This is a genomic window from Rhodococcus sp. NPDC127593 (assembly GCF_042671975.1).
Classification (GTDB): Bacteria; Actinomycetota; Actinomycetes; order Mycobacteriales; family Mycobacteriaceae; genus Rhodococcus_F.
Genome location: NZ_JBHXWI010000037.1, coordinates 1 through 112,849 on the forward strand (window position 1 = coordinate 1; position 112,849 = coordinate 112,849).

100 protein-coding genes and 5 pseudogenes are annotated in these 112,849 nt (G+C 64.2%); 43 read left to right on the forward strand and 62 right to left on the reverse strand.

What is annotated here, in order from left to right; translation table 11 throughout:
• Position 1: 1 nt before the first annotated feature.
• The 5 genes from ACFVJ3_RS30275 to ACFVJ3_RS30295 form a co-directional block, all read right to left on the reverse strand.
• Entirely contained in the window at positions 2 to 784 is a 783-nt protein-coding gene (locus ACFVJ3_RS30275) for an IS630 family transposase (RefSeq protein ID WP_378455579.1), read from the reverse strand.
• Complete coding sequence (locus ACFVJ3_RS30280) at positions 673 to 1,143, reverse strand: helix-turn-helix domain-containing protein (RefSeq protein ID WP_378455580.1); 471 nt, start codon at positions 1,141 to 1,143, stop codon at positions 673 to 675. The genes ACFVJ3_RS30275 and ACFVJ3_RS30280 overlap by 112 nt, the downstream gene beginning before the upstream one ends.
• A 510-nt stretch (positions 1,144 to 1,653) precedes the next feature.
• Positions 1,654 to 2,871, reverse strand: a complete 1,218-nt coding sequence (locus tag ACFVJ3_RS30285; RefSeq protein WP_378455581.1) for an acetyl-CoA C-acetyltransferase — start codon at positions 2,869 to 2,871, stop codon at positions 1,654 to 1,656.
• Positions 2,872 to 3,691: 820 nt separating this feature from the next.
• Positions 3,692 to 4,042 carry an SRPBCC family protein gene (locus tag ACFVJ3_RS30290; RefSeq protein WP_378455582.1) on the reverse strand — a complete coding sequence of 117 codons (351 nt, stop codon included), beginning with the start codon at positions 4,040 to 4,042 and terminating at the stop codon, positions 3,692 to 3,694.
• Positions 4,043 to 4,091: 49 nt separating this feature from the next.
• Positions 4,092 to 4,694 carry a TetR/AcrR family transcriptional regulator gene (locus tag ACFVJ3_RS30295; protein ID WP_378455583.1) on the reverse strand — a complete coding sequence of 201 codons (603 nt, stop codon included), beginning with the start codon at positions 4,692 to 4,694 and terminating at the stop codon, positions 4,092 to 4,094.
• Positions 4,695 to 4,872: 178 nt separating this feature from the next.
• Here ACFVJ3_RS30295 and ACFVJ3_RS30300 point away from each other — a divergent pair, with 178 nt between their 5' ends.
• Both ACFVJ3_RS30300 and ACFVJ3_RS30305 read left to right on the forward strand, forming a co-directional pair.
• The gene (locus ACFVJ3_RS30300; protein ID WP_378455584.1) at positions 4,873 to 5,949 is read left to right on the forward strand and encodes an alkene reductase; all 1,077 of its coding nucleotides are present in this window, start codon (positions 4,873 to 4,875) and stop codon (positions 5,947 to 5,949) included.
• A gap of 112 nt (positions 5,950 to 6,061) precedes the next feature.
• The gene (locus tag ACFVJ3_RS30305; RefSeq protein WP_378455672.1) at positions 6,062 to 6,775 is read left to right on the forward strand and encodes an SDR family oxidoreductase; all 714 of its coding nucleotides are present in this window, start codon (positions 6,062 to 6,064) and stop codon (positions 6,773 to 6,775) included.
• Positions 6,776 to 8,678: 1,903 nt separating this feature from the next.
• Here ACFVJ3_RS30305 and ACFVJ3_RS30310 read toward each other — a convergent pair.
• The 3 genes from ACFVJ3_RS30310 to ACFVJ3_RS30320 form a co-directional block, all read right to left on the reverse strand.
• Positions 8,679 to 9,545, reverse strand: coding sequence for an alpha/beta fold hydrolase (locus tag ACFVJ3_RS30310; protein ID WP_378455585.1), 867 nt, complete (start codon positions 9,543 to 9,545; stop codon positions 8,679 to 8,681).
• Positions 9,546 to 9,648: 103 nt separating this feature from the next.
• A complete protein-coding gene (locus ACFVJ3_RS30315; protein WP_378455586.1) occupies positions 9,649 to 10,644 on the reverse strand; it encodes an NADP-dependent oxidoreductase in 996 nt (331 codons plus the stop codon).
• The gene (locus ACFVJ3_RS30320; protein ID WP_378455587.1) at positions 10,641 to 11,009 is read right to left on the reverse strand and encodes an alpha/beta fold hydrolase; all 369 of its coding nucleotides are present in this window, start codon (positions 11,007 to 11,009) and stop codon (positions 10,641 to 10,643) included. The genes ACFVJ3_RS30315 and ACFVJ3_RS30320 overlap by 4 nt, the downstream gene beginning before the upstream one ends.
• Before the next feature lie 274 nt (positions 11,010 to 11,283).
• Between ACFVJ3_RS30320 and ACFVJ3_RS30325 the strand changes: the two genes are divergently transcribed.
• Complete coding sequence (locus tag ACFVJ3_RS30325) at positions 11,284 to 11,772, forward strand: winged helix-turn-helix transcriptional regulator (protein WP_378455673.1); 489 nt, start codon at positions 11,284 to 11,286, stop codon at positions 11,770 to 11,772.
• 966 nt (positions 11,773 to 12,738) lie between these two features.
• Here ACFVJ3_RS30325 and ACFVJ3_RS30330 read toward each other — a convergent pair.
• The 5 genes from ACFVJ3_RS30330 to ACFVJ3_RS30350 all read right to left on the reverse strand — a co-directional run bounded on the left by ACFVJ3_RS30330 (position 12,739) and on the right by ACFVJ3_RS30350 (position 18,027).
• Complete coding sequence (locus ACFVJ3_RS30330; protein ID WP_378455588.1) at positions 12,739 to 13,173, reverse strand: WhiB family transcriptional regulator; 435 nt, start codon at positions 13,171 to 13,173, stop codon at positions 12,739 to 12,741.
• Between the two features lie 361 nt (positions 13,174 to 13,534).
• Entirely contained in the window at positions 13,535 to 14,746 is a 1,212-nt protein-coding gene (locus tag ACFVJ3_RS30335) for a saccharopine dehydrogenase NADP-binding domain-containing protein (RefSeq protein WP_378455589.1), read from the reverse strand.
• Complete coding sequence (locus ACFVJ3_RS30340; protein WP_378455674.1) at positions 14,747 to 15,271, reverse strand: helix-turn-helix transcriptional regulator; 525 nt, start codon at positions 15,269 to 15,271, stop codon at positions 14,747 to 14,749.
• A 711-nt stretch (positions 15,272 to 15,982) separates the two neighbouring features.
• The gene (locus ACFVJ3_RS30345; protein WP_378455590.1) at positions 15,983 to 16,891 is read right to left on the reverse strand and encodes an SDR family oxidoreductase; all 909 of its coding nucleotides are present in this window, start codon (positions 16,889 to 16,891) and stop codon (positions 15,983 to 15,985) included.
• 428 nt (positions 16,892 to 17,319) lie between these two features.
• Positions 17,320 to 18,027, reverse strand: a complete 708-nt coding sequence (locus tag ACFVJ3_RS30350) for a TetR/AcrR family transcriptional regulator (protein WP_378455591.1) — start codon at positions 18,025 to 18,027, stop codon at positions 17,320 to 17,322.
• Positions 18,028 to 18,206: 179 nt separating this feature from the next.
• Here ACFVJ3_RS30350 and ACFVJ3_RS30355 point away from each other — a divergent pair, with 179 nt between their 5' ends.
• From ACFVJ3_RS30355 to ACFVJ3_RS30390, 8 genes are all read left to right on the forward strand, one after another.
• Positions 18,207 to 19,172 (forward strand): enoyl-CoA hydratase/isomerase family protein, encoded by a 966-nt coding sequence (locus tag ACFVJ3_RS30355; RefSeq protein ID WP_378455592.1) that lies wholly within the window; start codon positions 18,207 to 18,209, stop codon positions 19,170 to 19,172.
• 8 nt (positions 19,173 to 19,180) lie between these two features.
• Positions 19,181 to 20,125: an alpha/beta hydrolase gene (locus ACFVJ3_RS30360; protein ID WP_378455593.1), complete on the forward strand. Its 945-nt coding sequence runs from the start codon at positions 19,181 to 19,183 to the stop codon at positions 20,123 to 20,125.
• Between the two features lie 8 nt (positions 20,126 to 20,133).
• Positions 20,134 to 21,630: a class I adenylate-forming enzyme family protein gene (locus ACFVJ3_RS30365; protein ID WP_378455594.1), complete on the forward strand. Its 1,497-nt coding sequence runs from the start codon at positions 20,134 to 20,136 to the stop codon at positions 21,628 to 21,630.
• Between the two features lie 28 nt (positions 21,631 to 21,658).
• A complete protein-coding gene (locus ACFVJ3_RS30370; RefSeq protein ID WP_378455675.1) occupies positions 21,659 to 22,228 on the forward strand; it encodes a hypothetical protein in 570 nt (189 codons plus the stop codon).
• Between the two features lie 508 nt (positions 22,229 to 22,736).
• A complete protein-coding gene (locus ACFVJ3_RS30375) occupies positions 22,737 to 23,474 on the forward strand; it encodes a hypothetical protein (RefSeq protein ID WP_378455595.1) in 738 nt (245 codons plus the stop codon).
• 557 nt (positions 23,475 to 24,031) lie between these two features.
• Entirely contained in the window at positions 24,032 to 24,442 is a 411-nt protein-coding gene (locus ACFVJ3_RS30380) for an alcohol dehydrogenase catalytic domain-containing protein (RefSeq protein ID WP_378455596.1), read from the forward strand.
• Positions 24,402 to 25,046 (forward strand): NADP-dependent oxidoreductase, encoded by a 645-nt coding sequence (locus ACFVJ3_RS30385; protein ID WP_378455597.1) that lies wholly within the window; start codon positions 24,402 to 24,404, stop codon positions 25,044 to 25,046. The genes ACFVJ3_RS30380 and ACFVJ3_RS30385 overlap by 41 nt, the downstream gene beginning before the upstream one ends.
• A gap of 233 nt (positions 25,047 to 25,279) precedes the next feature.
• Positions 25,280 to 26,122, forward strand: a complete 843-nt coding sequence (locus ACFVJ3_RS30390; RefSeq protein WP_378455598.1) for an alpha/beta fold hydrolase — start codon at positions 25,280 to 25,282, stop codon at positions 26,120 to 26,122.
• 1,093 nt (positions 26,123 to 27,215) lie between these two features.
• On the opposite strand, the gene ACFVJ3_RS30395 is transcribed toward ACFVJ3_RS30390, so the two are convergent.
• The 3 genes from ACFVJ3_RS30395 to ACFVJ3_RS30405 all read right to left on the reverse strand — a co-directional run bounded on the left by ACFVJ3_RS30395 (position 27,216) and on the right by ACFVJ3_RS30405 (position 29,512).
• The gene (locus tag ACFVJ3_RS30395) at positions 27,216 to 27,905 is read right to left on the reverse strand and encodes an adenylate/guanylate cyclase domain-containing protein (RefSeq protein WP_378455599.1); all 690 of its coding nucleotides are present in this window, start codon (positions 27,903 to 27,905) and stop codon (positions 27,216 to 27,218) included.
• Positions 27,902 to 28,192 carry a hypothetical protein gene (locus ACFVJ3_RS30400; protein ID WP_378455600.1) on the reverse strand — a complete coding sequence of 97 codons (291 nt, stop codon included), beginning with the start codon at positions 28,190 to 28,192 and terminating at the stop codon, positions 27,902 to 27,904. The genes ACFVJ3_RS30395 and ACFVJ3_RS30400 overlap by 4 nt, the downstream gene beginning before the upstream one ends.
• 318 nt (positions 28,193 to 28,510) lie before the next feature.
• Positions 28,511 to 29,512 carry an NADP-dependent oxidoreductase gene (locus ACFVJ3_RS30405; RefSeq protein WP_378455601.1) on the reverse strand — a complete coding sequence of 334 codons (1,002 nt, stop codon included), beginning with the start codon at positions 29,510 to 29,512 and terminating at the stop codon, positions 28,511 to 28,513.
• Between the two features lie 54 nt (positions 29,513 to 29,566).
• Between ACFVJ3_RS30405 and ACFVJ3_RS30410 the strand changes: the two genes are divergently transcribed.
• Positions 29,567 to 29,767, forward strand: a complete 201-nt coding sequence (locus tag ACFVJ3_RS30410; RefSeq protein ID WP_378455602.1) for a hypothetical protein — start codon at positions 29,567 to 29,569, stop codon at positions 29,765 to 29,767.
• Between the two features lie 121 nt (positions 29,768 to 29,888).
• Here ACFVJ3_RS30410 and ACFVJ3_RS30415 read toward each other — a convergent pair whose 3' ends face one another.
• From ACFVJ3_RS30415 to ACFVJ3_RS30455, 9 genes and pseudogenes are all read right to left on the reverse strand, one after another.
• On the reverse strand, positions 29,889 to 30,317 hold the full coding sequence (locus ACFVJ3_RS30415) for a tautomerase family protein (RefSeq protein WP_378455603.1): 429 nt from the start codon (positions 30,315 to 30,317) through the stop codon (positions 29,889 to 29,891).
• Between the two features lie 14 nt (positions 30,318 to 30,331).
• Positions 30,332 to 30,595, reverse strand: a complete 264-nt coding sequence (locus ACFVJ3_RS30420; protein ID WP_378455604.1) for a hypothetical protein — start codon at positions 30,593 to 30,595, stop codon at positions 30,332 to 30,334.
• Between the two features lie 329 nt (positions 30,596 to 30,924).
• On the reverse strand, positions 30,925 to 31,608 hold the full coding sequence (locus ACFVJ3_RS30425; RefSeq protein ID WP_378455605.1) for a DUF169 domain-containing protein: 684 nt from the start codon (positions 31,606 to 31,608) through the stop codon (positions 30,925 to 30,927).
• Positions 31,605 to 33,215: a hypothetical protein gene (locus tag ACFVJ3_RS30430; RefSeq protein ID WP_378455606.1), complete on the reverse strand. Its 1,611-nt coding sequence runs from the start codon at positions 33,213 to 33,215 to the stop codon at positions 31,605 to 31,607. The genes ACFVJ3_RS30425 and ACFVJ3_RS30430 overlap by 4 nt, the downstream gene beginning before the upstream one ends.
• Before the next feature lies 1 nt (position 33,216).
• Positions 33,217 to 33,783 (reverse strand): hypothetical protein, encoded by a 567-nt coding sequence (locus ACFVJ3_RS30435; RefSeq protein WP_378455607.1) that lies wholly within the window; start codon positions 33,781 to 33,783, stop codon positions 33,217 to 33,219.
• A gap of 3 nt (positions 33,784 to 33,786) precedes the next feature.
• Positions 33,787 to 34,725 (reverse strand): alpha/beta hydrolase, encoded by a 939-nt coding sequence (locus ACFVJ3_RS30440; RefSeq protein WP_378455608.1) that lies wholly within the window; start codon positions 34,723 to 34,725, stop codon positions 33,787 to 33,789.
• A 4-nt stretch (positions 34,726 to 34,729) separates the two neighbouring features.
• Positions 34,730 to 35,704, reverse strand: coding sequence for an enoyl-CoA hydratase/isomerase family protein (locus ACFVJ3_RS30445; RefSeq protein WP_378455609.1), 975 nt, complete (start codon positions 35,702 to 35,704; stop codon positions 34,730 to 34,732).
• 162 nt (positions 35,705 to 35,866) lie between these two features.
• On the reverse strand, positions 35,867 to 36,718 hold the full coding sequence (locus ACFVJ3_RS30450; protein ID WP_378455610.1) for an IS5 family transposase: 852 nt from the start codon (positions 36,716 to 36,718) through the stop codon (positions 35,867 to 35,869).
• Positions 36,719 to 37,076: 358 nt separating this feature from the next.
• Positions 37,077 to 38,202 (reverse strand): annotated as a pseudogene (locus ACFVJ3_RS30455) (IS701 family transposase).
• 112 nt (positions 38,203 to 38,314) lie between these two features.
• Between ACFVJ3_RS30455 and ACFVJ3_RS30460 the strand changes: the two are divergent.
• The 8 genes and pseudogenes from ACFVJ3_RS30460 to ACFVJ3_RS30495 all read left to right on the forward strand — a co-directional run bounded on the left by ACFVJ3_RS30460 (position 38,315) and on the right by ACFVJ3_RS30495 (position 47,881).
• Positions 38,315 to 39,191 (forward strand): annotated as a pseudogene (locus ACFVJ3_RS30460) (IS5 family transposase).
• Positions 39,192 to 40,330: 1,139 nt separating this feature from the next.
• Complete coding sequence (locus ACFVJ3_RS30465; RefSeq protein WP_378455611.1) at positions 40,331 to 40,762, forward strand: DUF4345 domain-containing protein; 432 nt, start codon at positions 40,331 to 40,333, stop codon at positions 40,760 to 40,762.
• 385 nt (positions 40,763 to 41,147) lie between these two features.
• Positions 41,148 to 41,882 (forward strand): annotated as a pseudogene (locus ACFVJ3_RS30470) (serine/threonine-protein kinase); the annotation flags it as partial.
• 393 nt (positions 41,883 to 42,275) lie between these two features.
• Complete coding sequence (locus tag ACFVJ3_RS30475) at positions 42,276 to 43,169, forward strand: alpha/beta fold hydrolase (protein WP_378455612.1); 894 nt, start codon at positions 42,276 to 42,278, stop codon at positions 43,167 to 43,169.
• Positions 43,166 to 45,064, forward strand: a complete 1,899-nt coding sequence (locus ACFVJ3_RS30480; RefSeq protein WP_378455613.1) for an AMP-binding protein — start codon at positions 43,166 to 43,168, stop codon at positions 45,062 to 45,064. The genes ACFVJ3_RS30475 and ACFVJ3_RS30480 overlap by 4 nt, the downstream gene beginning before the upstream one ends.
• Positions 45,065 to 45,180: 116 nt before the next feature.
• Positions 45,181 to 45,996 carry a mycofactocin-coupled SDR family oxidoreductase gene (locus ACFVJ3_RS30485; protein ID WP_378455614.1) on the forward strand — a complete coding sequence of 272 codons (816 nt, stop codon included), beginning with the start codon at positions 45,181 to 45,183 and terminating at the stop codon, positions 45,994 to 45,996.
• Between the two features lie 10 nt (positions 45,997 to 46,006).
• Entirely contained in the window at positions 46,007 to 46,840 is an 834-nt protein-coding gene (locus ACFVJ3_RS30490; RefSeq protein ID WP_378455615.1) for a mycofactocin-coupled SDR family oxidoreductase, read from the forward strand.
• A gap of 54 nt (positions 46,841 to 46,894) precedes the next feature.
• Positions 46,895 to 47,881 (forward strand): MDR family oxidoreductase, encoded by a 987-nt coding sequence (locus tag ACFVJ3_RS30495; protein ID WP_378455616.1) that lies wholly within the window; start codon positions 46,895 to 46,897, stop codon positions 47,879 to 47,881.
• Positions 47,882 to 48,114: 233 nt separating this feature from the next.
• Here ACFVJ3_RS30495 and ACFVJ3_RS30500 read toward each other — a convergent pair whose 3' ends face one another.
• On the reverse strand, positions 48,115 to 48,609 hold the full coding sequence (locus ACFVJ3_RS30500; protein WP_378455617.1) for a winged helix-turn-helix transcriptional regulator: 495 nt from the start codon (positions 48,607 to 48,609) through the stop codon (positions 48,115 to 48,117).
• 240 nt (positions 48,610 to 48,849) lie between these two features.
• Here ACFVJ3_RS30500 and ACFVJ3_RS30505 point away from each other — a divergent pair.
• The 3 genes and pseudogenes from ACFVJ3_RS30505 (at position 48,850) to ACFVJ3_RS30515 (ending at position 53,430) form a co-directional block, all read left to right on the forward strand.
• Positions 48,850 to 50,318 (forward strand): annotated as a pseudogene (locus ACFVJ3_RS30505) (amidase).
• 257 nt (positions 50,319 to 50,575) lie between these two features.
• Positions 50,576 to 51,817 (forward strand): NADH:flavin oxidoreductase/NADH oxidase family protein, encoded by a 1,242-nt coding sequence (locus ACFVJ3_RS30510; RefSeq protein ID WP_378455618.1) that lies wholly within the window; start codon positions 50,576 to 50,578, stop codon positions 51,815 to 51,817.
• A gap of 14 nt (positions 51,818 to 51,831) precedes the next feature.
• Positions 51,832 to 53,430: a long-chain fatty acid--CoA ligase gene (locus tag ACFVJ3_RS30515; RefSeq protein WP_378455619.1), complete on the forward strand. Its 1,599-nt coding sequence runs from the start codon at positions 51,832 to 51,834 to the stop codon at positions 53,428 to 53,430.
• Between the two features lie 358 nt (positions 53,431 to 53,788).
• Here ACFVJ3_RS30515 and ACFVJ3_RS30520 read toward each other — a convergent pair whose 3' ends face one another.
• Positions 53,789 to 53,983 carry a hypothetical protein gene (locus tag ACFVJ3_RS30520; RefSeq protein ID WP_378455620.1) on the reverse strand — a complete coding sequence of 65 codons (195 nt, stop codon included), beginning with the start codon at positions 53,981 to 53,983 and terminating at the stop codon, positions 53,789 to 53,791.
• Positions 53,984 to 54,428: 445 nt separating this feature from the next.
• On the opposite strand from ACFVJ3_RS30520, the gene ACFVJ3_RS30525 reads away from it, so the two are divergent.
• Positions 54,429 to 55,103, forward strand: a complete 675-nt coding sequence (locus ACFVJ3_RS30525; RefSeq protein WP_378455621.1) for a TetR/AcrR family transcriptional regulator — start codon at positions 54,429 to 54,431, stop codon at positions 55,101 to 55,103.
• A 423-nt stretch (positions 55,104 to 55,526) separates the two neighbouring features.
• Here the strand turns inward: ACFVJ3_RS30525 and ACFVJ3_RS30530 are convergent, their stop codons facing one another.
• From ACFVJ3_RS30530 to ACFVJ3_RS30545, 4 genes are all read right to left on the reverse strand, one after another.
• Positions 55,527 to 56,198, reverse strand: a complete 672-nt coding sequence (locus ACFVJ3_RS30530; protein ID WP_378455622.1) for a winged helix-turn-helix transcriptional regulator — start codon at positions 56,196 to 56,198, stop codon at positions 55,527 to 55,529.
• A gap of 215 nt (positions 56,199 to 56,413) precedes the next feature.
• Positions 56,414 to 57,265: an alpha/beta fold hydrolase gene (locus tag ACFVJ3_RS30535; RefSeq protein ID WP_378455623.1), complete on the reverse strand. Its 852-nt coding sequence runs from the start codon at positions 57,263 to 57,265 to the stop codon at positions 56,414 to 56,416.
• A 148-nt stretch (positions 57,266 to 57,413) separates the two neighbouring features.
• Positions 57,414 to 58,502, reverse strand: a complete 1,089-nt coding sequence (locus ACFVJ3_RS30540) for an alkene reductase (protein ID WP_378455624.1) — start codon at positions 58,500 to 58,502, stop codon at positions 57,414 to 57,416.
• A 109-nt stretch (positions 58,503 to 58,611) separates the two neighbouring features.
• A complete protein-coding gene (locus ACFVJ3_RS30545) occupies positions 58,612 to 59,475 on the reverse strand; it encodes an SDR family NAD(P)-dependent oxidoreductase (RefSeq protein WP_378455625.1) in 864 nt (287 codons plus the stop codon).
• Between the two features lie 519 nt (positions 59,476 to 59,994).
• Between ACFVJ3_RS30545 and ACFVJ3_RS30550 the strand changes: the two genes are divergently transcribed.
• From ACFVJ3_RS30550 to ACFVJ3_RS30570, 5 genes and pseudogenes are all read left to right on the forward strand, one after another.
• On the forward strand, positions 59,995 to 61,008 hold the full coding sequence (locus tag ACFVJ3_RS30550; protein WP_378455626.1) for an NADP-dependent oxidoreductase: 1,014 nt from the start codon (positions 59,995 to 59,997) through the stop codon (positions 61,006 to 61,008).
• A 210-nt stretch (positions 61,009 to 61,218) separates the two neighbouring features.
• On the forward strand, positions 61,219 to 62,061 hold the full coding sequence (locus tag ACFVJ3_RS30555) for an alpha/beta fold hydrolase (protein ID WP_378455627.1): 843 nt from the start codon (positions 61,219 to 61,221) through the stop codon (positions 62,059 to 62,061).
• Positions 62,062 to 62,387: 326 nt separating this feature from the next.
• Positions 62,388 to 62,819: a DUF4345 domain-containing protein gene (locus ACFVJ3_RS30560; RefSeq protein WP_378455628.1), complete on the forward strand. Its 432-nt coding sequence runs from the start codon at positions 62,388 to 62,390 to the stop codon at positions 62,817 to 62,819.
• A gap of 386 nt (positions 62,820 to 63,205) precedes the next feature.
• Positions 63,206 to 66,497: pseudogene (locus ACFVJ3_RS30565) on the forward strand (protein kinase).
• A complete protein-coding gene (locus tag ACFVJ3_RS30570) occupies positions 66,494 to 67,126 on the forward strand; it encodes an ATP-binding cassette domain-containing protein (protein ID WP_378455629.1) in 633 nt (210 codons plus the stop codon). Before ACFVJ3_RS30565 ends, ACFVJ3_RS30570 begins: the two are co-directional and overlap by 4 nt.
• Before the next feature lie 18 nt (positions 67,127 to 67,144).
• Here ACFVJ3_RS30570 and ACFVJ3_RS30575 read toward each other — a convergent pair whose 3' ends face one another.
• The 16 genes from ACFVJ3_RS30575 to ACFVJ3_RS30650 form a co-directional block, all read right to left on the reverse strand.
• Positions 67,145 to 67,783: an aromatic-ring-hydroxylating dioxygenase subunit beta gene (locus ACFVJ3_RS30575; protein WP_378455630.1), complete on the reverse strand. Its 639-nt coding sequence runs from the start codon at positions 67,781 to 67,783 to the stop codon at positions 67,145 to 67,147.
• Positions 67,780 to 69,009 carry an aromatic ring-hydroxylating dioxygenase subunit alpha gene (locus ACFVJ3_RS30580; RefSeq protein ID WP_378455631.1) on the reverse strand — a complete coding sequence of 410 codons (1,230 nt, stop codon included), beginning with the start codon at positions 69,007 to 69,009 and terminating at the stop codon, positions 67,780 to 67,782. The genes ACFVJ3_RS30575 and ACFVJ3_RS30580 overlap by 4 nt, the downstream gene beginning before the upstream one ends.
• A 733-nt stretch (positions 69,010 to 69,742) precedes the next feature.
• Positions 69,743 to 70,516 (reverse strand): fumarylacetoacetate hydrolase family protein, encoded by a 774-nt coding sequence (locus ACFVJ3_RS30585; protein ID WP_378455632.1) that lies wholly within the window; start codon positions 70,514 to 70,516, stop codon positions 69,743 to 69,745.
• Positions 70,517 to 70,709: 193 nt separating this feature from the next.
• The gene (locus ACFVJ3_RS30590) at positions 70,710 to 71,006 is read right to left on the reverse strand and encodes an antibiotic biosynthesis monooxygenase family protein (RefSeq protein ID WP_378455633.1); all 297 of its coding nucleotides are present in this window, start codon (positions 71,004 to 71,006) and stop codon (positions 70,710 to 70,712) included.
• Between the two features lie 185 nt (positions 71,007 to 71,191).
• On the reverse strand, positions 71,192 to 71,746 hold the full coding sequence (locus ACFVJ3_RS30595) for a YceI family protein (RefSeq protein ID WP_378455634.1): 555 nt from the start codon (positions 71,744 to 71,746) through the stop codon (positions 71,192 to 71,194).
• A gap of 143 nt (positions 71,747 to 71,889) precedes the next feature.
• Positions 71,890 to 72,585, reverse strand: coding sequence for a DsbA family protein (locus tag ACFVJ3_RS30600; protein ID WP_378455635.1), 696 nt, complete (start codon positions 72,583 to 72,585; stop codon positions 71,890 to 71,892).
• A gap of 7 nt (positions 72,586 to 72,592) precedes the next feature.
• Positions 72,593 to 72,853, reverse strand: coding sequence for a MoaD/ThiS family protein (locus ACFVJ3_RS30605; protein ID WP_378455636.1), 261 nt, complete (start codon positions 72,851 to 72,853; stop codon positions 72,593 to 72,595).
• A complete protein-coding gene (gene moaA / locus ACFVJ3_RS30610) occupies positions 72,846 to 73,907 on the reverse strand; it encodes a GTP 3',8-cyclase MoaA (protein ID WP_378455637.1) in 1,062 nt (353 codons plus the stop codon). Before moaA ends, ACFVJ3_RS30605 begins: the two co-directional genes overlap by 8 nt.
• 38 nt (positions 73,908 to 73,945) lie before the next feature.
• Entirely contained in the window at positions 73,946 to 74,377 is a 432-nt protein-coding gene (locus ACFVJ3_RS30615) for a molybdenum cofactor biosynthesis protein MoaE (protein WP_378455638.1), read from the reverse strand.
• 70 nt (positions 74,378 to 74,447) lie between these two features.
• Positions 74,448 to 75,587 carry an XdhC family protein gene (locus tag ACFVJ3_RS30620; RefSeq protein WP_378455639.1) on the reverse strand — a complete coding sequence of 380 codons (1,140 nt, stop codon included), beginning with the start codon at positions 75,585 to 75,587 and terminating at the stop codon, positions 74,448 to 74,450.
• Between the two features lie 95 nt (positions 75,588 to 75,682).
• Positions 75,683 to 76,015 (reverse strand): putative quinol monooxygenase, encoded by a 333-nt coding sequence (locus tag ACFVJ3_RS30625; RefSeq protein ID WP_378455640.1) that lies wholly within the window; start codon positions 76,013 to 76,015, stop codon positions 75,683 to 75,685.
• A gap of 87 nt (positions 76,016 to 76,102) precedes the next feature.
• On the reverse strand, positions 76,103 to 76,969 hold the full coding sequence (locus ACFVJ3_RS30630; protein WP_378455641.1) for a cyclase family protein: 867 nt from the start codon (positions 76,967 to 76,969) through the stop codon (positions 76,103 to 76,105).
• Positions 76,970 to 77,827: 858 nt separating this feature from the next.
• Positions 77,828 to 78,925 carry a CaiB/BaiF CoA transferase family protein gene (locus tag ACFVJ3_RS30635; protein WP_378455642.1) on the reverse strand — a complete coding sequence of 366 codons (1,098 nt, stop codon included), beginning with the start codon at positions 78,923 to 78,925 and terminating at the stop codon, positions 77,828 to 77,830.
• Positions 78,922 to 79,704, reverse strand: a complete 783-nt coding sequence (locus tag ACFVJ3_RS30640; protein WP_378455643.1) for an enoyl-CoA hydratase/isomerase family protein — start codon at positions 79,702 to 79,704, stop codon at positions 78,922 to 78,924. Before ACFVJ3_RS30640 ends, ACFVJ3_RS30635 begins: the two co-directional genes overlap by 4 nt.
• Before the next feature lie 94 nt (positions 79,705 to 79,798).
• Positions 79,799 to 81,046, reverse strand: a complete 1,248-nt coding sequence (locus tag ACFVJ3_RS30645) for a M24 family metallopeptidase (protein WP_378455644.1) — start codon at positions 81,044 to 81,046, stop codon at positions 79,799 to 79,801.
• Between the two features lie 81 nt (positions 81,047 to 81,127).
• Complete coding sequence (locus ACFVJ3_RS30650; RefSeq protein ID WP_378455645.1) at positions 81,128 to 81,577, reverse strand: hypothetical protein; 450 nt, start codon at positions 81,575 to 81,577, stop codon at positions 81,128 to 81,130.
• 215 nt (positions 81,578 to 81,792) lie between these two features.
• Between ACFVJ3_RS30650 and ACFVJ3_RS30655 the strand changes: the two genes are divergently transcribed.
• Complete coding sequence (locus ACFVJ3_RS30655; RefSeq protein ID WP_378455646.1) at positions 81,793 to 82,584, forward strand: IclR family transcriptional regulator; 792 nt, start codon at positions 81,793 to 81,795, stop codon at positions 82,582 to 82,584.
• 186 nt (positions 82,585 to 82,770) lie between these two features.
• Here ACFVJ3_RS30655 and ACFVJ3_RS30660 read toward each other — a convergent pair whose 3' ends face one another.
• The 4 genes from ACFVJ3_RS30660 to ACFVJ3_RS30675 all read right to left on the reverse strand — a co-directional run bounded on the left by ACFVJ3_RS30660 (position 82,771) and on the right by ACFVJ3_RS30675 (position 86,183).
• Positions 82,771 to 83,988: an NAD(P)/FAD-dependent oxidoreductase gene (locus ACFVJ3_RS30660; RefSeq protein WP_378455647.1), complete on the reverse strand. Its 1,218-nt coding sequence runs from the start codon at positions 83,986 to 83,988 to the stop codon at positions 82,771 to 82,773.
• Between the two features lie 3 nt (positions 83,989 to 83,991).
• A complete protein-coding gene (locus tag ACFVJ3_RS30665; protein ID WP_378455648.1) occupies positions 83,992 to 84,336 on the reverse strand; it encodes a Rieske (2Fe-2S) protein in 345 nt (114 codons plus the stop codon).
• Positions 84,337 to 84,402: 66 nt separating this feature from the next.
• A complete protein-coding gene (locus ACFVJ3_RS30670; protein WP_378455649.1) occupies positions 84,403 to 84,918 on the reverse strand; it encodes an aromatic-ring-hydroxylating dioxygenase subunit beta in 516 nt (171 codons plus the stop codon).
• Positions 84,919 to 84,926: 8 nt separating this feature from the next.
• Positions 84,927 to 86,183, reverse strand: coding sequence for an aromatic ring-hydroxylating dioxygenase subunit alpha (locus ACFVJ3_RS30675; RefSeq protein WP_378455650.1), 1,257 nt, complete (start codon positions 86,181 to 86,183; stop codon positions 84,927 to 84,929).
• Positions 86,184 to 86,459: 276 nt separating this feature from the next.
• Between ACFVJ3_RS30675 and ACFVJ3_RS30680 the strand changes: the two genes are divergently transcribed.
• A complete protein-coding gene (locus tag ACFVJ3_RS30680; protein ID WP_378455651.1) occupies positions 86,460 to 87,035 on the forward strand; it encodes a MarR family winged helix-turn-helix transcriptional regulator in 576 nt (191 codons plus the stop codon).
• 701 nt (positions 87,036 to 87,736) lie between these two features.
• Here ACFVJ3_RS30680 and ACFVJ3_RS30685 read toward each other — a convergent pair.
• From ACFVJ3_RS30685 to ACFVJ3_RS30720, 8 genes are all read right to left on the reverse strand, one after another.
• Positions 87,737 to 89,095 carry an MFS transporter gene (locus ACFVJ3_RS30685; protein ID WP_378455652.1) on the reverse strand — a complete coding sequence of 453 codons (1,359 nt, stop codon included), beginning with the start codon at positions 89,093 to 89,095 and terminating at the stop codon, positions 87,737 to 87,739.
• Between the two features lie 35 nt (positions 89,096 to 89,130).
• Positions 89,131 to 89,907, reverse strand: a complete 777-nt coding sequence (locus ACFVJ3_RS30690; protein ID WP_378455653.1) for an alpha/beta fold hydrolase — start codon at positions 89,905 to 89,907, stop codon at positions 89,131 to 89,133.
• The gene (locus tag ACFVJ3_RS30695) at positions 89,907 to 90,371 is read right to left on the reverse strand and encodes a (2Fe-2S)-binding protein (RefSeq protein ID WP_378455654.1); all 465 of its coding nucleotides are present in this window, start codon (positions 90,369 to 90,371) and stop codon (positions 89,907 to 89,909) included. The genes ACFVJ3_RS30690 and ACFVJ3_RS30695 overlap by 1 nt, the downstream gene beginning before the upstream one ends.
• Entirely contained in the window at positions 90,368 to 92,743 is a 2,376-nt protein-coding gene (locus ACFVJ3_RS30700; protein WP_378455655.1) for a xanthine dehydrogenase family protein molybdopterin-binding subunit, read from the reverse strand. Before ACFVJ3_RS30700 ends, ACFVJ3_RS30695 begins: the two co-directional genes overlap by 4 nt.
• On the reverse strand, positions 92,736 to 93,578 hold the full coding sequence (locus tag ACFVJ3_RS30705) for an FAD binding domain-containing protein (protein WP_378455656.1): 843 nt from the start codon (positions 93,576 to 93,578) through the stop codon (positions 92,736 to 92,738). Before ACFVJ3_RS30705 ends, ACFVJ3_RS30700 begins: the two co-directional genes overlap by 8 nt.
• Positions 93,578 to 94,267 carry a CoxG family protein gene (locus ACFVJ3_RS30710; protein WP_378455657.1) on the reverse strand — a complete coding sequence of 230 codons (690 nt, stop codon included), beginning with the start codon at positions 94,265 to 94,267 and terminating at the stop codon, positions 93,578 to 93,580. Before ACFVJ3_RS30710 ends, ACFVJ3_RS30705 begins: the two co-directional genes overlap by 1 nt.
• A gap of 399 nt (positions 94,268 to 94,666) precedes the next feature.
• On the reverse strand, positions 94,667 to 95,176 hold the full coding sequence (locus tag ACFVJ3_RS30715) for a flavin reductase family protein (protein WP_378455658.1): 510 nt from the start codon (positions 95,174 to 95,176) through the stop codon (positions 94,667 to 94,669).
• Positions 95,177 to 95,263: 87 nt separating this feature from the next.
• Positions 95,264 to 96,445, reverse strand: coding sequence for an acyl-CoA dehydrogenase family protein (locus ACFVJ3_RS30720; RefSeq protein WP_378455659.1), 1,182 nt, complete (start codon positions 96,443 to 96,445; stop codon positions 95,264 to 95,266).
• A gap of 521 nt (positions 96,446 to 96,966) precedes the next feature.
• Between ACFVJ3_RS30720 and ACFVJ3_RS30725 the strand changes: the two genes are divergently transcribed.
• The 7 genes from ACFVJ3_RS30725 (at position 96,967) to ACFVJ3_RS30755 (ending at position 105,727) form a co-directional block, all read left to right on the forward strand.
• Positions 96,967 to 98,502, forward strand: a complete 1,536-nt coding sequence (locus ACFVJ3_RS30725) for a hypothetical protein (RefSeq protein WP_378455660.1) — start codon at positions 96,967 to 96,969, stop codon at positions 98,500 to 98,502.
• The gene (locus ACFVJ3_RS30730) at positions 98,499 to 99,035 is read left to right on the forward strand and encodes an SCO family protein (protein ID WP_378455661.1); all 537 of its coding nucleotides are present in this window, start codon (positions 98,499 to 98,501) and stop codon (positions 99,033 to 99,035) included. Before ACFVJ3_RS30725 ends, ACFVJ3_RS30730 begins: the two co-directional genes overlap by 4 nt.
• A gap of 81 nt (positions 99,036 to 99,116) precedes the next feature.
• Positions 99,117 to 99,665, forward strand: a complete 549-nt coding sequence (locus ACFVJ3_RS30735; RefSeq protein WP_378455662.1) for a hypothetical protein — start codon at positions 99,117 to 99,119, stop codon at positions 99,663 to 99,665.
• A 58-nt stretch (positions 99,666 to 99,723) separates the two neighbouring features.
• Positions 99,724 to 101,454, forward strand: coding sequence for a sigma-54-dependent Fis family transcriptional regulator (locus ACFVJ3_RS30740; RefSeq protein ID WP_378455663.1), 1,731 nt, complete (start codon positions 99,724 to 99,726; stop codon positions 101,452 to 101,454).
• Between the two features lie 49 nt (positions 101,455 to 101,503).
• Positions 101,504 to 102,964: an aldehyde dehydrogenase family protein gene (locus tag ACFVJ3_RS30745; protein ID WP_378455664.1), complete on the forward strand. Its 1,461-nt coding sequence runs from the start codon at positions 101,504 to 101,506 to the stop codon at positions 102,962 to 102,964.
• 52 nt (positions 102,965 to 103,016) lie between these two features.
• Positions 103,017 to 104,150: an NAD(P)-dependent alcohol dehydrogenase gene (locus ACFVJ3_RS30750; protein WP_378455665.1), complete on the forward strand. Its 1,134-nt coding sequence runs from the start codon at positions 103,017 to 103,019 to the stop codon at positions 104,148 to 104,150.
• A complete protein-coding gene (locus tag ACFVJ3_RS30755; RefSeq protein ID WP_378455666.1) occupies positions 104,147 to 105,727 on the forward strand; it encodes a class I adenylate-forming enzyme family protein in 1,581 nt (526 codons plus the stop codon). Before ACFVJ3_RS30750 ends, ACFVJ3_RS30755 begins: the two co-directional genes overlap by 4 nt.
• Positions 105,728 to 105,825: 98 nt before the next feature.
• On the opposite strand, the gene ACFVJ3_RS30760 is transcribed toward ACFVJ3_RS30755, so the two are convergent.
• On the reverse strand, positions 105,826 to 106,158 hold the full coding sequence (locus tag ACFVJ3_RS30760) for a hypothetical protein (protein ID WP_378455667.1): 333 nt from the start codon (positions 106,156 to 106,158) through the stop codon (positions 105,826 to 105,828).
• A 110-nt stretch (positions 106,159 to 106,268) separates the two neighbouring features.
• Here ACFVJ3_RS30760 and ACFVJ3_RS30765 point away from each other — a divergent pair, with 110 nt between their 5' ends.
• The gene (locus ACFVJ3_RS30765) at positions 106,269 to 107,402 is read left to right on the forward strand and encodes an IS630 family transposase (protein ID WP_378455676.1); all 1,134 of its coding nucleotides are present in this window, start codon (positions 106,269 to 106,271) and stop codon (positions 107,400 to 107,402) included.
• 437 nt (positions 107,403 to 107,839) lie between these two features.
• The gene (locus ACFVJ3_RS30770; protein ID WP_378455668.1) at positions 107,840 to 107,992 is read left to right on the forward strand and encodes a hypothetical protein; all 153 of its coding nucleotides are present in this window, start codon (positions 107,840 to 107,842) and stop codon (positions 107,990 to 107,992) included.
• Positions 107,993 to 108,106: 114 nt separating this feature from the next.
• On the opposite strand, the gene ACFVJ3_RS30775 is transcribed toward ACFVJ3_RS30770, so the two are convergent.
• Positions 108,107 to 108,400, reverse strand: coding sequence for a hypothetical protein (locus tag ACFVJ3_RS30775; RefSeq protein WP_378455669.1), 294 nt, complete (start codon positions 108,398 to 108,400; stop codon positions 108,107 to 108,109).
• A 136-nt stretch (positions 108,401 to 108,536) separates the two neighbouring features.
• Here ACFVJ3_RS30775 and ACFVJ3_RS30780 point away from each other — a divergent pair, with 136 nt between their 5' ends.
• Positions 108,537 to 108,872: a hypothetical protein gene (locus ACFVJ3_RS30780; protein ID WP_378455678.1), complete on the forward strand. Its 336-nt coding sequence runs from the start codon at positions 108,537 to 108,539 to the stop codon at positions 108,870 to 108,872.
• Between the two features lie 161 nt (positions 108,873 to 109,033).
• Here the strand turns inward: ACFVJ3_RS30780 and ACFVJ3_RS30785 are convergent, their stop codons facing one another.
• Positions 109,034 to 109,864, reverse strand: a complete 831-nt coding sequence (locus ACFVJ3_RS30785; RefSeq protein ID WP_378455670.1) for a LacI family transcriptional regulator — start codon at positions 109,862 to 109,864, stop codon at positions 109,034 to 109,036.
• Between the two features lie 584 nt (positions 109,865 to 110,448).
• Here ACFVJ3_RS30785 and ACFVJ3_RS30790 point away from each other — a divergent pair.
• Together ACFVJ3_RS30790 and ACFVJ3_RS30795 are read left to right on the forward strand one after the other, a co-directional pair.
• Complete coding sequence (locus ACFVJ3_RS30790) at positions 110,449 to 112,137, forward strand: IS1634 family transposase (protein WP_378455671.1); 1,689 nt, start codon at positions 110,449 to 110,451, stop codon at positions 112,135 to 112,137.
• Between the two features lie 107 nt (positions 112,138 to 112,244).
• The coding region (locus ACFVJ3_RS30795) for an ISAzo13 family transposase (protein WP_378455677.1) at positions 112,245 to 112,849 on the forward strand (605 nt) is incomplete at its 3' end.

The window sequence follows — 112,849 nt, forward strand, 5'->3', positions numbered from 1 at the left end:
GCTAAGTATTGGGATATAGATGGCGGAGCTTGATGCGGGCGTCGTCGGTGGTGAAGTGCCACTGGACCTGACGTTGATCGGCGTTGGTCTGTCGCTGCCAGGCAGCGAGTTCGGCGTTGAGGGTGCCGAGGTCCTCGATGCGCCGGTCCAGACACTGGCGGGTCAGCACCGAGAGCTCGATCTCGGCGATGTTGAGCCACGAGCCGTGTTTGGGAGTGTGGTGGATCTCGAGTCGCTGCGCGAGCGCGAACGCCTCGGCCGGCTCGAAGGCCTCGTAGAGCGATCCGATGCCGTGAGTGTTGAGATTGTCCATCACCAGCACCACCGTCTCTGCGTCCGGGTAGTCCACGCACAGTAGCTCTTTGACCTGCCTGGCCCAGTCGACCTTGGTGCGCCGGGGCTGGGCATCGACACGCCGCCATCCGGCCAGGGGCTCGACCCAGCAGAAGATCGAACAGGTCCCGTGCCGCACATACTCGGAGTCTTCCTTCAGATCGCGCCCCGGGCCTGCCGGGATCGGGTCACGCACGTGAGCGAGGAGTTGGTAGGGCTTCTCGTCCATGCACACCACCGGGTGAGAGGGGTCGTGCGGGCGGGCGTAGACCGACAGGACATTTTCCATCCGGGCTGCGAACTCCGCGTTCGCTTTTGGTGGGATGGTCCAGCACTTCTTCAGGTGAGGACGAAGTTTCGTTTTTTTAAAATACGGCCGATGGTCGAGTGGTCCAGGTCGGGGATGTCGTCGACCAGGGCGACGTGCTTCTCCAGCAGTCGCAGCGACCACCGGGCATGTCCCGCCGGGGGCTGTGTGCACGCCAACGCAATCAACCTGGCCTCGATCTCGCCGGTGATCTGCGACGGCACCGGTGGGAGGTCGCGCTGCTTGCGCCCGATCGTGGCTTCCACGTCCTGACCGGTTTCGGCGAACCGCTTGGCCACCAGTCGCACCGTCTCACCCGAGACTCCCAACCGTGCTGCGATCACCTTCTTCTCATCCACCACCCCGACCGAGGTGTCCAGCGCCAGCAACACCCGGGCCCGTCGGATCATCGAGGCCGGATGCACGCCGGTCGTGGTCAACCGTTCCAAGAACTCACGATCAGCCGAGCTCAACGTCACCGGACGCTTCTTCTGCGAAGGCATGGCAACAGTCCTGACCGGCAGAGGGGAAGGGGAAGTCTGCCGCCCCCAACCTAACCGAAACAGGACAGAAGTAAGCAGCGACACGCTACTAGCTTGCCGAACGCCCGCGAACATCGTCGATCGACCGGCGTATACGAGTTCACAGCGCAAAAGCAAACTCGTGCCGATGCCGAGAGCGAGACCTTCGGCCGCGGCGATGATCGGGTGTCGGCAACGACTATGCCGAAGCAATCGAAGCCGTTCCCGCCAGTCCGGACCCGGAGTCGAAGTCCTGCAGATTATTTCCGCTGGGAAAACCCACCCGCGCAGCGCGGATGATGACGCGTACCAGTGCATCTCGGTCCGCACAATAACGGCATCTGCCAATCTCGTGATAGGTCGCCGAAGGCGCTGTGCGGGCCGGCCAATCGTCACTACTCAAACTCCCCGAGCAGGCTCATCCGCCGTACCTCGTAACTGTGATTGAATTCCTCAAAGCTGTACTGAGATATGGACTCCCCCGGCACCCGCCTAGTTCAGGCGCTCGAGGACCATGGCCATGCCCTGCCCGCCGCCGACGCACATGGTCTCGACACCGAACGTCTTGTCCTGCTCGCGCAAGTTGTTAAGCAGGGTGTTGGTGATGCGGGCACCGGTCATGCCGAACGGGTGACCGAGGGCGATGGCGCCGCCGGAGATGTTCAGCTTGTCCTCGTCGATCTTCAGTTCGCGGGCCGATCCGAGAACCTGGACAGCGAACGCCTCGTTGATCTCGAACAGGTCGATGTCGGAGATGGACTTGCCCGCGATCGCAAGCGCCTTCTTGACGGCCTCGATCGGGCCGAGGCCCATGATCTCGGGGGACAGTCCGGACACCCCGGTGGACACGATGCGGGCCAGCGGCGTCAGGCCGAGGGCCTTCGCCTTGGTGTCGGACATGATGACGAGCGCGGCGGCGCCGTCGTTGAGCGGGCACGCGTTGCCGGCGGTGACAGTGCCATCCGGGCGGAACACCGGCTCGAGCTGACTGATGCCCTCGTAGGTGGTGCCGGCGCGCGGGCCGTCGTCGGCGGAGACGACGGTGCCGTCGGGGAGGGTGACCGGGGTGATCTCCCGCTCGAAGAAGCCGTTCTTGATGGCTTCCTCCGCGCGGTTCTGGGAGCGGACGCCCCAGCGGTCCTGGTCCTCACGGGTGATGCCGGTGGCCGAGGCGACGTTCTCGGCGGTCTGACCCATCGCGATGTAGACGTCGGGAATCTGCTCGTCCTCGCGCGGGTCGGTCCAGGCGACGCCGCCCTCGGCGAGCTTCGCGGTACGCGCCTCGGCGTCGGCGAACCTCGGGTTCTTGGTGTTCGGCAGGCCGTCGGCGTTGCCGGTGACGAAGCTGGACACCGACTCGACACCGGCGGAGATGAACACGTCGCCCTCGCCGGCCTTGATCGCGTGCAGTGCCATGCGGGTGGTCTGCAGCGAGGAGGAACAGTAACGGTTGACGGTGACGCCGGGCAGGAAGTCGTAGCCCAGTTCCACCGCGACGACGCGGGCGATGTTGAAACCCGACTGGCCGGCGGGCTGACCGCAGCCGAGGAGCAGGTCGTCGATCTCGGTGGGATCGAGTTCGGGGATCTTCGCCAGAGCCGCGGCCACCATCTGCGTCGTCAGATCATCCGGGCGGATGGTCTTGAGTGAGCCCTTCATGGCTCGGCCGATCGGTGAGCGTACTGCGGAGACGATGACGGCTTCTGGCATTTGGAGTCTTCCCTTTGTTCACAGATGGCTACGGCGGGTCTGTCGATACACACGAATTCGCCAGGCACGGCTGCATAATTCGACCGATGCGGAGATGCGGATAGCACCACTCACCCGCGCTTGCGACCGAAGACGTGCCGTTTCGATCTTAAGCGCGGAGCGCCACGACCCGTCCCCACAGCCTTAGACTAAAGCGTCTAGACTAATCAGTCAACTACAGATATCGTGAGCGCAAGCGGACCGCCAACCAGCACCCGAAGTCGGAGCGGAAGTCCAGAACAACATGGCCCCGTCAGCCGTAGCGTCAGGCGCGTGCCTGCACACGCTTCCGATGAGAAATAGCGGCCAGCCGTGCCATCCTGCCGCGCATTCCTTGAGACCGGGCTGTCGCCGACGTTCGACGAAGCCGGCAACCTCACCGGGGACCAGAGTGGGACGAATCTGAGGTTCTGACGCAGGTTCGTGCGCGTTCTTCGTGTGGCGCACAGCGCCTACAGGCTTCGGCGAATCCAGCTCTGCACGGTGCCAGTCGTACCTACCGTCGGAAGGGTAGCCGCGGAGGTCGAGGGTTGGCCGCACGCAAGACATCGCCAGCGGCGGTGGCCGCTGTCGAGTGCGGCGTACGATCATGCGGCAGGAGGACCTGATTCCGTGACCGCCCTGCACGTTTCGGGGTCACGACCGTCGACCGCAACAGCAGCACAGGATCTGCTGGTCCGCAACTCCACTCCGGATAGGCAGGGGCGGCGTCCTACTGGCTCAGTTCGATTCGATCGATCCCGCTTGCGTCTACCTGAATGCCGATTCAGAGTTGGCGTGATTAACCTATTGCTGCAACTATTTTCTTGGAATGAGTGAGTATTATGTTGGCGGCTCCGTCCGGTTCGAGTACGAATGAGACGCGAACTGCGCTGCCTTTGTCACTGTATTCATTCCAGCTCAAACGCCTTGGCGCATCGACTTCTACGACATGACATGTGACTTCTTGCTTCCCGTTGTCCCGCGTCAGCCGGAAGCGAGCGTCGATCTTCAACGAGTCGACAGAGCTATCGCGTTCAACTACGTCCCATCCTTCATACCATCCGGGTATTTCATCGACCGTGGTCAACAATGTCCACAGCGCTTCGGGTGTCGTCGCGATTGTGATCGATTGGGTCAGAGCATCAGACATCAGAGCCTCCGCGGCGTAGTAGCCGGTGTGTTCGATTCTGTACGTAGTTTCAGTGCCGTAGGAGGACACGAACCTGGTGTTCGATGTCCTGCACTATCTCGTCGACGGTGCTGGCGATGTTGGTCGTGGCCGCCATGCTGAGGAGCATGATCGCGGATACGATGTGCGCCAACGTGGCTGCATCGAGTGCGCTGACACTCTCGTCGCGGTTCAATACGGCAGCGAGTGCTTCCTCGGTCTGCATGGTCAGGGCAAGCGCGTCACGATGATGGGGTTCCTCAGGGTCACCGAACACGATTTCCCGCAAATAGGTTCGCCCATTTTCGATCTGGGTTCGGTTACATTCCACGACCGGACGGACGATCGCGATCACCGCCTCGAGCACGTCGGTCGTGCTCTCCGCGGCCGCCCTACCTCTGGTGAGCGCGTCGGCATAGCTGGAGTTCTGCACGAGCAGAAGAAGCTCACTCTTGGTCTTCGCATAGAGGAACAGCGTCCCGGTACCGATGTCGGCTTTGTCCGCGATCTGCTGAGTGGTGACCTCGTCGACACCGTGCTCGGTGAAGAGATCGCGAGCAGCTGCGGTGATGCGGTCGAGCTTTTGCTGCTTGTTCCGCTCGCGACGACCGGCCGACTGGGGTGTGACTGACATGACGGGGAATCCTTCGGAATAGATTCTGACTACGCTCGGTTCTGAGTATAGTCACCCATGTCCGGAGTTGCATCCACCCTCGCGCATCATTCCTCGCCGCCGTGGATGGCATAGCACTGCTCGACTCCAGTCTGCGGTGACATTCCTTGACCGATCGACATAAAGGATCAATCCTCTCATGACCAGTTCCCCACTCTGGCAGCCGTTCACACTCGGCCGCCTGGAACTTCCACACCGGCTCGCCTTGGCGCCGATGACCCGCAACCGAGCCGAACCCGACGGCACCCCCGGCGCTCTCGCCGCGACCTACTACGGCCAACGCGCATCGCTCGGACTGGTCATCACCGAAGGCACCCAACCCTCCGAGGACGGGCAGGGATACCCGAACACGCCGGGTATCTACACACCGGCACATGTCGCGGGCTGGCGGGGCGTCGCCGACGCGGTCCACGCCGGCGGCGGAGCATTGTTCATCCAGCTGATGCATGTGGGCCGGATGTCGCACCCGGACAACACACCGCACCACCGCCAACCGGTCGCCCCCTCGCCGATCTCCGCCGATCAGGACATGGTCACCGCAACCGGGCCTCAGAAGACGCCGCTGCCGCGTGAGCTGAGCGTGACCGACATTGGCGCCGTAATCGCCGAGTTCCGGCACGCCGCAGCATCCGCGATCGACGCCGGCGCGGACGGCGTGGAGATCCACGGAGCAAATGGGTATCTGCTGCACCAGTTCCTGTCTCCGAACGCCAACCACCGCACCGACCACTATGGCGGGTCAGTGGAGAACCGATCTCGGTTCGTGATCGAGGTCGCGACAGCGCTTGCCGAGGAGATCGGAGCAGACCGAGTCGGCATCCGCCTCTCCCCCGCAATGCCGCTGGGTGGAATCGACGAGGGCGACACCGACAGCGTGCGAGCCCAGTACCGGCACCTGGTCGGTGAGCTCGCCACGCTGAACCTGGCCTACCTACACATCCACCACATCGGCGACGACCAACTGCTCCGCTCGTTCCGCGACGTATGGCCAACCGCGCTGCTCGTAGTCCGATACGGACGCACCCGCGAGCAGATCGCCGACGACATCGACACCGGCCTCGCCGACATCGCACCGCTGGGTCGTTTCGCACTGGCGAATCCCGACATCGTCGAGCGCCTGCGCATCGACGCCCCACTTAACGAGGTGGACCAGACCACCTTGTACGGCGGCGACGCAGCCGGATACACCGACTACCCGGCATTGACCCCGGCCTGACCGTCCCTTTCCGAGCCGCACCTCCCTGACTCAACGAGGACGGGCAGCCCGCACCCCATTCCCGACGCGCACCGACCGGTGCACCACCCTTACATACAGAAAGAACGTGAAGATGCCCTCACTCAACGGATCCGTCGTCCTCGTCACCGGAGCAAACGGCGGCATCGGAACCCACTTCGTCCACGAGGCCCTCGCGCGCGGCGCCAGCAAGGTCTACGCCACCGCCCGCACCCCCCGCCCATGGGCCGACGAACGCATCATCCCCCTGACTCTCGACGTCACCGACCCCACCTCCATCCGGGCTGCAGTCGAGGCCGCCGGGGACGTGACCGTGTTGATCAACAATGCCGGAGCGTCGGTGTCCAGCGCGGGTATCCTCACCCACACGGACGAGGAAATCCGCACCAATGTCGAGACGAACTTCCTCGGCCCTCTGTTCCTAGCCCGCGCGTTCGCGCCAATCCTGTCGGCGAAGAAGGAGTCGGTGATCATCGACATCCACTCCGCACTGAGCTGGTGGGCGGTCGCCGGAATCTACAGCGCCACCAAGGCAGCACTGTGGTCCGCGACCAATTCACTGCGCCTCGAGCTCGCGGCCGACGGCGTACACGTCGTCGGCGTGCATGTCGGCTATGTTGACACCCCCATGGCGGCACACACCACCGACCCCAAGCTTGACCCTGCCGAGCTTGTGCGCACCGTGTTCGATGCCGTCCAGGCCGGCGAGTACGAAGTTCTCGCTGACGAAACTTCTGTACAGCTCAAGGCCGGCCTCAGCGCCCCCATCGATACGCTCTACCCCCAACTCAAGACCGCAGACGCCTGATCAGCAATGCGGAGGCGTCTGGGTCACCACGCACACGGCCACGACGCCTCCGCCCGTGATCGAGGCAACGTCAACAGAAAAGGACGCGGAATGATGCTCACCGGTCTGGCCGAACGCACCCGTTCCGCGATCTGCACCCACCTCACCAACGACGGAGCTCCACCGCGCCTCGACCGCTTGAGAGTTGATCGCCACCCCCTGTCCAACGTGCGGAACTCTCCGCATGCCTTGACCGTGACAAACCAAGGCCACCTACTGGTAATCAGACCGCACGCTTCCTCACCCCCAGTGACCAGATGTGGCCCAACGCCACCCACGCCAGCGAGAACCAACTCACATTGCACCAAGGACTGCGTCGACACCTGGGCGAACCGCCTCCATCAACGTGGCTACGCGCACTGGACGTCGGACGGCTCGACAACTTCATCCGCCGCGGACCAGCGCCCGCAACCGAATATCCCCGCAGCGCCGGCCTTCACGGACCGTTCTCGGGCACTCCCCGCTCACGATGACAAAATGTCCGATAAGCGGGAATCCGAGACAGGTCTTATCTGACGACCACGACCCTGGCGCCAACCTTCCATAGTCTGCGTATCCTTATCCCATGCGCCGGATCGACAATCTTTGCAGGAGTGTGGGATCGGGCTCATGGAGGTTCTACACATTGCGACAAAGCCCGATGGTTCGCGCCCCGGGCTGATCTGGTCCCATGCACTCGACGATGCGACCTGCGAGCAGTCGATCGATCACATCCGTCGGCACTGCACCGGTGCACATGCGACTTGTGGGAGGCGGTCAACGGTCCCGGTGGCCGGGGCTGGGTACTCGATTCCACCGACACCGCCTGCGCAATCATCCTCGACCGCAATCGAATGGAGCTCGCACACCCTCGACGTGATTGCCCTCGATCCCGACAGTCCTGCCGGGCGTGAAGACGCGGGCCTGCGCAGCTGACGCCGGCGAGGCCACCGTCACCGCTTGCCGGTAGACGGTGTTCGCGTCCGTCCAACCGTACGCTCGCGTCCGCCCAGCCGTATAGGGCATCCAGGCAGCAATCTTGAACGAACCTGGCGATGTTCCTGCTACTGCCGGTAGTGCGGACGAATCGCGCCGTCTTTCCCTTAGGCCAGTGCCTCGGATACCTCGTAAGCGTCGATCGCGGAGGAGAATGGTTCCACCGTGCGGGAGAGGTCCACGATCTCACTGGATTCGCAAAGAATACTGCCCGTGCCGACTTGTCCGCGAAGCAGAGGATCAGTCACGCATGGAAGCGCGGGTCGGCGGGGTTGTTGTCCGCGACGTTCGTTGTATCCCAGATACTTCTCATTCCATGGACTGAGGGTTTACGCGCGCAAGCACTCAATACTCCCTAACCCGCGAGAACGAAAACGAATCGTAGGGGAGGAACTTTCGGAAGTCTCCGCCACTGTCCCCTTCGAAGGACGTCAACCTGGTCCCCCGCGGCACCTCGTACCAGCGGGACGAGTTCGGCGGTTCGGCGTAGAGAGAGTACGTCGGGACACGTTCACGTCGTCCTTGTATTCCAGCGAGTCTGCCTGCGACCCAGTAGTGGTGACAGCGCTGACTGGAAAGAGAACTTCGCGACCCCGTCGACCTTGCGTTCGACCGGGATATCAGTCTCGATGCCGCGGGTCGCCGGCCACAGTCCCGGATTGACCTCGGCCAGGTGGATGTTGCTGCTCTTCCAGACCGTTAGTCGCCGAGATGATCGCCGAGTGCGGCCCCTTTCAATATTCCATCCCCCTGTCGCGATGGTGATCAGTACGCACCCACGGGAGGATGGAGGACGCGAGATGCTTCCACGCGCTTGGCTGCGCGTTCGACGGTGACATCGTCAGGCGTTTTCCATTTTGGTGCGCGCGAACAGGATGCACGTGCCCGGTCAGTGGGCGAGGAACTCGAGCACTGCGGGGACGAACTTGTCGTGGTTCTGGAAGATGCCGCCGTGACCCGAGTCGGGGTAGATGATGAGCTCGGAGCTCTTGATTCGGTGGTGGAGGTCGTCGGAGAGTACCGAGGGCACCATTCGGTCGTTATCGCCGTTGGCGATCAGGGTGGGCTGAGTGATTGGGGAGAGATCGACCGGTGTTGCCCGGCCCCACTTCTTGATCGCTTTCAGCTGTGTCTGAAATGCTTTCACTTTGATGGGTGCGTCGCGGTCGGTAGTGCGCTCTTCGAGGCGCTTCACGAACGCTTTCGCGGCGTGTTTGCCGGTGGCGTTGCGGTTGAAGAACAGGAACTCCTTCGGGTCCGACCGAGTCAGGGTCGCCCGCAGCGTGTCGTAATAGGTGGTGCCTGCGACCTTGTCGATGTTCTTCCCGCCGGCAGGGCCGGTGCCGGTGAGAATCAGCTTGCGCACCAGTTCAGGGTGTTTGACGACGAGGTCCTGGGCGATCATGCCGCCGAGGGAGAACGAGAAGATGTCGACCTTGTCGAAGCCGAGGGCGTTGATGAACTTCACGGCATCGTCGGCCATTGCCTCGATGCTGTCGGGAACGGTGCCGGTGGAGGCACCGACGCCGCGGTTGTCGAAAGCGATGACATGGTGATTCTTGGCAATGGGATCGATGATGCGGGGATCCCAGTTGTCCAGGGTCGCGGCGAGGTGGACGAAGAAGACGACGGGGATCCCGCCCTTCGGTCCCAGCTCACGGTACGCGTAGGTGACACCGCCGGCAGTGACGGTGCGTGCCGGAGCGTCTTTGTACGTGGTGGTGATGTTCTCTGGTGTGGGGTTGTTCGTGTTCATGATGTTCCCTTGCGCTGTCGATTGTCGTTCGTGTTGTGAGGTGCTATTCGTGCTCTGAGATTGGTGTAAAGATGGGGATGGTTGTTCCGGTCGGTGCGTGCGGTCAGGTGTTGCTGATCACGGATTTGCCGCGGATGCCGCCTTGCTCGAGTCGCCCAAGAGCCGCGATGGTCTGATCGAATGGGGAGACGCGTCCGACGACTGGACGTAGCGCCCCGGTGTCGACCAGGTTCGCGATGCGGCGTAGCTGATCGCCGTCGGCGCGCATGAAGAGGAACTCGTAGTTCACGCCCAGCTTTCGCGCTTGGCGGCGAATGTGGTTGCTGAGGGCGGTGATCGCCAGGCGCAGTATCGGGTTCAGGCCGGCCTCACGGGCAAAGGCCGGGTCCGGGGGTCCGGCGATTCCGATCGCCGTACCACCCGGCTTCAACACACGCAGCGACTTCTCGAGGTTCTTCCCGCCCAGGCTGTCCAGAACCAGGTCGTAACCACCCAGGACCTGCTCGAAGTCTTCGCTGCGGTAGTCGATGACGGTGTCGGCACCGAGTTCGCGGACAAAGTCGGTGTTGGTGGCGCTGGCCGTGGTCGCGACAATCGCACCCAGGTGCTTGGCGAGCTGGATCGCGATCGTCCCGACTCCGCCTGCACCGGCGTGGATGAGGACCTTCTGCCCGGGCTGTACGTTGCCGCGCTCGACGAGCGCCTGCCACGCGGTCAACGCCACCAACGGAAGCGAACCCGCCTCCTCCATGCTGATCGATGCCGGTTTCAACGCCAGATCGGTCTCGGCGACGGCAATACGTTCGGCGAACGTGCCGATGCGGTCCTTGTCCGGCCGGGCAAATACCTCGTCACCGGGCTTGAATCCCCGTACCCGCGCGCCGACCCGGATGACGGTGCCGGCCACGTCGTTGCCGAGGATCAGCGGCAGCGTGTACGGCAGGATCTGCTTGAATTCGCCCGCCCGGATCTTTTCGTCGAGTTGATTGAGTCCGGCGGCCTGCACTTGGACGAGCACATCATCCTCCCCGACTGCAGGCTCGGGTACGTCCCGCTCCTGCAGTGGACCCTTGTACTTGTCGACGACGAACGCTCTCATAGCGTGATACTCCTTCTTCGGTGATGGGCCAGGGCTGACGCAGGGCACGCTGCTAACGACAATGGAAGTCCCTTGCGGCGGCGGCGAACTCGCGGTGAGTTGAAAGTCGACCCCAAATGACCGGAGTCTGGGTACAACCATTGTGCGCCCGGCAGACGGCGCGCCACCTCGATGGCATTCGCGAACGGCACCATCCGGTCTCGGTCACCGTGAACGATGAGCACTGGCCATGTCCATCTCCTGAGTTTCACTCCGCACCCTAGCCGAGCATACTCAATTATGAGTGTGCTCATAAACGTTGTCAAGGTCTTGCCGCGAAGCCGATCCGCTGCCGGAACGAGCCGACCAGGCTGAAAATCGCGCACACGAGTACTGCGCAGCTCCTACTGCAGCTCCAGTTCTCTCCGAGCCGCACGATCGTCTTCCGTTCTCTCGCCAGCACGGCGCAGCCGCCGACATCCCCGACCGGGAGGGAGGCCCGGCACGCCGTCGAACATGACCACGGCCTACGTGGTTGTCGATCCCGTAGTCGGTCATGGTGAAACCACCCTGTTTCCACGGTAACGAAGTTAGTTTTGATTTCCAACGGACTGGGTTGTGAGTTCCAACCCGCGTAACCTCGTCACCATGACATCGCAGATGCGTGCTTGTTCCACCGCTCGCACGCTGGAGCTTGTAGGCGCGAAATGGACACTGCTTGTCGTGCGTGAGCTGTTGCTCGGCAACCATCGGTTCGACGAGATTGCGCGCTACACCGGCGCCTCACGCGACATTCTCACCACGCGACTACGCCGACTCGAAGCCGAAGGCTTCGTCACCCGCGTTCAGTACGAGAAGCGACCGCCACGTTTCGAGTACCACCTCACGGATCTGGGTCACGCGCTCGGCCCGATCATCACGACGATGAGTGAGTTCGGCGATCGCCATCTGGCAGGTGAATCAGGCGCGGCGACAAGGTTCGAGCACGCCTGCGGCGAGGAATACCACGCGGTCGCGGCGTGCAGGGCGTGCGGCAAGGTCGTACGTCGTGGTGAGGTCACTCGCCTCGACTCCCCTCCGCGACGGGGAGCGATCGCCATCGACGACTCCACGCGTACTTCGGTGCCCACCCCGTACGCTCATCGGTGACGTGACTGCCAAGCTCCCACTCGCCGAAGAGCAGGACTAGCCGAGCAAACCAGCACGCGATGAGGGCGACGACGTGTAGGTGGCGAAGTTCCCCCTTCACCGTCAACGGCAACGCGCAAGGCCTGAGCAAGCCCCTCGGGTTCGTCAAGATTGTTCGCTGATGCCGAGTTCGGACAACTGCTGGCGCAGAAGTGGGGCCTCGGGGCTTCCGAGGTCGCGCGGAATGGCCACACCCCACAACGCTCAGCGAAACGTTGCAAGGAACGGTTTCCACGGACTTCACACCGGCCACATGATCAGCCTCTGAACCCGTTCTCGCGCAGTCGGACTCGTTGCCAGTGTCTGTCCAGCATCGTACGAACAGACAGGCCATATGAGCTCGCCGAGCCGATCCGGGCAGACCTCGGCACCAGGGCAGGATTCGCTGTTTCCCCTATCTCCGGTCGTAGCTATGATGGCTGGCGTCAGCGCCCCTCTCCCTCCTATCCGGAGTGCAAGGACAACTGGACTTCTCGGCGGGCACCGTGACGATCGCATCTGCGATCCACGCGGTGGCCGCGGGTCAGTCTGCTGATCGCCGGATCGCGCGGGCGCAACGTCGTCCTGGTCCTCGCCGCCGGCAATGATGCAGGGCCGCCATGCATCGAGAGCGGCTCTCGCACGGAAGCATCCCCCAGGGGGGCACGTCACCATGTGCAGTTCAATACAGCTTCTCCACGTCGATCGCGGTGGCTGATGGACCTCGAGGGTCACCCGCTCACCGACCGGTTCAGCCCGCACGACATGCGCTGACCCTGCGCAGTCCCACAACTACGTTCGCGACGCGGATCTCGTTGCCCTTTGACAACTTCTTCTTGATCCTTGGACGGTAGGTTCGAAGATGCGCCTTGCGGCCGTCGGTCACATTCATCGAGGATGCCTTTCGGCGTGCGGTCACCCCGATGCTGGCCGAGAGAGAAACACCCTTCAACCCGTACTCGATGCCTTCCTGGCTTCACGTTGAGCTTGGATGGCGGTGATCAGATCGGTGAAGGCCGCATCGACGGAATCCCCGCTAATCCCTGCCGGGCGACCGACCTGGCGTGCCGCGGGGGCCGCATGGGTTCGGTGATCGGTCTTCGATTGGAGCTCACCGTGGATCCGGTGACCGGGCGTCGGGTAAACCTCACCGGCCCAGACTCCGGTTGGATTCGACGCGAGTGCGACCTCGTTTCGGCACGTGTCGATCACTGAGCACATACGACAGAACGTAATCGCCGCGCGGTGGCGGATGGAGCGCTGCGCCGCGGTTTCGACGCTCGTGTTCGCTGCGTCAGCGGTCTCGTCCCACAGTTGCGGATTCCGGCGACACAGTGCCCGGTTCCAGTCCGGTTCGATCACCGAGGCTCCTGTCTGTGTCATCGGGGGGAGGGGCAACAATCAGCTGGGTTGAGGGGGGTGGTGATCGGGTGCTCGACCCAGCCGTGACAAGCGTGAGCTCGTGGCTGACACCGTCGACCGTCGCCCCAGGTCACGAGCATTGGGCATCGATCTCCTCGTCGATTGGTCGGTCGCAACCGATGTCTGTCGGCGGTATCGGTGTTCGAGTATCGCGACCAGGCCTGGTATTCGCATTCGGTGGCCGCCTCGCTAGGTCGCGAGCGTAGGCAGGCCGTTCGGCGCGGATGCCGCGCACGAGTCCCGACCCGCGCTCATGCCCGGAAGTTGGCGTGGGCGCCCGGAGGGTCCGACGGCCATCGGAATGTCCGATTCATACGTCGAGTTATCGGGTCGGCGCCCTCGTGTGGCCCACGCGGGCCGATGGGTCGTCGACGTCGTGGAGTCCGGCTTCGGCGGCCCCGAATCGGAGGGTGTCGAGCCCGAAGGCCGCGATAGGACCGTGCACGCCGGGCGCGAGGACGGAATCCGGTGCTGCCGCGTGGACGGCGCCCCAGGCCAAGAGCGATGCCGTCATCTCATAGGGATCGGGTCCGGTCATGGCTGTCGTGGCCAGTGCCCGACCGGAGTCGTCGCGCGCGACGGCGATCACCAGCGACCGGCCGTCGCTGTTCGGCTCGCGGTGCGATCCGGGGAGCCGCTCGGACAGCCAGGTCAGCGCGGCCCGCGCCGGCGGTGTCCGCAGGAGGGGCGCCTGGAGCGCGGCGACCGCCTGTACCGGACGAGTCCATCTCCCGAACCACCCCATGCACACATCGACGCTCTCCAACTGAGGAAAGACTTCCGGAAGTCCGAGATGCTCCGAGCCTGCGATGGTCATGGCAGCACGGTTCATACCGGCGTAGCGGAAGGTGCGCACACGCTTGCCGACGCGCTCGTCGACCAGGCGGGCGGGAGCCCCGGCGTGCGGGCGACGGTGGGCGAAGGCATCATCGGCCACCGAACTGACCAGGGTCTGCCGCGTGCCTCCTGTGGTCAGGGTGAAGGCGTCACGCAGGGTGCTCCGGTAGCGCAGCTCGTCGCCACGTCCCGAACGGGTGAGGAAGTAGCTGATCTCGATCCGGGTCGCCCGGTCGCCCGCGCGCGTCAACGTGAGCGCGCCGGCGAGGTTGCCCGGCACATAGTCGTAGCCGAATGCGGGCACGATGGTCGCTCCCCGGGCGGTGGCGACGGAGTTCAATTCGAAGACGCGCCGGACGAAGGTTCCCTCTCCGGTGGAGTCGAAGTAGTGCGCCCCCGCCCGCGCCGCCGCCGTCACCGTCGCCGTACCGAGCTGCATGAACGGCCCCACCGTGGAAATCACCACATCGGTGGGTTCCAGGAGCCGTGCGAGCTCGGCCGTCGAGGTGATATCTACCTGTGCCACGGGAATGTTCGCATCGAAGCGGTCGGCCAGGGCCACCATCTTGGTACGGTTTCGGCCGACCAAGGTCGGCGTCTCACCGCGCGCGAGCAGTTCTCGGAGCACTCGTTGCCCGGTATATCCTGTCGCACCGAGCAATACGATTCTTCGTTTTTCCACGGTTTCGCCTTTCATTCACTGCCTGTTGACCGCGGACACCAGTTCTGACTCGTCACCGACAGGTGTCGACGGAACGTCTCTCGTGGCAGGGTTTATCCGTCGGGTGAAAGTGCTGGGGGCCGCTCCGGTCCAACGCTTGAATGCTCGACGGAAGGCCCGGGGGTCGGAGAATCCCAGTTCAAGGGCCAGCACCGTGATCGGTTCACCTCGGTGCAGTGCCTTGACAGCTCGCGCGGCGAGGTGTTCATCGCGCAACTGACGTAGAGAGACTCCGTCCCGACGCAACAACCGCCGCAGGTGCGACTGGCTGACGAACAAAGTTTGGGCGATGTCGGCACCCGAGGCGGTACCAACCTCGTGGGCGTCGAGCACACGAAGTACCCGATCCCGGATCCGCGGGGCCGCACTCGTCGCGGCAGGTACCTTCTCCAACGTGGCGTCCTCCTCACACCTTCTGTGCGGCACCGGCTGCGGCATCAGAAGGTGCTCTATCCGAAGTCCATCAACTCGCGGTGCGGCCGACGAGATGCCGGTGTGCATAGCCAGCCCGAACCAGATAGCCAGTCCGAACCAGGAAGCTGACTCTCCCCAGCTCTCCAGGGAAGCACTATCCAACCTTGATGACGACCTTTACCCTTCCTTGTTAACGTAATACATTGCTACTCTAGTTGATTCAATGGGGCAGACCTGAACGACGGCTGACGTGGGGCGTTGAGATGCTTGCCCAGTTGGATCGCGAACGTGCCGACATCGCCGGGAGCCGAATTTAATCAAACCTTTTGCCCGCTTGCGGGTTCGTCTACTCGATCAGCGCTTGCCAAGCGGTCAAGCCGACCAGCGAGATCGGCGCCGCCTCGTCCAGAGTTCTCATGGCTAACTCGTCAGGTCCGCCTCGTTCGTGGAAATGAATTTCGGGAGCCTGCCGATCCAATTCTGGCGGGGTTGCGCGTAGACCTCGTCGGCGGGGCTAGATTTCGCACTGGCGGTCCGACTCGGTCGATGACACCGGCCAGGTCGTTGTCCAGGACGATCGGCAGACGGTACGGCACAGTAGGTCTTGAGCTCCCTCTCCGATCTTCGGATTCAAGGGATCCACACTCGCGGTACGGTTTTCAACCGGGACGTCATTTCGCAACTTGGGGAGGTATCTCACCTGCCCGCACACCGTCGTTGTTCCCGTACCGATCGACAACGGCAGCCTTGGTCGTTCTTTCCCACCTCTTGCCTTCGCCATGACCACGGTGGCTGTCGCTAGATGTGCACCGGGCTGCTCTGATCGTCTTTTCTGGGGCGCGGCAACTCGGGAACGAGTTGGTCGTTCCTGCCCAAGACCGCAACTTCGGTCTCGAGTGCGGGAACCGTCGCGGCGGAGAACCGCCTGGTCCACGGCCATACGACCGGAGAATTCAGCAGCGCCTTGGCCCAGTTGGCGATGACGACCGCCCGGGGAACGTAGACCCGGCTGCGCCGGTACGCGAGCCCGTCCACGATGGCGGAGGCCGCTCGGTCGACACTGGTCGTGACGTTCCCCGGATACGGCAGACGCTGTCGCATCTTTCGGAACGAGGGAATATCGGCATCTGCGCCTCGTACGAGGTCGGTGTCGATCCAGGACGGATGGACGAGACCGACGGTGATCCCGAGGTGGGCCACTTCCGCGCGATAGGCAAGTGCGAGCGACTCGACCCCAGCCTTACTCGCGCCGTAGGAGGCCAGACCCCCTATCGAGGTGAAGGACAGTGCGGATGCCACGATCAGCACGTGGCCCCGGCTGCGTTGCAGATGCGGTGTCGCATGCTTGAGGGTGCGGAAGACGCCGTTCACGTTGATGTCCACGACTCGCTCGAAGGACGCCTCGTCCGCGTGTCGCACCGTTCCGAAGGCCGCTACTCCCGCGTTGGCGACGACCATGTCGACGCCGTTCATGACATCGGCGCACTCGTCGATCGCGGACCGCAGCGCCGCGCTGTCGCGCACGTCCGCCTCACACCAGTGCGCCGACGGGCCGAGTTCCTCGGAAAGGGCGCGCAGCCTGTCGGGTTCGAGTCCGATCAGGGCGACACGAGCCCCCTGGGCCACGGCACGGCGCGCCACCTGCTCGCCGATGCCGCGCGCCGCTCCGGTGACGATTACTTTGCGGCCGACGAGATCGTGTTTCATGCATTGACTGTAACTTCGTTATAGGTCGATTGCAATGCCTCTTCCGCCAGCAATCTTTACTAGCCTCGGCGGCTCCGACTTCGCCCCCGACGGGTCGGACGGCTGGGTCTGACGCGGCAGCAGCCTCACCCCTCGGCGTCCACGCTGGCAGCGAGACAGATACCCATCTCCCGAATCAACACGGAACGCATATCCATGCACAACCGGCGGAAGCCGCGATGGCCCCGCGGCGCGGACGGCACGCCACCTTCCGCATGGCCGCTCGCGCTACCTGTGCCACCACAGGCTCTGGATCCTCTCGCGGACACATTGCGTCACTGCGATTGCCATCTACGGCTGCGGCAGGACCCGCTCGGCGAGAGCGGACCCCGCGCCGCAACCAAGGCCCCGAGCCCGACCACGTTACCCCGGGGCACCGCCGTCTCAGCTCAGGCGCCCGCAGAGCTGTCCACCGCCGAACGGACCGAGCCGTACAGGCCCATTGCCCGCTCGTGTGAGGCCTGCGCGAGCTCGCGCGTGTCACCGAGACCGACGGCGAAATTCACGCCCATCGGCAGGAGTACCTGCACCGCAGCGTCGTCGAACTCGGCGAAATGCTCGCCCAGCTCGAGGGTGATGTAGCCGTGCACGAAACTCCACAACTGCGCTGAGACAACCTCGGGATCCTGTGGCCCGACCCTGCCGGAACTCACCAGACGAGCGCACGCGTCCGTGACGTGTGCGTGGGCACCCCGGAAGGCCGGCGAATGTCCACTCAGCCGAACGTCCGAGTCCAGCGGTCGGTACGTAGCGCGAGTGGACAATCCGAACATCAGGTCGTACAGGTGGGGGTTCTCGCGCGCCACTTGCCGACACGTCAACGCCAGCGCGAACAGATCCACGACCGGATCTTCCGTTACGGAAACCTGGGAAAAGGCGTTGCCGAGCTCCATGAACCCATGATCGACAACCGCGCGGACGAGCTCGGGGATGCCACCGAAGTGGCTGTAGACCGCCATCGTCGACAACCCCGTGGCGGACGCCACCGTCCGCGCCTTGATCGCGGACGGCCCCTGCTCGGCCAGCAGAGTGACAGTGGCCCGTATAAGCCGTTCCGGCACGCTCCCGGGCGCCGAACCCGCGCCTTTGTCTCCCATATCTCCACCTGACTCCATAGCCGCCGCGAACCGGATGGCTAGCACGTCGGGGTGACGCTTGCCACCCGCATATAACCTAGTTATAGTAACCTAATAACGATGTTACCGGGCTGCTGAGCGCCCCTCATTCCGTCACACCTTCCTCACTTCCACCGAACTCCTCACGGAAGCAGAATCTCATGACACCCGAAGACAAAGGCCACCTCGAGGTCGAGGACCGCGGGGACGTGCTGATCGCGCGGGTCGACGGCGGCCCGCACAGCTTGTTCGGCCTCGACATCGCCAACCAGCTCGAGGAGTTGGTGGACCGCGTCGACCGCGACGCGCACGTCCGTGCGGTCGTGTTCACCGGGACACGCCCCGGCCGGTTCGTCAGCCATGCCGATGTCCGATGGCTGCAGGAAGAGGGTGCAGCGGTCCCGCCGCTGGGCCGTCGCGGTGCCTCCGCGATCTCGCGGGTGGCCAGAGGCGCCGATCGTGCCCGCGCCCTCGACCCCGTGATGCGCAAGACCCCGCTGTGGGGAGCAGTCCAACTCGACCGGCTGCACGCGACGTTTCTGAAGATGAACTCCAGCGGCGTCATTTTCGTTGCCGCCCTGAACGGTTCAGCCCTCGGCCTCGGCGCGGAATTCGCCTGGGCGTGCGACCTGCGGGTCATGGCCGACGGGGACTTCTTCATCGGCCAGCCCGAGGTACTGCTGGGCATCAATCCGGGTGGCGGCGGCACCCAGCGCCTGACCCGACTGATCGGCACCCACCGATCCCTGGTCGCCATCCTCGAAGGCAAGCCGTTCACTCCCGCGCAGGCCCTCGCCAACGGAGCCGTCGACGAGGTCGTCGCTCTCGACGACGTGATCACGCGGGCGACCGAACTCGCCGACTACTTCGGCGCCCGCCCGAGGGAGGCGGTCGCGGCGGTCAAAAGATCGGTGTACTTCGGCGGATCGATGTCGCTGACGGAGGGTTTGCACGTCGAACGCACCGAATTCCTCGGCACCGACCAATCCGAGGACGGTCAACAACTGATGCTCGACTACCTCGCGACCACCGACGCCACCGGTGAGCTGCCCCTCTACGACCCGGACACCTACAAGCAGGCCCTCGCATCCGGGCGCGTGCCCGGCGGCTCGACGAACGGACGATGAGACCAGCCATGGCCACCAAGAAACCTTTCACCCGCCACGACGTCCTCTTCTCCTCCGGCGACAGCTCCTGCGCCGCATGGCTGTATCTGCCCACCGGCGTCACCTCACCGCCCGTCGTCATCCTCGGACACGGCCTCGGCGCCACCCGCGACATGCGCCTGGACGCCTTCGCCGAACGCTTCGCCAGGGCCGGCATCGCCGCCTTCGCGTTCACCTACCGGCACTTCGGTGACAGCGGCGGTAGGCCGCGCCAGCTGCTGTCGATCAGAAAGCAACTCGCCGACTGGGATGCCGCCATCTCCTGGGTGAAGGCTCGTGGCGGTCTCGACAGCACCCGCATCTCCGTCTGGGGCAGCTCCTTCGGCGGTGGCCACGCCATCACCGTCGCCTCACGCCACCCCGAACTGCGGGCGGCGGTCGCCCAGTGCCCGTTCACCGACGGTCTCGCCTCCGCGCTCGCGCTGGGCCCGGCAGCCTCAGTGAAGGCCTCCCCCGTGGTCGCCCGGGATCTGGTGGCCAAAGTTGGTCGGCGCGCGCCGGTCATGATTCCGCTCGCCGGGCCCCCCGGTTCACTGGCCCTGATGAACGCCGCGGACGCGCTGCCCGGCTACGAGGCGATCGTGCCCGCGGGGACGGTGTTTCGGAACGAGGTGGCGGCACGGGTGATTCCCAGTCTGGTCACCTACCGGCCCGGGCGCGCGGCAAAGAACATCGACTTCCCGATCCTGTTCTGCGTCAGCAACACCGACACCGTCACCCCACCCGCCCAGACCCTCCGCTACGCGCGGACCGCACCGCGGGGCGAGATCAAGACCTACGACGCCGGGCACTTCGACTTCTACCTCGGCGAACCCTTCGAGGCCTTGGTCCGCGACCAGATCGACTTCCTCACCCGCCACCTCGCTCCCGCACCCACACCCACTCCCGGCCGAATCGCACCGAACCGAAGGTGAGTACACCCGTGAATTTCGCATCGCTGCCCGACCGCCGCGCCGATCTCGACCCGCACGGGCCGGCGATCTCCGACGCCGCCGGATCGCTCACCAACGCTCAGCTGCTCGACCGGGTCCGCGCGGCCGCCCGCCACCTCCACGACCTCGGAATCGGCACCGGAGACGTCGTGGCCTTGAAGCTGACGAACCGCTCCGAGTTCGTGGTGCTGCTGTTCGCGACCTGGCGACTCGGTGCCACCATCACCCCGATCAACCCGGCCCTGACCGACGTCGAGGTCGTTTGGCAGCTCGCCGACTCCGCCGCCCGCCTGCTCGTCGTCGAGGACGGCACGACCCTAGTGGGTGGCGTCGCCACACTCGCCGTCGCGGATCTGTACGACGCGCCGGTGGCGGGGGATCCCACACCTCACGCGGACTCGTCCGCGCCCGCCCTGCTGATCTACACCAGCGGCACGACCGGGGTGCCGAAGGGCGTGATGCTCGACCACACCAACATCGACGCCATGGCCGAGATGGGGGTGCAGGCGTTGCAGCTGGGGCCGGCCGATCGGTGCCTGCTGATCCTGCCGCTTTTCCATGTCAACGGCATCGTCGTCAGCGTCCTCACCCCGCTGCTCGCCGGCGCGAGCGTCGTCATCGCCGGCCGATTCGATCCCCGCACCTTCTTCGACCTCGTCGAATCCGAGCGTCCGACCTTCTTCAGTGCGGTGCCGACGATCTACAACATCCTCGCGGCGCTCCCGGCCGATGTTCGACCCGACACGTCCTCAGTGCGGTTCGGCATCTGCGGCGCCGCACCCGCCTCAGCGGAGTTGCTGACCCGGTTCGAGGACCGGTACGAGTTTCCCCTGCTCGAGGGTTACGGGCTGTCCGAAGGGACCTGCGCCTCCACCCTCAACCCGGTCACCGGACCCCGGCGCGCCGGAACGGTGGGGATTGCCTTCCCGGGTCAGGAGATCCGCATCGTCGACGCGAACGGCAGCATGATGGGCCCCGGTGTGGACGGCGAGGTCGTCGTGCGCGGCCGCAATGTGATGCGCGGCTACCTCGGCCGTCCGGAGGACACCGCGCGGACCGTCGTCGACGGATGGCTGCACACCGGCGACGTCGGCCACCTCGATGTCGAGGGCTACCTGACACTGGTCGGACGATCGAAAGACATGATCATCCGTGGCGGTGAGAACATCTACCCCAAGGAGATCGAGGACGTCCTCGCCGGCGACCCCTCCGTGCTCGAGGCCGCCGTGATCGGCGTCCCCGACACCATCTGGGGCGAGGTCGTCGTCGCCTATGTCCAACCGACACCGGGGTCGACTGTCGATTCTGCAGCCCTTGAGGCGCTCTGCGCCCGGAAGCTCAGCCGCTACAAGCGCCCCGCCGCGCTCTTCGTTGTGGATACCATCGCCAAGAACGCGGTCGGCAAGATCGACAAGGCCGCATTGCGGGCCGCCCACGCCGCAGACTCTGCAACGTCGGGACCAACGTATTCCACTGAACCCGCGTGAGTAGACACGCGATGACATCGAGAACATCATCGAGCGCTTCGCGACCGCCGCAGCGGCGTGCGAGGCAGCGGGATTCGACGGCGTACAGGTGCAGCACGCGGCTACTTCATCGCACAGTTCCTCTCGCCGCTATCGAGCCAGGCGCGACGACGACTGGGCCAGTCACGCCGAGCGCCGGATGCGCGTCGTCCTCGAGGACGTTCGCGCATTTGCGCCTGAGTGTCGCCTGGCTGGGCGGCAGGCATCGGACCCTCTGGCGGTCACCGACGGCTGCCACGACGATACCCACTGGCCCGGGTGGGTCCGGGCTTTCTGTGGGCCTGCAAGCAGGGATCCGCCGGCGGCGATCTCGCAACAATCGAGTTCACGGCACTTTTGGGCGTGCGACTCGGCGGATGCATCCGCCCTGCGACCGTGGCTCGGCCGGCGGAAGCTCGCCGCGCCGGTGAGGCCCGCGTGCTGGGGAAGGGCTCAGGCCTTCCGAAGTTGTTCGCAGCGTTCGCGGCCACCGCTCGGGAGCTCGAAGGCGGTCACTGAGAGGGTGAGCTTCACATGCTCACCCGACACAACGGTCGCGTGGTCGGGAGCGTCCTCGTAGCGACCGACCGCACCAATCACCACTGACCTACCAGAAGCCGAATCGCGCCGTCAGCTGCATGCCTCCACAACGATGTCGACAGACAGAGAGGTACAACAATGACCGAGTTCCTCCTTTGGTATATCCCGCTGGTCGTCTTCATGCTCTCACCCGCACTGATCCCGATCCTCATCCACACTTGCGGACACCTCTACGACACAATCCGACCACAGGCGCGTCGCTGGGTGATCGTCCGATTGCCGAGATCAGCACAGCGAGAGGCTAAAACATAGATCGCGCCCGCGATCCAACCGGAGAGCAGCTCTGCGAACAAAGCATTTCTTCGACCGCGAACGCCGCACCGGCACTCGAGTTGTCGACATCTGGTCGCGCATCGGACGGACTATGTCGGCGCGCCGTGTTGGTGGCAGCACCAGCGGGCTGACTGATATGCCTCCCCGTGAGGCGACGACATCCTGGCGGCACAGATCAACGCCGAGATCGACGGCAACAAGCTGAGGAGCACACAATGAAGACTGCCGACTTTCTGACGATAGATATATACGAGCGTCCACCACGCGGACGCATACGCTGGAGTCGCGCCGTGAAGGGTGCGCTGAATGGCGGGCTCGAAGGGCTACGCGCGGCAACGGTGAACTACGCAAACAACGCTACTCATTCACTCGTGCCACGAATCTTCCCCGGGGGCGGTGCTCTCGTTGCCGCCTGGGACTCCGCCGAGGCAGCGCATGCAGCCTTCCGTGGACCGCTACGCGTGGCAGCCGAAGGCAATGACCGCTTCAGTCTGGACGGCGAGGTTGTCCGCGTGAAGCTCAACAGCGACAACGACGACTGGCATGGATGGAGGCCAGTGGATGTCGGCACGGAACCGCTCGCAGACGACGAACCGATGGTAGCGATCGTGCACGGTATCGTGCGACCTCGCGAGCTGACGAACTTCATTCACAACAACATGCACGCTGCCAGTCGCGCCGCCCACCACCCCGGCCACCGCGGCAGTGTCGACGTGTCGTCGAAATTGCCGTTCGAACACACGTCGATCAGCCTGTGGAAGACACTCGGACTGGCCCAGGACTACGCCTACTCACCGGGCGGACACGCCAAGGCCCTCAAACATGCCCTCAAGACGAACACGCACAAGGTCGGGTGCTTCCTGCGAGTTCGACCGTTGGCAAGCACCGGAAGCCTGGGGATCGACGCTCCAGCGTTCCCAAATCTGCCGCCGGCCAACCGCGGCGAACTATGAGGGACACCCATCTCGATGCCCAAGGCTCAGAGCACCCGTAGCCGTGGCGAAACAATGACCATGTAGCGCGAGCCTGAGGTCCAAGACCCCCGGGCCGAGAAACACCCCGTCACGCGCACGCTTCCGAAAGTTGATTCCTATGAACGTGATTGCCGTCAATACGAACTGCACCGGGCTCGGAATATCGACTCCATTGCGCCCAGCAACTCGCCCGTCTCCAGTTGGCCGTAAGTGCCCTCGGCCCCGCACAGCGGTTTCCGTTGGGCGATGAGGTTTGAGGCATGCCAGACCAGCAAGCGGGCGACATCGATCTCGGTGGTCGTATCGGCGAGCACGAATGCGGTTTCGGGTCACAGATAGTGGCTCGGCCGAATTGCTTGCGGTCCAGGGCTAGTCGCGCCCGACTCCGATGGCAAAAGGAGCGACGACGGGACGGGTGGATTCGAAGGCAGCCGTGACGGCAGGCACCCGCAAACGGTCGCTACTGCGCGGGTTGCCATCCGCTCATAACTTCGTTATCGTGCGTGTAAAATCCCCCGGCGAGAAGGTTGACTAAAATGAAGGCATTCGTCGTAGAGAAGTACGGCAAGGACGGGCTGCGCGCCGCCGAGGTACCCGAGCCGGCTGTCGGGGACCACGACGTCCTCGTTCGAGTGAGCGCCAGCAGCATCAACCCGCTGGACAAGATGGTCCGCGACGGGGAGTTCAAGCAGCTCCTGAAGTACAAGACCTCGTTCGTTCTCGGCCACGACGTCGCCGGAGTGGTGACGCAGGTCGGCTCCGCCGTACGCGACTTCACGGCCGGCGACGAGGTCTACGCCCGTCCCCGCGACCTGCGCATCGGAAGCTTCGCGGAGTTTCATCGCTATCGACCAGGCCGACATCGCGCCCAAGCCGGCCTCGCTCACCCTCCAGCAGGCAGCCGCGGTGCCGCTGGTCGCGCTTGCCGCCTGGCAGATCCTCGTTGATCGGGCCGGCGTGAAGCCGGGGCACAAGGTGCTCGTCCACGCAGGGGCCGGTGGCCTCGGTTCGACGGTCATCCAGCTGGCCAAGCACCTCGGTGCCACCGTCGCGACGACCACCAACACGCCCACCGCGGACCTGGTCAGAAGGCTCGGCGCCGACATTGTCGTCGACTACACCCAGCAAGACTTCTCAACGATGTTGTCCGGCTACGACTTGGTACTGGACTCTCTGGGCGGGAAGAACCTCGAGAAGTCGTTGACGGTCCTGAAGCCCGGTGGCCTCGCTATCGGTGTTGCGGGCCCACCCGACGGCGGATTCGCCAAGCAACTCGGCGCTCCGAGACTCTTGGGTGTGGCCATGAACGTGCTCAGCCGCAAGATTCGCAAGCAGGCCAAGGCACTAGGCGTGCGCTACGAGTTCTTCTTCATGCAGGCCAACGGATCCCAGCTGCGCGAGCTCGGCGCCCTGTACGACAGCGGGAAGCTCCGCCCGATCATCGACCGAACCTTCCCATTCGACGAAACGCTGGAGGCGATGGCGCACGTCGAACAGGGCCGCACCACGGCCGGCAAGGTCGTCGTCTCAATGATCCCCGACCAAGACTGACACCGTAGCAAAAGGACCGACTGCCCAGGGCCGCAACACGCTACGCCGTAGGTAATCGCCCGGCGACCACTTCACGGCGGCTATCGAACCCTGGTGCCAGGCCGCTGCAGACGAACGGAACTACCTGTGTCATACCGTACTGCACCCAGCCCACGCCCAGCCAGAATTCTCTGGCGCACGTTCATGATCTCAACGTCGGTTTCTTACAAGCCCCTTTCGACCCAGGAGGAACGATGACCCTGAGAGTCAGGAACGCAAACAACGCGCCGACGCTGTACGTCGACATCGATGGAACGCGATTCGCCTATCGAGAGTTCGGGCCGAGCACGGGCGTCCCCTTGGTGTTCCTGCACCACTTCACCGCGGTCCTTGACGACTGGGATCCCCGCGTGATCGACGGCATCGCTTCCGAGCGCCGCGTGATCACCTTCGACAACCGCGGCGTCGGCGGATCCGGGGGACGAACGCCCACAACGGTTGCGGCGATGGCTGACGACGCGATCGCTTTCATTCGAGCACTTGGCCTCGAGCAGGTCGACCTGATGGGATTCTCCCTCGGTGGATTCGTTTCGCAGGCCATCGCGACAAAGGAACCGCAACTTATCCGGAAGCTCGTCCTTGCAGGCACGGGCCCCGCCGGTGGGGCCGGCGTCGGCGCGATCACCCCGAAGCTTCTCGGCGACACCCTGCACGGCCTGCTCACCTTCAAGGACCCGAAGCGCTACCTATTCTTCACCAGGACACCCAACGGCAAGGCAGCCGCGGCGGCGTACATGAACCGGCTCGAGGAGCGCACCGAAGACCGCGTCAGCCGGACGTCGGTGAGGGGGATCGCTGCACAGATCGTTGCGATTCGCCGCTGGGGACGCCAAGACGCTATGGACCTGGCCTCGATCAAGCAACCGGTCCTGGTCGCCAATGGCGAGGACGACCGCATGCTCCCGACACGGAGCTCGTTCGACCTTGCGCACCTACTTCCGAACGCATCTCTCCGGATTTACCCGGACGCTGGCCACGGGGGCGTCTTCCAGTGCCATGAGCTGTTCGTACCACAAGTGCTGGAATTTCTCAGCTGACGGACTAATGCACCTAGTATTTGCATTCCTTGGCGCGATCTTACCAACGCCGTTTGCCCCTCCCCAGGGGCAACTGAAAAGCTCTCCGGTCTGCCGCCTCACCCAACGTCGTTGGGGCAATGTGTTCCAGCGCTGTATGGTTCGGCGCATCAGCGTCGAGTTCGCGTCCACACCGTCACGGATTCGCCTCCGATGGCAGGTCGGCCATTGTAATTCTCGTGCTCCCGATTTCCCTCGCCGCCGGATGTAACCGGTGGTGCCCTCGGTAGCGAGGAATGCCCTTCAGGAAGTTCGACCCGTGCAGCATGGTTCCGCTGCATAGCAACCCTCGTCACACTCGCGCCGCTCCCACTCCCCCACCAGCCAGATATCGCGCAGATTCTGTCTGCTGACTCCAATCCCGGCGTTACATGCTCGCCAAACCTGGTACGGCTCTACCGGCAGCGCGATAGGCCACCAAATACCGGCATATCCGAATCTCCTCGAATTATCTGTGGCCAGAGTAAGTTATCGTCTCGGCGGCCGTCCAGAACGTGCTCGGTCGGCACGCTGTCGCCGCCGACCGCACGACACTGAATTGGTCGCGGAAGCGGCGACGCTGACCCGCCCTCTCCGGATATGAACCCAACTTGCCTGATCTCCACCTGCGTGTATCGGGCCCCACTTCAGTGGAGATTCAATTCGTTGGTTTCGAGCGTAATGTGCTTGTCGGTACGATCGTTCGGGCTCGGCGGGCGGGACCGTGCCGATCTCACCGTGAAGCCGGCGCTGGTTGTACCGGTCGATACCAGTCGATGTACTCGGGCCACGACGACCTCGAGGTCGTCGATGCCACGCCACGGTCCATTGTTGCGCACCAGTTTCGACCTCGAGGCGCGTTCAGGGCAAGTGCGCAGCGCTTCAGGATGCACACCCAACTGGTCGGTGACTCGCTTGATCGCGTACTGACTGGCTTCCGGGCCCTGCCGCGTCTCAATCGCCCTCCACCAGAGTCGGAGCGCAACACTGAGAACTGGCTACCCAACGCTTGAGGACCTCCACCCGACGGCTGCAGCGATCACCTCCTCATCACCTCCGTTCCAGACTCCAGGATTCAAGGTGATCGTAACCACGTACCCGCGACCGGACTCTGTTGCTCTAGCCGGTAGTTGCCGTTGTCGAACAGCGCCTCCGCCATATTGCGGTCGACCAGTACCCCTCCAGGCGGACTGATCGACGTCAACCTGCTCGGGACGTTTGCCGTGGAACCGAACACATCCCCTAGCCAAATGACCACAGGTCCAGCGGCGAGCCCGATTCGCAGCGGCGGCTGAGAATCAGGCCATGCTGCATTCAGGTCGAGCGCAATGTCTGCGGCCCTCGTCGGTCGTTCGGCGGTAAACAACGTCGCGTCGCCGATCATTTTCACAACCCGACCGCCCCTCCCGCCGACCGCGTCGGCAGCCGTGGACTCAAATGCGTCGAGCAACCGCCGTATTTCGTGCTCGGTCGCACCGCTGGTCAGCGTCGTGTATCCCGCGATATCCGCGAAACCGACCGCTGCGCCGGATGTATACGAATCCGGTTCCAACGCGATCGCCAAGCGTCGATCGATATACGCTGCGACCTGCCTGCGCCAGAGGTAGGCGTGGGTTCGCTCCAGCAAGGGTAAGATCTGCTCAGAGAACGTCAGCAAGGCCGAGGCGGAACCGGATTCCGTCATATGATTGAGGGAGTAGTCCACGGCCAATTGACCTTCCCACGTCGCCAATACGGCGAACGACTGAGTAATCGCCCGGGTCATAGCGACGATTGCCTCGTCGTCAGCGCCTGCGACGTCACGCCATTCACCGACCCACGAAGCGCCTCGACGTCGGCATCCGTGAAGGCCGGTACGTCGTCGGGCACAGTAGCAAAGCCCATTGCGCGCCAGAGCTGCTCGGCACGTCCGCGGTCCATTCTCGCAAGGGTCGCGACCTCGTCAGGGGTGTACTTACGTGGACCACCCAGAATCAGTCTCTCGGCAGAATCTGCCATCCGCTGCCATTCGCCGCCGCTACCCCCGTATGGCGGCGAGTCGTTCGTGCTCATGCGGCACCGCACCTTCCGTGGTGGACTCTCCAGTGGTTATCATCGACGATCACCAGGGAAGATGGCGCCGCCGGGCGGCCGAGTCGTCCGCGCTCGGCTGGGACTGTGCGGCACCCGCCCCGAATTGCGCGAGCAGTTGCAGCAGAAACGACCCGCGGAACCTGTGTTCACGATGCTACGGGTTCACGTGCCTCGACAAGCGACTGGAGTTTAGCGCCGACAACGTCGGCCCAGACACTTGTCGGCGCTAGTATCGCCTGACCGAAGTCGGAAATTGATTCGTGGCGCGCAGGCCGATCCGCGACCGTCCTAGTAACCTCAGATCGCCAGCACGAGCTTCCCGGTGTTCGCACCCGTGAACAGCATGTTCAATGTTTCGCCGAACCGCGCGACACCGCCTTCGACTACATGTTCTCGTGACTTGATCGTGCCATCGGTCAACCATTCCGCGATCCTCGCGACGGCCTCGCCATAGCGGTCGGCGTAGTCGAATACGACGAACCCCGACATGGACGCCCGGAAGATCAACAAAGACATGTAGCGCGTGGGGCCGGGTGGCAATTCCGCTGCGTTGTACGACGCAATCGCACCGGAGATGACAACCCTGGCGCCCCGCCGCAAGTTGCCCAGCGCGGCATCCAGGATATCCCCGCCGACATTGTCGAAGTACACATCGATCCCTTTCGGCGCCAGATCGCGAAGCCGTCCCAGCACATCCTCGCCGCGATAGTCGATCGCAGCGTCGAAGCCGAGTTCTTCGGTCAGCATGCGGCATTTCTCCGGACCACCCGCAATTCCGATGACCTCCGCCCCCATGGCTTTTGCGATCTGACCGGCGACGCCGCCGACCGCTCCGGCGGCTGCCGAGATCACCACGGTCTCACCGGCCCGCAGTCTGCCGACGTCGAGCAAACCAAAATACGCTGTCATGCCCGGCATTCCGAGGGCGCCCAGCCACGTCGCGGCCGGTGCTATGCCGACATCGACTTTGTGGACGCCGCTGCCGTCGCTGATCGCGTATTCGGTCACGCCGAACAAACCGCTGACTGTGTCCCCCACCGAGAAACCAGGATGGGTCGAGTCAACGACGGTGGCAATATCCAACGATCGCATGACCTCATCGATACCAACCGGAGGTAGGTATGATCGGACATCATCGAGCCAGCCACGCATCGCCGGGTCTATCGATACGAGGTCGACCTTCACCAGAAACTCGCCGGCCGAGATGGCGGGAAGTTCCTCGGTCGCGACGCGCCAAGTGTCCGCGTCAGGCAGTCCGGACGGCCGCCTCGCGAGCCGAACCTGCTGGGTCTTCGTCATATGCTCTCCTTCGTTAGTCGGACCGCGCCGAGTGCCGGGCGGCGAAAATTCTTTATGGCACGTGCCGCAGCGTTCGCGGCACACATTCCGTTCGAGCCCGGGCCGGCCATGACATTCCGCGACATCGGATGCTTCCTGTCCGCACCTGGATTCGCCGAGTACGTGGCCGACATGCGCTTTCTTCACCTGATCGAAGCGGATGGCAGCCGCGGCCGGCGAGCCGCCTCGGTGCCGGGCTTCTTGGCTGATGGCTAGATGTTCCCGAGGGTCAGTTCGGGCAGGTTATGCGCGTGCGGTCATGCCGACGACGGAACACACTATTGTTACTCACGTTTACTCCTAGTCTTATAACTCGATATCGAAGTTCGTGGGGCAGTTACTTGCTCGACAACAAATCTCCGAGTTCCTGCTTGTGACGCTCGAGCCATTCCGCTTCTTCACCGGGAGGGGGCATGATCAGTCCGGCTTCCATAATGGATGTGGGATCCATCTCGTTGAGTCCGAGCAGCAGACTCCGGGCGTCTTGACCCGTAATCGCGATCCACGAATCGGACAGCCGGGTCAGTAGTTCGGCTCGCGACCGCCGATCTCGGCCGACCCGGATGTTTCCACTGATCACCGACACGGTGTTGGGCCTACCGGCAGTGAAGAACAAGGACGGCTCGTACTCGGTGAACACCACGTTGACGAATCCGCGGGGCGCGCCAGTGACCTCGGTGTGCACGGTTGTGATTGCTTCGGCCAGCCTGGCACGGTGGTCGGTGTCGAGCGATCCAGCTGGGACCAGGCATTGATACAGCGGCATGGATAGCTTCCTTTCTAGGGCGATCTCGTGCTTGAGGATTCTCCCGGTGGGCCCCTTGAGGATTTTCCCGGTGGGACCTTCGACAGTGCGTCGACGATGTGAAATTGCGCGGGTGTGTGTAGCCGGCAAGACGTTCCTTTGACGAAGTCGCGCAATTCTTCAGCGGTGGCCACGGCGCCAGGTTTGAGGGCGACGGCGGCACCGACGTCCTCGCCGAGGTCGGGATGGGCCACACCAACGACCGCCGACTCGGCGAAATCGGAGTGCTCGTAGAGCATCTCTTCGATTTCTCGGGGCTACATGATGTAGCCGCGAATGAACATGTCCTTCCTGGGGTCGACGATGAAGGAGTTGCCGTTCTCGTCTGCCCGGCCGAGATCGCCGTGTGAAACCAGCCGTGGTCCGACCGATCTCCTCGCCAGGGGTGGCGGCCGAACCGCTCGAAGAAGTGACCGATCACGGAACCCGATGACGATAACTCACCGCGACAACGTATTCGGCCAATAGGCCGGCGACTCACGACTGGGGCGCAGGCGAGAAGATCTCGTCAGCGGAATCCACCATCGTCGAACCTTTCGGTATCCGAGACTTACTGACCGGACGGCGATCAGACCGTGCTGAAGTTCTGGGTCATATCCGCCGCCGCGAATTCACTGACGGTGCGATCCGCGGCGGTGGAGACTTCCAGGCGGTCGATGACCGATTCGAGATCACGGGCCGGAATCGCACACGTCAGCTCATCTTGCGGCAGGCTGGTCCGGGTTCGGCTGACCGCGCACCCCGGGCTCACGGCGACCTGCCCGGCGTGGGCGAGGGGGACGATCACACATTGCGGCTTCCGGGCTAGGGTGAGATCGGGGGCCGCGCCGAGCAGAGTCATCAATGCGGTCGGCGAAAGTTTGGCCAGGATCACGTCAGCGTTCTCCGCCCCGGCCAGGGGTTGGTAACTGATCGTGGAGGGCCGGAAGGACAGGGTGGCGGCGGCCATCAGATCGGCCTCTCCGACCCAGCCGCTGCCGACGAGAGCGGCGGTGTCCGCGCCCGCGGCGGCCTGTTCGAGCGGAATCAATCCATGCGTGTAGCTGCCCACGCTGCAGTGTGCGTGATCGGCCGCGACGGTGTCGACCCGTTGCTGCTCCGCCGGTGCCCAGAAACAGCATCCGGCCGGTTGCGCTGGGACCTGCTCGGTGAGGTCCGCAGCTGTGGATTCATCGAAGCTCACCGCGACAGGTGCCTCGGTGAGGCCGAGGAGTTCGGACAGTCGGCGTGCCGATTCGGCGTAGGTGCTCATGGAGTGCCTTTCGTGTCGTCTGTGAGGAACCGGCGTGATGGGTAGGTCAGACGGATTCTGTGGGAATCGATATCGAGGTCTATCGCCACTGCACCGGGTGCTGATCGACACCAGGAGTCCGAGGCCCGGTTGTCGATCTCCAGCAAGATCGTCGCGTCGTGCGGCAAGTTGTCGACCGTCAACGAGGTCGGTGTTCCGCGGCGCGACGGGGTAGCAGCGAACGTGTCGATCTCCAGCACCCTGCTCTTCGTGTCGTTGTGTGTGCGTCGTATACCAATCAGCGGGTAATCGACGTCGCGCACTGTCGGCTCGTCAAATATGGCGGTGTTCGTGGAGTTGAAAACCCGGGACCAGGCGCCGGGTTCTGCGCATTCGATCATCAGCATGGTCGCATTGATCTGGCCGCGCGGCCATTTCCCGCCCTCGCCGAGCCAGAACGCGAAGCGGCTGTCGTCTTCGCCGAAATACCGTGGTTCGAACTGACTCTCGGATACGGCACGGAGACGTTCCCAGGTGGTGGTGTCACCGAGTTCGCGGGCCATCCACAGGGCAATGGACAGCATCTGCGGGTCGTCTGCCAACTGGACGACCGGCACCTTGGGTTTGCTCCAGCCCAGCTGCCCCATCGCGGATTCATACAGGTCGATGCCGAGTTGGGGGTCCTGCGGGTAGATGTAGTGCAGGAGGCAGAGCGCACTGTAGGCGTTCACCGGTCCGGGGAACGTCATTGTCGCGTTCTCGATGGGATCGTAGTAGAACGCGACCCAATCGATGCGGCCTTGCCGGTCACGTCCCATGTAGTGCTTCTTGGCGAACGCGATCCAATCGATGAACGGCTCGTTGAGCGACGTGTGCAGGAGCGAGTCGTAGATCTTGAGACCGAGACCGGCGGCGCTCATGCAGAACGGCCAGATCTTGGTGTTCTCGCAGTGTGCGCCCTGCGGTCGCGCGGTCAGCTGATCGGAGATGAATTGGGCCATCCGCTGATGTGTCCAGGTGAACCGGCGGTTCTGGTATCCGGAAACCTCGAACGGCGTGGTGTGGGTCGGCTGGCCCGACACGTAATGGCGCATGCCCAATAGGAGATTCAGCCACCCCCGGTAGAACAGATTGCCGTCGCAGCCGACCGGGTCCGGCTGCAGACCCCACGGCTCGATACCGTTTCCGGTCCAGCCCGGTAGCGAGTACCGTCCACGAAGGTGCTCGGGGGCAACCATCAGCCATTCGGGGGGATATTTGTCGACGTTCGGGTCGGGACCGATCAGGGTGTTCCAGTCGATGCCGCCCCAGAATGTGACATAGCGCCGGGCCAGCTCGTCGAGGATGCGGGTGTAGCCCTCCCGCCACGCCGGAGTCGCTTCCAGCATCATGGGCAGCACGTACCCCATCTCGGCGAGGTCGAAGCGCGGGAACGCACACATCGGCGGCTCGCTGTATCGGTCCCACCAAGGAAGTGGCTCGCCCTGGTCGGACCAATCGTCATCAGTGGTGGCCTTGTCCCACATAAATCTGAGCCAGCCCAGCGAACGGTCGTTGAGGCCCGTGTCCGAGGTGGTCGTAGTCATCGACATCGTGTCGCGCACGTGTGACTCGGTCGAAAAGGTCATATCACGGCTCCAGCATGGGTTCGTCCGTGGCAGCGCGGATCATCGACAATGTGGACCGTGCTTTCCAGGCTGCCGTGCATGCAGGATCCAGGCGCACGACCGCGGGCTCGATGACGATCGTCTCGGCCCCGCAGGCGGCGTCATTGTGATCGATGTACGGATCAGGTATGCGGTATCGGGGTCCGCTCGCGCGGCCGAGCTTGACGAACTTTCGGGTCAAGCCGTAGAACCACAGCAGCACGAACGCGCTGCCCTGAAGCTCGACTGTGCCGTCGTGGAGGCCCCGAACAACCTTGTCGACCGTTCGCGTGGAGCTGAGCGTTCTCAGCGCTTGCCAACTCGAGCCGATGTGCACCGCGCAATCCGGGGCGGCAGCATGACCGGAATGCGTTGTGGCGCGCCGTAACTGCCCGTCGAAAACCCAATGGCGAGCGACTCGGTCTCCGGCGGACAATTCGAAGGTCAACGTGCGGGTGATCTGCGACCGCACCGATGGCATGAATCGGGATCCGCGCGCTATGCACTGCCCGAGGAACCACAGCAGCATTCGCAGTGCCGCATTCGACATCGGCTATCGCGCCTTCCCTGCGACCCGCGCGGGTTTCAGGTGGCTGACCAAGAACTCGGTTTGGTCGGTGACCAGTTGCTCGAACGCCGCCCCGAGATAGAAGTCGAAATGTCCGGCGTCATAGAGCCGAACATCGCCGTGCGGCGCCTGCCGCGCGTAGCGTTCCGTCTGTTCGGGTGGGGCGACCGAATCGGTTGCGCTGATACAGATCAGGATCGGCGCGGCAATGCGTTTGGCCGATCGGCCGGGCCGGTACCGGATCAGGCTCGTCACGCTGCGGGCCGCAGCGTGGTTGACCCACTGGTAGCCGGCAGGTAGCAGCGCCTGCATTCCTGGCAGCGCATCCGGTGCGTTCATCAGCGCCAATTGGCCCGGTCGCGCCGCGACAGGAACGGTGACCGGATCCTTCCCCGTTGCCGCTGCCAGGAAATCGCGAGCTACGTAACCGAGCAGCACCAGCGTCTCGCGCAGCCCCAGCCCGCCCGCCGAGGCCAGCCCATCGGTGAAGGGGCACTGGGCGACCGCGGCACGAAGTTCTGGATGCCGGGCGGCGACGGAAATCGCATGTCCCCCGCCGAGGGAGCTTCCCCACACCGCGACCCGGTCTCGGTCGACTTCCGGGAGCCCGGCCGCGTACTCGAGCGCGGCGTCCCAGTCGGCCAGCTGCTTGGCCATCGACAGCACCTGGCGCGGCGCGCCGCCGCTATCGCCCAGATAGCGGTAAGTGAACACCAGCACGGCAAGGCCGGCCGCAGCGAATCGCTCCGCGTAGGGCGCCAGCCCCATCTCCCGAGTGGCGCCCAAACCGTGCCCCATCACGACCACGGGCACCGGCGCTTCGGAAGCAGGGCCCGGCAGATACAGCCAGGCCGAGCAAAAGGAGTCGCCGGACCTGAATTCCACAGTACGGCGGCTGAAATTACTTGTTGCTTTTCGTGTCATTTCTTCACTTCTTGGTTGTGGTGTCGAACGCGGCGTTTCCGTGCCGGAGGGCCGCGGCGTACCCGCCGGGCTGGTACAGCGGCAACTCGCCGGTCGCGGCGGTGTCGCGCAGGTAGTGCAACATGATCTCCTGCGCCTGCCGCTGCGGCAGCGAAGCCAGGAATTCGGTTCGTTCGAGGTGCAGACCCTCGGCCATCGACAACGATCCACCCACATTGACCGCGCGCTTGACGGCGGCAATCGCCTCGGTCGGCCGCGCCGCAAGATGGGTGGCACGTTCGACGGCCCGTGAAATAAGCCGATCGGCGGGAACGATCTCATCGATCGCCCCGATTGCCAGTGCTTGCTCGGCGGGGAAGGGCTTTCCTTCCAGGATTGCTACCAGCGCACGGTGTGATCCGATGAGCCGAGGCAGGCGCTGAGTGCCGCCGGCGCCGGGCGCAAACCCGAGCAGCACCTCGAGATGACCGATGAAGTAGTCACCTTCGGCCATCAACCGTAGGTCGCAGGCCCAGGAGATCTCGGCGCCCACACCCAGTGCCGACCCGTTGAGGGCCGCAACAAAGATCGTGGAACTAGTGCTCATTCGGAGCAACGTTTCATGCATGAGGTCGAGCTGAACCGCGCCGGTCATCGGCGTCTTACTTGCCAGCCATCGGGTGAATTTGGTCCGACCGAACAGGTGGGCGACCCTCGCCACCACGCTGGTGACCCCGCGCCCCACCGGGGGAATGACCGAACCGTCTTCCTGCAGCCATCGCAGGTCGGCATGGCTGATGAATCGGTCCGGATGCGCCCCGGAGAACACCACCGCGCGAACGTCGGGATCGCGGTCCGCTCGATCGACGAGGTCGAAGAATTCCGGAGCGTCCGCACGACCGAACAGGCCCAGACTATCGCCGGTGAAACGCGCGACCACCACCCCGCCGCCGACTGCCTCGGTCTGGATGCGGGACCCCGCACGATGCAGCTCCGACATGACGGTGGCGCCTCCTTACTCACTACGTTCACAAGAAAACTGCACTCGGAAAGGAACCGGTGCGAAACCAGTAGAACTTTGTTATAGAACCTCGTTATCGCAAACTAGTGGACTGCGTCACATATGACAACCCCTGCCATGGTTTCTGACCTAGGCCGTGTTTCAAAAGTTGGCTGCCCGAAGCCAGTGATTGATGGCGGCGATCCGGACGGTGGCGGTGTAGCGGAAGACGAGTTTGTCGTATCTGGTTGCCACCGCTCGGTTTTGCTTGAGTTGGTTGATGCCGCACTCGACGGCGTGCCGCTGTTTGTAGTGCTCGGCGTCGAACGCCGGTGGCCGGCCGCCGGACGATCCTTTCCGCTTCCGGTGAGCCGCCTGGTCGGTCGTGATCGGGATGGTGACGCGGATTCCGCGGTTGCGGAGGTAGGCGCGGTTCGCGGCGCTGCTGTAGGCCTTGTCTGCCAGCACTCGGTTCGGTTGGGTCCTGGGCCGGCGGCGACCGGGTCGGGGCACGCTGATGCCATCGAGGACAGCGGTGAACTGCCGACTGTCGCCGCGCTGACCGGCGGTGACCACGATCGACAAGGGTTTGCGGCCCTGCTCACAGGCGAGATGTGTCTTGGTGGTCCACCCGCCGCGAGAGCGCCCCAACGCGTGGTCGGCGGGCTCGGTCTCGACCCCGCCGGGCGGTTCGCGCTGCTGATTGCCGTCGCGGAGGGCGCCGGCCGCATGCTGGTGGGCCCGCGCGGTGGTCGAGTCGACACTGACGTCCCACACGATCGCACCCGCGTCGTCGGCGAGTGCCTGCAACGCGGTCAGGATCTGCGCCCATACCCCCGCCCGCTGCCAGCGTCGGAACAACCCATAGACCGTCTGCCACGGCCCGTACCGGGCTGGCACGTCCCGCCACGGTGTCCCCGTCCGGATCCGCCACCGGATCCCGTCGATGAGCTGCCGTTTCGTGCATTTCGGCGGGCGGCCCGCCTTCTTGCCCCGAGGCAGCGGCGGAACCAACCTTGCTCGTCGGTCAGGTCAGCCCGCCCCGGCACCGCTACGCTGGGCACGAGGTCTCCGATATTCAGGTTTTTGCTTGGTCGCTGAACACAGATACCGGAGACCTCGCTCATTCAACGGCAGCGACACACCCCGCTTGATCAAAAACACACAGCTGAAGCACTTTTGAAACACGGCCTAGTACCACAGTCGCGTTTAGGGCAGGTGCCCTCGGGCTCGGTAGTGGCATTGTCGGGCTCGGTGTTGATGGCGGCGGCGCCACTGGGAGCGTGCGAGGACGTGGCGGGGATCGGGTAGATACGTCCAGATCAGGTGGCAGAGCAACCGTCGGATCTCGGGCACGCTCAGTGCGATCAACTCACTGTCGTCGCGGGTTCTCGGGCCCCCTTTTTGACCGGGTGACGGTGAGGAACGTGTGCGCGAGCATCGAGAGGGTGATGTGCCGGTACCAGCCCGTGTACTGCCGAACCTGGTAGTGGTCGAGGCCCGTCTGGCCCTTCGCAGTCTGGAAGGTTTCCTCTATCGCCCAACGTGTTCCGGCGACGGTGACCAATTCGGTCAAGGTGGTGCGCGCCGGGCAGTGGCACAGGTAGTACGCCAGATCCTCCGGGTCGGTGCGACTGCGACGGGCCAGGAGCCAGTACACCGTCGTCGGCCAGTTCACCCCGCGCACCGGTGTGCGCGCCCAGTCGTAGAGTCGCTCGCCTTTCGCGCCGTCACCGGCCGAGCGGGTCCGCCACGCCTGGGCAGGCAACGCCGCGATCGCCTCGTCGGCACGGAGCTCGGCGCCGTCGACGGTAATGACGTGTTGGTTCACCGAAGTAGCTAGCACGTAGGACAATCCGAGTTCCTCGCAACGGGCACGGAGCCGGTGCACCTGCCCGTATACGGCATCTCCGGTGACCCATCGTGCCGGCACACCGGCGGCGACGGCGCGTTCGAGCATCGCGATCGCCAGCTCGGGTTTGGTCGCGAACTTACGCTCGGGGCGGTCCAGGCTGTGGGCAGGTACAACTCTCGGTCGATCAGCGTTCGACCCGCCGGGGTGGCATAGGTCAAGAACACCCCGATCTGGCAGTTCTCGACCCGGCCCGCGGTCCCCGAGTACTGGCGGGCCACCCCGGCGAGCGGGTGCCCTTCTTCAAGAACCCGGTCTCGTCGAGAATCAACACACCGGACGGATCCGCGAGGTGCTCGACCGCGTAATCGCGTACGTCGTCGCGGACCGCGTCGGGATCCCAGTCCGCCGTCGAGAGCAGTCGCTGCATCCCGTCCGGCAACCGGTCACCCGCGCGTTCGGACAGGGTCCACGAATTCTTCCGCTCCTCGCCCGAGAGCAACCCCTGCACGTATTCCACCGCATGCTTGCGGGGCTCGGACCTGGCGAAACGATGCCCGATCAAGGCATCGATCTCCGCCAGCCCCTCCGCCCACACCCGCACCTCAGCCACGCACACATCATCGCCCACACACGGACCATGCATCCTGCGACTCCCGGAACCTGCGCCGACACACCGACAAGATCAAAATAAACGCGACTGTAGTACTAGAGCGTGTCTGCTTAATGTTCGGGGATTGATGCGTGATGCTGGGTATGTGTTGCGCGCCTACGAGATCCCCGATGACCTGTGGGCTGTGATCGAGCCCGTCCTACCCGCATCGGCGGGCCGGAGGGGACGTCCGTGGAACGACCACCGGTTGACCCTGGAAGGAATCGCCTGGCGGTTCCGAACCGGATCACCGTGGCGCGATCTGCCCGAATACTTCGGCCCGTGGCAGTCGATCTGGGAACGGCATCGCCGCTGGTCCGACGACGGCACCTACATCCGGATGTTCGCCGCCGTGCGGGCGGAAGCCCCCGAACACGACGCACAACTCGAACGTCTACTGTCGATCGACTCGACGATTGTCCGCGCCCACCAGCATTCGGCCGGCGCCCTGACCGATGCACACACAGGGGGCTCGGTCGAATGACAAGAATCTGGCCAACGAACCCGCCGACCACGCACTCGGTCGCTCCCGCGGAGGGCTGAGCACCAAGATCCACGCCCTCACCGACACCTTCTGCTGCCCGCTGACGCTGCTGCTCTCGCCGGGACAGGCAGGCGATAACCCCTACCTGGCGCCGCTGCTCGACGCGCACCACGCCCACGACACCGCAGCGTTCCGCCTGCTGGCCGACAAGGCGTACTCGCACCCGAGCACCCGAAAGAACCTGCGGGAACGCAGAATCTCGCACACCATCCCCGAACGCCGCGACCAGATCCGACGTCGCAAGGCGAAAGGATCGGACGGGGGTCGACCGCCGGCATTCGACAAGGACCGCTACCGCGAACGCAACACCGTCGAGCGTGGTTTCGGGCGTCTCAAGCAGTGGCGTGGCATCGCCACTCGCTACGACAAGTACGCCACCACCTACCTCGGTGGCGTACTCCTCGCTGCTTTCGTCATTCATCACCGCATCCGCAAATAGCAGACACGCTCTAGACGGCTGTCGACGAGCCCGGCGTCGGCGCTGAAGATTTCGAGCAGAGTCCGACATTCGTCGGCTTGGGCGCCGGTCAATGCGAACCCGACCGGAAGACCGCCCAGTGTGCACTCCAGGCGACGCAGACCCAGATGTAGCAGGAATACGAAGCGCAGTAACCGCATTCGTCCCAACCTGCTAGATCCGAGCGCCGCACCGACTGCTTCGATCGACGGCACTCGACCGGCGCGGAATCGACCACTGACACCGGCATCGGTCGACGTTGGCCGACAAGAGCCGGCCGGACCACCGACCCAAACAGCATCGAGAGATTCCCGCACGCGCTTGTTCAACCGGACTGTTCAGGCAGGTAGCGAAACAGGCGCGCCACGCTGTCGCGGGCGTAGCTCAGCCAGCGGGCTCGGAGGTGAACCCGAGCAGTGCCTGCATCCCTCGTAGGGGGACCAGCTGGGCGTCGACCGGTTTCGGCGCCAGTGAGCCTCATGGTCGCGCCACCGAGCCGGCAAACGCCCCGGAACCGCCGCGCTGCGCCTAATGGGCGCGGACTCCCCACAGGCGGTCGACGACGTCATCGCCGGGAACTCTTGCATTTCTCCTATAACGAAGTTACCGTCGGACAATGCATCGGAGCTTTGCGGGTAGAGGAGTGGCTGTCACCGGGGCAGCACGCGGCAATCGAGTAAGGGTGGCTCGCGTCGCGGCCGACCTGTGCCCCACAGGCTCCTGGCACTCGAACACCGGCGCTCGCGTATACGCCCCGGGCGCGATCGGCATGGCCAACTGGGCAAAGTGGATCCTGAATTCGCCAATAGCCCAGCTCTGGACGAAGCGCATTGCATCACAAACAGTTCCGGATCTCGAGTGGGAGGTCGAGGCGTTGCGGCGACAGAACCCACTCGTGCCCGCTGCTGTAGCCGCCAGGACCGGGCCATAGCACGCGAGGCGCTGCCCGACGATTTCTTACGACAGGTCAAGGCGGACCTGACCGGAGATCTTCGGGCGCTACACCTGCAACCGGCTGCCACGAACGCGCTGCCATCGCGCACCATCGAAAGTACTCGGCGTGCCCGGCCCGGCCGACGGTCTGCCCGATGAACACCATCTGTCAACGGAAGGACATTCGGATGAAAGACGACCAGGCGCGGTTCGCATCCCGACAAGCTGGTAGTCCCAGTCGGCGAAGATTGCAGTGGACCCTCGCGGTACTGGCTGCAGTACCAATGGCTAGCGCGGCAGGGGAGGTCGTGCGCGGCCCTCAGGGCGTGCCGGGCGGATCGCCAGCTGTGATACCGACGGTGGACAGCGCTCTTCGATATGCCAATGTGTACAAGTTTGCGGTGGGGCCTGTCATCTGGTCTCAGCTCGCGCACGTCGAGCGATCGCCAGCTTTGACCTTTGCACTCTCGACAGTGTTCATCGGCGGTCTGGCTCGCCTGAGGTCGTGGCAACAGCGCGGGCGACCGCACCCCGTTACCGTGGCAGCAATCGTGCTCGAAACCGTCGGAGTTCCAATTGCGCTTGCCTGGCAGAGGCGCGTTTCTTCAAATTCGCCGTAACCAAGCTGTCGTCCTTGACGCCCACGGTATTTGGGGTATCGGCACGGCTGGAACAAGAGAAACGGCCACACCGATGTGCTCCTGAAGCACGGCCTGCACGATCACCGAGTCCGTCGACGTCAGATCGTTCAGCGGCAGCATCACCGGTCAGGCAATCGTCCGGTTGACGTGGCCGGCGCCACGGTCGCGTTCCTTGCGCACCCCGCCCAGGGGTGCGTCCCCCCTGGGAGATCGAGTTGTTGTGAACAACTGTCGCTCCCTGATGTGGTGCGCGGTTCGGTAGACGGAGATTTGCCGTTTGACGGGATGGGCACACGCGAGTTCGCGATCATCGAGAGGTGAGCTATGTGGCAATATCGACCGCACCCGCCGACGGGATGAATCGATGTCCGATGTCGATCCATTCGCGACTCAGCGCGACGAGCCCGGTTCGGTCGCGGCGGAGCTGGCGGCGGTCGGGGTCGAGGACGCCCAGGAGATCGGCCGCGGCGGTTTCGGCGTCGTGTACCGCTGCATGCAGACGTCACTCGACCGCATCGTGGCGGTCAAGATCCTCACTGCCGACCTCGACGAGAAGAACCGCGCACGGTTCTTCCGCGAACAGCGTGCTGCGGGCCGGCTGACCGGGCACCCCCACATCGTGAACGTCCTCCATGTCGGCGCCACCGACAACGGCCGGCCCTACATCGTGATGCCGTACCACCCCCAGGACTCCCTCGACACATACATTCGCCGCCACGGCCCGCTCCCCCTGCAGGACGCCCTTCGGCTCGGGGTGAAGATGGCAGGCGCCCTGGAGTCCGCGCACCGGATCGGCATCTTTCACCGCGACGTCAAGCCCGGCAACATCTTGCTCACCGACTACGGCGATCCGGCACTCGCCGATTTCGGCATCGCGCACATCGCCGGTGGCTTCGAGACGACCGCGGGCATCGTCACGGGTTCACCCGCGTTCACCGCCCCCGAGGTCGTCCGCGGCGAACCCGCGGCCGCCGCCGCGGACGTGTACGGCTTGGCCGCGACGTTGTTCGCTGCCATTACCGGTCATGCCGCCTTCGAACGCCGCAGCGGCGAGCAACTGGTCGCACAGTTCCTGAGGATCACCTCGGAGGAATGTCCTGCCGCGAACCGCGGTTCCAGGTAGGCGAACAAGGCACCACCCGCAGCGCCGCATTCGATAGCTTCGCCCCTGCACTTCGTTCCGGCATGCCCGTTTCCTGAGCTGTCACTCGCTTTTCCGAGTGTGGTCAATTGAGTAGCATCATAATTGCTCATCCTCTCGCGCGCGGCCACATGTCAATCCGTCGTCAGAAGTGAGCCGAGAAGGACGGAATTGCGCGCGCGAATATCGAGATACGTCGTTACTTGCATGATGGAAGTGACATGGGTTACATTTGAGGCCCCGAGCGGCAGGCGCGGATCACCGCGCTGATCGCCCCTGACCGGCCGCCGGGCAGGGCGGCGACTGCCGCCATCCGGGTCCACTACTCCCTGTCAATTGATGAGGTGCAACATGAGTTCTTCTGTCAGCGAACATGCTGTCCAACACTATCTTTCGGCCCAGGTCGAAACCCAATACGTCGAGGTCGCCGGCGTCCGCTACGCCTATCGGGAGGTGGGACAAGTCCAGCACAGGGGCACGACCCCGTTGGTCTTCCTGCACCGCTTCCGGGGAACCCTCGACGACTGGGATCCGGCGTTCGTCGACGCCGTCGCCGAGCACCGGCACGTCATCCTGTTCAGTGATGCGGCGGTGGGTTCGTCCACCGGGTCCCCGGCCACGAGTGTGGACGAGAAGGCCGAGAACGCGGCATCTTTCGTGAGGGCACTGGGCCACGACGTCGTGGACGTGCTCGGATTCTCCATGGGTGGCTTCGTTGCGCAGGCCCTCGCGATGCGGGAACCAACCCTGGTACGCAGCGTCGTCCTCGTCGGCACCGGCCCGGGCGGCAACCCAGAGACCGACCCGCACACCGACATTGTCTTCGACATCGCCCTCAAACCCGAGTATTCGTTCGAAGACATCCGTTACCTGTTCTTCGCCGACGGTCGCGATACCGAAACTCAGGCCTATATCGACCGCCACGCCCTCAGGACCGACCGCGAACCTCTCGTCGCACCGGCAACCATCCAGGCGATGGCCGGACTGATCATGGACTTCATGGGCGGCAAGACCGACCACTACGCCCGGCTCGGCGCGCTGCGCCAGCCGACGCTCATCGTCTCCGGGGACGACGACCACTTCTTCCCGGTCAAGAATCAGTGGCTGCTCTACCGGGAGCTGCCCGACGCGCAGCTGGCGGTCTACCCCCAGGCCGGGCACGCACCGCACCAGCAGCACCCCGGCGAGGTCGCGGCGCAGGTCACCCGTTTTCTTCACGTCCAGGACACAGCGGCGACTCGATGACGAGCTACGACAACCTGTATGAGAGTTGGCGTGAAGATCCGGTGGGTTACTGGGGCGAGCAGGGAACCCGCCTCGAGTGGGACACCCCATGGACCGCGGTATTCGACGCGGACACCGGTCCCTACGGCCGGTGGTTCCCCGGTGGCCGGTTGAACACGAGCCACAACTGTCTCGATCGTCACGTGGAGGCGGGCGCCGGCGACCGGCTCGCGCTGGTCTGGGACAGCGCGATGACCGGCGAGAGTGCCAGCTACACCTACCGTGAGCTGCGCGACCGTGTCGCGAAAGTCGCCGGCGCGCTGGCAGCCGTAGGCGTCGGCCGCGGCGATCGCGTCGTCATCTACATGCCGATGGTGCCCGAGGCGGCGATCGCCATGCTGGCGTGCGCCAGGCTGGGGGCAGTCCACTCGGTCGTGTTCGGCGGCTTCGCCGCCTCCGAGCTCGCCGCCCGGATCGATGCCACCACACCGCGGGCGATCATTGCCGCGTCGTGCGGCTTGGAACCGGGCCGGGTGGTCGCCTACAAGCCCGTCCTCGATACCGCACTGTCTCAGGCGCGCCACCGTCCCGAGGCCTGTTTCGTGCTGCAACGTCCTCAGGCCATCGCCGAACTCGACCCCAGCCGCGACCACGACCTGTTGGCGGCAGAGGCAGCGGCACGCCCGCACCCTCCGGTGTCTTTGGCGGCCACGGACCCGCTGTACATCCTGCACACGTCGGGGACAACGGGGCGGCCGAAGGGCGTCGTCAGGGACAACGGCGGCCACGCTGTGGCGCTCGCCGCCTCCATCCCGACGATCTTCGGGTTACAGGCCGGTGACGTCTTCTGGGCGGCATCGGATGTCGGCTGGGTGGTCGGCCACTCCTACATCGTCTACGCGCCTCTCCTGGCGGGTCTGACGACGGTCATGTACGAAGGCAAACCGGTCGGCACCCCCGATGCCGGCGCATTCTGGAACGTGATCACCCGGCACCAGGTAAACGTCCTGTTCACCGCACCCACCGCGATCCGCGCGATCAGGCGGCAGGACCCCGAGCTCGAGCTGCTGAGCCGGTACGACATCTCGTCCCTTCATGCGGTCTTTCTGGCCGGCGAGCGGTGCGACCCACCGACCGCAACATGGCTGCAGTCCCGGATCGACCGGCCAGTCATCGACAACTGGTGGCAGACCGAAACAGGCTGGCCGATTACCGCACGCTTCCGCGGCGGTGAGCTGACGCCGTTCAAGCCCGGTTCAGGAGGTCGGCCGAGTCCGGGTTTCGAGATCCGGGCACTCGACGACGACGGAGTCCCCCTGTCGCCCGGTGAGACCGGCAACCTCGCGCTGCGGCTACCGCTGCCACCGGGGTGCGCCCCGACCCTGTGGGGCGACGACGACGGATACCGCGCCTCGTACCTCGACGAGTTTCCCGGTTGGTACCGCACGGGCGATGCCGGGCATCTCGACGAGGACGGCGACGTGTGGGTCCTGGGTCGCACCGACGACATCATCAACGTTGCGGGGCATCGGCTTTCGACCGGCGCTATGGAGGAGGTCCTCGCCGCCCATCCCGATGTGGCCGAATGCGCGGTGATAGGAGTCACCGACTCACTGAAAGGTGAGTCACCGGTAGGTCTGGTCGTGCTCAAGACCGCGGTGAACCGCGACCCCGGAACCGTCGAGAACGAGCTTGTCGACATGGTCCGCAGCCGGATCGGAGCCGTGGCCGCGTTCCGCACCGCACTGGTGGTCGACCAACTTCCCAAGACCCGGTCCGGGAAGATCCTGCGCCGGACGCTGCGCGACCTGGCAAACGGCGGGCCCGTGCGCGTGCCGCCGACGATCGAGGACGCCAGTGTCCTGGAACGACTGCGGGATACATTCTCGGCGCCTCCAGCTGCCTCGATCAACTAACGCATGACAGACCCGAGATGGCCCGATTCCCGGGTCCGCTCACCTGAAGGACGAAACCCCACGGAACTTGTCAAAGTAGCCGTGCCGTGTCGTCCCAACCACAAGGAGAACTGCAAATGGGACGAGTCGAAGGGAAAGTCGCCTTCATCACCGGCGCCGCCCGCGGTCAGGGCCGCAGCCACGCACTGCTGCTCGCCGAGCAGGGGGCGGACATTATCGCCCTGGACATGTGCAAACCGCTCGCGTCGGCTCGCTATCAGCTCGCGTCGTCGAACGACCTCGCGGACACCCGCAAATCAGTCGAGGCCCTTGGCAGGCGTTGCGTCAGCGTCGAAGCTGACGTGCGTGACGAGGACCAACTCGCGCAGGCAATCCGCGAGGGCGTAGCGGAGATCGGTCCCATTGACATCGTCATCGCGAACGCCGGCGTCGCCCTCTTCGCCGTCGATGAGGCTCACGAGGCCTGGCAAGACACGATCGACATCAACCTCACGGGCGTCTTCAACACGCTGGAGGCTGTCGTGCCCTCCATGGTCGAGCGGGGCCAGGGGGGAGCCATCGTGCTGACCAGCTCCACCGCCGGCCTGCGCGGCATTCTCGGCCCTTCCCGAGCCGCGCTCGGCTATGTCGCCTCCAAGCACGGCCTGGTCGGGCTGATGCGCTCATACGCTAACAACCTTGCGGCGCACTCGATTCGGGTTAACACGGTGAACCCTTCGGGCGTGGAAACGCCGATGATCACCGCCACCTCGATGATCGGCTTCGTCGAAGCGAACCCACATCTCGCACCCGACATCACCAACCCCATGCCGATCGACCTGCTCCCCTGCCAGGACGTCAGCAACGCCGTCCTCTACCTGGTATCCGACGACGGCCGCTACATCACCGGCACGACCTTGTCCGTCGACGCCGGCTTCAACAACAAGAACTGAGGAAACAATCATGACCGGACGTGTCGAAGGCAAGGTTGCATTCATCACGGGCGCAGCTCGTGGACAGGGTCGCGCGCACGCCGTGCGGCTGGCGTCGGAGGGGGCCGACATCATCGCCGTAGACCTGTGTGAGGGAATCGATTCGGTACCCTACGCGCTGGCGACCGACACCGATCTCAAGGAGACGGTGCGCCTGGTCGAGGGCCTGGGTCGACGGATCGTGGCAAGCCGGGCCGATGTGCGCGACCTCGCCGCGCTGGAGGCGGCGGTGGCCGCTGGTGTCGCCGAGTTCGGGCGCCTCGACATCGCCGTGGCGAACGCCGGCATCCTCTCGGCGGCGCCCACCGAGGCCCTGGCGGAGCAAAGCTGGCAGGACATGATCGATGTGAACCTCACTGGGGTCTACCACGCAGCCAAGGCCGCGATCCCGCACATCCGAGCGGGCGGCGCCGGTGGGGTGATCATTCTGAGCAGCTCTGCACTCGGTATCCGCGCCATGCCCAATCTGCCGCACTACGTCGCCGCGAAGACGGGCGTGATCGGGCTGATGCGGGCGATGGCTCTCGAGCTCGCCGCCGAGAAGATCCGGGTCAACACCGTCAACCCCAGCATCGCAGACACGCTCATGGTGCAGAACACCGCCGTGCATCAGCTTTTCGTCCCAGACGTCGAAGACCCGACCCGCGAGCAGGCCGCGGAGGTGTTCGCCACCCTCAACCCCATGCCGACGCCCTGGGTCGATGCCGAGGATGTCGCGAACGCGGTGCTGTTCCTCGCATCGGACGAGGCGCGGTACGTGACCGGACTCGAGATGAAGGTCGACGCCGGCTTCTGTCTGGCCTGACGCCGGGCGAACCCATCCCATCAATGTGTGACAACTATGTGAAAGGACTTCTGTATGAGAGCAGTACAGATCGTGAAGGACGAATCCGGGCAGCGCGCAGAACTGACCGAGATTCCAGACGATGACATCGGCGAGGGCGACGTGACCATCGCGGTCGACTACTCGGCAGTGAACTTCAAAGACGGCCTCGGCGTGACGGGCATCGTGCCGGTCGTTCAGCGGTTCCCGGTCGTCGCCGGAATCGACCTGGCCGGCACGGTCGTGGACGCCCCCACGGAGTCGGGCTTCGCGCCGGGCGACACCGTCGCGGTGAACGGCTGGGGTCTGGCGGTCGACCACAACGGCGGGTTCGCCACACGTGCGAGAGTGCCGTCGAGCTGGTTGACCAGGATCCCTGCACGGTTCACCACCTGGCAGGCCATGGCGATCGGGACGGCCGGGTACACGGCTGCTCTCAGTGTCGTCGCGCTCCAGCGCCGCGGCGTCACTCCGAGTCAAGGTCCGGTGCTGGTGACGGGTGCCGCCGGCGGTGTCGGCTCGGTGGCGATCGCCCTGCTGGCCGCGCTCGGGCACGAGGTGCATGCCTCGACCGGGCGACCGAACGAGGAGGCATACCTGCGCGCCCTGGGAGCCGGGGAGATCATCTCGCGCTCGGCGTTGGCGGAACCTGCCGAGGCCGCACTCGGCGCCGAGCGGTGGGCAGCGGCAGTGGACACCGTAGGAAGCCACACCCTGGTGAATGTCCTGTCGCAGATCCGTTATGGAGGAACGGTGGCGAACTGCGGGCTCGCTCAGGGACTCGACCTCCCCGGCTCCGTCGCGCCGTTCATCCTGCGCGCCGTAACCCTCGTCGGGATCGACTCCGTCAATGCCCCCGTCAGCAGCCGAGAGGAGGCGTGGAATCTTCTGGACAAGCATCTCGACGACGCACTGCTCGAGAAGATGACATCCACGGTCCCGCTCGACCAGGCCGCGGCGGTGGCGCAACAGGTCCTCGCCGGAACCGTCCGTGGGCGAACGGTGGTGGACGTCAACGCCTGAGGGCGACAGCGGACGGCGGGTGGCCCACCGGTACGGGGCCACCCGCCGTTCCGTCAACAGATACGGCCCCATGCACACGACCGTCTCCCGGAGCCGGAACCCGCTGCCGGAAAGCTTTGGACTGCGTGCGCTCTGGCCGCTTGCCCGGCGGCCATCCGGGTCTATCCACAACGTGCGGTCTGGCTATCCCGCACCCGACTGCCGGAACAGGCAGTAACGTCACGCGTCCGAGTTCAGGCGGTGACCCCGTTCCGCCGAGCGAGCACTGCGCGCAACCGATCGTCGGCGGACGGTCCGGGCTGGAAGCTCGTGTGCTCCTCATCGAGTGGATCACCCGTAGAGCGGTCGATCAGCAGTGGATCGACATCTACACCCGAATCCTTGTGCACTAGACGGACATTGGGTGCTTCGGGCGGGAAGTTCTCGTTGCCCCAGGCGTAGAGCGCGATCAACACGGGCCGAAAGGCCCGTCCGGATTCGGTCAGGACGTACTCGTGCCGCGGTGGGCGTTCGCTGTAGCGACGACGCTCCAGCAGGCCTGCGTCGACGAGAACCCCGAGCCGACGAGACAACGAGTTCGTCGAAATCCCCAGGCTCTTTTGGAACTGGTCGAAACGGGTGATGCCGTGCGTGGCGTCGCGCAGGATGAGAATGCTCCACCAATCCCCCACCCGCTCGAGTGAGAGCGCAATCGGGCAGTCCATGTCCCGGAAGCTGGTACGTTCCATAATGGAAGCGTACCGCTAAGGGGCAACTTGCCGCTCATGTCACGCTCAGACAGCGCGAAAGGCCATCCGCGCTGTGCGGCCCGGTCTCGTTCTGCGAAGCCCCGTGGAGTCGCCGAGCGACAAACCGTCAGCCCCAGCAGCCCAGTCAGCCCCCAGTCCCCGCTCCGCTCGAATCTGTACGCCCGCCGCGCCGATTGTGCTATCGTTTTTTCAAGTGTTCACTTGAAAAATGGAGAACGAATGAGTGAGATCGCTTTCTCGCCGGCCCATGAGCAGGCCCGAGCCGTGGCCTCCGGCGAGGTGTCGAGCGTGGAGCTCGTCGACCTGTATCTCGAGCGGATCGCTACTCACAATCGCCGGCTGAACGCGGTCGTGACCCTCGATCCCGACCGGGCGCGCGCGGAGGCCGCCGCCGCGGATTCCAAGCGCGCCGCGGGCGAGAAGCTCGGACTGCTGCACGGCCTGCCGATCACCCTGAAGGACAGCTTCGAGACGAAGGGGATGCGGACGACCTGCGGACGACCGGATCTCGTGGACAACGTGCCGGAGCAGGACGCCGAGGCGGTCACCAGGCTCCGCGCGGCTGGGGCGGTGATCATGGGCAAGACCAACATGCCGGCCGGCAATCAGGACGTGCAGGCCGACAATCCCGTCTTCGGCCCGACCTCGAACCCGTGGGACACCTCGCGCACGTCCGGCGGCTCTGCAGGCGGTGGCGCGGTCGCGACGGCAGCCGGTCTGACGAGCTTCGACTTCGGCTCGGAGATCGGTGGCTCGACGCGGATCCCGTCACATTTCACGGGCCTGTACGGGCACAAGTCGACATGGCACTCCATCCCGCTGGCGGGGCACGTGCCCGGCGGTCCCGGTGACGGGCGTTGGCTCGACATGGATATGGCGTGCGCGGGCGCACAGGTGCGCGATCCGCGCGATCTGGTGCCGATCCTGCAGGCGACCGTGGGCCCCCTGGATCCCGACGGGGGCTTCAGCTACACGCTTCGGCCGCCGCGCGCGACGAAACTCGAGGACTTCCGCGTCGCGGTCTGGATCGACGACCCGGCGTGCCCGGTCGAGAGCGACATCGCGACCGCGATGGACGACGCCCGCACGGTGCTCGAGGCGGCCGGCGCCACCGTGGTCGAGCATCCCGCGAGCCTGCCCGTCGACATCGCCACCTCCCACAAAGCGTTCCGGCCGCTCGTGTACGGCGCGTTCAGCTACGACCGCTCCGGACTGACACCGGCCTCGAACGCCGCACTTCTCGGCCGCCTGCTGCAGCACCCCCGGGGCGACGCCGGACACGCCCTGAAGGGCACCTTCCAGTCGCACTACAGCTGGATGCAGGCCGACACCGCCCGCCACGCGATCCGGCTGCGATGGATCGAGTTTTTCAAGGACTTCGACGTCGTGCTGATGCCCGTCGCCCCCACCGTCGCGCCTCCCCATCACGGCAAGCTGATCGACAAGTTCGGTCGCTCGATCGACGTCGACGGCGAAAGCGCCCCTACTGGGACCAGGTCAAGTGGAGCGCCCTCGCGAACATCTCGGGTGGTCCGGCCACCACGATCCCGGTGCGCCGGGGGCGGACCGGACTGCCGGTCGGGCTACAGGTCATGGGCCCTGCCGGGGGTGATCTCACCACGATCGAGTTCGCGGCGCTGCTGGGCCGCGAGGTGGACGGCTACGTGCCACCGCCGGCCTACTCGTAAGGAGACGGAGCACCATTCGGCCCGCCAGGCGATCCTGCCCACTCGACCACAGCATTTATCCTGGCCCGCGAGGCGCCGGCCCGTTCGATACCCCTCCGCGCAGGCCATCATTCGCCCATCACTGCGCGGGCGCCGCGCTCGAACGGTCACTCAGCGGTTCCACTCACCATCGAACCAGATCGGTTCATTAACCAATATCATTCGTTATATTTTTATGAAGTGGATACTTTGTCGAATCCGCACCCGAAGGAGCACACGTGACCTCCCTGCACGAACCCCTGACCCTGCCCAACGGGCGGGTGCTGCCCAACCGAATCATGAAGTCCGCGTTGAGCGAGGCGCTCGGCGACAAGAAGAACTCCGCCGACCACAGGCTCGAACAGCTCTACCGAACGTGGAGCGAGGGAGGGTACGGCCTGATCATCACCGGAAACGTGATGGTCGATCGCCGTCAGCTCGGTGAGCCCGGCAACGTCGTGATCGAGGACAACCGGGATCTGGACGCGCTCTCGCGTTGGGCCAAGACCACGCAGGACGCCGGCGTCCCGATTTGGGTGCAGCTCAATCACCCCGGCCGCCAGTCCAACCCGCTCGCCCTCGGACACACCCCCGTTGCCCCGAGCCCGATCCCGCTCGACTTCCCCGGTGCCACCGCGCCGCGCGAGCTGACGTCAGCCGAGATCGAGGACATCATCGAGCGATTCGCGAACGCCGCGGCCGTGTGCGAAGAGGCCGGCTTCGACGGCGTGCAGGTGCACGGTGCCCACGGCTACCTCGTCGCACAATTCCTTTCGCCCCTGTCGAACCAGCGCACCGACGAGTGGGGAGGCGACCCGGAACGCCGCATGCGCTTCGTGCTCGAGGTCGTGCGCCGCATCCGGTCCCGCGTCTCTCCGGGCTTCGCCGTCGGCATCAAGCTCAACTCGGCCGATTTCCAGCGCGGAGGCTTCACCGAGGAGGAGTCCCGCGGCGTCCTCGCCGCATTGGCCCAGGAGGGCATCGACCTGTTCGAGGTCAGCGGCGGCAGCTACGAATCTCCGGCGATGATGGGCACGGCGGCGGCATCCACCCGGGCACGCGAGGCCTACTTTCTCGAGTACGCCCGCACCGTCCGCACACTGGTGGGTGACATCCCCCTGGCGGTCACCGGCGGCTTCCGATCGCGTACCGCGATGGAGAACGCCATCGAGAGCGGCGAATGCGATGTCGTCGGCATCGGTCGCCCCACGGTCACCACGCCGGACGCCGCAGACGTGATCCTTGCCGGACGCGCTCCGGCCCTCGTCGCCCACCAGCTGCGCCTCGGCATGCGCCGTGTGCTCGGCAAGATCGCCGACGTCAAGGCGCTCGACGGCTTGCTCGACCTCAGCTGGCACACGGACCAGTTGCATCGTCTCGGCGCCGGGCTCGCACCAGACCCGGACCGCGGACGCCTCACTACCGCCGTCGCCATGGTGCGCCGGAACGGTCGGACGTCGTTCCGGCCCAAGCGCGGTTGACCCAAAGGAGTGTCATGTTGAACTTGTCGATCCTTCTCGAGGACTCCGCCCGCAGATATCCCACCCGTCCCGCGCTGGTGCTGGGCGACACACGGCTCACCTACGCCCAAGTCGACGCCGCCGCCAACCAGGTCGCCAACCTTCTCGTCGAACGCGGCATCCAGCCGGGCGACAAGGTTGCGCTCAGCTGCCCGAACCTGCCCTGGTTCCCGATCATCTACTACGGCGTCCTCAAGGCCGGCGCGGTCGTTGTTCCGCTCAACGTGCTCCTCAAGCGCCGCGAGGTCGCCTACCATCTTGCCGACGCCGACGCGACGGCGTACTTCTGCTTCGAAGGCACCCCCGAGCTGGCCATCGGCGCCGAGGGCCACGCCGGATTCGGTGAGTCGCCCGCCGAGCACTTCTTCCTGATCACCGCGGACCCCATGGCGCCGAGCCCGATCGAGGGCGTCGAGACGCTGGGCCAGGCGCTGGCGGGCAAGCCCACGACCTTCGACTCCGTCGTCACGGAGGCAACCGACACCGCGATCATCCTGTACACCAGCGGGACGACCGGCCAGGCCAAGGGCGCCGAACTGTCGCACGCGAACACGATGCTCAACACCCTCACCGTCAACCGGCTCTTCGACAACCAGCCCACCGGCGACACCCACATTCTCACCCTTCCGCTCTTCCACACCTTCGGTGCGACCGTGCAGATGCACGCCGGCTTCTCCATGGCGGCGACGCTGCTCCTGGTCCCCCGCTTCGACGCGCAGCAGGTGATCGGGCTCATGCAGACCGAGGACGTCACCTTCTTCGCCGGGGTACCGACGATGTGGTGGGCGCTGCTCGATGCGCTCACCGACGACGTCGACATCGACCGGATCGCCAGAAACCTGCGCATCGGCGTCTCCGGCGGGGCCAGCCTTCCGCTCGAGATCATCACCAAGGTGAAGGAGCGTCTCGGCGTCCAGATCCTCGAGGGCTACGGACTCTCGGAGACCTCCCCCGTCGTGACATTCAGCGACCCGGACCGGGAGCCCCGGGCAGGCTCGATCGGCGTCCCCATCTGGGGTGTGGAGTGCAAACTCGTCGACGAGGAGTGGAACGAAATCACAGACGACGGTTCAGGTAGTGCGATCGGGGAGATTGCGATCAAGGGCCCCAACGTCATGAAGGGCTATTACGGACGTCCCGAGGCCACTGCCGAGGTCATCAGGGACGGGTGGTTCCGTACCGGCGACCTCGCACGCAAGGACGAAGACGGCTTCTACTACATCGTCGACCGCGCCAAGGACATGATCATCCGCGGAGGCTTCAACGTGTATCCGCGTGAGCTCGAGGAGGTGCTGATGACGCACCCCGGCGTCAGCCTCGCGACCGTGGTCGGCGTGCCGCACGAGAGCCACGGCGAGGAGGCCAAGGCGTTCGTCATCCTCAATCCGGGCGCCCGGACCACCGTCGACGAGCTGGTCGCCTGGGGAAGGGAACAGATGGCGGGCTACAAGTATCCCCGTATCGTCGAGATCGTGGCGTCACTGCCGATGACCGCCACCGGCAAAATTCTCAAGCGCGAGCTCAGCTCGCGCCCCGTCGGCGATCGTGTCGCCAACAGATCCGCAGTCAACTGATGAAGTCGGTCACGCGCGAGGCTTGCCCGCAGCGATGCCGCATCGCCGACCCGCATCGAGAAGCTCATTCTCGCGGTAGAGCGCCGGCGGCTACGGCCTCCTCGCTGGCAACGTGGTGAGGACTGGTGGCACCTGGGAGAGCAGCCCGGCAACGAGCGGCGACCTCCGCACGAGGATCTCGCGTCGACTCGTCCGTCGATGATCGGACCAGTGGCGGAAGCCGCGCGGTGGGCGAGCCGCACCTGTGATCGGCGCTTGGGGCCGGACATGGCGCCTTGGGGTTCACGAAGACACGGGAGAGGAAATACGGTGAAAGCGTTACGTTCTCGATCGTGACGGGAACAACGACGGTGTGCGGTCAAGCGAGATACCCACCCCGCAGTTGCGAGATGGTGACGTCTTGGTTCAGGTCCCCGCCGCGAGTGTGAATCCCTTGGATCTTCAAGATCGAGAAGCCGGATTGAACAGGACCGTGCAACAGGTGCTGTGCCTGTTGATCTTTCGGATCAACCGGAAAGCGAAACGCTGCGGGGTGAGATTCCTTCCTGCTCATGAAATCGAGCGGAGACCAACTACGCCAGCTCGCATTCGTCATCGATGGCACGCCATACGCCCGGGTCGTCGATCACGTCTTTCTGTTCGAGGCGACCAAAGAGGCTCTCGTTTATGTCGAACGGGGACGCGCAACGCAACGTCGTCGTCAAGAGCAGATGAGATACGTGTGCCGGGCGAAAGACCGAAGTCTCCCGAAGTGGACAGCCGTCGTTGTGTGCGCATGGGGTGTGCGAGTGATGGATACATCTGGCACGGACGGCCGGCGCGTTCCAGGCGCCCCCTTCTCGAGGTCGACGAACACATCGATCAGGCGACACCCAGACCCGTCCCGTCAGCCTTGTCGCACACCTGAATATGACCTCGTTTCTACAACCACCAGCAAGGTCCGATAATGGAGGTTCACGGCGCGGTGCCGAAGCCCATCAGGGAAGCCGCCACCCCGATTGGCGCGGGAACAGATCACCGAGCGACTTGTCGACGCCACCACCAAGCTGCTCGCCGACAAGGGCCCTGCTGAGATCAAAGCACGGTCGGTCGCCGAGGCCGCGCGTGTATCCACGATGGCGGTGTACTACCACGTCGGCGGACTACCGGAGCTACTCCACGCCGTCGTCGACCGAGGATTCCGAGACCTCGACCGGGCCTTCGAAGCGGTCCGTCCCAGCGACGACCCCGTGGCCGACCTCTTCACAATGGCACTATCCAGCCGCCGGCTCGCCCAGCAGAACCCGCACCTCTACGATCTGGTGTTCGGACTCTCAACACGCGGAAGCTACCGACCACTTCAATCGCCGACCCCCGGCACCAACGCACGATCAGAGACGTTCCAGGCCGCCTTTGCCCATGTAGTCCAGGCATGCACTCGCCTCATGCGCAGCGGCCGCATCCATGGTGACCAAGACCCCGAGATCGTCGCCACCCAACTGTGGAGCTGCGTCCACGGCTTCATCACCCTGGAACTGAGTGGCCACTTCACCCAATTCCGCGACCCTGTCCGCCATGTCCTGCAACCAATGACAACGAACGTCCTAATCGGGCTGGGCGACATCGTCGAGCTGGCCTACGCATCCCACGATTCGGCACTCGCTGCCGCGAGCGCTGTGGCGGAACGCCTTTGACTTCTGAGTGCGGTCGCGACGACCGAGATAACTACTCCCGGTTCGCCTTCATTGACCGAAGGAAGCGGCAATGTAACCGAAGTTCCCGAGGCCGAGCCACTTCCACCTCACACCTGGGAAGTGCCGTCTACGTGACAGCTGCGCGCTTACGCGTCGTCGCCCCACGATCTGGACCACGCCGGCGGTCACCCATGCCGTGCGGCACTGGCTTCTGTGCGCATAGGTACGCACTACCGGTGCGTCATCACTGACTCGTTCGCTCGCACCGCAGCCCGAAGGGGTCGACTTCGTCGCTCACCGGTCGGCAGGCACCACACCGCGAAGTCAAGCGGGTCGAGTTCATCGGCGTCATTCACGAGTCCTCCGACTTGACCCTCCGCATGGCATCCAGGAGACGAATTCCCCTCTCGCGGCGTGCCTGAATCAGCTCGCCGGCGCGCCCACGCCGCCGAGTCTGTATACGCGGAGGAACTCGTCCATGTCCTCGGCGCTCGCTTCGACGATGAGCGCGCCGGACTTCAGGGCGTCTGCCACTGTGATCTCGTCGTTCGCCACGGCAAACAGTGTCGAGATATCGGTCTCGAGACGCACTTTCGGCGTCGTGGGGGCAGCGCCCGGCCTGAGCACGATGCCGTTCGCTGACGGACCGATCCATGCGGATTCCTCGCCCACGTCGAACTGGACCACGCCACCGAAGCGGCTGGCGCCGTCTGCGTCGGCGCGCGCGAACATCCCCTGGATGATCCACTCTGCGCGTGTCATGTCCGCCTCGTTGAACCCTGCACCGTGCCGGAGTCCCCAGGCTGCTAACTGCCCCAACATCGGACGTAGTTCCTCACCAGCGCTGGTGAGTGCGTACGCCGCGACCGATGCCGGCGGAGGCAGCACGATTCGTTCGATCAGATCGGCCTCTTCCAGGCTCTTGAGGCGACTCGCGAGAAGGTTGGTGCCAATACCCGGCAGTCCCGACGCCAGGTCCTTGTACCTGCGGGGACCCATTCCCAGGTCGCGCATGATGAGCAGGGTCCACCGCTCGCCGAGAAGGTCGAGCGCACGAGCGAGCCCACAATTCTGGCCGTACGTTCGAGCATTCATACCCATAGTATAGTCGCTACTTCATTTTCATGTTGTTACCGCTTGCTATTTCACCGAGCCCGGGTGGACGACCACAGCGTGCCCGACGAAGCCGACCACCACGTCCGCGGAAAACCGATCGCGAGGGGCCGGCTTCATCAGGGCACCAGATGGGTCCAACGCTGTAGTCAGAGACCGCGACCCATCTGCGATTCATCGCGAAGGTCGCCGGTGCCTCAACCGGCGAGGAACCGCTTGACCTCGGTGGTGAACTCCTCGAGGTGCTGGAAGAGGAACGCGTGACCGGCATCGCTGTAGAGCACGAGTTTGGCCGACGGGAGGTGCTCGACCGCCGAGTAGGAGGCGAAGGCGTGGATCATCACGTCGTGCATCCCGTTGGCGTAGAGGACGGGTTGGGTGATCGTCTTCAGGTTTTCCACCACCCGTTCCCAGGGTGTCGCCAGGCTCGCGGCGATCGCCTGAAGCTGACCCATGGCGGCCTCTTCGCTGACGACCGGTGCGCCTGCGGGCATCGCGGCGGAGACCTTGTCGAAGTGCTCGAGCCCCAGCTTCCGGGCTTCCTCGGTCTCCGGATAGAAGAGGTACAGAGTGTCCTCCAGGTCAGCGTTCGGCTTCGCCATGATCCCCAGGACACGCTCGGACATGCTCGGCATGTTGGGGGCGAGACCGGACCCGCTTCCCGCGACGATCAGTTTACGGACGAGACTCGGCCGCGTCAGGGTGACGGCCTGCGCGACGACACCGCCGAACGACCATCCGAGCAGATCCACCTCGGTCAGTCCCAGTGCGTCGATGAAGTCGATCGCACCGGCGGCGAAGTCCTCCACGGTGGTGAGGGCTTCACCGCCGGTGTAGCCGATCCCGATGTTGTCGAAGAGGATGACGTCGCGATCGGCGGCGAGGATGTCGAGGAACTCGGGATCCCACCAGTCGACGGTGGCACGGAAGCGGTGAACGAGAACGAGTGGGATCCCACCGCGCGGGCCGAACCGGCGGTAGGTGAAGCGGCCCAGCGCTCCGTCGACCTGGAGGTTCTCAGCGGTGTTGATCGATGTATAGGTGCTCATGTCGATTCCCTCGGAATTGTCGTAATGGTATGACTTCTGCGACCGAAACCCGGTCCGCCGGTGACGTCATCGGCGCCCACTCCCTGCCGTGGACGCAGCCGTGTGACGTCGACGAAATGCCGACAGTGTCGACGAAATAGAGTTCGTATCAAGAGATCTCGGCCAGGGTCGGGTAGTCGGTGTAGCCGTGGGCGCCGCCGCCGTAGAGGGTGCCGAAGTCGACCTCGTTCAGTTCGGCACCGGTGCGCCACCGCTCCACGAGGTCCGGATTGGCCAGGAATCCCCGCCCGACGACGACCGCGTCGGCAAGTTCGTTGCCGAGAAGCTCCTCGACCGTCTCCAGCGAGGTGGCGGCTGGAGCAGCGAGGTTGAGGAGCACCGAGCTACCGAATCGCTGACGCAGGTCGCGGACAAGCGGTTCGACGGCCTCGAACGGGTTGGCGAGGATGCTCAGGTACGCCAGACCCAGCGGAGCGATCCCGTCGACGACCGCCCGGTAGGTGGCGGTCAGGTCCTCCCCGGGAACCTCACCGATACCGTTCAACTGGTGGCCGGGCGAGAGTCGCAGACCGACCCGGTCCGCGCCGACCGCATCGGCCACCGCCGTCACGACCTCGACGACGAACCGGGCCCGCCGTTCCGGCGAACCGCCGAACTCGTCGTCGCGCAGGTTGACCGTGGGATCGAGGAACTGGTGCAGCAGGTAGCCATTCGCCCCGTGGACCTCGACCCCGTCGAGTCCGGCGCCGATCGCGTTCCGGGCCGCGGCGACGAATTCAGCTATCACGGCGGTGATCTCGCCGGACTCGAGCGCCCGCGGCACGTCGTGGTCGACCATGCCCGAGAACGTGAACATCTGCCCGGGAGCCTGAACCACGCTGGGTGCAACAGTGTCGGCCCCATCCTTGTTGCTCGCATGCGCGACCCGGCCGACATGCATCAACTGCGCGACGACCGTTCCCCCGGCCTCGTGCACGCCGTCGGCGACGAGCCGCCACCCGGCGACCTGCTCGTCGGTGTACAACCCGGGCACAGCCGGATAACCCTGACCGACCGCACTGGGTGCGATGCCCTCGGTCACGATGAGCCCCGCCCCGGCGCGCTGGGCGTAATACTCGGCGTTCAGCGCGGTCGGGGCGTTACCCTCTCCCGCGCGGCTGCGAGTCAGCGGCGCCATGACGAACGACTGAGGCAGATCCCATGATCCGATCCGTACCGGTGTGAATGCGACAGACATGCGGTGTTCCTCCTGAAGGGACTGTCATAGTGCCCGAATTCAACATCTACTTTAAAAAACAATAGCGTTAACTACATGTTATGGCAATGTCGCACGCAAGAGTCCATGCTCAGCTGGTCAATCGGCCCTCACCGTCTCGCCGGTCGAGTTCGCGCAGCATCGTCTGCGTCACGGCATCGGAGGCCTGATGCGCGTCGAGCACCATGCCCACCACCCCCCGCAAGGCTGAGACCCCGGCCCATCGTCGCGGACGGAACACCCGCGTCTTCCTACGTTCGATTCCGCCTACGATCGCCGTCGCGGCCTCCGCGGGCGTGATCCGCTTCCGAAACGGACGAGGCAGGGTTCCGAGCAGCTTCTGCGCGGTGGGGTCGCTGTCGACGCTCTGTCGGATCATCTCGGTGTCCACGAGCGAGAAGTACACGGTCGTCACAGTGACGTCGTGAGATGCGAGCTCCACCCGCAGTCCCCGACCCAGTTGCTCAACGGCCGCTTTGCTCATCGCATACGGAAGGGTGCCGGCGCCATTCAAGAAGGCGAACACCGAGGACAGAAGGACGACGTGCCCTCGGTTCGCGATGATCGACGGCAGACACGCCTGGACGGTGGTGAGCACACCGCCGACATTGATGTCCCACAGCCGATCGTTGACATGATTCGACGAGGCGCGCACGGTCGATCCCCGCGCTGCGACACCGGCATTCGCGATGACGATGTCGATCCGGCCGAAATGGTCCAACACCTTCTCGACGGCGGCGGCCATGTCATTGGCGTCGGTCACGTCGCCCTTGAGCAACAACATGCCCGCAGCCTCGCCGTGGACGGCGATCTGCGACTCCTCCAGATCAATGATCACGACGTGCGCACCCTTGTCCGCAAGGAGCTGCGCGGTCGCGGCACCGACGCCACGGGCACCGCCCGTGATCACCGCGACCTTTCCGCTGACCGACGTCCGGCTCTCGTTGTCACCCATTAGATTTCCTCCGTGCCTGCGGCCGGCCGACGCCGGTCGTCGATGTTATTGCAGTCACAGTAAGAACTTGCAAGTGTTATTGTCAATGGTATCTTTTTTTAAAGTTCCTAGTCGCGGCAGTCAACTGTCAGGCCGATCCGCGTCCCCCGTGCGGCCCACACGAGTACCGAGGAATCCAGTGGCGGCGATAACCGTGCGAATGGCCGCCGTTGCCGATCGACGCGACCGGATTTCGCTTTCTCGGCCCTTCGTGATGAGGGCCGGAACGAGGTAACTCTCCGCGCCTTGGCAGACCGGAATCTCTCGAACGCATTCCTGGAGAACGGCATCCAAACCGCGATCGCCATGCTCGGTTCGGACCCCCTCGGCTGAGCCGCGAGGTCGGAACAAGCCGCTCCCCGAGGTCACAGTTTCTGATTCCAACGTTTGCCCGAGTCCGCCACGTTCGCGACTACCGGGGTTGCCATCCTGGTATAACTTCGTTATCGTCTGAAGGATTCCCCCGGAAGGTTGACTGAAATGAAGGCATTCGTCGTAGAGAAGTACGGCAAGGACGGGCTGCGCGCCGCCGAGGTACCCGAGCCGGCTGTCGGTGACGACGACGTCCTCGTTCGAGTGAGCGCCACCAGCATCAACCCATTGGACAAGATGGTCCGCGACGGGGAGTTCAAGCAGCTCCTGAAGTACAAGACCCCGTTCCTTCTCGGCCACGACGTCGCCGGAGTGGTGACGCAGGTCGGCTCCGCCGTACGCGACTTCACGGCCGGCGACGAGGTCTACGCCCGTCCCCGCGACCTGCGCATCGGAAGCTTCGCGGAGTTCATCGCTATCGACCAGGCCGACATCGCGCCGAAGCCTGCCTCGCTCACCGTCCAGGAGGCAGCCGCGGTGCCGCTGGTCGCGCTTGCCGCCTGGCAGATCCTCGTTGTTCGGGCCGGCGTGAAGCCGGGGCACAAGGTGCTCGTCCACGCAGGAGCCGGTGGCCTCGGTTCGACGGTCATCCAGCTGGCCAAGCACCTCGGTGCCACCGTCGCGACGACCACCAACACGCCCACCGCGGACCTGGTCAGAAGGCTCGGCGCCGACATTGTCGTCGACTACACCCGAGAAGATTTCTCAACGATGTTGTCCGGCTACGATTTGGTACTGGACTCTCTGGGCGGGAAGAACCTCGAGAAGTCGTTGACGGTCCTGAAGCCCGGTGGCCTCGCTATCGGCGTTGCGGGCCCACCCGACGCCGGATTCGCCAAGCAACTCGGCGCTCCGAGACTCTTGGGTGTGGCCATGAACGTGCTCAGCCGCAAGATTCGCAAGCAGGCAAAGGCACTAGGAGTGCGCTACGAGTTCTTCTTCATGCAGGCCAGCGGATCCCAGCTGCGCGAGCTCGGCGCCCTGTACGACAGCGGGAAGCTCCGCCCGATCATCGACCGGATATTCCCATTCGACGAAACGCTGGAGGCGATGGCGCACGTCGAACAGGGCCGCACCACGGCCGGCAAGGTCGTCGTCTCGATGAGCCCCGACCACCGCTGACATCGGGGCACGCTCGGACCGTTCACCCGGGGCCGTCACCGGAACAGGCGGTGACGCCGTTGGTAAACGCGACGGCACCTAATTCGCAGAGACATGGCAGTCGAAAATCGAACGCCGGTGATAGCCGCCGCGAGACAACCGAACCAGCTGTGTCATACCTCGCTGTGTCCAGCTTGGTTCGTACGGGCTTTTTTCAACCCAGGAGGAACGATGACCCTGAGAGTCAGGAACGCAAACAACGCGCCGACGCTGTACGTCGACATCGATGGAACGCGATTCGCCTATCGAGAGTTCGGGCCGAGCACGGGCGTCCCCTTGGTGTTCCTGCACCACTTCACCGCGGTCCTTGACGACTGGGATCCCCGCGTGATCGACGGCATCGCTTCCGAGCGCCGCGTGATCATCTTCGACAACCGCGGCGTCGGCGGATCCGGGGGACGAACGCCCACAACGGTTGCGGCGATGGCTGACGACGCGATCGCTTTCATTCGAGCACGTGGCCTGGAGCAGGTCGACCTGATGGGATTCTCCCTGGGTGGATTCGTTTCGCAGGCCATCGCGACGAAGGAACCGCAACTTATCCGGAAGCTCGTCCTTGCAGGCACGGGCCCCGCCGGAGGGGCCGGCGTCGGCGCGATCACCCCGAAGCTTCTCGGCGACACCCTGCACGGCCTGCTCACCTTCAAGGACCCGAAGCGCTACCTATTCTTCACCAGGACACCCAACGGCAAGGCAGCCGCGGCGGCGTACATGCACCGGCTCGAGGAGCGCACCGACGACCGCGTCGGCCGGACGTCGGTGAGGGGGATCGCTGCACAGATCGTTGCGATTCGCCGCTGGGGATGCCAAGACGCCATGGACCTGGCCTCGATCAAGCAACCGGTCCTGGTCGCCAATGGCGAGGACGACCGCATGCTCCCGACACGGAGCTCGTTCGACCTTGCGCACCTACTTCCGAACGCATCTCTCCGGATTTACCCGGACGCTGGCCACGGGGGCGTCTTCCAGTGCCGCGAGCTGTTCGTCCCACAACTGCTGGAATTTCTCAGCTGACGGACTGAAACACCTAGCTAGTAGTGCCTGTCGTTTCTTGTCGCGACCCGACGCCGCATTGCCCTCCAGGGGCAACTGGAGCCCGAGAGGTTGGCGAATTGGTCAACAGAACCAACTCGTACCCGATGCTGTGGCCGTCGAGCTCGAGCGGCAGCGTGCGAGGCGCTGCCCGACGATTTCCCGCGACGGGTCGAGGCGCCGGGAGATCTTCCGGCGCAGCACCGCAACCTGCTGCCTCGAACAGCCCGCACTCGCGCACCATCGAAAATACCCGGCGTGCCAAGAGCACCGCCGGGAACATAATCGGTCAACGGAAGGACATTAGGATGAAAGACGACCAGGCACAGTTCGCATCCCACCGAGGTGGTAGTCCCACACGGCGGAGATTGCAGTGGACCCTCGCGATACTGGCGCTACTACCCACGGTTAGCGCGGTCGGGGAAATCGTGCGCGGACCTCAGGGAGTTCCGGGCGGATCGCCAGCTGTGGTACCGACGGTGGACAGCGCTCTTCGATATGCCAACGTGTACAAGTTCGCGGTGGGGCCCGTCATCTGGTCTCAGCTCGCACGTGTCGAGCGATCGCCGGCCTTGACATTCGCACTCTCGACAGTGTTCGTCGGCGGTCTGGCTCGCCTGAGGTCCTGGCAACAGAGCGGGCGACCGCACCCCGTTACCGTGGCAGCGGTCGTGCTCGAAACCGTCGGAACGCCTATGGCGATTGCCTGGCAGAGGCGCGTTACTTCGAATCGACCGTAACCGAGTCGTCGTCCTGCTGCCTCGGGCGGCGTGATCTCTAGGCAGGCCACAGCATGGCCTACGCGATCACCGAGTCCGTCCCCGTCGGGCTGTTCGACGGCAGCATCGCCGGTCAGGCGATCACCCGGTTGCCCTGAGCCGGCGCCGCCTCACGTCCTTCGCGAACCTCGCCCGATGAGGAGCGACCCCCGGTACTCGTTTTGTCGTGAACTACTGTCCCTCGGTGGGTGCGCTGTTCGAACGCGGACGTTTGCCGTACGACTGGATTGGCACACGCAAGGTCGCGCACTCCTGAGGTGGTCGGCGATATCCTGGGTAGATCATCGAGAGGTGAACTATGTGGCAATATCGACCGCACCCGCCGACGGGATGAATCGATGTAATCGATGTCCGATGTCGATCCATTCGCGACCCAACGCGACGAGTCCGGTTCGGTCGCGGCGGAGTTGGCGGCGGTGGGGTTCGAGGACGCCCAGGAGATCGGCCGCGGCGGTTTCGGTGTGGTCTACCGCTGCACGCAAACGTCACTCGACCGCACTGTCGCGGTCAAGGTCCTCACTGCGGCCCTCGACGAGCAGAACCGGGCACGCTTCTTCCGTGAACAGCACGCGGCGGGGCGGCTGACCGGACACCCCAACATCGTGAACGTCCTCCATGTCGGCGCCACCGACAACGGCCGGCCCTACATCGTCATGCCGTACCACCCGCTGGACTCCCTCGACGCACACATTCGCCGGGACGGCCCGCTCCCCCTGCAGGACGCCCTGCGGCTCGGGGTGAAGATGGCAGGTGCCCTGGAGTCCGCGCACCGGCTCGGCATCCTTCACCGCGACGTCAAGCCCGGCAACATCTTGCTCACCGACTACGGCGATCCAGCGCTCGCGGACTTCGGCATCGCGCACATCGCCGGTGGCTTCGAGACCACCGCGGGCATCGTGACGGGTTCACCCGCGTTCACCGCCCCCGAGGTCGTCCGCGGCGAACCCGCTGCCACCGCCGCGGACGTATATGGCTTGGCCGCAACATTATTCGCTGCCATCACCGGTCATGCCGCCTTCGAACGCCGCAGCGGCGAGCAACTGGTCGCACAGTTCCTGAGGATCACCTCGGAACCGATTCCAAATCTCGGGGAACTCGGAATCACCGCCGAGGTGAGCGCGATCGTCGAACGTGCGATGACCGCAGACCCACGAGCCCGCCCGTCCGCGGCGGAGCTGGGCGAACAACTCCAGGAAGCCCAGCGTCCCCAGGGGTTTCCCGGTCGACGACATGGCCTTGCACACCGAACCGGAAGCCGCACAACAAAAAGAGCCGCCGGCGCGAGCCACTTCCTCTGCGGGGCCGGACGCGCCGGCAGGACACTGGCGGACAGGGCCGGCGACGGATTCGCGCCGGAAGGGCAACGTCCCGCTGGAGCTGACCAGTTTCGTCGGCCGGCGCACCGAGCTGCGCGAGGCGAAGAACTTGCTGTCCACCGCACGGTTGGTGACATTCACCGGAATCGGCGGCGTGGGAAAGACTCGCCTGGCGCTGCGGGTTGCCGGCAAACTGGAGCGCGATTTCCTCGACGGCGTGTGGCTGGTGGAGTTGGGTGAGCTGCGCGACGAGTCACTGCTGGCGTTTCTGGTGGCGAGTGTCCTAGGTTTGCGCGACCAGTCCGCGAGGCCTGTCAACGATGTGCTGGTCGAGTTCCTGGCCTCCCGGGAGTTGTTGCTGGTGCTCGACAACTGCGAGCAGGTGGTGGACGGTGTGGCGAAGCTCGCCGAATCACTGCTGCGCGTCTGTCCTCGACTACGCATTCTCGCGACCAGCCGCGAACCGCTCGGTATCGGAGGAGAAGCAGTGTTGCTGATCCACCCGCTCACTGTCCCGGACCCGGGCCGCCCGACGAAGGGCGCATCCCGCAACGATGCGGTGACCTTGTTCGCTGAACGGGGCGCCGCCGCCCTACCCGGGTTCGAGGTCACCGAGGACAACAACACGGTCACCGTCGCGCGGATCTGTCAGCGGCTCGACGGGCTGCCGTTGCCGATCGAACTGGCGGCGGCCCGACTGCGAGCGATGACGCCCGAGCAGATCCTGCAGCGCCTGACCGACCGTTTCTCGCTGCTGACCCGCGGCAGCAGGGACGCACCCTCGCGGCAGCAGACGCTGCGGATGTGCATCGACTGGAGCTACGAACTGTGCACACCACAGGAACAGCAGGCGTGGGCAAGATTGTCGGTGTTTGCCGGAAGCTTCGAACTCGATGCGGCAGAACAGCTCTGCAACGGTGACCTGAGCATGGGGGAACTCCTCGATACGGTGACCTTCCTGGTCGACAAGTCGATACTGTTCCGAGAGCCGTCGGGCGCCGTAGTGCGTTTCCGGATGCTCGAGACCCTGCGCGAGTACGGCCGCGACAAGGCGCAGGACGCCGGCCGGTACCAGGAACTCCGCCGCCGGCACCGGGCCTGGTGTGAACAGATGGTCCTCGACGCGGAGACCGACTGGATCAGTCCAGACAGCTCGAGTGGATCGGCCGGCTCGAGCGGGAGCAACCGAACCTCCCAGAAGCGCTGGAGTTCTGCGTGACCGACAGTCCCGAGGCCGGTCTCCGTTTCGCCGGCTCGCTTTTCTCCTTCTGGATCTCCCGGGGCCAGTTCAGTGAAGGGCGCCACTTTCTCGACCGCCTACTGGCGCAGCAGTCCAGGTCGCCCACCGCCGACCGGGCCAAAGCGACCAACGCTGCCAGCGTGGTGGCGGGCCTGCAGGGCGACGTGCGACGCAACCGATCTCGTCGAGGACGGTCGCACGCTCCGCGACCGGACACCGGACCCAGCGGTGCGCGCGCACCTCGACAACGCCGAGGGCTATCTGGCAATTTTCAACGGGAACCTAGCCGAGGCGAGCACGCATTTCGAAAACGCCGCCCAGGCCTTCGCCGACCGGCACCAACTCGTCCTCCAGGTCGCGGCCCTGGTCGGTCTCGGCATGGCATACGAACTCCTGGATAACAGGGAGCGAGCGATCGAATGCTACGAGCGGGTACTCACGATCACCGAGGCGCACGGCGAATCGATGTACCGGTCGTACACGCAGTGGGCCCTCGCCGTCGTGGTGTGGCGGCACGGCGACCGCTCGCGGGCCGTGCCGCTACTCGAGCAGACGCTTCAGCTGGCACGGCAGGTCCACGACCGCCTCAACGCCTGCATGTGCCTGCAAGCGCTGGCATGGATCGCGGCCGACGAGCACAAACCCCAGCGCGCGGCCGTCCTGATGGCCGCCGCCGCGGAGTTGAGCCGGTCGGTGGGCAGCCCGACCGTATTGTTACCCGGTCTCCTCGCACACCAGGACCAGTGCGAACGAGAAACTCGCCGGGCCCTCAGCAAGCAGGCCTTCGCCTCCGCCATTCGTACGGGCGGGGCGTTCGGGTTCGACGCAGCCACAGCCCCGGCCGACACACCCGGATGCGCGGAATGGAACACCTCGACAAGGTCGTTCACGTCGATCAGTCGCCCATCGGGCGGAGTCCGCGTTCGAACCCGGCAAGGTACACGGGCGTATTCGACAACGGACGTTGTTCGCGCAGACCACTGCTGCGAAAGTCCGGGGATACACCCCCGCGATTCAGCTTCATCGTCAAGGGCGGTCGTTGCGAGGACTGCCTCGGAGAGGGCACGTCCACGGTGGAGATGAACTTCCTTCCCGACGTTCACGTCGAGTGCGAAACATGCGGTGGACGACGGTTCAACCGGGACACGCTCGACATCCGGTTCAAGGGCAGGTCCATCGCAGATGTGTTGGAGATGCGGATAACCGAGGCCGCGGAATTCTTCGAGTCGCATCGCATCATCTCCCGCTACCTCACCACACTCGACCGCGTGGGTCTCGGCTACCTCGCTCTCGGTCAAAGCGCGCTGACCCTCTCGGGCGGTGAGGCACAGCGAGTCAAGCTGGCGACGGAGCTCCAGCGTCGCACCCGCGGGCAGTCTCTGTACATCCTGGACGAGCCGACGACCGGTCTGCAATTCGGGGACGTGTACCGGGTGCTGGAGTTGCTCCAGGCCTTGGTCAAGAAGGGCAACACCGTCGTGGTGATCGAACACAATCTCGACGTGATCCGCTGTGCCGACTGGGTGATCGATCTCGGACCTGATGGTGGTCGGCGCGGCGGAACGGTGGTCGGGTGTGGAACCCCCGAAGATCTTGCATCAGTGGAGGATTCCCAGCCCGGGAAGTACCTTCGGTCAGCTCTGACGGGCCGGCCGGCCGGGATGACGACTTTTCGGCGCCAGGGCCCGGCCGGGACCCGATGTGGGAGTTGACGAGGGGGTGAGCTTCTCTCAGAAGAAGTGGCTCATATTCTGCGAGAGGATCACGGTGTGATCTAGAAGAATTTGTCTGCCGGCAATCCTCAGGCCGCCGTTCTCCCGCCGCAGGACGTCTTCCCGTCGACCGACCCACCAGTCAGTGTGGCGTTCGTAAGAACCTCGATAGAACACGAAGTTGCTGTGCGCCTGGATTGTGTCGTCGTCTTTCTCGACCACGCGGATGTTGGTGAAGAGATGCCTTGTTCGGGAGGGTGGATTTTCCCCCCATGCGTATTGGCTTTCAAGCTTTTTTGCGCGAAAAGTGAGTAGCTCTTTGTCATCGTCGAAGAAGGCCATGTCGCCGGGCTTGTTGCTGAACTCTTCGTCCAGCTGACCGGTCAGTCGAGTCTGCCTGACCGGCATGAAGTAGCGACAATCATCTGTGAACAAGTCCACCCACGCGGTGAACTTGTGTGCGTCCAAAAGGGCTGCCTCGTAGTAGTAGAACTGTTCGATCTCGTGTTGCTCCGCTGCGGAAATCAAAGGTATCGGCGGTGGAAAATATTGTGGGACTACGGGAGTTACTTCCTCCGTGGGGTCCGACTGCGGCGGGACGATCGACGGGAACTTCGTCGCACTGCCGTTCGATGGTGTTGACATAATTTCGGTCACCGCGCCTCTCCAGGTAGGGTATGGCTCGTTATCAGGCTGGGCCAGTCCGCTGCATTCATCCAGTCCGCCCACGCGCGGCGCGACCAGCGAACGTAGGCTTCGGTGGTGTAGCGCGACTGCATAACTGGAAAACCAAGCTCTTCGTCGTCGATCATCTCCCCGAGCCCGAGGCCCATGCTCATATTCAAAGGTGCGTCACGCATCACCGCGGTCTCGGTACCTCGGGTACTCAGCTCGAAGTTCTCGCCATCGTCCTGCTCGACCAGGCCGGCTGGTCCGACGCGCCGCAGTTGGTTCATGCGCGCGCCTTTACGTTCTTCGTCAGAGGCGCTCACGTCGGTGAAGCAGAAGTACCAATTCTCCGTCTCCATTGGGCCCTTGGGGTGGCGAATCTCCAAGACCTGCAGAGATGAGGTGAGTAGTGTCATGTGCGGAAAGATGGTCGAATGATCGTACTCATTCAGAGTATCTGCGACGTGGCCGTACTCGCCTAGGACAATTCGTCCTTCTTGGGCCCAGAACATACCGTTGATCTCGTCGACCGTCGAGCCCAATTCAGTGACGTAGGACGCGTGCGTGGTCGCAGGGTGGTAGTAGTCCGAGTCGTTCTCGATCGGAACTTTCCAATTGGCTCGCATTCTATGCTTGATGATGCCAGGGCGAACCTTCATCTCGCCACGGCCGGCGAGCTGGTCGATGATGAATTTCCCCGGCGCTCCCAGAAAGGTGTCAAGTGAGGGAGCAGCCGGGTCAAGAGTGGCGAAGATGAACCCGCGGTAGTCGTCGACGTGTGCAGCTTTTCGGAGGCCCCAAGCCGTCTTGTCGAAAGTCCCGTTGTAAAGATCCTTGGCCCCAGGAAGGCCTACCAGCTTCCCTTCGAGGTTATACGTCCAGCCGTGGTAGGTGCACATGAATGTCTTGGTGTTGCCCGAGTCAGCTTTGCAGACAGAGTTTCCCCTGTGCATGCACGTGTTCAGGAGAACCTGGACAGACATGTCCTTCGCACGAGTGACGATCACCTTCGCTTCGCCCATATAGGTTTGGAAGAAGTCGCCCGGGTTCGGGATCTGGCTTTCGTGACACATGAAGAGCCACGCCCGCGAGAAAATTTTCTCGAGCTCGCTCTTGTATATCTCGGGATCCGAGTAGATCGCGCGGCTGATGAGTCCATTCTCGTGGTCGACGAACCGCGTAAATGAACCTGTCGCCTGTCCTAGGGTCGTCATGGAAGTTCCTCCGTTACGGGGCGGGATCTGAGGGTTCACTGGTTGCGTTCTCCGGGTAGCGCTCTGATTCCGGAGAGGGAAAGCCCGAGATGGCAAAGTCCTTCACTCAGGACATGATGTAGTAGATACGAGACTAGTGGTCTGGGTCACTTTCGTCAACGGCGGCCATTCGACTCATTTGAACGCAGAGCCGTTACCACGGCGATCGCGACCCGCTACAAGCGCCGACAAGCCGGGCAAAGCGAAGATCCTGCGGCGAGCTGGGCTCCACGACCGGCTGGCATCGCCATCATGCCCGCAAGGCAGTCCGGGCAGCGTTCCCAAAGGTGGTCCGTCCCCGAACAGGGCCCGCACATGGGTGATTCGAGGTCTCGTCGATCCTTCCGTTCCTACAGCTCCGAAGCCAGCATTCTCGATCCCTCTGTTTGCTCCACGGATCTCGCTGTGCCCCACTCAGTGAAGTTGCGTTATTTCATTGCTCATCGACGGATTCCGACAACCTCTCAGACACCCGCGGTTTCAACGGCAGTAGGCCAGGCATTTTAGATGGACCACCTGGAGTCACCATGACGTATCCCAATGATCCCCAGAAGTCGTACGCGATCCCGGCCCCTGCACCGGAACCAGCCTTACCAACCGGATCGCTGAGCAGGCGAGTGTGCCGCACATACGCGACGCAAATTCGGAAAGCGGATCGAGAAGCGAAGTCCCCCCCAATGTGCCGGGCGGGCTGTCAGGGGCGGTGGGCGACTACGCCGTTGGTGAGTGTGCCGATGCCATCGATCTCGATGTCGATCTGATCGCCTGCATGTAATGGTGCGGTTCCACCGGGAGAACCGGTGATCACGAGGTCGCCCGGAAGAAGGGTCGCGAAGCTGGTGAGGTACTCGATCAGGAAGGGGATACCGTAGGTCATATCCGTTGTCGACCCGTCCTGCCGGAGGGTTCCGTTCACACTGCATCGCAGCCGAACGCCGCTGCCGGGGTCGAGGTCGGTCTCGATCCACGGGCCGACTGGGCAGAAAGTGTCGAATCCCTTGCCGCGCGTCGGGTGTGGTTCGCTGCGCTGCAGATCGCGTGCACTGACGTCGTTGGCGCAGGTGTAACCAAGGATGTACTCGAAAGCCTTGTCAGCGCTCACGAATCGAGCAGGCTTACCGATGACGACCGCCAGCTCGGCCTCGTGTTCGACGTGTGTACTGAGGCTGGTCGGGGGCAGCACGATGTCGTCGCCCGGCCCGATGACGGTCGTGGGTCCCTTCATGAATACTGACGGTGCGCCATCATGTGCGTAGCCCATCTCGGTACGGTGGTCCCGGTAGTTCCTTCCCAAGCAAAAGATCTTGGAGGGTGTCACCGGGGCAAGCAGGTGCACGTCCGCCAGTGCAAGCCGGGCTTGGGTCGGCCGGCCACCGTTGTAGGGTGTTCCGTCCATGAGCTCGACGGTGTCGTCGTGCACGATGGCCCACGTGGGTGTTCCGTCGACTGCGATGCGGGCGTACTTCATAAGGCGTTCCTTTTTCTGTGCGGCGTATCTACCATCGGCTGTCGAGTGGCGGGACCAGTTGTCCGAGCCTGGTGATGACGTCGAAGGTGCTCGACGCGGCTGAAGCGCACGCACAACTGCGGCCGGTCACGTATCGCAACAATTCGAACTACTCGTGCACGTGACCGGATCGGGCCAGAACAGATCGGACTGACTACTCGGCGTTCTCCACTACCTCGAACCAGGTCGATTCCGCGGCGCAGTCCTCGAGCCCGGCGAGCTGTTCGCGCGTTGCGCGGAATGTCTCGTCATGATGCCATGCCGCCCAGTCCTTCTTGGAATTCCAGACCCCGACGATTGCGCGCTCGAGGGGCTGGTCGACGCCCTTGAGCAATTGGGCCGACACCCACCCCGGTTTCTCCCGCGCAGCCTCCAGCCGGGCATGCATCACCCTGTCCCATTGGTGGACGCCCTCCGCGCGAAGCGTGACCCTGGTGACGATCGTCATCATCGATTTCTCCTCAAATGGCCGGTAGTGAGTTCCACTTCTCAGTTCGAAGTTTATTGCGTGCATCCGCCGAGGGGCCGGAAGCTGATGCTCGGTGGTCTTCGGATTCGAAGCAGTCGACGGAACGGCGTCACTCGCACCGAAGCGGGAATCCCTCGTGTGCCCCGTCTGTCGGCGCGCGAACTCGGTCAGTCTGTTAGACCGGCCTCGATCTCCAGATTGATGGTGATCTTTTCTCCGACAACGGCTCCGCCGCCCTCGAGCGGCATCTCGACGTTGATGCCGAAGTCCTTGCGGTTGATGGTGGTGGTGGCCTCGAATCCGGCGACGGGGCCATTTCCCATTCCAGGATTGACGCCGGCGAATTCGAGCGCCAGATCGACGGGCTTTGTGATGCCGTGGAGCGTGAACTCGCCCTCGACGACGTAGTTCGACCCCGCGGCACGTACGCCAGTCGAGACGAAGGTGGCGACGGGAAAGTGCTCGACGTCGAAGAAGTCGGCAGATTTGATGTGGCCGTCACGCCGTTCGTTATTCGTGTCGATCGACCCGACCTGGATCTGCGCTTGTACTGAAAGGGTACCGTCCTCGGCGACCGTGATCGCACCGGTGAAGTCGTTGAACGTGCCACGGACCTTGCTCACGACGAGATGTCGGACCACGCAACCGACGGTCGAGTGGGTGGGGTCGATGGCCCAGGTTCCGGCGCTCAGGCCGGGGAGGGAAAGGGCAGCAGTGGTCATGTGTTTTCCTCTGTGATCGGTTCCGTCATTGGCGACGGAACGTGTATGGGTGCAGCGAGAACAAGACTGGATTGCCCCAGAGGCGGCACCGAGTGGCTCGTCCACTGCCCGGAGCAAGGACCCTCTCCGTCGTGTGGAAATGCCTACAGTGTCAGGTGAAGCTTTCCGCGTAGTGCTGTTTGGAGGTCCTCAGCCGATTGCATGCCCGGGAGCACTATGGTCGAGTTGATGACCGTGTGGGGTACCCCGTGAAGACCCACGGTCGCACCGCTCGCCCGATCCTCCTCCACGGCTACAGCGATGCTCGGGTTGATCATGGCGTCACGGATCCCGGCTTCGTCCAAGCCGGCATCCACCGCGATTCTGACCAGTTCTTCCGTCTCGAAGGGGTTCGCTCGTCCGGTGAAGGCCACTTCCTGGATGCGGGTGAACAACTCGAAATCCTTCCCGGATTCCCGTGCATACTGATTGACCCGATGAATATTGCCGGTGTTGCCGCGTAGCCGGTTCACGTCATAGTCCAGCCCCTCCGCGGTCGCCATGTCCTTGAACCCGACTTCGACCTGGTGGGCTTCGCGGACAGTGAGACCGCGTCGTGCCGCCATCCTTTCTGCAGCCGGTATAGCGACCACCGGGGCTTCAGGGTCCAGTTCGAACGAACGCACTGTGATACTCGTCCGTTCTGCGACGCCTTCGGCCGCGAGAGCGCCTCTCAGTCGCTTCTGCCAGAGGTAGCAATACGGACAGGTCAGATCCATCCAGACATCGATGTGGATGTTCTCCACTGCTCCTCCTGCGTTGTTCTCGACCGGATCGACCAGACAGTGGTTGAGCACCATGGCGCGTTCATCCACCCGCGAAGGGAGGTAGTACGTCCACCACCGGCCCCACCATGCAGGCAAGATCGCGAGTCAGTTCCGAATCGACCAGGAACCCGGCTACCGACAGCACCCTCGCCATCTTCGCGCCGTGCCGCTCGATCAGCGCCGCCTTCAACGACCCAAGATCCGTCGACGGCGGCAGCGCCACGATTTCTTTGTCAACACCAGCCGCGTCTGCGGCGGCTGCGAAGTATCGGACTTCAATTCCCGTCGCCGTCTCATCCACCGATTGCTCCCATACTTCTTTCCGGCGGAGTGAAGTTCACCGCGGCGATGCCGTGACCGGCCCATTTGTTCCACATCGCGCCGCGCCACAATTCGGCGAGTTCATCGTTGCTCGCGCCGCTGCGCAGCGCCACCCGCAGGTCGGTCTCCCGATCGCTGAACAGGCACGCGCGCACCGTCCCTTCGGCGGTCACACGGGTCCGATCGCAATCGGAACAGAAAGTTCGTGTCACCGATCCGATGATTCCGACTGTGGCCGGTCCGCCATCGACTTCCCACCGTTCGGCGGGCGACGACGCATCCTCACGCCCGATCTCGGTGAGCGTGAAACGAGCGGCGAGCGCGTCGAGCAGTGTCTGCGCAGCCACCATCTTCGCCCTGGCCCACATGTGGTCGGCATCGAGCGGCATCTGCTCGATGAACCGCAACTCGATGCCCTCGTCGAGGCACCATGCCAACAGCTCGGCCGCACCGTCCACGGTCTGCGGCATGAGTACGGCGTTGACTTTCACCGGCCCCAATCCGGCTGCTTTGGCTGCGCGGATGCCCTCCAGCACCGAGTCGAGGCGATCGCGTCGGGTCAGCCGCGCGAACAGGGTGCGATCGACCGAGTCGAGTGAGATGTTGACTCGGGACAGTCCGGCATCCGCCAAGGCCTGGGCACGGTGCGCGAGTCCCACCGCGTTCGTGGTGATCGCCAGCGGGATACCCGGTACGGCACGTGTGCATCCGGCGACGATCTGTTCGAGGTCGCGGCGCATGAGCGGTTCACCCCCGGTGAATCGGACCTCACGGATCCCGAGGTGATGCACCGCGACGGTCACGAGCCGGATGATTTCGTCCGCGGTGAGCAGCCGCTCGTGGGGAATCGCCGGAAGCCCGTCCTCGGGCATGCAGTACGTACAGCGCAGCGAGCATTTTTCAGTGATCGAGACACGTAGGTCCCGGGCGGTGCGCCCGAAGCGATCGATCAGTTCCTGATTGTCCGGGTGTGCGGGGACTCGCTCGGCGAAAACATCGGGCATCGCCGGAATACCCATGTCCACTGCGGTCACGGCACCTCCTTCTCGCTCACACGTGTGGTACGACCGGTCTATGAACAGGCGCTCGAGCCAACCCATTCGGATAGCCCGTCGTCGAAGCGCTGCCGCTTCCAGATCGGCACGTCACGCTTGATTCGTTCCACCAACTCGGCACAGGCGGCGAATGTCTCCGCCCGGTGAGGAGCGGCGACCGCTGCGACCAAGGCGAGATCACCGATGGTCAGGTTCCCGACTCGATGGACCGCGGCGACAGGCAAGCCCGACTCGGCGGACATCTGCCGACAGCAACGGCTCAGGAACTGCTCAGCTTCGGGATGTGCACTGTACTCGAGTGCGCTGACGGCACGGCCCTGATCGTGGTCCCGGACCACTCCGGTGAACACCACCATTGCGCCGTGTTCAGGACCTTCGACAGCCGCTGCCACCTCGACCGGATCGAGCGAGTCGGCCGATACAGCGGCCAGCAACTCGTATCCCCTCACGTCCGACACATCTCCGATTCACTTCACGAGCACTGTTGTTGACAATGAGGTTTCGCCGTCGGCCCTGGATCTACACAGCGACCATGAACGGTAGCGTCGGATCCACCGCTCCCGGACCCGAATGGATCGCAGTGTCACTGTCTTTGAGTCTGATCCCGGAACGTCCTTCCCGGACGCTGATGATTTCAGCGGCGATCGAGACCGCTGTTTCGGCGGGTGTCCGTCCGCCGATGTCGAGGCCGATCGGCGCGTGCAACCGCGCCAGTTCGACGTCTGTCAGCCCCTGCTCGCGTAGTTCGTTTTCACGGCGGACGGTAGTGCGTCGTGAACCCATGGCGCCGACATACCCAACGGGTAGCCGAAGAGCCCTCTTCAGCACGGGGATGTCGAACTTGGTGTCGTGAGTCAACACGCACAGAACGGTGCGCTCGTCGACCGTCACGGTATCGAGGTACCGGTGCGGCCACTCGACGACTATCTCGTCGGCCTCGGGAAACCGTGCCCGGGTCGCGAACGTCGCGCGAGCGTCGCACAGCGTCACGAAGTACCCGAGCATTTTGCCGATCTGCACGAGCGAAGCCGCGAACTCGACGGCACCGAAGACGATCATGCGCGGCGGCGGGGTGAAGGTGCGTACGAACAGCGTCACGTCGTCGACGCAATCCTGTCCTGCTCCCCCGAATCGGACAACACCGTCGGCGCCGGTATGCAGGGCGCCGAGAACCTCCCTCCGTGCCACGCGATCGCGCGCTTCGGATCCCAGGGTGCCTTCGAGTGTGTCATTCACAAGCAGGACGTGGCGACCGGCAGGCACGTCCCCCGCAATGACGGTGGCCATCGCGGTCGGTGTGTGCGTGTCTACCGAATTCCGGACCTCTTTCAGGTAGGTCCCCATCTCGTGTGTCACCGGTTCGACGAACACATCGATGGTTCCGCCGCAGGTGAGGCCGATGGTGAAGGCGTCGTCGTCGGAAACTCCGAACCGCTGGTGGACCGGAACACCGCTGTCGAGGACCGTTTCTGCAAGGTCGACGACTGCCGCCTCGACGCAGCCGCCGGAGATACTTCCGACCACCTCCCCCGCGGCCGAGACTGCCATCGCAGCACCGACTTCTCGCGGCGCGCTCGCGAACGTGCGGATCACGGTGGCAACAGCGAATGGAACTCCGTCCTCGTGCCAGCCGATCAGCTGGTCGACAATGTCACGCATCACGCCCTCCCCGCCCAGCGACCTCCCTGGCACGAGTACTACTCATCCTCTGCTCCAAAATCATTGGTGCCACACTTCCTACCGGACGTGGTCCGTCAGATCACTCCGAGGACCGGGTCGCCTTCGACCAGCGGATCGAGAGAAATGAACTCCGGCGGGCCGACGAGTGCGTCGTTGAGCACGTCGCCGAGCCGCGCGAAAGCCGGGCTCTGCAAGTGTTCTTCGAGTGCCTGCGATGAGGCCCACTTCTCGATGATGGCGAGCCCGCCGCCCTCAGTGGTGACGCGGTGGAGCGCAAACCTCTGACAACCCGATTCCTCGTGCGTTGCACGAACTGCATCGCGGCACGCCTGCTCGACGTCCTTCTCTCGTCCAGGGAGCGGGCGTAGTGTCACCACACCGATGATGGGACGGTCTGAACGGTCCATTACTGATGCCTTCCTTCCACAACAGATCGGATTCGCCGTCCCCACATTGTCGGCAAGCGCAGGGAGAGCTCGACGACCATGCCGAGATCAGGCGAGACTTGTCCCCGCGCGGAGCGGGAAGAGCAGCGGGCGCATAGGAGATGCGGTCGCGCCACGCAGACGCAGGCCGGCCCCGACCATCACGAACTCCCAGAGTCGAGCAGCGGCGATCTCCTCCAGGTAGGCGTTCTCCATGATCGGGATCCCGCACTCGCCCAGGAGATACGTGTGCACAGGATGCCAGTTGGCCGGATCGACGCTGGGCATCACCTCGAGTGCGACGTTGTCAGCACCGACGATCATCGCGCCCGCCTCGGCGAGCAGGGCCGCCGCTTCCCGGTCGAGCCCCGCCTCGTTCTGTAGGTATCGGGATCCGTCGTGCCACAGAGTCATACGTCCGGTGCGGATGAGGACAACATCTCCCGGGCGCACCTCGGTCCCTTGACGCTCCATCACCGACCCGAGTTCGTCGGCGGTGATCCGGTGCGAGTCGGGCAGCACGTCCACTCCGGCCGCGCCCGCGACGTCGAGCAGAACACCCCGCGCGATCACCGGCGGAAACTGCTCGGCACCGTTCTTCAGCCAGTGCCGGCTCCCGAGATCCTGATCTGCCCGTACCTCATTCCACACCATCCCGTCCAGGCCGAAGTGATTCAGTGCATCGAGATGTGTACCCGTGTGGGTGTACATCGTGATGCAGTCACCGGAGTAGGTCACGTGGTGGTTCTGCTCCTCGCCGAGACCCAGGACGTTCTCGTTGACGCTGCCCTGCGGGGTGTGCGACATCCAGATCTGGTATGTCGGGTCGCCCATGCCGGCCCACGATGGCATCCCGACGTGATAGTCGACGGAGATGTCGTACATCGTGGTCGGATCTGCTGCCGCCCAGACTGCGGCCCGTGACTCGTCAGTCATCAGATTCAGCATCCCGATCTGATCATCGGGTCCGAAGGGACTGCGGCTGACTTTGCCCGGTGTTGCTGTCCGCGCCGCAACCTTCTCCACTACGCTTTGGTGTTCCACGATTGTCTCCTGTTGCCTGGTAATAACGCTCACTGGTGCGTCGAGGGATAGGTAGTTTCCGAAGTGAGACACTCGGATCCGACAGCTGCTATGCGTCGGCATTTGTACTCGATGTTGTCGGTTGCGAAGTCGATGGTGTGATCGGCGGAGCACGCCCGACGACAGTTCCGAAGGAAGGGCGCCGTCGAGAGATATCGTTGCACTACGGGCTGGTTCACATTCGCTGCTACGTGGGGCGCGTGCCCCGGTCCGCTATCTGCCTCGAGATCTGTCGGATCGTCGGCCGCCCGCTCCGTCCGTACGACCCGCCGAGCGACTAACGGAACGGGGTAAAGATCGCCCGCCGTCCGGGGGTGCGGTGTATGTGCTCGCTAGACTGCGTATTTCCTCGTGGGCGCAGTTCGATTCAGGCAGGACCTGCCACAAACGCTCGATGAACCGGGGCCGCGACATTCCGAAATGAACGAGGATCTCTTCCTCGTTCGCACCACCGTATGGTGCCCACATACTGGCGAACTCGATGAGGCGCTCGGATTCGGAATCGCGATGCTTGGGTGGCCGATTGACCTCGGACCACGCGGCGCGCCGCCGCTGGCGCCATCTACCATTTTCGTGTGAATTCATCGGAATAAACGATCTACTCGGGGCCTGTAGTGGCCTTCGGAATTCGGTTGTCCTCGCTGCGAGGTGTGAAAGCGCAGGAACTTCCGTTCGCGGGTAGGACTGCCAAGTCAAGTCCTGATCGGCACGCTAGTCGCCCTCCAGCCGGGGCGGTGGCAGCACATAACGCACTGGTGTGCGCGCCATACGGAGGGGGTTCCGGGTCAGACTGATCCCGCCGACGTCGACGGTCGGTTGCAGTCCCAGGGCGTGTGCGTAGTCGAACGCTCCGGCGATGTCGTTCACCGGTCCTGCGGGCACCCCGGCATCATTGAGCAGCTTCGCCCACTCCCCCGCATCACGCCGAGAGAGCCTCGTCACCAGCTCCTTCCGCAGAACCCCTCGGTTCTCGACACGCGCGGTGTTGGAGCCGAACCGGGGGTCGCCCTTTAGTTCGAGGGCTTCGAGGACCACACAGAGGTCGTGGAACTGCTTGTCGTTGCCGACGGCAACGGCTAGGTCGCCATCGCCTGTCGGCAACGTCTCGTAAGGTGCGATGGACGGATGCTGATTGCCCATTCGTTGCGGCACCACACCTCCAGCGGTGTAGCCGGCGGCCTGGTTGGTGAGCGCGGCGAGGGCACAGCTCAGCAGGTCGACTTCGATGTGCTGTCCCTCGCCGGTGCGCTCACGATGCCTCACGGCGGCAACGATTCCGAGGGCCGCGAAGAGCCCTGTTATGACGTCGACCACCGCTACGCCGACCTTCTGCGGCTCCTGATCTGGGGTGCCGGTGATGCTCATCAGCCCGCCCACTGCCTGAACGATCAGATCGTAACCCGGCAGGTGGGCTCCTTCGCCGGAACCGAAGGCGCTGATGGAGCAGTAGATCAAATCCGGTCGACGGTCGACGAGTTCGTCGTATCCGAGGCCGAGTCGGTCCATTACCCCTGGTCGGAAATTCTCCACCACGATGCCACTCTCGACGGCGAGGTCTTGGGCGCGCCATCGTCCTGTCTGTGTCGCCAGATCCAGGACGAGGCTCCGCTTGTTCCGGTTGACTCCAAGAAAATACGTGGCGCCGCCGTCCGCTGCGTACGGTGGCCCCCAGGATCGGGTGTCGTCGCCGCCGCCCGGTCGTTCGATTTTGATGACTTCGGCGCCCAGGTCGCCGAGCAGCATCGTCGCCATCGGTCCGGCCAGGATGCGGGAGAAGTCCGCTATTCGGAGTCCATCGAGAGCTGTCATCGGCCTGCGAACTCCCCCGTGCGCTTTTCGGCGAAAGCCCTGTACGCCTCCACCGAATCGTTGGTGCTACGAACCACACCCATATGCGAGGAGATCAGATCCAGACTTGTCCGGAAGTCCATCCGCTGCGATTGATACGTCGCCCGTTTGATCATGCGCACCGCCACGGGTGGTGCGGCCGCCAAGCGGCCCGCGAGCTCGTATGTCGCGTCGAGAAGCTTCTCAGGCTCGTGGACCGCGTTGAGAATGCCCAGTTGCTCCGCCCGCTCGGCGGTGATCATGTCGCCGGTCCACAAAAGCTCCAGCGCACGAGGTAGGCCGACCAGCCGTGGCAACAGCCAACATCCGCCGTCGCCGGGAACGAGACCGACCTTGACGTAGGACATCGCCATGCGCGCCTCGGTCGATGCCAGGCGCAGGTCACACATGAGCGCCATGTCCAAACCGGCACCCATCGCGTCACCATTGATGGCCGCGATGACAGGCTTGTCCACGGACTCGAGGGCGAGTGGGACGCGGTGGATGTGCTCGGTCAAGGCCTGTTTGAATTCGAGCGGACTCTGGTCGTGGTCCTCGACCCAGGACAGGTCGATGCCTGAGCAGAACCCGCGACCCGCGCCCGTGACGACGATGACGTGCACCCGAGGGTCCTTTTGTGCCTCGATCAATCGGTCGGCCCACGCGTCGACCATGGGCAGGGTGAACGCGTTGCGCTTTTCGGGACGATTGAGTCGAATCGTGGCCACGTGATCGGTGATGTCGTACTCGAGATCGCTCATGGCGTATGCGGGGCTCCTTGTGCGGGTTGGTCGGTGGCGTGGGGCGTGGGCGGCGGTGCGGAGATCGGATGCTCGCCTGTTGGGCTCGCTGAAACTAGAAACTCGCGAACCGTAATTCCGTGGGAAGCGAGTTCAGTTCCTCTGACCCGCTGTCGGTGACGATGACGTTGCCCCCGATGTTTACCTGATGTCGTCCGAACACAGCGTCGGGCTCGAGTTGGATCGTCATTCCCGCCTCGAGAACCACATCGAGGTCCGTGCCCGGAAGCTCCGTGACCTGACGGAATCGATCCTTGAGGCTGCTATCGATCCGCTCGGTCACCGGGCCCACCATCGTCAGGGGCGTGAGGCTGTGGATCAACGGGGTCAAGTGCCATGCGCCGGCACGCCTGAGCGGTTCGTCCATGGCATCGGCAACCTCGCCGAACTTCACGCCGGGACGAATAGCCTCGAGTCCGCGCTCGTAAGATTCTCGGGCCACCTGGGCGGCGCGGTGGAACGGCTCAGCGACGTCCCCGACCGCGATACACATCTGGGCCTGCGCTTCGAGGCCTCCGACTGCGGGCATCATCTCGGCGAGGACCATGTCCCCTTCCTGAACGATCCGCGGCGGTTGAGTTCGATACAGCCATCGTGGGGCGTCCCAGCTGAGGTTGTCCGGTCCGGAGTGGACGAAGAGGTCGTGAGCCATGCTCGCACCGTTGCGATGGAATTCATGGAGAACTGCCGAGTAGATCTCCACTTCACTGACGCCCGGCTTGGTGACATCCAGCATCACCTCGCAGGCCTGCTCCGCAAGTTTCGAGGCGTGACGGAAGAGCGCGAGTTCTTCGTCGCTCTTGACCAGCCAGACCTGGGTGAACTCGTCGAGCAGGTCGACGAACGTCGCATTCGGCAATTCGCCTTGGATGTAGGACCACATCGGTTGCGGTGTCCACCCGTACGGCAGCAGGTTCGGGCCGCTGAGGATTCCGATTGTCCCGATCCGGGATTCGGTGAGCCCGCGCTCTTTCAACACCGAGACGATCGTCGGCGCTCGAGGCCCGAACCGCATGTCCTCGATCCAGGTCGCTTCGCCCCATTCCTGTGCTTGCAACCAAGATCCCGCGACCGAGGCGCCTCGCTGGATCGCGACGGGCTCGCCCTTCAAGGGAAGAATTACCGCGGAGCCAGGAAGGTCGTTGGTGAAGTAGGTGTCTGCCGGATACCTCAACGGAGCCGGGGGAACCAGCAAACACTCCACGTCGTTGCGGCGCATCATCTCGCGCAGCAAGCCCCACCGCCGATCACGCTCCGACAGGGTCAGGGTCGGCGGATAGGCTTCAACTCTCGAGTAATTCACGATGCTGCCTTTCGTTTTCAGCTCTCTCACGACTAGCCAACGGAGTCGCCTGATGTCGGCTTCGTCGGCGCCCGTTGGGGGTCAGTCCCACATCTCGAAATTCACGTTCTTCAGGTAGTCGGCCTGCATCTCCTTGGTGAGCACCTCGACATGCAGCCGGTCCTCCACCCAGAACTCGATGACGTCGAAGAGCGGTCCCCGCGGCGACCGCCGGACCCGCCAACCCTCACGCTCAGCGATCGCAACGATCTCGTCCTCGGACTTGTCTGTCGCGGTCGCGAAGTGGAACGCCACATACTTGGACGGCGACTCGTCCAGCAAGGGCCCGACCGCACCGTCAAGCCCCTCACCCGGTGCCATCGTCTGCGCACGCGGGTACACCTCGCAGGTCGTACTTCGGTCGTCACCCGCCATCGCGATCCATGCTCCGGGCCACGGCGGGAAAGGAAACGCTTTCCCACCCCAAATTTCGGCGATGGCCTTGGCAACGCGCTGAGTGTCGTCCGCTGGAATGGAAACGTGGAAGATCATGGTCTGTACCTCCGCTTTACTTGATTCGAATTGACCTATGGAGGAGACTATTTGTCTTGTCACCAAGATAATCTCGCCGTGCCTCCTAGGTCAAGGCTTTGAGCGCGCCTACTGTCGTGCGTTTGCGGACAGAGTTGCACTTCACGTCCTCCATAGAGGACAATCCTGTGACGTCCGTTTTGTATCGGGAGCGACGATGCCGTCAAGGAGGGGCTGTGCCCGAGGTACCCGCGGTGAGTGCTGCCATTCGCATGATCGAGCGTCTTGCGGCTGAAGCTCCGCACGCTGTTCCGGCTGGAACTTTGGCCAATGAACTCGGTTTGAATCGCTCCACCTGTTACAACATTCTTGCGACCCTTCAGCAGGCCGGCTGGGTCAACAATGTCGGGAACCGGTCTGGTTGGACCTTGGGGCCCGGACTGTCGACTCTCGCCGGCCTCAGCGACGAATTGATCGACACCGCCGTCCAGGAGGAGATCGATCGGCTCTGCAAGCGTTTGGGTTACGTGGTCTTTGCCGCCCGAGAAGATGGGTCCGGCGGCTATACGGTCGTCGCGGTCGCAGATCCGGGCCGGGGCGTTCGCGTCACAGTCGATGTCGGCGACAGATTTCCGTTCTCTGCACCAGGCCTCATGCATGCCTTCTGGTCCTACCGACCATGGGAAAAGTTCGTCGAGGTGACGAGACGTCGGCAGGTGGAGCGCTTCACCGAGTTCACCGCAGTGGAACTCGATCAGCTTGCCGAACTCTTTGCCCTCGTTCGCGAGCGAGGGTACGGGGCCAGCATCCGCCAGTTCAACCTTGCTCAGAGCGGCGCCTCCGCGGCAGTGTTCGGACCTGACGGATGTCCGAAGCTGGCGCTGGTAACACTCGCCTTCTCGAGCGATTTGGATTGGGACAACCTCCCGGAGGTGGGGTTGGCGATTCGGGATGCGGCAGCGCGCATCACCTCCCGGACGGGAGGGGCTGTACCCGATCGGCACGTCGGCTCCACTGCTACCCGATAGCCTGGCCGCCACCTTTCGTTGCCTTCTAGGTGTCGCCGTACCGCGCCGCCGAGGTTCGCCGCACTTCGGCATGTTCCAACCGGCGTTCAGTGGAGACTCGCGACCCGGTCCGTTCCGGCGGACGGGGCGGACGGGGCGGACGGGGCGGACGGGGCGGACGATCGAAAGGGACATGAGCGTTGTTCCTCACAGGCCGATCGTTCGCAAGTCGACGCTCTCATCCGCGAGCTGCGCCGAGTCCACGATCTGGCCGGAGGCGATATAGGCCGTGGTGCGCTTGACGTCCCGTGGCCTGTTCACGCCCACCGCGCCTCGTAGGGCTCCGTCGCGGACGAAAAATGCACTAAACGACCTGGACTCGGAGTCGCCGCGATACACGATGGCGTCTGCCGCCGAAGGGCGTCCGACCATCTGCACACTGACATCGAACTGATCCGACCAGAACCACGGGACTTCGCAGAATTCTTCCTGCCTGCCGAGCATGGACCGAGCGGCAGCTGCCCCTTGATTATTCGCGTTCTGCCACTGCTCGAGCCTGAGGCGCTCTCCGAGGATGCCGTTGGGGTGATTGGCTACATCTCCCGCGGCGTAGATGCCGGGATTGGACGTTTGGCAGAACTCGTCGACGATGATGCCATTGTCGACGTCGAGACCCGCCTGGTCCGCGAGTTCCACAGCCGGATCGATGCCGACTCCGATTACCACGAGGGTGGCCTCGATACGCTCGCCCTCCGTCGTCACAACGTGAGTAACGCTCTTATTGCCTCCAATGCGTGCTACCGACGTATTCGTCGCTACGGTGACGCCCTCCTCACGATGGATGCGGGTAAGGGCGAGTCCGATCTCGCGACCCAGAACTCGGGAAAGAGGCACGTCGCCACGTTCGAGAAGCGTGACGGCGCATCCGGATTCGCGCGCGCATGCAGCTACTTCGGCGCCGATGAACCCGCCTCCAATGACGACCACGGGCGCGCCTGGACGTAGCCGTTCGCGAATCGCAATGGAATCCTCGATCGTCCTGAGGTACTCGACTCCCTCCAAGTCGGAGCCGGGGATATCGAGCCGCCGCACCCGCCCGCCGGTGCACAGCAGAACTTTGTCGGCGCGGATAGCGCCGCCGCCGGACAATTCGAGTTCACGTTCCGTTGGTCGGATGCGCTCGACAGTCGTACCCAACCGCAGCGTAATGTCTTGTTGAGACCACACATCGGTCGATTGAAGGTACGCGCGCTCGGGCTCGCATTGCCGCAGAAGAACTTCTTTCGACAGCACCGGGCGTTCGTAAGGAGGATGCGGCTCGGAGCCGATCAGCTGGATTTCCCCGTCGAAACCTTCGGCGCGAAGGGTTCGAGCGGCATGTCCGCCGGCCAGGTTGGCGCCAACAATTGCAATCGTCTGTCGCATCAGTCAGTCGCTGTCTGCTCTGGGCTCGCGCGGACCGACAAGGATCTCATCGCCTTCGACTTTTACCGCGTAAACGTCAACGCACTCCTCGGCCGGTACCTCATGAGGACTGCCGTCGACCAAGCTGAACCTGCTGTCGTGCAGAGGGCACTCGACCTCGAGCTGGTCGGGGTAGAGCTCACCCCCACTCAGTCGCGTTGCGAAATGCGAGCAAATATCATTCATCGCGTAGTATTTGCCCTTGATCCGCGCGAGGCAAATCTTCACGTGACCGGCGCTGACGCCGATCATGTCGTCCTCAGGTACATCCTCGACGGCGGCGACCTTGGTCCACTGGTTGAGGGACATGGCCGGTCCTTTCCACTTCGATAGTTAGAATAAATCGGCTCGTTTCGGACGAGCTCATCCACGCCTTCAGAAGAAGTGACTCATGTTTTTCGATTGGATCACAGTCTGATCAAGGAAGACGTGGCGCCGCGCGATCTTGTAGCTGTCCTCGTTGGGGCGAAGAACGTCTTCACGCCGGCCCACCCACCAGTCAGCATCCTGCGCAAGGTAACCGCGGTAAAAGGTGAAGTTCATGCTGACAGTCAACGAATCTTCGTCGCGCGCGGTGACGCGGATATTCGAGTACATGTGCCGCGTTCGCGAGGGCGGATTTTCACCCCAGGCGTATGCGCTTTGCAGCTTCCTGACCCGGATGCCCAGCGTGTCCAAATCGTCGTCGAACAGGGCGATCTCACCGGGCTTTGTAAATTCTTCATCGAGCTGACCCGTGAGCCTGGTTTGTCGAACCGGCACCCAGTACCGCGCGTCGTCGGCAAACAGCGCCAGCCAATCGGTGTAACGCGCTTCGTCAAGGCACGCAGCCTCGGCGTAGTAGAACTGCTCCAATTCGTACTGTGTCTGCGCATTCAGCAGCATTGCCATGCCCTGGCCTACCTTTCGAACGGTGTTGGAAGCTTTTCAGGGTGGTCCGGATGCGCGTGGTTGGCTTTGAGACTTTGCCAGCTGTCAGCGTCCATCCAGTCCGCCCAGGCCCTGTACTGCCATCGCGCGTATTCCTCATTGGTCCGGCGAGCCTTCATGACAGGAAAGCCCAACTCGCTCTCCTGAACGAGTTCACCTTTACCGACGCCCATTTGATAGTTGACCGGAACGTTGCGCATGGCCGGCGCGGCCGCGCCTTTAGTGCTCAGTTCCCAGTTCTCGCCGTCGTCCTGTTCGACGACACCCCCAGGGCCCAACCTCATGATGTTCCGCTGCAGAATGGCGCGCCTCTCTTCCTCGGAGGCGTTCTTGTCCACGAACGAGAAGTACCACTGTTCGGTTTCCATGGGGCCCCTCGGATGACGAATCACGACCGCCTGGAGGAGATTGGTGAACATGCACATGTGAGGGAAAACGTTGGCGTGATTGTGTTCCGGAATCGTGTCGGCGACGTGGCCGTACTCACCCCGGATGATCTCGCCGTCTTGATCCTCCCAGTACCCCTGGTTCACATCATCCGCTGCCTCTCCGATCGAGTCGAATAGCGAGGCGTGGCTGATGCCGACATGGTAATAGTCCTGGTCGTTCTCCATAGCCGACTTCCAGTTGCACTGGAGTCGGTGTTTGATGATGCCTGGAATGACTTCCATGTCCCCGAAATTGGCGAGAGTGTCGATCATGTGGACGCCAGGTGCGCCCAGAAACTCGCGAAGACTCGGCGCTTCCGGATCGAGTGTGGCGAACACGAAACCGCGATAGCTCTCAACATGCGCGGCCTTGCGCAGTCCCCATTTATCCTTGTCCAGCTGTCGGTCGTAAATATTCTTGAAGCCTGGAACGCCGACCAACTTCCCGGTCAGGTCATAGGTCCAGCCGTGGTAGGAACACATGAACGACGACACGGTGCCGGAGTCCGCCTTGCAGACGGTGTTTCCCCGGTGCATGCAATGATTGAGGAGAACCTGCACCGACTGATCAGCGGCCCGGGTCACCAGCACGCTGTTCTCGCCCATGTACGTCTGGAAAAAGTCTCCCTTGTTCGGGATTTGGCTTTCATGGCACATAAAGAGCCAAGCGCGAGCGAAGATTCGTTCCAACTCGATGCGATGGATGTCGGGGTCGGAGAAGATGCGCCGGTCGACCAAGCCTTGGTCATAGTCGACGTACCCCGTGAATGTTCCCTCGGATGGTTTCACGCTAGTCACTGGTTGGTCCTCCGAAGCTGGTGAGATCGTGAGCAGATTGCGCCTGTCGGGCAACGGTCGATCGCTGCACAACCCGGGCAGCTGTATCCCGAGTACGAGACGACATGTCACACATCGTCTATGCGGCAGTCTGGTGATGGGGTCGACCGAAGCGTTCCTCTATGCCCTGTGTCACAATTACACCATGAAAGCTTTTAAGAAAGCAATACGGAAAGCCGAGTTGATGCGAGCTGGTGTGGTCCCCCAGCTACGCTGCTCGTGTGTCAAAACGGAGTCGTGGACGAGAAATGGAGCTACGTGATGGTGCAGGGTGAACTCGAGACACCGGACATCGGTGAAGTGACCGCGGACAACTGGTCCCGAGTGATTCCCGGCATTGATCGAACCGACCTAGCTCTTGTGATGCGCACCCTCCGCCTGTCGACGCTTCTCGAGAATGCCCTGACCGAGCGGTTGCGCCCGCTGAAGCTCACCCAAGCCGAGTTCTACGTGCTCACCACCCTCCGGACGGCTGGACCCGCGCATGAGTCCCGACCATCCGACCTCGCCGACAGGCTGCTGTTGACCACCGGCGGACTAAGCAACCTTTTACGACGCCTCACTGCCCGAGGACTGGTCGAGCGGGAGCAGAGCCTCGACGACCGTCGCAGCACCCGGGTGCGACTCTCAGCTGAAGGCGCCACAATCGCTGATCAATGCCTCGAAGTGTGGAGCGATGCCCAGCAACGCTTCTTCCGCGGCGTGCCAACGCCACATCGAGCGGAGACGTCTGCCGCCCTGGCGAGGTTGCTTTCCGATGTGGACAGCTGGCCGGCTCCCGGCGCGGACCAGAGCAGCTGGGCAAGCGACTGAGATGGCGTTCGCTCACCTCGCCGAGCAGTCCCTCCGATCAGAAATCGCTCATTCAGTCCTGACCGAACGGCTCTAACGGGGCAAGATCGCATCGACTGGTCACGGCGGGCTGGGCGGCTTCATCAATGGCGCAAGCTCGGTCGCGTGGGTGAAGCCGTCATCCGACGTCGCACGGCCGAAGTGGAACGCCAGTTCGCCGAAGACCTGGCGCGGCGGTTCGCCACCAGTGTCCGGTACCGCACACTGGTGGCAAACCGGCCAAGGACAAGGCACCAGCCGCGGAAGCGGTAAGTACTGCCGGCGTGAACGGTTCGTCGCCTACAAGGACCGCTAGGTAAAGGGTGACGCGCAGACAGCCCACTCGACAGCGGCGACATCCGTCGAGGCCACGATGTAACTGGGTGCATCGACACCACGTAACGTTCCGCGGACACGGGAACCAGCGCACCGAAACCGACCGGAGCTCGGCGAATTCCCGGGGAACGGCGAGCGCAGCGCCCGACGCGCAGGGCCAGTTCCGCTATCATTCCCGCGGCACACGTCGCCGCACTGTCGATGGACGGATGCGGAATCCAGCGCCACCGCCCGCGTCAGTACCCCGCTCACGCCCGAGAGTTGGACTCACGGCCGAACAATCACTGCGAACCCGATCAGGCCGACACCTCAGCCACAGGAAAGATCGAGGCCTCGCCACATGTGCCTCAATGGACGACCACCCCGACCGGTTCGATCGGCTCCTTCGCACGCGGCACCAGCGCGACGGCGATCGCTCCCAGGACCGCGACGGCACTGAACAGATAGAAGTTCCACGCTGCATCGAGGCCCACCCCGAGAAGGAGGCCGCCGATGACGGGCCCCAGCACCGCGCCGATACGTCCGATCCCCAAGGTCCAGCCGAGCGCCGTCGCCCTGCTCCGAACCGCGTAGAACGAGGTCACGTATACGTTCATGAGATTGGCCGTTCCAATCGAGCCGACGCCCGCAACGGCGACAAGAGCCAGGTTGACGGCGAGCGGCAGTCCCAGGCTCAGCAGCACGAGCGCGATGGACGCGGCCCCGAAAGCAACGAGGAGCACGGTGCGTGACCCGAAACGATCGGCCAGCCGGCCTGCCAGCACCGCACCGACGCCGGCACCGCCGTTGTACGCGACCAGCATCCAGAGGCCCGATCCGAGCGGGTAACCCGACGCTCTCATCACCTCGGGGATCCACGTCGTCAGTCCATAAATGAGGAGGAGGGCGCAGAACATCGCGGCCCACAGGACGAGCGTCCGCACCAACTGGCCCGCACGGAACAAATCGGCCGCAGGAGTACACCCCTCGCCCGGCTGCTGCGCTTCCTCGGCCGCTGCAGCGAGGGTCTCCTCATGCAGGTTCAGACGCTGGGTGAGCCGACTGGCCTCCTCGTCGCGGCCGCGGGAGCGGAGATAGGCGGCTGACTCGGGCAGGTACTTGAGCGCGAGCGGGACCAGCGTCACCAGCGGCAGGGCACCGAGCACGAACATGGCCCGCCAGCCGAACACTGGGATAACCGGGATGGCGACCAGTGCTGCCACCACGCCCCCCACGGAGTATCCGGTGAACATCAGAGTGAACACCAAATTCTTGCGCGCGGGGCGAGTGTATTCGAGGATGAGCGCGCTGACGGTGGGCATTGCACCACCCAACCCGATCCCGGCCAGGAGCCGGGTCAGCCCGAGAATCTCCGGTGACGGCGAGAACGCGGAGATCATCATCATCGTGCTGAACCCGAGCATCGAGCCGATTACGCACCAGCGGCGGCCGATGATATCGGTGAGGGTGCCCACCCCGAGCGCCCCGATGATCATCCCGACCAGGGCGAGTCCGCCGATTATTCCGGCCCCGGATGGGGTCAACCCCCAGTCCTCGTCGTCGAGCAGCGAAGGGACCACGGTGCCGTACATGACCAGGTCGAAACCGTCGAAGAACATCACCAGCCAGCACAGCCAGACGACGAGCGCCGGCGCCGACCTCGGTCGACCGGAGCCCTCGCTCCCTGCGGGAAGGCCAGCGCCTCGTAAGATTCGTATCTGCGACATCGCGTTCCTTCCCGCATGCCTCTCGGCCGCGTCCTTCACCCGAGGTGTCCGAGCAGAAACTTGCGCGCCTCCGCGCTCTCGATCAGCGACATGTGGCGGACAGCTGCGAGCACATGGAGTTCCGACCCGGCGATGCCTTCGTGAAGCTGCTGCGCCATCGACGGTGGGGTGGCGTAGTCGTCCTCCCCCACGAGCACCAACGCGGGTGCCACGATCTCCGCGAGACGGTCGGCGTCACTGTAGCCGCCGAGCGCCCGACATGCGGCCGCATGCGCCCGAGAGTCTGTCGCGACGAAGATGGCCGACACGCGGTCGACCTCCGCGGGATCCCGGCTGAGGAAGTCAGGTGAGAACCACCTGTCCACTTGGAACGCGAGTTGTTGAGGCCGCGGGACGGAAACTGCCTTGTCGGCCCGCTCCCCCCAGGCCGACTCCTTCTCGGGTCCGTAATCGGCAGTCGTGTCCGCGAGCACCAATCGAGTCACCAGGTCGGGATGCCGGACGGCCAGCGCAATTGCAGTGCACCCGCCCATCGACAATGCGGCTACGTGCGCCGGGCCCACGTCGAGGTGCTCGAGCAGCGCCGCCACGTCCTCTGCCAGCTCGGGGACAGTGAACGGCTCACCGTCCCACACCGAACTTCCGTGTCCGCGGGCATCCGGGGCGACAACTCGGAAATTCGGTACGAGTTGATCAATCAGCTTGCGCCAGATCTCCCCCGATGCGGCAAGGGGGTGCAAGAGCACAACCAGCGGGCCCGTGCCCTCGTCGAGGTAATGGTATTCGCCCCAGGACCGTTCGAGCATCGGCATCACATTGCTCCCGTCACCCGGTGCGCGGCCAGCCGGACGGCCGCGAGGATCTCTGGATAGGAGGCGCAGCGGCAGATGTTGCCCTCCAGGTGCTCACGAATCTCGTCATCGGAGGGGGATGGGTTCTCGGCCAGCAGTTCCTTGGTCATCAGCACGAAGCCCGGGATGCAGTAGCCACACTGCATGGCATTGCACTCCACGAAGGCACTGACCACCACATCGTCCGCCGCAAGGCCGTCCGCAGTGGTGAGCGCTTTTCCGTCGTAGCGTGCCGCGTTCGCCATACACGATGAGACGCTCATCCCCTCGCACAGCACGGTGCACGCGCCGCAGGCTCCGACGCCGCAGCCCTCACGGGCGCTGGTCACACCGACGCGCCCGCGCAGCGCGTCGAGCAACAGTTCCTGATCCCCTACCGAGACGTGGTGGGCTGTCCCGTTGACCTCGAGGTTGATGGACTTCACGGTGTCCCTCCGTTGCCGAGTGCGGTGAGAATCGATTCTGGTGTCAGGGGCAGGCGGGTCAATCGGATACCCAGCGCGTCGCGGATGGCGTTCGCATAGGCGGGTGCGACCGCCAGAATCCCGGTTTCCCCGACGCCCTTGGCCCCGAAGGGCCCGTCGCGGTGGGCGTCTTCGATGATGATCGGTGTCAACCGCTGTGGGGTGTCCTTGATCGAGGGCAGCTGGTAGTCGAGCAAGGTGCCGTTGACCATTTGTCCCTTGTCGAAGACGAGCTGGTCGAAGAAGGTGTGGCCGATGCCCATGATGGCGGCTCCCGTCAGCTGTTGCTCCACGAGAGTGGGGTTGATGGCCTTGCCGACGTCGCCGGCCACGGCCATGTGCTCGGTCGTCACGCGGCCGGTGGCGGTATCCACCGCGATCCGGACGCCGACCGCACCCGCGAACCAGTGTTCGGTGACCTTCTCCGACAGGCCGGTCGCCTTGTCGTAGGGATGCCACCAGCTGTTGAAGTTCTCGGACGAGGTGACGGTGGCGCCACGGGCTCCGAACTTGCGGAGCACGACCTCTGGCAGGGTGACCAGCACCGTGCCGTCACCATCGCAGACACCGCCGTCGGTGAGCTGGAGCTCTGCGGCGTCGCGCGAGAGTTGCTCTGCTGCGAGGGCAAGGAGCCTGGCGCGCATCTCCTCGGCGACCAGCCGCACGGCATTGCCGGTGTGGTAGGTCGAGCGGCTCCCCGCGGTGATCGTGTCGTACGGTGTCGCGTCGGTGTCTGCCTGGACGACGTGGATGCGGGTCGACGGGATGCGCAGGACTTCAGCGGCGATTTGCGCCATCATCGTGTCGGCGCCCTGGCCCATGTCGACAGTACTGATCAGCAGAGTTGCCGAGGCGTCCTGATTGAGGTTCAGTGTCGCATTGGCGACGGTGGGGGTGAGCACGGCCTTCATTCCCACCGCGATGCCTTTGCCGTACCGGATTCGCCCATTGTTCTTCGGAGTCGGCCCGGTCCACTCGATCGCCTCGGCGACGGCATCGAGACACCGAAGGAAATCGGCGCTGTGCATGGGGGTACCCATGCTCGCGACGTCACCTTCACGCAGAAGGTGTCGGCGACGGAATTCGTACGGGTCCTCGCCCAATTTGTGTGCGAGCTCGTCGATCACGGTTTCATGCGCCCAGGTCACCTGGGGCACACCGAAACCGCGGAACGGGCCGGCCGAGACCTTGTTGGTGTAGATACAGCGAGACAGGACTTCCACATTGCCGATCCGGTAGGGACCGGGCACGACCATGCCGGATTTCGCCGTGATGCGCGGGCCGACGTCTGCGAACGCGCCGGTGTCGTAGCGCAGATCCGCGGTCGAGGCCACGAGGTTACCTGCCGCGTCGGCGGACAGTTTTGCGGCCACTGTCGCGCCGTGACGCGTGGTGAGTTGGAAGGCCTCTTCGCGGGTTGTCGGGATATGCACCCGGCGCTGGAACTTCCACGCCAGTGCAGCCGCGAGCGGCTCCAGCCGGTCATACATTTTGGCACCGAACCCACCCCCCAGGGCGCGAGTACGAACGCGAACGCGCGACAAGGGAAGATCGAGGAGATCGGAGGCCATCTGTCGGACATACGAAGGGGTTTGCGTCGTCGTGAGAATTTCCAGGCGTCCACTGTCGACCCAGGCCGACGTAACGGGCAGCTCGATGGTGACGTGGTGCGTGGGCGGCGCGTACATCGTCGCCTCGACGGACGTCACAGCGGACGAGTGCGCCTTCTGCGCATCACCTTTCACCTGCCGGTACTCGTAGGCCACGTTCGTCTCGCGCACACCGGAAAGGTGTGCCAGATCAGCGAACACGGACGACGGACGCAGCTCTTGATGGACGTAGACGTCACCGCGAAGCGCATCGTCGGTGTCGTAGACAGGGGGAAGCTCGTCGTATTCGACGACAATCTCGTCGGCCGCGGCGCGCGCAGTAGCGATATCGGCGGCGAGGACAGCGGCAACCGGTTCGCCGGCGTAACGCACTTTCTCCACGGCGAGCGACGGCTGATCGGCGAACGCCGGACCGGTGAACATGCGGTCCCCGAACTCCTTGTAGAGGTCCTGCCCGGTGACGACCGCGATTACACCTGCCATGCGCTCGGCGGCAGTGACATCGATGTGGGTGATGCTCGCGTGCGGCTGAGTGCTGCGGTGGATCGCTACGTAGGCAGTTCCGACCGGGACCGGCTCGTCGCCGACATACCGAATCGTCCCGCGGACCCGGCCCACGGCATCGAAGCGCTTGCGCCGGGCTCCGACGCCTTCGAGTTGGCCGCCCGATTCTTCCGCGCTGACGACCACCGGCTCGCAACGGTTCGTCTGAACCTCAGACATGATGCAACTCCTTCATCACTGCGCGTACCCCGTCTTCGACGGCGACTCGGCCCAGCCGTGTCTTGTATGCGACACCACCGCGAATGTCCTCGATGGGATCGATGGCCGTACTCGCGATGTCGAGGGCTGCGTCGACCACGTCCTGGTCGGACATGTCGGACTCGATATCGATGGCCAAATATCGAGTGGTAGGGGCCAGGGCGCCGAGACCGATCCGGAGTTCGGTGTATTCACCGGGAACGGCCAGCACGGCAGCCGAGGCACAAGGCCAATCGTTCTCGGCCAGACTGCTGTACTTCACGAAGGCTCCGGCAGCGCCTGCGGGCTGGCGCGGAATGTGTATTCCGGTGATCATTTCGTCGGGTTGGACCTCGGTGACCTGGAAGTCGACGAAGAACTCACGGGCGTACACCTCCCGCGTTCCCCGCACCGAACTCAGCGTCACGGTCGCATCGAGCACCATCAGGGCGGTGGGCGGGTCGAGCCGGTAATCGCCGTGGGCGATATTCCCACCAACGCTGGCGGTGTTGCGTACTCGCGGATTCGCGACCTTCGCATACGTCGACGCAGCGAGGGGCGCGGCGGACACGATCCGTTCATCGCGCTCCATCTGCCGCAGGGAGACGAGCGGTCCGACCGTGACCGCCTCGGGTGTCACCGAGATCTCCCGCAGTCCTGGCACGGCACTGATGTCGATGAAGTGCTCGGTGAACAGAATTCCTTGCTTGAGTAGGATCTGGATTGCTGTTCCGCCGCCGTACACCATGGTGTCGTCGAGATCGTGCAGAAGACCGAGTGCTTCCTCGAGAGTGTCGGGTGTATGGATGGTCGCCATCAGCGGCCGCGCTTCCAGGTACCGACGATGATTCCCCACGCAAAGGCGGCGGCCGCCACCGCCACCAGGAAGGGCAGGTCCTCGCGGCGACCATTGGTGAAAACGCCGCTTGAGATCGCCGGGACGGTGAGTTCCGCGGGCTGGGAGCCGATTTCGGCGGTCGTTCCGTCTGTCACCGCGGTCAGTATCTTCTTCTTGGCCGGCTTGGTACCGGAATGTGGCACCGGACGGCCGGCGCAGACCGCCGACAAGTTCTCAGCGAACTGGCGTTCCACCTCGACGCTGCGGCGTCGGATGACGGCCTCGCCCAGACGACCGAGCTTGCCCCACATCGCTATTTCGAATTCGTACTCGACGACCGACGCTTCACCCTGGGGTGTGATCCGGACGCTGGCGTCAATCTTTATCGTGCTCCCCAGTCGGCGATCCTCACCTTTGAGTACCGCGTTCACGGTCGCGGCGCCATCGCCATCCTTCGCTTCCTCGACTGAAGTGATGACCGCAGAGAATGCGGCCTTGAACTTCACATGGGAAATTTCATTGGTGAGCGTGCCACGGTAGGTCGTCTCATCGACCTGCTCGAACTCCTCACAGCCAGGCAGGCACTCCCGCATGGTGGCGGGATCGAAGAAGAGTGCGACGACCTTGTCGGGCGCTGCGGGTACCTCGAAGCGAGAAGAGAATTTCATGAGCCAACCCAATCCGTGTTGTGTCCTTTCCTCAGGACACTATGTCTTGCTTGAAGGACAGTCAAGGGCCCGTGTCAACTCATCAGAAATGCCCGCGTAGGTCCATTCGTTGCCTCGCCGCCGAAGACGCGAGCGACCTGCTAGACGACTGCTAGACGGGGGCCGACAAGGTCGCCAAAGGAGTCATCCTTGACGAACTGCGTCACACGACTGGCCGAAAGCGTGACCACGCGCGCAAGGCACGGCGCACAGCGTTGACCTCAACTGATGCGACGAACGACGCTATGACACCTCTGCAGAGTTTTTTGCTGCTCAGTCAGATTCGTGGCAGCGAGGGCGCGGTTGAAGTCTTGCGCGTCCGTCACACGATCCGTCGACGCCGAGTCGCGCCGGGCGAGATCAAGACTTGTCGGTCAAGCGGGTCATCTTCCCCTCGGCGAAGAGGAGGGGACGACCGGCATGAGCGGACGCATCCACGTCGAGGACCTCCGCCAGCATCAGCTGGTGATCGCCTGCCGGAACGATGGAGTGCGGTCGAGTGTGAAAGGTCATCACCGCCGACGCGATCACTGGTGTTCCATGGCCGGAGAGCGACCACTCGAGGGAATCGAACCGTTGTTCGAGCGGGAGCCGAAAACTGTCCGCCGTGATCGTATCGTCCTGATCGAGCACCGAGAACGAATGGCGGTCGAGGCCCGACAGCACTGAAAACGTTGTCGAGCTGTTGTCTCCGAAGAATCCGACGAGCAGCGGGTCCAACGACACGGTGGTGAAGGTCCCGACTACCATTCCGACCGGAGCTTCGTCTCGCATTCCCGCCGCCACGACAACCGTGGTGGGAAGCAGTCGGCAGAGCTGCCTGAAGTGTGTCGCATCGATTCGACTCGGGCGTGCGTGGGTTGTAGTCATGGATACGGGATCTCTTTCGGTCAGCAGCCGGCTGGGTTTACGACGAGTCGGTGGCTTGCTCTTTCGGACGTCAGTTCCTGCGGGAGATCAGTGCGGGCCGATCGGCTCCAGGCCGAGTTGTTCCTGGCCGTACATGGCGTAGATGCCATCGACGTCCAGGGTCACGTGGCGGGTCCCCGCGACGACGTCGCGCCAGAACCGCTGCAACGGCACGTTCAGCGACGTAGCAGAGGCGCTGGCACCTTCTACCAGGATGGTCACTGCCTCGAGCGCCTGACGGGTCGCGAATCCGATGTCGCGGCGCAGGCGAACCCGCTCCGCGACGGATACTTCGTCACCAGCCCTCACACGGCTCTCGTGCACCTTCAGACCCGTCAGAAGCAGAGCCATCGCTGCGTCGATACGCGCCGCTGCATCGGCGATTCTGGCCTGGATGAACGGGTTGGCCGCCGCCGGAGCAGATGATCCGGCCTTGAGCGACGTTTTAACCTTTGTACGCATCGTGTCCACGAACCAGTCCAGTGCACCTTGGGCTGCACCCAACAGCGGCGCAACCAGAATGACGCCGCCGAGCGTGGAGAAATTCCAACGTGCCATCTCATTGCCGGGGATCTGGTGGCCGGGCGCCGCCTCGAGCGTGATGTCGTCCAACCGCACGACCCGACGGTGCGGCACGAACAGCGGCTCCTTGCGAATCAACGTCTTACTACCCGACCCGGCGAGGCCAGCGACCTGCCAGCTGTCCTGATCGATCTCGAGGTCCTTCATCTCGACCATGAACCATGTGGTAACCGGCGCGCCGTCGAACTTCGTGACGGCAGAGACCACGGCCCAGTCCGAGTTGTCGGAGTTACTGGAATAGCCCCAACTCCCCCAGATCTCGTAGCCTCCGTCGACCTCACGCGCCTTGCCGGTCGGGATCCCGGACAGACAGACGAGGTTGCCGGGCGAGTCTCCCCAAATTTCCTCCTGGACCTCCAGGGGCCAATAACTGGCGAACCAGGAACACGAGTTCCCGACCAACACCGCCCACCCCGTACTGCCGCATGCCCTGCCCAGCTCAAACCCCACCTCGAGCCATGTCGTCGGCCCAGTCTCGAACCCTCCGAACCGCTGCGGTTGGCAAAGGCGGTGCAGGCCGGCCTCCTTGATCAGACGCGTAGTTTCCTCTCCGACCCTCCCTGCGTCCTCGGTCTTCCTTGCCGAGGCTGCGAGCACCGGCCGGAGTGCCCGAGCTCGTTCGAGGAGTTCGGCCTCACGCGGGGCCACGTCGAGTTCCGTTGCAAGTGAGATACCCAATGTATTACTGCCCTTCTGATGTAAGCAGGCTGGTGCAACCAATTGATGATTTGTCCGCCATAGACGACATCTTGTCCATCATGCACGTCAGTCGACCGATGTGTCAAGGGTCACAACCGATTCTCGACGATCTGGGTCTAGCCGAAAGGCCTTGCCGCACAGCCACTCAATGACTGACAGCCTTTCGTCACCGTCGTCGGCGCGGCTGCGACACCAGGCGGATGCCCACACGGCTTTCTTCGACACGGAGCGTGACTGCACGTGTTCGTAATCGGAACACTTGCCTCCGACAGGACAGGGCATTGTGAACCATGTCACTACCATTGGTGTTGGTCTGGCAAGCCGACCCGTCGAGTGCGCCTGCAGAACATCAACAGAATTGCGTTTTGACGCGGAGAACACGTCTGTCGGCGGGTTCCACAGGAAGGGATCAACTAGTGTCGTCGCTGAAGACCGGGCCAGAGCGAGACGTTCGAGACGTCGGAGCCGTATTGACCGCGGAGCAACTCGGCCACATCCGGCATTTCGACAATCTGTCACGGCAATTGCCGAACGACTGGTCATTGATGCAGGGCAAGGGAATTGGACAGTTTGATTTCGGCGCGATTCGGTTCCAGGTCGCTTACATGGCGTACGGGCTTGCACTTGCTCACGTCCATCGCTTGCCTAACGCGCCGGGGGTGTTCAAACCCGTCTTCGAACGTTTGATCGAGAAGATTCTCCTGCCCGAGGCGTGGTTGTACTGGCGCGACGTCAGTCGGGGCGGTGCGGTGTTTAACGCCCACCTGGCGGAGAAGTACCACGAGGAGTGGAACCCGGTCGCCCGTGACAACATCATGTACAGCGCCTACGTGCAGTCGATGTCGCTGATGTATCACTACCTCTTCGGCGATGACCGATATGCGCAGCCCGGTGCTCTGGCCTTCGACTATTGGTCCTTCTTCTGGGGCGGAGAGCCGAAGCATTTCGAATATGACGAGAACTCCCTCAATGAGCATCTGTATTGGCAGATGGTCGAGAGCGGTTATCTCGGCGTCGCCTGCGAGCCCAACTGCACCTTTCAGATCTGCAACCAACCCGCGATCCTCGGGTTCCGCATGCACGATCTGGTGACCGGTGAGAATGTAGCGGCCGAGGTCACCCGCAGCTACGAGCAGGCCTGGGCACAATTAGGCAGGCTTGATTCGACCGGTCATTACAACATGATGCTTACGCAGGACTCCGGCACCGTCTTCCCCAACGAGTCGGCCGCCCCATGGATCGACGCCTGGTGCGGAACGCTGATGAACACGTGGAACACCGAGTTCGTCCACTCCCATTACCCCCAGCAGATCCAGGACCTGGTGGTCGAGGGCCCGGACGGTACGAAGTCCGTGCGTACCCCACCCGACTTGCAGGTGATGGGTCAGACCGTCATCAACGACACGTGCGACTTCGGGTGGGTCGCGACATGGGCATCGGAGATGGGCGACACGGCCACCCTGGACGGGCTCCTCGCTCACGCCGACCGTTTCATGAAGCCGACGTGGCGGGACGGCGGTCTGTTCTACCCACGTAATGACACCGAAGCCGACGACCACGGCAATCGCACCGTCGTCGAGCCGTTAACCGGCAACGCTCTCCTGGGATATGCCCGCCTGAATATCCCGGACGGCATGCGGAAGTTGTACAACGAGCCCTGGGGGCCAGAGCATTTCACCGAACCGGCACTGACCGCCGTCTCGGGTGACATCGCGGTGAGCCAAGCACGCTTCTCTTCGGCTTCGAATGTGCTGACCTTCCGCGTGCAGCGACATGGTGATCGTGACGGAGACGGGTCGATCGTGCTGGGCAACGTCGCCGACAGAAGGCGGTGGTCTTTGACGGAGAACGGGGTGATCGTCGCGACCGGTCGGGCGGGCGAATCGCTCACGTTGGGACATCCGTCCGACGGTGCTATTGAGGTCGATCACGTCGAGGGTGGTGTCAGAGTCCGGGTGCCTGCCGGCGCACCGCGCACATTGCTTCTCGAGGTGTCCCCACAATGAGGGAGGCGGCAATGGAAATGAATGAGAGTACGAGCAGGCCCGCCGGGCGACACATCGGGGGAACATTCGACCTCGTCGACCACGATGGGCGCGCGGTTACCGAAAAGACCTACCTCGGCAGCTATGCGGTAATCTTCTTCGGCTTCACGCACTGCAAAATGGTGTGCCCGCGCGCTCTGCACCGCCTCTCGACGGTGCTCGATCGCCTAGGACCGCTGGCCGACCGGGTCCAGCCGCTCTACATCACCGTCGACCCGGAGCGGGACTCACCGGACGTGATGAGAGAGTTTCTCTCCTCTGACTATCCGCGGTTCACGGGCCTGACGGGCTCAGCAGTGCAAATCGGGAAAGCGAAGAAATCCTTCCGCGTGTTCTCCACGACGGTCACCGACCCGGACGATCCGGACGGCTACCAAATGCCGCACTCGGCGTTCACTTATGTCCTTGGCCCGGATGGGTCGTACGTCACGCACTTCACCGATGCCGTCGACGAGGATGAATTGGTGTCCCGGCTGTCGTCACTGTTGCGGTGATTTTGCACGCTGCCAGCGCCGGAACGGCTCGACGTCCGCGCGCCGCTGACGACAGTAGAGCAAGCGAGGTTCGAAAGTCCGATGCACGCCCACCCACTGATCCAGACGCTCATGTTCGTCGGCCTTGTCGGTGCGGCACTGCCCCTTTTCTGGGGGCAGTGCCGCACGCTCGAGGTATGGGTTGCGCACCTGGCGATGGTGGTGGTGATGGCGACAATGTTCATCCCGGGTGGCAGCGCAGGGTGGGTAAGTGTGGTCGCCGGGTGCGTTCTGCTCGCTCTGGCGATGTGGGTGACCTCCGACATCGCGGATCGCTCGACCGCCCTTCCCTGCGCAGCAGACCTGACGGCGATGTCGTTGATTCTTGTGTTCGTTTCGCCAGCCATGGCGTCTGCGGATGCGGTACCCCGATCAGACGACGATTATCAGACTTCCTTCCACGACCATCACGTAGCGGGTGGGGCGACGACTATTACTTCCTGGCTTGGCCCACTCGTCTTGATGTGCTGGGCGGGAATTGTGCTGTTCCCCCTCTTCGCGCGCCGCCGCGAACCGACCGGTCGACATGCGAATATCACTGCCGCCTCGGGCATACTGATGCTGACCGGAATGGTGCCGATGGCAGCATGACGAGCAACGATGAACACAACCCGCCCGGGATGCGGAATTCGGGTGAGTGGAGCATGAGATGACGACATCTGAGCAGAACCCGAACCAGCCGACTCTGCGTCGACCGGAAATCGAGCTCGCGTGGCGCCGCGCGACGATGAGTGGTCTCGATCCCGGCATGGAGGTTCGCGAAACCGCGATCAGCGATGTCGAGACACGCAGCACCCTCTCGATCGCTGCCGGACCTGTCTTGGACAAAATGGTCGATGAATTGGCAGATACCCGGTTCTCGATCCTCCTTGCCGACCGGACCTCTCGTATCGTCGACCGCCGTGTGACGAGCAGCGCGATCGGCCGGGCACTCGACCGTGTCCTCGCCGTTCCCGGATTCCAATATCTGGAAGAGGTGAGTGGAACGAACTCGTTGGCCACCGCCTTCGAGCTTCGCCGTCCGATTGCGGTGACCGGTGAGGAGCACTTTCTCGAAGCGCTGCGCTGTTTCTGCTGCTACGGAGTCCCGATCATCCATCCGGTCACCCACCGGCTCGAGGGGGTCATCGACGTCTCCGGCCCCGTCGCCGACGCGACCACCCTATTGGGGCCTTTCCTGATGCGGGCGGCCCGCGACATCGAAGAACGCCTTCTCGAAGGATCTCGGGTGGCGGAGAAGCAACTCCTCGCCGAGTTCCAAGCCCACGCGAACCAACGACGGCACGCGGTGGTCGCCCTCGGCGAGAACCTCGTGCTGACGAACACCGCGGCCGTCGACCTCGTCAAAGGATCCGACCATGTCGCCCTGCGTGCCATCGCAGCGGATCTTCCCGGCACTGCGCCCGTCGAACGTTCACTGACCCTCTCCTCCGGTACCGAAGTGTCCGTCCGGGCCCGGGCCGTCAGCGGAAGCCACGGCGGCGCGCTCTTCGAGATCACCCAAGAGGACATCCCCAGAACGCGCCGGACCGCCGGACCTTCCACCGCACCAGTAATCAGCACACAGGACAACGCCCCACCCCGGAACGGACTGTCCCGGACCATCTTGATTACCGGGGAACCGGGAACCGGCAGAACCACCACCGCTCGGACGATGGCGGGGGCAGACTGCACGGTTTCCGATGCCGCCGACGCGATCGAGGACGAAAGACAGTGGTTTCTCGACGTGCGGTCAGCGTTACGCGAGGACGGCACACCAGTTGTGATCGACAACCTCCACGCCCTCAGCCCGTGGTTGGCCGATCAGCTCACCGCGCCCGTGCGGGTCAGCCGGAACCAGGTCGTCCTCACCAGCGCGCCGCTCACCGAACTCGGCACCGCCCACCGCGCCCTCGCCTCGTTGGCGCTGACCCGGCACGAACTGCAACCTCTGCGCAGTTATCCACACAAGCTCGCTTCAGTGGCCAAATCCGTTCTGGCAGAGATACTTCCCGATTCAGCTGTCGAGCTCGCCCCGTCCGCCCTCCAGCTTCTCGCCGCACAACCGTGGCCCGGAAACATCCGCGAACTGCGTGCAGTTCTTCAGTACGCCGCTCGCGGCCGAGAACGCGGAATGATCATCGAATCCGATCTCCCCGAAACGGTGCGGATGAACACACAGTCGACCCGGACACTGACCTTGATGGAGACGGCCGAACGCGACGCCATCGTCGCCGCCCTGCGTGCGTCCCACGGGAACAGAGCTGCTGCAGCCGCGGAACTCGGCATCGGACGGACGACCCTCTACGACCGTCTGCGCCGGTACGGCATCACCGATGCCGAACCACGGACCAGTGTTCGTAATCGGAACAGTTCAACCGTCCGGGATCGACGAATGTGAGTAGAGCCACTCCATTCGGGAGTGGCCGTACTCACAAAGGATGAATCTGGTGACCGTTCAAGCCCAGTCCCGAGTCCACCTCGACGCGCAGTTCCCGATGACGATCGGCGGTGAGGCCGTCACCAGCGAAGGCACCGCACCGGTATACAACCCGGCAACCAAAGAGACCATCGCCCGCGTGCCGGTCGCCTCCCGAGCCGACCTCGATGCCGCCGTCGCGGCGGCAAGAGCCGCGTTCGTCACCTGGTCTGCGACGCCGCTCGAGGAGCGTCAGTCGATCGTGGCGGCCATCGGTGACCGACTCGAGGCGCACGCCGAGGAGTTCCTCGCACTGCTGACGGCCGAACAGGGTAAGCCCCGGTCGATGGCGGAGTGGGAGGTCTACGGCTCCGTGGCGTGGTTCCGGGAGATCGCCACCCAATCGTTGCCCGAGGAAATCCTCGTCGACGACTCCGAACGCCGGGTCATCAGCCGCCACACCCCGCTCGGCGTCGTAGGCGCGATCGTGCCGTGGAATTTCCCGATCCTGTTGGCGGTGTGGAAGATCGCGCCGGCCTTGGTCGCCGGCAACACGATCATCGTCAAACCGTCCCCGTTCACCCCGCTGTGCGACCTCAAGTTGGTCGAACTCGTTCAGGACCTTCTTCCCCCCGGTGTTCTCAGCGCGGTCAGCGGCGACGACGACCTCGGCAAGTGGATGACCGCGCATCCCGATATCGCCAAGATCGCCTTCACCGGCAGCACGGAGACGGGACGCCACGTGATGAGCTCGGCCGCCGGCACCTTGAAACGGATCACCCTCGAACTCGGCGGCAACGATCCGGCGATCGTGCTCGGCGACGTCGACCCGGCGAAGGTCGCTCCGCAGATCTTCTGGGCCGCCTTCCAGAACAACGCCCAGTTCTGCAACGCCGCCAAACGCATCTACATTCACGACAGCGTCTATGACGCGGTGCGCGACGAGCTGGTCAAGTACGCGCGAACCGTCAAGGTCGGCAACGGATCCGAAACCGACACACAACTCGGCCCGATCCAGAACCTGCAGCAGTACGAAAAGGTCCGCGAATACTTCGACGACTGCACCGCGAACGGATACACCTTCGCACTCGGCGGGCAGATCGACCCGAACGCCGACGGGTGGTTCATACCCGTCACCCTGGTCGACAACCCGCCCGAGGACTCCCGCCTCGTCGCCGAGGAGCCCTTCGGCCCGATCCTGCCGCTGCTGCGGTGGACCGACGAAGCCGACGTGATCACCCGGGCCAACAACACCATCTGGGGACTCGGCGCAACGGTGTGGGGGGAGGATCTCGAGGCCATCGAGCGGATCGGGCGTCAGCTCGAGGCCGGCACAGTCTGGCTCAACGAGGTGCATCAGTACTCCCCGCACCAGGTGTTCGGCGGACACAAGCAGTCCGGCATCGGCGCCGAGAACTCCATGCACGGGCTCGCCGAGTACACCAACCATCAGAGCATCACCCTCAACAAGGCGCGCAACGTCGTCTCCTGACCGCACCGACCGCTGCGCCGATACCTCGCCTGACCACGAAGGAACTTTCTTGATGGACACCACCGCTGCCGTTCTGCGCTCCGCCGACGGCCCGCTCACGCTCGAGACGTTGCACATCGACGCCCTGCGCCCGCACGAGGTCCTCGTCCGAGTCGTCGGATCCGGAATCTGCCACACCGACCTCGGCGTCATCGCCGGCCACGAACCCGAGCAATCTCCGATTGTGTTGGGCCACGAAGGTTCTGGCATCGTCGACGCCGTCGGATCCGAGGTCACCACCCTCGCGCCGGGCGATCACGTGGTGCTCTCCTACAACTTCTGCGGCCAATGTGACAACTGTGTCGAACACAACGTGCCCATGCACTGCCGGCAGTTCGTCGAACTCAACCTCGTCGGAGCCCGCATCGACGGCAGCACCGCACTGACCCACGGCGACGAACTGATCCGTGGCCACTTCTTCGGCCAATCGTCCTGGGCGGCCCACGCCGTCGCCAACGAGCAGAACTGCGTCAAGGTATCTCGCGACCTGCCCCTGGAACTTCTCGGCCCCCTCGGGTGCGGCATTCAGACCGGCGCCGGCGCGGTCCTGAACACCCTGCGGCCCGATGCCGGCTCCTCGATCGTCATCTTCGGTGTCGGATCAGTGGGCCTGGCCGCACTGCTCGCCGCGGTGGCCGCCGACTGCGGCACCATCATTGCCGTCGACATCCAGCAGTCCCGACTCGAGCAGGCCACCAAGCTCGGCGCCACGCACACCATCAACTCGGCCACCGAGGACGTCGTCGCCAGGGTCCGTGACATCACCGGCGCCGGCGCCCAGTACTCGGTCGACTGCATCGCACTGCCGCCGGTGCTGCGCAGCGCTCTCGAATGCCTACAGTCCCCCGGCGTCTGCGCCACCGTCGGATTCCAGGGCATGTCCAACGAGATCACACTCGATCAGGGCCATCTCCTGTTCGGTCGCACCCTGGTCGGCGTCATCGAAGGCGACGCCATCCCCGCCGAGTTCGTCACCCGCATGATCGACCTGTATCAGGCTGGCCGTTTCCCCTTCGACGAACTGATCACCACCTTTCCATTCGAACGAATCAACGACGCCCTCGACGCGGTCCACCGCGGCGAGGTCACCAAGGCCGTCTTGACCTTCGACACCACCACCGGCCCAGTCGAAAGTGAAGAGCAGTGAACGATCTCCCCGCCGTGGCGCTCCCCTCGACCGGCCCCGGTCAGATCCTCCCGTTCGCTGCCGCCCGCCACCCCGACAAGGTCGGGTTGGTGGTCGGCGACCGCCGGCTGACCTACCGGGAACTCGACCGACTCTCCGACAATGTCGCAGCCTCCCTGCGACACCGGGGTATCGAGGCTGGGGATGTGGTCTCGCTATACGGTCAGAACAGTTGGGAATGGATCGTCAGCTACCACGGCGCCCTCAAAGCCGGCGCCGTGGTCAACCCCGTCAATGTGATGCTCACCGGCCCAGAACTGTCCTACGTCCTGAGCGATTGCAACGCGAAAGTGGTGTTCGCCGGGCCCGCTCAGGCGCAGACCGCATCCGGTGCCCTCGCCGCGATTTCGTCAGTCGAGCTGTTCTCCGTCTTCGACACCGCCGGTGACGCATCCGTACCGCAGAACGCCGTCCCGTGGACCCAGTTCCTGGCCTCGGTACAAGGCATGCCGGCCCCGCCGACACCGGAGGTGGCGCCAAAAGACCTGTGCTGCATCGGATACACCTCGGGGACCACCGGGCACCCGAAAGGAGCGATGCAGACGCACCAGGCCGTATTGCTCAACTGTGCCCTGACCGCGACCATGCACGGCCGGCGCGACGACGACATCGTGGTCACCGCGCTTCCCGCCGCCCACGTATACGGGAACGTCGCCATCAACAGCACGTTCCTGGCCGGCGGTACGGTGGTGTTGATGGAACGGTTCGACGCAGGTCAGACGCTTCGCCTGATCGCTACCGAGAACGCCACCATGTTCGAGGGTGTCCCCGCCACGTACTCGATGATGCTGGCCGACCCGATATTCGAGACCACCCAACTGTCGAGTCTGCGCAAGAGCACCATCGGCGGACAAACCTTCAGCCCGAGCCTGGCCGAACGCTGGCTGTCACGAGTCGCGGGACCGATGCTGGAACTGTGGGGGATGACCGAGATCGCCGGGCTCGGCACTACCCACTCCGTCTACGCTCCCCCCGTCCCGGGATCGATCGGCGTCTCCCTTCCCGGCATCGAAATCAAGATCGCCCCCATCGACGGCAGCACCGGGGACGTACCCACCGGCACCCCCGGTGAACTCGTCGTGCGCGGGCCACTGGTCATGACCGGATACTACGGCCGCCCAGATGCCACCGCCGAGGTCCTCAGCCCCGACGGGTGGCTTCGCACCGGTGACGTCGCGTACATGGACGACACCGGCCACTACTTCGTGGTCGACCGACTCAAGGACATGATCCTCACCGCCGGATACAACGTCTACCCGGCGGAGATCGAACGGGTCATCAGCGCGCATCCGCAGGTGACGATGGTCGCGGTCGGCAAACGCCCGGACGAGGTGAAAGGGGAAGTCGCGGTGGCCTACATCGTCGCCGCACCCGGCAGCGACCTCGACGGCGCAACGATTCTGGAGTACTGCCGAGAGCACCTCGCCGCCTACAAACGGCCCCGTGAAGTCGTCTTCGTCGACGCCCTCCCCACGACATCCTCGGGGAAGTTGATGCGCCGCAAACTCAGCGAACTCGATTCCACCCCCGCCCGGTGAACGAGTCACGAAGACCATCAGCAACAGCACCCAGTCCGTTCAAGTAGACCTTCATTTGGTGCCGCACTAAGTGGTCTGATTCGTTAATTCGTCGGGGGTTATTGCCAGGCGGTGGGGTCGGCGAGGTAGAGCCCGCAGGCGCAGTCGAGTGCGTCCTCGGGGGTGCCGGCGAAGTCGCCGCTGGGCAGGATCGAGTCCTGGTACTTGCCGGTGCTGGCGAGGTGGATCGCGAATCCCCACGAGCGGGCCGATCCTCCGTAACGCAGCCGCATCAGCGGTAGGACGGTGCCGTCCGGCAGTGTCGCGTCGACGTAGGCGAAGGATCCTCGAAATCGGGCGTCGACGTCACGCAGTTGCGGCCAGCGGGCGCGGGCATGGTCGAACAACCGAAGGCGCAGCGAGTTCTTCGTCGATTCCGGTGGTGTCGGCACAGTGTTCATCGTGCCCGATGACCACCCGTGTCGGTCACCTATCTCGGGGGTGTCGCACGCGAAGGTTGGGGCATGTGTGGTGAATGTGACCTGATGGTGCTGCTGTGGCGATGGTCAGTCCGTTCCAGGTCGTGTTGGACGACGTCGACCGCGTCGAGCTCGAGCGGCGGGTGCGGGCGGGCAACACCGCGCAGAAGGTGGTGCTGCGCGCGGTGATCGTGTTGATGGCCGCCGACGGCGCCTCGAACGCGGCCATCGCCGACGAGCTCGGCATCTGTGTCGATACCGCCCGCAAGTGGCGGGCCCGATTCTGCGCCAAGGGCATCAAGGCACTGGTCGACGCGCCCCGTTCGGGGCGCCCACCGGTGTACACCCCCGCAGAGGTGGCCCGGGTCAAGGCGTGGGCGTGTGAGTTGCCTGCCGAGCACCAGCTGCCTCTGTCGCGGTGGAGCGCCCCGGAACTGGCCCGCCAGCTGCTGACCGACGGGATCAGTGCCTCGGCGTCGACGGTCCGCCGCTGGCTCGCCCAGGACGCCCTCAAACCCTGGCAGTACCAGTCGTGGATCTTCATCCGGGATCCACAGTTCGAGGCCAAGGCGGCGGTGGTGTTGGACCTGTATGCCCGCATCTACCAGGGCGTCGAGCTGGGCGCGGACGAGTACGTGATCTCCGCGGATGAAAAGCCCTCCATCCAGGCCCGCCAGCGCTGCCACGACACGCAGCCGGCCGGCAAGGGACGTCCGATGCGCGTCAATCACGACTACCGCCGCGGTGGGGCATTGGCGTATCTGGCGGCCTACGACGTGCACCGGGCGACGGTGTTCGGTCGATGCGAACAGTCCACCGGCATAGTGCCGTTCACCGCCCTGGTCGATCAGGTCATGACCTGCGAGCCCTACGCCTCTGCGGAGCGGGTATTTTGGATCGTCGACAACGGCTCCTCGCACCGGGGCCGGGCCGCGATCGATCGGCTGTCCGCGAGGTACCCGAACGCGGTGATGGTGCACACCCCGGTGCACGCGTCGTGGCTCAATCAGGTCGAGATCTTCTTCTCCATAGTCCAACGCAAAGTGCTCTCGCCCAACGATTTCGAAGTCCTCGATGCTGTCGAACGGCGCCTGCTCGCCTTCGAGGAACGGTACAACGCCACCTCCGTGCCGTTCAAGTGGCGGTACACCACCACCGACCTGCACCGGCACCTCGAACGACTCGACCAGCCCGACCGAACCCTACAAGCGGCATGACCCCCGACGAATTAACGGATCAGACCACTAAGGTCGGCGGCGGCGTAACGCCTGGGAACCCCGTCCCGCCGCCCGCGGCCCCGCCGGCGCTCGCTACGAGATTGCTTCCGGAGCCGGGGGTCTCACTTCTCCATGCCATTACAACGTAACATTGTGAGGATTCAACCCAGAAGAGGCAATGGGGACTCTGATCGATCCGACCAGCAGCAGCACCTCTACCAGGGCATCTACGACGAGAAGCCCGACACCACCCCGGAACGACACGGCGACTTCGAGCAGGTGGACTGGCAGATGCAGTTCTTGTCCTCACTGACGAGGAGGTTGACCGATCGGCACCGGGACGCGGGGGTGTACGAGGTCGAGAGACTGGAATGGGCCGACTCACGGATGACTCTGGTTGTGCGCGTGTGGTTTAGAGATACATCCCACTTGGTCGGGTGGCAAGAGCATTTGCCGACCGTGGATTTACTCCGGACGATCCCCATGTGGTGGCCGGCGCGCGGCACACGGGCGAGTTCTTCCCCGGCTACGTACCGAATCCGTACCTGCCGGGCGCCGACGGGATCCACTGGATTCGCAGACGAGGATGAGCCCAAAAACCACTTTTACCAGGACTGACGACACGTCCCTCCCGACGAGAGTGCCCCGCATCGGCATCGATGCGGGGCACTCGGCTCAGAGGGGACAGCGGAGGCTGCTGCCGGTTATCCGCGTGAGAGTCCGGGCTGGATCTGGATCTGCCCGGGGTTGGCCTTGGTCTTGCCGACCGTCCATTCGCCGTTCGCACCGCACACCAGGGCGCCATTGCGATCGCCGGGCTTGCCGTACGTCACCGTCTCGTTGCCTTGGGAGTCCGTGTTCACGATCGGACACGGACCACCGGTGGGACCGTTCGGGCCGATCGGCTCGGCCTGAGCGACGGACGCCGCCCCGACCGCACCCAGGATCGAAAAGGCAGTGAAGGCGATAGCGGCAACGGTTCGGCGGGCGTTGATCATTCAGTTCTCCTGAGGATGTCGGGGGAAGTGCGTCGGTGACACGTACAACTCTGCCCACTCCAGCGCCCGATCTGAAGCAACCCCAGGGGTCCGTTCGCCCACCCCGGGGCGGGGAAACACCCCACCCCAACACCAAGTGAGAAGCGGACCGGTCGATATCGAATCCGGATACACCGAGCCGGGCGTTCATACCCGCTACCGTTTCCGGGTAGGGACCACCTTCCACGGGCCGAGTCCGTGGCCGCACATCACCCGCGCCATCCGCACCCACGGAACCCGGCATGCCACGATCACCCACCTCGGCCAGGACGCCCCCACCCTCCTGCCGCTGTCGCCGGCGTCCTCGAGTTTGCTGTCGAGTGCCGGGATGGTGACACCCCTGAGATCGGTGCTGCCGCTCCGGGGCCGCCGGCGGCGAGGTCCGATCCGCGACCGCACCACCGACGCCCTCGACGCCGAGCTGCCCGAATAGCTATGGGACCCACGCCGAATGTTGCCGGTTGTCGTGCGGATACACCCTCGGTCGCGGACCCTCGAAATAGTACTGGGACCTGCCCGGGATCACCGTCAGAGCCAAACGGAAGTGTCAAACGCATCTCCGCGGCCTCTCAGTGGGGATCAGGCGGACAGCCTTCAACTCGGTTGTGCATCAGAGGCATCGACAGTTCGATGCAACTTCGCCGCGTGAAAGCGGTGCAGTGGTTCGGATGGAGGTGAGGTGGATACTTCAATGAGGAAGTCCATGGCCTCGTGGCCGAAACTGCGCGGGGCAAGATCTACTGCGAAGATCTGAGAATTTCCCAACTCACTGACGGGGTCGCCGGCCAGGGAGGCCACGCGAAAACCGTGCTCGCTGTTGACGTCGGGAGTCTTCCCGAGCGAGTGCAGCATCGGGAGGGCGCGCCCGGCCAATCCTTGGGGGCCGAACACGTTTGCGTCGACGGCGCATTCACCAGTCAATTTCTTGAGAGCAGCGAACAGTTCGTCCTCGTTGGGGTCTGCGGGTAAGAGGAGCATGTGCGGCTCGATGTCCTCACGGAGGCACCACTCTTCGAAGCTGCTCGTCGAGTCGGCGGCCCAATGGGGGCCGTGTAGTAATTCGAGGCCGACGTAACCCGGACGCCGCGTACCTGTTGATTTGAGTTGCTCGAGAACAAAGTCGACGACGGCGCGATGGTCGATCTCGATCGTTCCCACCGGTTGTGTGGGCAGTGGAAGGGGGCCGCTCCGTCCGGCGAAGACGATCGGGATCGCGGCCCGGCGCATCCTGTCGACTACCGGGTCGTCGTCGAGTGCATCGATGACGAGCGCGCCGTCGACCTGGAAGTGTTCGGACGTTCGCGTATGGAGCGTGAGATCTCGTCCGACGGACGCCGCTGCGTCCGCTGCTCCGAAGGCGAAATGCATGTAGAAAGACAGCCCTCGGACCTCCGAGAGAAGGTACAAACCGAACGCGCCGGTCATTCGCCGACGCAATGACCGGGCATTCAGCGCCTCCGCCTCGGTGTCCAGAAATCGCCCGCCCGCCCTCTGCGGGATCTCCCGCCGACTACCCCAACGTCAGATTGAAGTCACCGAGAAGCGAGGCAGTCACCGCATCCCGAGCCCACCCGTCAACGTCGAGCGGGGCCGTCAGCGCCGGTATCGTTCGTCTGTCGATCAGCATCAGCGCGAGTTCGTTTCGTCCGTGTCGGCACTCGTAGCGAAGCCCGTGAGCCGCGGGAGTGTTGGTCAGAATGTCGGTCGCGGTCCGACGAGTCTGCCCGTAGTCCCGCCAGGTGCACGCCGTCAGGAACGCATCCTGGCCGAGCCGGATCAGGTTCCGCTGCCCGTCCAGGACTGCGATGCGGCAGGTAACTCGTGGGTATCACCCTGGCGCTGCTTCGACTCTGACCGGACTTCCGCAGTTCGTAGGCATTTTCAGGCCTGCCGTGGAATGAAGGTGCAGGTCAGAGCGGTGCAGGGTGTCTGGAACGCGGAAATCTGTAGGCACACGACTTGCGGCGTGTCGGCTGGTGAAGCGGCATACGATGTGGTGTTGTGTAGGTATGTACCTGCGGGAGACGCGGCGGAAGAACAAGGACGGCTCGGTCGTGTCGTATCTGCAGCTCGCGCACAACGAGCGGCACCCGGACACCGGCTCGCCGACCGCGAAGGTGATCCACAACTTCGGCCGGGCCGAGACGGTGGACCGGGACGGGTTGGCCCGGCTGGTGTCGTCGATCTCGCGGTTCCTCGCCCCCGACCAGTCCGCCGCGGCGTCGACCGCGGGCGGGGAGGTGGAGATCCTCGACTGCCGGCGCCTCGGCGGGGCGTGGACGCTGGACCGGCTCTGGGACCGGCTGGGGATCACGGCGGCGATCCGCCGCGCCGCCGAGGGGCGGCGGCTCGACGCCGACGCGGTGGAGCGGGTGATCTTCACCCTCGTCGCCCAGCGCGCGCTCGAACCCGGCTCGAAGCTCGCGGCGACCGGCTGGGTGACCGAACGCGTCGCCATCGAGCACATGACCGCGTTGTCGGACGATCAGGCATACCGGGGCATGGACTTCCTCCTCGACGCCCTCGAGGATATCGCGGCGGATGTGTTCAATTCCGTTGCGCACCTGTTAAACCTGGATTTGGACATCGTTTTCGTCGATACGACGAGCACCTACTTCGAGACCGAGGGCCCGGAGCGGGCAGATCCGCCCAGCGACGACGGGGCCGGTAACCCGGCCGAGTCCGGGGCGCGGGAGTTCGGCCACTCCAAGGACTTCCGCACCGACCTGCCGCAGGTGGTGATCGCGATGGCCGTCACCCGCGACGGGATCCCGGTGCGCTGTTGGACCTTTCCCGGCAACACCGCCGACACCGCGATCATCCGCACCGTCAAGGACGACCTGGACGGGTGGAACCTGCGCCGGTTGGTCTGGGTCGCCGACCGTGGTTTCGCCTCCGCCGCGAACCGAGCGTATTTGACCCGCGGCGGCGGGCATTACATCCACGCCGAGAAGCTGCGCCACACCAATGCCGAGGCCGCCGCCGCTCTCGCCAGGCCTGGCCGCTACCACACCGTCGCCGGCAACCTACGGGTCAAGGAGGTGCACGTCGCGCCCGGCGGTGACGGGGACGGCGACGGCGGCGCCCGGACCAGGCGATTCGTGGTCTGCCACAACCCGGACCAGGCGGACCGCGACGCGTCCGTACGGGAGAACCTCGTCGCGCACCTCGAAGAGCTGATCGACGGTTCCGACACCTGGACGTCGCGCCGCCGCGACGAACTGGTCGGCTCGCTCAAATCCAAGCCGGGACTGCGACGGTATCTGCGGCGCACCAACACCGGGCTGCTGCGCATCGACCACACGGCGATCAAGACCGAGGCCGGCCTGGACGGCAAGTGGCTGCTGCGCACGTCCGACACCACCCTCACCCCGGAGGACCTGGCCGCCGCCTACAAGCAGCTGCTCGCCGTCGAAGCCGGGTGGCGCGACATGAAGGGCTCGCTCGGGCTGCGGCCGGTGTTTCATCACCGCGAGGACCGCATCCGCGCCCACGTCCAGTTGTGCTGGCTGGCGCTGCTGCTGATCCGGGTCGCCGAGACCGCCACCGGTGACACATGGCGCAGCATCCGTCACGAGCTCGACCGGATGCACCTGGTCACCCTCGCCACCGACCACGGCCGGGTGGTGCAACGCTCGGCCGTCACCGCCGGGCAGCGAAAGATCCTTAGGGCCTGTGACAAAATAATGTCGCTTTAGCTGGTTTCGGGCGTTACCGTTGAGCTATGACGGATGTGGCGGACTCGGTGGCGCGGCGGTATGCCGTGATGCGCCCGCATTTGACGGAGTTTCAGCGGCGGTTGTGGCTGGGCGCGGAGGCCGCCGAGTTGGGGCCTGGCGGGGTCGCGATCGTGGCCGCGGCGACCAGGGTCGCAGCCGACACGGTGCGTCGGGGTCGCAAGGAAGCCGGGAACGGGGCGGCTCCGGGTTCGGGGCGGTCCCGGCGACCGGGGGGCGGTCGTAAGCGCGCCGAGGCCCATGACGAGGGTCTGGTGGAGTCGTTCGAGTCGCTGATCGACCCGGTGACCAGGGGTGATCCGATGTCGCCGTTGCGGTGGACCTCGAAATCGATTCGCGCCCTGACCGCGGCTCTACGGGACAGGGGCCATCAGGTCAGCGATATGGTGACCCGGCGACTGCTCAGGGAGGGTGGATACAGTCTGCAGGCAGGCGCCAAGACCATCGAGGGCAACCAACACGCCGACCGCGACGCGCAGTTCCAGTACCTCAACGACCAGGCCGCAGACCACCTCGATGCCGGCGATCCGGTCATCAGTGTCGACACCAAAAAGAAGGAGCTCGTCGGAGCCTACAAAAACGCTGGCCGGGAGTGGCGGCCGTCCGGCGAACCGGAGCAGGTCAAGGTCCACGACTTCGTCGACCCCGTTCTGGGCAAGGCGAACCCGTACGG

Coding starts and splice junctions, on each gene's coding strand:
- ACFVJ3_RS30425 (WP_378455605.1), bottom strand. CDS start 31,608: ATGAGCACCTACGCCGAATCGGCACGCCGACTGTCCGAACTCCTCGGC.
- ACFVJ3_RS30665 (WP_378455648.1), bottom strand. CDS start 84,336: ATGTCCCTCAACCAGTGGACCAAGGTCGCCGCCGTCGAGGATGTACCT.
- ACFVJ3_RS30600 (WP_378455635.1), bottom strand. CDS start 72,585: ATGGTGCTCAACCACTGTCTGGTCGATCCGGTCGAGAACAACGCAGGA.
- ACFVJ3_RS30570 (WP_378455629.1), top strand. CDS start 66,494: ATGAACTTCCTTCCCGACGTTCACGTCGAGTGCGAAACATGCGGTGGA.
- ACFVJ3_RS30540 (WP_378455624.1), bottom strand. CDS start 58,502: ATGTCTGTCGCATTCACACCGGTACGGATCGGATCATGGGATCTGCCT.
- ACFVJ3_RS30740 (WP_378455663.1), top strand. CDS start 99,724: ATGACGACATCTGAGCAGAACCCGAACCAGCCGACTCTGCGTCGACCG.
- ACFVJ3_RS30730 (WP_378455661.1), top strand. CDS start 98,499: ATGAGGGAGGCGGCAATGGAAATGAATGAGAGTACGAGCAGGCCCGCC.
- ACFVJ3_RS30475 (WP_378455612.1), top strand. CDS start 42,276: ATGAGTTCTTCTGTCAGCGAACATGCTGTCCAACACTATCTTTCGGCC.
- ACFVJ3_RS30660 (WP_378455647.1), bottom strand. CDS start 83,988: ATGCGACAGACGATTGCAATTGTTGGCGCCAACCTGGCCGGCGGACAT.
- ACFVJ3_RS30415 (WP_378455603.1), bottom strand. CDS start 30,317: ATGCCGCTGTATCAATGCCTGGTCCCAGCTGGATCGCTCGACACCGAC.
- ACFVJ3_RS30515 (WP_378455619.1), top strand. CDS start 51,832: ATGTTGAACTTGTCGATCCTTCTCGAGGACTCCGCCCGCAGATATCCC.
- ACFVJ3_RS30595 (WP_378455634.1), bottom strand. CDS start 71,746: ATGACCACTGCTGCCCTTTCCCTCCCCGGCCTGAGCGCCGGAACCTGG.
- ACFVJ3_RS30355 (WP_378455592.1), top strand. CDS start 18,207: ATGACACCCGAAGACAAAGGCCACCTCGAGGTCGAGGACCGCGGGGAC.
- ACFVJ3_RS30775 (WP_378455669.1), bottom strand. CDS start 108,400: ATGATCAACGCCCGCCGAACCGTTGCCGCTATCGCCTTCACTGCCTTT.
- ACFVJ3_RS30620 (WP_378455639.1), bottom strand. CDS start 75,587: ATGCGTGACATTGTCGACCAGCTGATCGGCTGGCACGAGGACGGAGTT.
- ACFVJ3_RS30700 (WP_378455655.1), bottom strand. CDS start 92,743: ATGTCTGAGGTTCAGACGAACCGTTGCGAGCCGGTGGTCGTCAGCGCG.
- ACFVJ3_RS30290 (WP_378455582.1), bottom strand. CDS start 4,042: ATGTCTGATGCTCTGACCCAATCGATCACAATCGCGACGACACCCGAA.
- ACFVJ3_RS30440 (WP_378455608.1), bottom strand. CDS start 34,725: ATGACACGAAAAGCAACAAGTAATTTCAGCCGCCGTACTGTGGAATTC.
- ACFVJ3_RS30420 (WP_378455604.1), bottom strand. CDS start 30,595: ATGCTCTACGAGCACTCCGATTTCGCCGAGTCGGCGGTCGTTGGTGTG.
- ACFVJ3_RS30435 (WP_378455607.1), bottom strand. CDS start 33,783: ATGTCGAATGCGGCACTGCGAATGCTGCTGTGGTTCCTCGGGCAGTGC.
- ACFVJ3_RS30345 (WP_378455590.1), bottom strand. CDS start 16,891: ATGAAACACGATCTCGTCGGCCGCAAAGTAATCGTCACCGGAGCGGCG.
- ACFVJ3_RS30325 (WP_378455673.1), top strand. CDS start 11,284: ATGCGTGCTTGTTCCACCGCTCGCACGCTGGAGCTTGTAGGCGCGAAA.
- ACFVJ3_RS30395 (WP_378455599.1), bottom strand. CDS start 27,905: ATGACCCGGGCGATTACTCAGTCGTTCGCCGTATTGGCGACGTGGGAA.
- ACFVJ3_RS30625 (WP_378455640.1), bottom strand. CDS start 76,015: ATGGACCGTTCAGACCGTCCCATCATCGGTGTGGTGACACTACGCCCG.
- ACFVJ3_RS30790 (WP_378455671.1), top strand. CDS start 110,449: ATGTACCTGCGGGAGACGCGGCGGAAGAACAAGGACGGCTCGGTCGTG.
- ACFVJ3_RS30535 (WP_378455623.1), bottom strand. CDS start 57,265: ATGAGCACCTATACATCGATCAACACCGCTGAGAACCTCCAGGTCGAC.
- ACFVJ3_RS30640 (WP_378455643.1), bottom strand. CDS start 79,704: ATGAGCGATCTCGAGTACGACATCACCGATCACGTGGCCACGATTCGA.
- ACFVJ3_RS30410 (WP_378455602.1), top strand. CDS start 29,567: ATGGCACGTGCCGCAGCGTTCGCGGCACACATTCCGTTCGAGCCCGGG.
- ACFVJ3_RS30310 (WP_378455585.1), bottom strand. CDS start 9,545: ATGAACACGAACAACCCCACACCAGAGAACATCACCACCACGTACAAA.
- ACFVJ3_RS30590 (WP_378455633.1), bottom strand. CDS start 71,006: ATGATGACGATCGTCACCAGGGTCACGCTTCGCGCGGAGGGCGTCCAC.
- ACFVJ3_RS30685 (WP_378455652.1), bottom strand. CDS start 89,095: ATGTCGCAGATACGAATCTTACGAGGCGCTGGCCTTCCCGCAGGGAGC.
- ACFVJ3_RS30380 (WP_378455596.1), top strand. CDS start 24,032: ATGAAGGCATTCGTCGTAGAGAAGTACGGCAAGGACGGGCTGCGCGCC.
- ACFVJ3_RS30785 (WP_378455670.1), bottom strand. CDS start 109,864: ATGACCGGCGCGTTCGGTTTGTACCTTCTCTCGGAGGTCCGAGGGCTG.
- ACFVJ3_RS30430 (WP_378455606.1), bottom strand. CDS start 33,215: ATGACCTTTTCGACCGAGTCACACGTGCGCGACACGATGTCGATGACT.
- ACFVJ3_RS30710 (WP_378455657.1), bottom strand. CDS start 94,267: ATGAAATTCTCTTCTCGCTTCGAGGTACCCGCAGCGCCCGACAAGGTC.
- ACFVJ3_RS30765 (WP_378455676.1), top strand. CDS start 106,269: ATGGTCAGTCCGTTCCAGGTCGTGTTGGACGACGTCGACCGCGTCGAG.
- ACFVJ3_RS30315 (WP_378455586.1), bottom strand. CDS start 10,644: ATGAGAGCGTTCGTCGTCGACAAGTACAAGGGTCCACTGCAGGAGCGG.
- ACFVJ3_RS30670 (WP_378455649.1), bottom strand. CDS start 84,918: ATGGCAATGCTGCTGAATGCGCAGACACAGTACGAATTGGAGCAGTTC.
- ACFVJ3_RS30585 (WP_378455632.1), bottom strand. CDS start 70,516: ATGAAGTACGCCCGCATCGCAGTCGACGGAACACCCACGTGGGCCATC.
- ACFVJ3_RS30400 (WP_378455600.1), bottom strand. CDS start 28,192: ATGAGCACGAACGACTCGCCGCCATACGGGGGTAGCGGCGGCGAATGG.
- ACFVJ3_RS30285 (WP_378455581.1), bottom strand. CDS start 2,871: ATGCCAGAAGCCGTCATCGTCTCCGCAGTACGCTCACCGATCGGCCGA.
- ACFVJ3_RS30480 (WP_378455613.1), top strand. CDS start 43,166: ATGACGAGCTACGACAACCTGTATGAGAGTTGGCGTGAAGATCCGGTG.
- ACFVJ3_RS30690 (WP_378455653.1), bottom strand. CDS start 89,907: ATGCCGATGCTCGAACGGTCCTGGGGCGAATACCATTACCTCGACGAG.
- ACFVJ3_RS30500 (WP_378455617.1), bottom strand. CDS start 48,609: ATGGAACGTACCAGCTTCCGGGACATGGACTGCCCGATTGCGCTCTCA.
- ACFVJ3_RS30295 (WP_378455583.1), bottom strand. CDS start 4,694: ATGTCAGTCACACCCCAGTCGGCCGGTCGTCGCGAGCGGAACAAGCAG.
- ACFVJ3_RS30735 (WP_378455662.1), top strand. CDS start 99,117: ATGCACGCCCACCCACTGATCCAGACGCTCATGTTCGTCGGCCTTGTC.
- ACFVJ3_RS30350 (WP_378455591.1), bottom strand. CDS start 18,027: ATGGGAGACAAAGGCGCGGGTTCGGCGCCCGGGAGCGTGCCGGAACGG.
- ACFVJ3_RS30405 (WP_378455601.1), bottom strand. CDS start 29,512: ATGACGAAGACCCAGCAGGTTCGGCTCGCGAGGCGGCCGTCCGGACTG.
- ACFVJ3_RS30630 (WP_378455641.1), bottom strand. CDS start 76,969: ATGACTGACGAGTCACGGGCCGCAGTCTGGGCGGCAGCAGATCCGACC.
- ACFVJ3_RS30705 (WP_378455656.1), bottom strand. CDS start 93,578: ATGGCGACCATCCATACACCCGACACTCTCGAGGAAGCACTCGGTCTT.
- ACFVJ3_RS30490 (WP_378455615.1), top strand. CDS start 46,007: ATGACCGGACGTGTCGAAGGCAAGGTTGCATTCATCACGGGCGCAGCT.
- ACFVJ3_RS30305 (WP_378455672.1), top strand. CDS start 6,062: ATGCCCTCACTCAACGGATCCGTCGTCCTCGTCACCGGAGCAAACGGC.
- ACFVJ3_RS30340 (WP_378455674.1), bottom strand. CDS start 15,271: ATGCACACCGGCATCTCGTCGGCCGCACCGCGAGTTGATGGACTTCGG.
- ACFVJ3_RS30280 (WP_378455580.1), bottom strand. CDS start 1,143: ATGCCTTCGCAGAAGAAGCGTCCGGTGACGTTGAGCTCGGCTGATCGT.
- ACFVJ3_RS30580 (WP_378455631.1), bottom strand. CDS start 69,009: ATGACGACCCTAGGACAGGCGACAGGTTCATTTACGCGGTTCGTCGAC.
- ACFVJ3_RS30445 (WP_378455609.1), bottom strand. CDS start 35,704: ATGTCGGAGCTGCATCGTGCGGGGTCCCGCATCCAGACCGAGGCAGTC.
- ACFVJ3_RS30550 (WP_378455626.1), top strand. CDS start 59,995: ATGAAGGCATTCGTCGTAGAGAAGTACGGCAAGGACGGGCTGCGCGCC.
- ACFVJ3_RS30330 (WP_378455588.1), bottom strand. CDS start 13,173: ATGACACAGACAGGAGCCTCGGTGATCGAACCGGACTGGAACCGGGCA.
- ACFVJ3_RS30485 (WP_378455614.1), top strand. CDS start 45,181: ATGGGACGAGTCGAAGGGAAAGTCGCCTTCATCACCGGCGCCGCCCGC.
- ACFVJ3_RS30530 (WP_378455622.1), bottom strand. CDS start 56,198: ATGAATGCTCGAACGTACGGCCAGAATTGTGGGCTCGCTCGTGCGCTC.
- ACFVJ3_RS30635 (WP_378455642.1), bottom strand. CDS start 78,925: ATGACAGCTCTCGATGGACTCCGAATAGCGGACTTCTCCCGCATCCTG.
- ACFVJ3_RS30360 (WP_378455593.1), top strand. CDS start 19,181: ATGGCCACCAAGAAACCTTTCACCCGCCACGACGTCCTCTTCTCCTCC.
- ACFVJ3_RS30495 (WP_378455616.1), top strand. CDS start 46,895: ATGAGAGCAGTACAGATCGTGAAGGACGAATCCGGGCAGCGCGCAGAA.
- ACFVJ3_RS30375 (WP_378455595.1), top strand. CDS start 22,737: ATGAAGACTGCCGACTTTCTGACGATAGATATATACGAGCGTCCACCA.
- ACFVJ3_RS30650 (WP_378455645.1), bottom strand. CDS start 81,577: ATGATCTTCCACGTTTCCATTCCAGCGGACGACACTCAGCGCGTTGCC.
- ACFVJ3_RS30390 (WP_378455598.1), top strand. CDS start 25,280: ATGACCCTGAGAGTCAGGAACGCAAACAACGCGCCGACGCTGTACGTC.
- ACFVJ3_RS30555 (WP_378455627.1), top strand. CDS start 61,219: ATGACCCTGAGAGTCAGGAACGCAAACAACGCGCCGACGCTGTACGTC.
- ACFVJ3_RS30300 (WP_378455584.1), top strand. CDS start 4,873: ATGACCAGTTCCCCACTCTGGCAGCCGTTCACACTCGGCCGCCTGGAA.
- ACFVJ3_RS30465 (WP_378455611.1), top strand. CDS start 40,331: ATGAAAGACGACCAGGCGCGGTTCGCATCCCGACAAGCTGGTAGTCCC.
- ACFVJ3_RS30545 (WP_378455625.1), bottom strand. CDS start 59,475: ATGGGTGACAACGAGAGCCGGACGTCGGTCAGCGGAAAGGTCGCGGTG.
- ACFVJ3_RS30750 (WP_378455665.1), top strand. CDS start 103,017: ATGGACACCACCGCTGCCGTTCTGCGCTCCGCCGACGGCCCGCTCACG.
- ACFVJ3_RS30715 (WP_378455658.1), bottom strand. CDS start 95,176: ATGACTACAACCCACGCACGCCCGAGTCGAATCGATGCGACACACTTC.
- ACFVJ3_RS30335 (WP_378455589.1), bottom strand. CDS start 14,746: ATGAAAGGCGAAACCGTGGAAAAACGAAGAATCGTATTGCTCGGTGCG.
- ACFVJ3_RS30560 (WP_378455628.1), top strand. CDS start 62,388: ATGAAAGACGACCAGGCACAGTTCGCATCCCACCGAGGTGGTAGTCCC.
- ACFVJ3_RS30520 (WP_378455620.1), bottom strand. CDS start 53,983: ATGAGCAGGAAGGAATCTCACCCCGCAGCGTTTCGCTTTCCGGTTGAT.